Genomic DNA, 115,343 nt, shown 5'->3' with positions numbered 1-115,343 from the left:
ATCCATATCTGCCTTACTGCCAACAACATATGGATTAGCCTGAGTTCCTTCTTCAGATAAGAACTGAGTTGCGAACGCAGGCTCTCTTCTTGGAATCTCAACAGTCTCGTCTTTTTTCGTTAGACTATTAACGAGAAGGAAGCCAAAAGAAAGTATTAGTACTGAGGCTAGTATGAATTTGTATTTATTCTTAAAACCCTTTAACATCAACATTCTCCTAACAATTACAAATCGTTTTACACCTTAATTATATAATTAAGTGAGGGAATTATTAAACGGATCATGATAAAAAAAACGAACAATCAATCAGAATGGATGATAAATCGCTTTATCAAGGGATTGTATGAAGCAAAATAAAAAAATTAATAATTATACGAATGAGTAGAAAATGACATAGTAAAGGGGAAAGTACATTGACACATCAGAAAAAATCAATAGTAAAAATCATTCAAAATAAGAAAATATAGACTAAACAAATGAAAAAAACTCAATTTTTGTAAATTTATTGAAAAAAAGAAATATAAATTAAGGCTAATAAATTTATTATAAAAAATATAAATAACGAGAAAATATATTCTTGAATCATGAATGTTTTTTTTATAATATTTTTTTATTCGCAAAAAAAAGTGCTCATATTTTTGACTGAATAAATAATAGAAAATCGCTTTGTTACAATAAATTAAGACAATAAAAATTTCTAATACTTTTATTTTTTATTGCGGATCATTTTGTAATTATTAATTAGACAGAAGTATTGTATACGATTTATAGATTTTATATAAAATAGTTAATTAATAATGATTTTTTAACATGGCTAATTTTACAAGTGTTCTGACTACTGAACACTGTTTATCTTATTTTTCACCTTTTTCTTCTAAGTGGGACATAAGAAGTCCTGCCACAGTACTTAATATTATGTCATTAATCCGTAAAATCATGCATATTTTTTGTCCGATAAATCTCATTAATAAGCTGTTTTACGGGATTTTGAAACCTGAAAATTAATATGTAACAGCGTTTTTGGTTTTTAATGCTTTATTGACTAATATACCTATTTTTTATTTTTGATGTATTGTTTACTTTGATGTTGAAATCATATTTAATTCAATCACTATCAGCAAATTAGTATCGGCTTTAAATTTAAGAGTATTAGCTCTTCTTTTTGTAAGTTTTACTTGTCATATTATTGTAATATTATCAGATTAAGAAATAAAAAACCATTCAAGCGAATGGTTTAGAAAAAATACTTTGATGCTCTTTTGGATACATATATCTCAATGGCTTCTTTAATAACGACTATGTCTACTGAACCATGTTCCTTTTGCTCACCGTCAGTATTCCATTCTACTTTTGGATCTGCTTTAATACTATATCTGGATGATTTTAATTGATGACCACCCTTAGTCACAAGACCCCCTAGTGCAAAGAATGATAACACTTTGAACAGGGTTAGCAATCCTCTTCTTTCGAATAATCTGGCTTCCAAAATGCCATCATTAAGTTTGGATTTTCTAATTAAGAATAGATTTACTCCACCCACTCTCGGACCATTTAAGAATAAGAGTAACGTGAACGTTCGTTCGATTATGCCATGATCATATTCAATTCTAAGAGGTATCTTGTAGTCATAAAACATATCTGTTATTCCACGTACTACATAAGCAAGTGCCCCGAATCTTTTCTTATCGGAACGCTTGATATCATAGCTTGCTTTTGCAAATTTACCTGTCGCTGCTGCATAGGTAAAATACGTGTCATTTAGTTTGGCGATGTCCATTTTTCTTGAGACACCATCTCCAAGTATGAGCTTGACTGCCTTCTTAACATTTCTTGGAATCCCTAAAAGATGTGCAACGTCATTAACCGTTCCAGTTGGTATGTACCCAATCTTAGGTTTCACTTCTAGAGTCATTATGCCGTTAACTACTTCATTAAGTGTTCCATCTCCCCCAGCGACCAATATAAGATCATAGCCCGGTTTTGATGCAAACAGCATTGCGTCGTTTTGTTTTGTAGTTTTTAATACTTCTACTTCGTGACCTTTATCTGTAAATGATTGAACAATTCTTCGATGGTTTTTTTCAATTTTGCCTTTTCCACTTTCGGGATTAAAAATGAATCCTATTTTCAAACAGATCACCTCATTTCTATTCTATCAAACTTATATTAAACGCGCTAATGATTAAGATAAAAATATTTTATTACTAAATTATAAATACTCATTTAAAATAATTGCCGACTGATAAATAGTTGGTAATCCACTCCCTGGATGTGTCCCACCACCAACCAAATACAAATGATTGATATCTTTGTATTTATTTTGCGGTCTAAATGCTAACATTTGGCCAAGGTTATGGGCTAAATTGAATACTGCTCCATATTTTACATTATAGGTAGATTCCCAATCTTGAGGTGTAATGACCTTAGATGTAGTGATGTGATTTCGAATGTTGATTCCGTGCTTTCTCTCTACAAGATCGATTGCTTGACTGTATAGTTGATCCTTATCTCTTTCCCAATCCTTCGGCGTTCTAAGGTTTGGTACTGGAACTAATAAGTAAAGGCTTGAATGGTTTTTAGGTGCGTATGAATCATCCATTAGCGATGGATTATGTAGATATATGCTTAAATCATCAGAATATTCCCCTTTAGCAAGCCCATTCAAGTACGCTTCATAGTTCTTCGAGAATATAATCTCATGATGGGCAAAGTCGAACTTTTTGTCTAATCCTAAATAGATCATAAAAGTCGAGATACTATACTTCATTTTCTCTAGTTTATGAGGTTTGTGTTTTCTTAAGTGTTTTTCTTCTATGAGATTTGTCATTGCATAAGAAAAATCTGCATTCACTATTACTTCATCAAAAGGAAAAAACTGTCCACTCACAACAAGACCTTTTGCATTTTTGTTTTCGACTACTATTTTTTCAACAGGTGCTGAAAGATGAATGGTTCCCCCATTTCTTTCGATAAGCTCTGCCATTTTCTCGTTAATTTGATTAAGTCCACCTTTAACATGGTATAAACCCAATGCATGCTCTAAATAAGGAAGAATTGTGAATACCGATGGCGCATCAAAGGAAGACATCCCAAGATACTTAGACTGAAACGATAAAGAATTGATGAAATTACTATTTCGGTTAAACTTGGATAAGTGTGAATATACTGATTGAGCTGGTCTCAATTCAGGAATTGCTTTTAAGACATCTTTTCTTAGGTAATTAGAAACGTTTGGAAATGGTCTTTTCAAAATGGACTCAATCGCATTGAGTTTAGTTTCTTGTGCATTCAACCAGTTCAAATAGCTTTCGCCCATCCCTTTGGAATATCGTTCATACATATTTGCATTGTCGATTGGATCTTTACTCATATTAAACGTTACATCATTAAACATGAGTGTGTATAGATGATCTAATCTAATTACTTCTAACTCTTTTTCTAACTCATAACCAGCAAACTTAAACACATCCCTTAGTATATCGATATACATAAGGCATGTTGGGCCTAAATCAAACTGATAGTCTCCGATAGTAATTCTTTGTGATCTACCACCAACGCGTTGATCTTTTTCATAAATATGGATGTCATATCCTTTTTTACTTAATACCATTCCGGCAGCTAACCCACCTGGACCTGCCCCAATGATTGCGATTTTCTTCATATGTTTATTACCTCGTTTGCTTTATGAAACTCTTCTAAAAATGTACGCATCTCTACCATTAAGATGGTATTTGGCGCGCCTTTAAGGACCATTCCGTCCAAATACATCATGCTTTTGATAATTGGAAACATGCCTTTTTCAAATGTCATGCCCGAATTAACACCCAGCTTAATGGTTTCCATCATTTTTCTCGTGAGCGATACCTCACTGACCGTTTTATTTTTAAAATCCTCATATAACTTTAGAAACTTCTCTAGGTATCTTTCATATTGACTACCATATATTTCTTTCGAAGCCATGTCATTGAGTGCTATAGCACAATTAGAATAGTCATAATAAGCCAGATTGTCCATGAAATCAAATAAGCCTAATTGAATTTTCTTTCCTACAGTTGAAATGGCGCCTGTGTCGATAAAATAGAAATCATTACCCTTCTTAATGATGTTACCTGGGTGAAGATCCCCATGAAATGTCCCAATAATGAACACATAAAACCCATGAATATGAAATATCTCAAGAATATCCTTTAAATCTAATGATTTTGTCTCTAATAAGTAATCTATTGTTTCGCCTTCTATATACTCTGAAACAAGAATATGTTCATTGGATAATGACTCGTATATTTTGGGAAACTTTAACCTTGATAGGTCAAATACACCCTCATACCTCGTTTGAATGTTCTTAAGTTCTCTTCCATTACGGATTTCATTTCTCATATCGAGTTCTGCTAATGTATAGGATTCAATATGTTCTAGTATCCCAATAGGGTCAGCCACTTTTTTAAGTTTTGGATAAAAGAATAGGATAAATTTAATGAATCTTCTTAATGACTTTACGTCTTTTAGGAACTTCAGTTTGAAGTCTTTTTTGATTACCTTAATCACGACTTCTTCACCATTTAATAATCTGGCTTTATGAACTTGGCCTATAGATGCACTGCCAATTGGCGTCTCTTCAATCGATTCAAAGTTATTGAGAAAACCTAGTCTGGCATATTTTTCTATTAAACTCAAAAAATCTTCATTAGGGATAGGTACTGTTTTAGTGTATAGTTTTGCTAGATGGGTACACGTCTTTTCATTAAGAAAATCAATTCTTAATGCGAAAGTCTGTGCGATTTTGACTGCCAATAGGCCTTGTTTTTGAATATAATCGATGTTTGGCAATCGCTTTTTATGAAATATTTCACGAAACAGTTTTATAAACATTATCCAACGCATGTTTCCACACCCTTATGTCTCTTTATTATACCAAAAAAAAGACTGAAAGTTGCCTTAGGACAACTTTCAATCGATTATTTTACTTTAGTAAAAGTTCATTCATTGCAGTAATATATTCCAAAGGATCTTCCATTGGTAGCCCTTCAATGATTAATGCTTGATTATACAGTAGTGTTGAGTAGTTCTTAAGTTGTTCTGGCGAATCCTTATATACTTTCTTAATTACTTCAAAGAACTTATGATCAGGGTTTAGTTCAAGGATACGTTCAGCTTTTACTTCTTGACTGTTTGGCATTTGTTTTAGGATGTTTTCCATTTCTAAAGATAATCCTTCTCCAGAAACAATACAAACAGGTGAATCCTTTAATCTGGTAGATAACTTAACCATAGAAACTTTTCCTGATAAGTTTTCCTTAATGGCCAGAAGCAGGTCGTGATGAGTTTTAGCTTTTTCTTCTACTTCTTTTTTCTTAATTTCATCGGTAACGTCTAAGTTAGCTGTTTGAATGGACTTAAATGGTAATTCTTCATAGCTGTTCATTATTTGAATCATGAACTCATCAATTTCATCCGTAAATAACAATACTTCATACCCTTTTTCATTGATGATATCCATTTGTGGAAGGTTCATAATTTGAGTCTTTGATTTACCAGTCGCATAGTATATTTCTTTTTGGTCTTCTTTCTTGCGAGAAACATATTCTTTGAATGTGATGTATTCATCACTTAAATTCGTTTTGAATAAGATTAAGTCTTGGAGAAGTTCTTTGTTTACGCCAAAGCTTTGATAGATTCCGTATTTTAACGTATTCTTGTATTGATCAAATAGGGTAATGTAACGTTCTCTATCATTTTCAAGCATCTTTTCTAACTCACTCTTGATTTTCTTCTCAATGTTGGACGCTATCTTCTTAAGTTGTCTGTCGTGTTGTAGGAGTTCTCTAGAGATATTTAGTGATAAATCTGAGCTATCTACAATGCCTTTTACAAACTTAAAGTGATCAGGGATTAAGTCTTTGTTTTTATCTTGAATAAATACGCCTTTTGAGTAGAGTTGAAGGCCTTTTTCATAGGTTTCTGAGTAGAAGTTGTATGCAGGTTTTTTAGGTATAAATAGTAAGGCTTGATAGGTTAGCATGCCTTCAATATTCATATGAATTACATGTAAAGGATCTTCAAAATCATTAAATTGATGCTTATAGAAAGCATTTAGGTCTTCTTCTTTAATATCTTGTTTAGAACGTTTCCAAAGTGGAGTCATTTGGTTAAGTGGCTTATTGTCTCCCTTTATATAAATCGGATATCTTACGTAGTCACTGTATTTTTTGACTAGTTGTTTGATCTCAAACTCGTCTAAGAACTGATCAAATGTCTCTGATTCTTCGTCTTCGATGTTATCTCTTAAAGTAAGAATGATTTCTGTCCCAACATCTGTTTTATCATAGGTATCGATTTGATAGGTAGAAACCCCATCACTTTCCCAAACATATCCTGTATCAGAGAAAGGGGATTTCGTTAGTACTTTGACAGACTTCGCGACAATAAAAGCACTATAGAATCCTACGCCAAATTGACCAATGATGTTTGTATCATTTTTGTCTAATTGCTCGATGAATTGTTTTGAACCACTTTGTGCAATCGTTCCTAAGTTCTCAACCAATTCTTCTTCAGTAAACCCAATTCCATTGTCTTTAATCGTTAATGTTTTAAACTCTTTATCCATAGAAATCTCGATTTTATACCCATCTGACGTTACTTTTTCATTAGTGAGTGATAGAAAATGTCTCTTATCTATCGCATCACTTGCGTTAGAAATCAGTTCACGTAAGAAGATTTCTTTTTGTGTATATATTGAGTGTGTTACTAAATGTAACAGTTTCTGAGATTCCGTTTTAAAAGCATTTGTCTTTGCCATAATATCGCCTCCAATATTAATTTTATCAATATTTTTGGCAATGTCAATAGTCAAGTGCCAACTGTGTTATATTGTGTTTTTATAGAAAAAAGAAACGCTACTTGTATAGCGCTTCAAAATTTATTAATGAGTTAGTGAGTTAGTAAGTTAGTGAGACTTTTTTCTCTTGAAATATACTTGACTGATAGACTCTTCTCTTTTGGAGTATTTTTGAGTCGATTTTTGTGGTTTCGATTTCTTAGAAAAAGAGTAATTTCTTTCGTCTTTTGACTTTTTACTTATTACACTTGATTCTTTAGATTGCCCAGTTGATGAGGCGTTCTCGCGTTTGTATGGTTTTTCGAATCGTGATTCTTTAGGTTTGTTGTGATTTCTAAAACCACCTTTAGAACCATGTCCTTTTTCTTCCGTATTCCTAGGAAGTGGTTTTGATTCTTGAGCAACCCCTTTTACAATATGATAGTCATGGTTATCCATCACTTCGATTGGCATTTTTATATGTTTTTCGATAGCATCTAATAGCTTGATTTCATCTGGTGAACAGAAAGTATAGGCTTCTCCAGTTAGTCCTCTTCTACCCGTTCTTCCCATTCTGTGAACGTAAGTTTCTGGGGTTTCTGGTAGGTCATAGTTAACGACGTGGGATAACTCATCTATATCAATCCCTCTAGCTGCAATGTCTGTAGCAACCAACACTCTGATTTTACCATTTTTGAAGTCATTTAGGGCTTGTAATCTCTGATTTTGGGATTTATTTCCATGAATGGCACTAAGTTTTACGCCGTAGGACGTTAGTTCCTTGACCAGTTTATTTGCTCCATGTTTGGTTCTTGTAAAAACCAATATGGATTGCATGTTTTTGTTTTTCATTAAATCAAGCAATAGGTTAGTCTTGTTTTTCTTGGATACATGGAATAACTTTTGATCGATTTTCTCTACCATTGCTTCTGGAGGTGTAATCTCAACTCTCACAGGTTCTGTTAATAGTTCTTCTGCTAGTTTGATGATTTCTTTTGGCATTGTTGCAGAAAATAGAGCAGTTTGTCGTGTTTTAGGTATGTAAGTTACAATCTTTCTTACATCTCTAATAAAGCCCATATCCAACATACGGTCAGCCTCATCTAATACAAAGTATTTCACATGTTGTAATGTAATTAACCCTTGATCCATTAGATCTAGCAGTCTTCCCGGTGTGGCAATCAAAACTTCCACCCCACGGTTCAAGGCTTTCTCTTGGTTTTTTTGAGAAACACCGCCATAGATAACTTCAGTGTTTAAAGATAAGTTCTCGCTATAGTATCTAAAATTGTCTTTAATCTGTTCTGCTAGTTCACGAGTTGGTGCGAGTATTAATGCGTGAATGTGTTGTTTTTGATAAATCCTACGATCAAATCCACTAATTTGTTGGATGATAGGAATCGCAAACGCAGCGGTTTTACCAGTGCCTGTTTGAGCACTCGCAAGTAAGTCTTTACCTGATAATAAAACTGGAATAGATACTTCTTGAATAGGGGATGGTGTAATGTAGCCCATCTTACTTACTGCCTCTAAAATCGGTTTAATAATGTTTAATTGTTCAAATGTCATGTGTTCTCCTTGTATGAATAACTAATAAAAAATAAAAAGCGCTTTTTAAAGCTATAGGGCGCTTTTGATCAGTCTATTAAATTCTCATACGGAATAAAGATTTAAAAGGTTCTAGTGTCAACAACATGCGTTTTATAACTTATATAATACCAAATATGGTTTGTCTTTTTATGAAGCATAGTAATCATATCATACTTTCTTTTTAATAACAACTTATTAGGAAGAAAAAGAACTGCCCATTGGACAGTTCTTTAATAGGATTTATAGATTAGGAGTAGCGTTTTTTAAGCCTTAAGTACTTTTTCGCCAAAAAACTCAAATAATGCTGCCAACGCGATAACGACTAATCCAAAGAAAAAGCCAAAGCCGATATTCATTGTTAGCGTGTGTCCAAGTTGTGGATGCACTACTTTTAAAGCTGCTTCAAGTTCTGGTGACTTGTCGATAAACACTTGGAAATATACATAACCATGGATAATTAATCCTACACCAATGACAACTAGATTAGCAATTCTAGCATATGCTTCTTTTAAGAATAGAACTGCCGCTAAAGCAACAACCAATACCATATATAGATATACGAATAATTGTGGGCTGTCTGAAGTATTTCCAAGTCTTTCTGCAAAATCCGTTACATTAAATAAAGAATCCTTGAACTTTACGAATCCTGCTGCTAATGGGCTATAAACTTGACCTGTTACGAAAGGCAAGAAAAAGCTTACTGCAATTAGTACAACAAATAGTACTCTCGAAACTTTTAGTATTAGTGATTTACTCATTTTTTATCCTCCTTCACTTTTACTATATGTGCACAAACATTTAGGAAATAGCGCACTATTGAGATTGTAACATAACTATTTTGAAATTCAAAGCATTTTTTTATAAATATTTTGAAGTTCTTACTATTTTGCGTTTTTCACTTGATTAATAAACAAAAAAAGTCAGAAGTTATCTGACTCTTTGACTTTCTTAACTAGCTATTAAACGGTCCCCAGTGCTCTTAAAATAATATAAACTAAATAAGAGACGTACATAAATGTTAATATATAACCTTCGGTTCTATTGACTTTTCCTTTGGTCATTGCAAACAATAAGGCAAATGTGGTCATACCAAGCATGATGATAATATCAATCAATACGTCTCCATTGATGCCTAGAGGCGTAACAACACCAGATAGACCTAATATAAATAACATATTGAATATATTGGATCCAACTAAGTTACCAAAAGCAATCTCGTTCTCGCCTTTTTTAGCCGCTACGACGCTTGTTACCATTTCTGGAAGTGATGTGCCAAGTGCGACAATAGACAATCCAACTAAGGTAATTGCTTTAGAAGTACTCATTCCTAGTAAGTTAACCAATATTTCTGTAGCAATATTCTCTGCACCTTTTGTAACCATGAATCCACCAAGAGATACACCAACTACACCGGCAAGTACAAGTAGGATGGATTTTTTCATATCCATGACTTCATAAGTCTTTATAACGACTTCATCTTTAGAAGTTGTAAGCATGATCCACATGTATCCAGCAAACATAACTAATAGAATTAACGCTTCCCATCTATCAATTAAAGCGTCTGATTGAAAATAAAATGCTAAGATTGCAATTAAGATGGATGCTGCCATTAAAAATGGAAACTCTTTTTTATGCATTGTCTTTGAAACAATTACTGGTCTTACAATTGCTGTAAGTCCTAAAATAAGTGTGATATTAACAATGCTTGAACCGATGACGTTTCCCATTGCAATATCAGCAGTTGCGCCTGGTTCAACCGTGATTGAAGCTATAAAACTAACAGCTAGCTCAGGTAAAGATGTCCCAAATGCTACGAGTGTTAATCCAATAACAAGTGAAGATATGTTGAATCGTTTTGCAATAGAGGATGAAGAAGCAACGAATAAGTCTGCCCCTTTAACCAAAAAGAAGAATCCAACTAAAAGCAGTAATACATTAATAACGTAATCCATATTTTTATCCTTTCAAATTAAATCTACATCATAAATCCCAATTGGTTTTATATGAGTTTAGTTTTAGTAGTATCTATCTATGCAAACGCATAGAGAATAAGAGGTCAAATCCCCTTCGATAGAAAATTATACTAGACATAGGGTGGTAAATCAACCGTGACGATGAAATATAAAAGGAACTATTCTTTTTTAAAATAGTTCCTAACTGAGTTTAGCTGCTATATACTATATTATCGATATTTACTGTACCGTTAATAACTTCTATTTTGATTTTGACATTTGATTTATCTACTTCAATTTCATGACTAATAAACTCTGTAGACAACCCTCGGATTGTTTCAAGTAATGTAAAGTCAGAGACTGTATCGTCTAGGTAGTATATGTTAATTTCACTTTCGTAAGTGAAATAAGTCAATGAGCCAAACAGTCTCGTATCAAATGACAACGATGAAACATGTAAAAATGCGTCTTTATTGTACATATAAGCTGTAGGTGTACTTAACGGGTTAGTCGAGTTTCCCCTAAAACGAGCAACTACATCCCCATTTAATGCTTCTGTCATGTATGGTAACTCTTTATCTGCATGCATGATCAGTGTATATACTTCTTTCATTACAAAGTCAATACCGCCGATATTGTGTACTGCAGGTTCATTATCAAAATCGATCATAGCATCTTCAAAGTCAATAGTGGTCGCTATGTTTTGTTCATCTTGACTACCTTTGTTTGTACGCCAGCTAATATTATCAACTGTTAGTCTGTGTCCACTACTAATTTCTATTGAAAGCGAGTAGTCGCCTTTTATGTTTAGATTCTCAATAGTGAAGGTCTTACCCTTATTGGCTTCTTTATCATCCGAAAATTGTAAGGTAGAAATGAGTTCGTCATTAATGAAAACTTTGATCTTTACGTTGATGGCTTTGTCGCTACCATTTCCTTGTGGATAAGTCGACTGTGGAGAAAATGGTAATCTGGCTTGGAACGATAATGATGAAATCCCATCCGTTAAGTTTCCATAGATTCTGCCCATCCCAGCTTGTGTTATTAGATTTCCAAATCCACCGATTGTGACTGCATTTCCGCCTTCACTCATCCCCAGATCGATACGTCCATTAATAACTTCCCAAAGTACATAGGTATCGCCTAACCAATCAAAATCTTGATATTCGCTGAAGTTTCCACCGGACTGTTTTTCGTATTGAAGTAATTCAAACGTTTCAGTGAGTGTTTCATCTTCTAAAATGATTTCTTCCCAAATCGCGGTTAGCTTTAACCCGTTTTCTGGCATGATTGAAGGGAATGGCATGTCCCATCTTTTAAAAACGTATCCATCTTTTGTTGGATTTTGTGGTGTTGTTAACTCACTTCCAAATGGCGCTTCGATATCTTCGATTAAAGACCCGCCTTTGGTATCAAAAGTAATCTTATATGTGTTTACTTCCCAAATGGCTTTGAGCGCCAATCCATCTAAAGGCATAGTAGTCGGGAACTCTTTATCCCATGAAACAAATGTATAACCAGCCTTGGTTGGGTTTATTGGTGCCGTTAGGCTACTCAAAAAATCTCCTTTAATGCTATCAACCACTGAACCACCATCGGTATCAAAGGTAATTGAATACTCCATAACTTCCCAAACGGCCTTTAATTGAAGCCCACCTAGAGGCATTGTGTTAGGGAACGGTTGGTCCCATGTTTTGAACCTATAGCCGTCTTTAGTTGGATGTGTAGGTATCTTTATATCACTTAAGTAAAGTGCTTCTATCGAATTCACTTCAGACCCGCCATCTGAGTCAAACGTAATCGTATACGTTTTAGGTTCCCATATCGCCTTTAAAACAATGTCTTTTAATGGCATTAATTCGATTTCTTGATTCCATCCTGCGAATGTGTAGCCATCCTTGATAGGATCTTTTGGTAATGTGATTTTTTCATTAGCCTTTAATTCGATTGGATCGATTAAAGAGCCCCCAGATGTATCGAATGTAATCTGGTAAAATTGATCTACTTTGACTTCTTTCTTGTCACAAGCATACAAAAACAGCATCATTGTCATAACAAAGATGGCAATAATGCCTTTTTTAAATCTAATACTCATACTGTAATACTCCTTATCGTTTTTTATGTAGTCTTATTATATCATGTTAGTAACCGTTTTCTTACTATATAATCGTTTTGTGTAGTGGCTTTCGATAAAAATAAAAAAACTACCCTAATCGGATAGTCTATCTTTGTTGTATGTTTCTAAATCGCGTTTACCAATCTCTGAGAGCTTATAAATGCCTCTTTCAACATTCACAAACCATAAGTAATAGTTTTTTCTAAGAATATTTGGAGTGTCTTTAATCCCTGTAAAGGCAATGATTTCTTTTGGTGACTTCTCGCCAAACTCATCGAGATACTTAGCAATTTCTATGACTTTTTCGCGATAATGAGTCATCTTTTTACCATTAGTACCACCGACATTTTGGGTGCTTTGTCTTAAGGAAAACTCCTTTAGCAGTTTTTCTTTGTTTTTCTTACTTGAAGATATGCTTCGTTTTAAATCAAATCCGAATGTCTCTATTAGTACCTCTGTCTTATCTTTATCAACCACAATCAACCCAATCTCAAGTCGTTTTAATAGATTAGCAAAGTGTTTGAATGTACTTCTCTGTGAGCTTACAGCAGTTTTAGGTAGGGCAATATATACTTTATCCGCTATTTTTTGACGATCAATTGCTTGATAAATGAGCTTAAGTGATATCTTCAGTTTTAACTCAATGACGATGATATGTTCCTCTTTGATTGCTGTGATGTCTGTTTGTAGTACTTCTGCTTTAACTTCATATCCTAAAGATTCAAGTAGTAGCTTACATGGGAGGTATAAATCAGTTTCTTTCATAAGTACTCCTTTATCGAGGCCATCCGTAGGCTAGTGATACAATGACGGATAAAATTACCCCATAATAGTAAAACCAGATTTTGTGGTTTTTATATAGGTATAATAAAGCAATTACTGCAATCGCCAATATGATAGATACTGCAATAAAAACAGTCTCATAAAATTGCAGGAAAATGGCGATGAATAGCACTGAAAATACAGGCACACTAATAATGGCTTTTACCAAGTCAGACTTCATACCATTGGTCATTATGACTGCGAATAACACAAGTAATAAGGCTAATGTATTTCTGAGTTTTCCTTGCGGAAGCAAATGTATGTTGTCTTTATAGATTGTATTTTCTAACAACATAGTAATGAGTGCATAAAATAACCAAAAAGCACCGAACGATATTATGCCTACTACTGTAATAAAACATAAAGCATAAAGAATATTCAAAGTTTTTTTCATATTTATCCCTCTCTTATATTTTACTCCAAAATAAGCACGATTATCAATGTCCCTCTACAAAGTAAAACGTTTTTGCAGTTTTTTTGTACTTTATATTGAAACATTTTTAACGTTATCTAAAAACCCTTTCATAAGTACTTTAATTCTTATATGTTTTTACAATCATCTATGATATAATGCATTTAACTGAAAAAAAGAAAGAGGGCACAAAATGAAGTACATTAAGTTTTTTGTTTTACTTACCGTGCTGTTTTTGGTGGGCTGTACAGAAGCAGATATCACCGATATAACAGACAGTATAGCGATTCAATACAGTGAAACCGATCACAAGGATTCTGTATCGAATGATTTACAAATTCCAGTTAAAATCGATGGGATAGATATTAGCTGGTCAAGCGATAGCGAATTCGCTAAAATTGAAGGTAATAAAATCGTTATTACCCGTCAAGCAACAGACACACTCGTTACAATTACCGCTTCATATAAAGTCGGTAAAGAAACACTCACAAAATCGTTTCCGATCACCTTAGCTAAATTACCTGTGGTAGAACCTACATTTGATTTAGATGCATTTAAGACATTTTTATCGATGCCATTAGAAACTGAGGAGAACCTAAGTCTTAAATCATCTTACTTAGACTTAGACGTAGTATGGAGTTCATCCAATGCTAGTGTCATTTCCAATACAGGTGTCATTACACGTCAAGCTGACGATACTGTAGTTACCTTAACTGCAAGTATTCTTTTTGGTGGAAAAACCTATGAAGCAACCTTTGAAGTAAACGTCATTAAGGCTGAAGTTGTTACTCCAGATTATGATGCAATATTAGATACCATTGTTATTCCTAATGAAACAATCAATAATCTAGTATTACCAACATCTCTTTCAGGTGTGAATCTGGTATGGTCAAGCAATCATTCAGCCATTTCATCTACTGGGGTTGTTACAAGACAATCTGAGAATGTAATCGTTGAACTAACCGTTACAGTAGTAGACCATTTATCATTCTCAAAGAAATTTAACGTTACAGTATTAAAGAAAATTGACTTCCCAGTAAGCAGTCATACACCGATCTCTGAAGCTAGATTACAAGCACAAGGATCTGCCGTAAAAGTACAAGGTGTTATTACAAGTTTAATGTCTAACGGTAACTTTACTATCCAAGATTCTACAGGTGCTATTCCTGTTTACATGAGAAATAACACTGGCCTAGTAATTGGTAAAGAATACGTTATCGAAGGTAAAATTGATATTTACCAAGGATTAGTTCAAATCGCATCTCCTACAATCGTTGAAACACTCAGTGATCGATCATTACCTGAAGGTATTGATTTAACTGGATATTCATTAGAATTCGATGACGTTATCTTGTATGAAGCTAATATCGTTACTTACCGCGATTTAGAAGTAACTTCAAAAGAAACACCAAATAATGCAATTGAACTTTACTTAAAGAACGCTGCCGGTGAGACTACTTTTGTTAGACTTGATACACGTGTTAATAATCCTTCTAATCAATTTGATCAAATCAAAGTTGGTGATATCGTTAATCTATTCAACGTTACAGTTGGTCAATATGCTGGTAAAGCACAATTCTTATTTACAAGCAGAAGTTTAATTGAAGCAAGACCAAAGAGTCCAGAAATCATTAGCATTTATGGCGCTGTTAACAAGAACTACATTATGGGTGACGCACTTCCTAACTATTTAGAAGGCATCACTGCTAAAAATGGTTTTGGTGAAGTTTTCACTCAATTCTTAGTAGTTGATACGTCTGCTGTTAAGTTAAATGAACCAGGTAATTACGATATTAAAGTATCCTTATCTAATGATTCATCTGTATCTGTTATTTATACACTATTTGTTAGAAAAGAAATCGAACAAGGGGTTTATGAAGGGTATTACTCACGCCTTAACGGTTTAATGGGCGCTAACCTTAACCAAGAACTTAAGAGTTTAATCGCAAGTACTGGTAAAGCAACTGGTTCAACAAGTGAAGTTAAATCCGTAGACAAAGTAGGTTCTCAATATAGCTTAATCTATGAAGGACTTGGAGCATACGGAAATAGAGAACACGTTTGGCCACAATCTAAACTAGGTTCAACAAAAGATGACCTTCATAACTTAAGAGCTGCTGTTGTAAGTACAAACTCTGCAAGAGGTAACATGCCTTTTGGAGAAGATGGTAAAGCATTCACAGGAACTCAACCTTACAAAAACAATGGTGGATCTTGGTATCCTGGCGATAAACACATTGGTGACGTTGCGAGAATCGTATTATACATCTCAATCCGTTACAACTTATCACTAAACGTTGTTGGAAATCTTCAAATGTTCTTAGAATGGCATGATTTAGATCCAGTTGATGATTTCGAAATCGAAAGAAACGACCGTATCTATGGCATTCAAAATAACAGAAACCCATTCATCGATCACCCAGAATTAGTAGATTTATATTTTGGTGGTGCTGCGAATAAATCATTATCTAGAACACTATCATTAATCAATATCTCCTTATTCATGGTGATGGACAACAGACAATACATATTCTAAAAAAACAAACGGAATCCCGCGAGATTCCGTTATTTTTTACCAAATTGAGACTGCTTTTTTAGGATCTAAATACATTGAATCTTCTTCTTTCATATCATAGAATTCTAAGAATTCAGGCATATTACTTAATTGCATGTTCGCTCTTAAGATGCTTGGTCCGTGTACGTCAATTCTAAGTAGCAATTGTGCAAACTCTAGGGACGTTTTATTTCTCCAAACACGAGCCCAGTTTTGGAAGAATTTATCCGCATCATGGTCTTTGTGTTTTAAACTTGCTACATATGCGCATCGTAATCCGCCGCTATCTGCGATGTTTTCTGAAACGGTTAATGTCCCATTACATGCGCCAAAGCCTGTTTCCACACCATCAAAGAGTTTGATCATTGCTTCTGCTTTTTGATTGAATGCTTCTAAGTCGGACTCAAGCCACCAGTTGTTTAATGAACCTGTTTCGTCAAATTTCGCACCATTGTTATCAAATGCGTGTGATATTTCATGTGCCATAACTGCACCGATACCGCCATAGTTTTCAGAAGGCGCTTGATCTAAGCTGTAATATGGTTTTTGAAGAATGGCTGCTGGGAATACAATTTGATTATTGGTTGGATTGTAATAAGCATTAACCATGCTTGCTGGCATACTCCAAATATTACGATTAATTGGTTTGTTGTATTTTTGATATTCTAATTCGTTTTTGATTCTTGTCATTTTCAAACGTTCTAGGACTAAATCAGATCCATTTTCATATCCATCGATCGAAAACATATCGTAATATGGTGGGATTTCTTCTGGATATCCAACATGAACGGTAAGGGTTTTAAGTTTTAAGATGGCTTTTTCTTTTGTTTGATCGTTTAGCCAATCGTTATTTCGAATGCGTTCTTTATAAACTTCGATCATTTCTCTAACCATGGATTCAACATCTCGTTTTGCTAGAGGACCAAAGAAATTTTCACCATAATACAATCCTACAACTTGACTAAATTGATTATAGGCTTGATAAAAAGCGAATTTTTCTTTTGATTGTGCTTCTTGAACGCCTGATAGAGCACGTCTATAAGCGCCTCCCGCTATTCTCAGTTCATCCGTTAAATGACTAGCAAATGAAAGTGCGTTTGAAACAATCATCCATGATTTAATTAGATGGAAGTTTTCTTCAGAAATGATAGTGTCAAATGCTTTTAAGAAGTCAGGATTCATAATAATCATTTTTGAAACTGGTTGTTTAACTAATTTTTCAATCGAACCCATCAAATCAAAATTTGATGTTAGACTAGCGATATCCTTACGTTCATAAGGGTTATAAAGTTTTACATAATCGGCATTTTCCACGCTTGATTTAGTAACAGGCACCAATAACTCGTCAAAAGCCAATGCTTCATTTAGTAATCTTGAACACTCTTCATCAGTAAATCCTAATAATGATAATATATGTGAGGTTGTACCAGTAAATAACTCGATCAACTGTTTCTTAGTGGCTTCTTCCTGATAGTATGTTGTGTCTGGTAAGAATAAATCAGCTGCCCCAAAATAGAGTACTTGATTAATACTATTCATAAAGTCAGACATTACCATTACGCCAAAAGGCATTTCAATTGATTCAAGGCTAAAGTCACAGAATGACTTCTCAAGGTCTTTTAGACTCTTCAAATCATTAAGTCTATTTAATACATGTCTAAATGGTTTCGATCCTAGTTCATTTCTTTTGTCGAAATCATTCGTCATTTTATAAAGCTTAATGTACTTCTTTAAGTTATCACTTAAGTTCTCTTTAGATAACCATTCGTTTGTTAAACCCATTAGAGTTTTTTCGATACCTAGATTCAGTTCAAGAAAGGCTGACATTGCAGGTTGATCATTGGGTATCACTGCACTTTCTAACCATGAGCCGTTTACAGCTTCATAGAAATTGGATTTGATAAGTTTTTTATTCATTTCAACACCTCTTTTGGATTATTGTAACACTTTTTTGAAGTTATAGAATAATTTATTCAATATTCACACATTTTAATAAAAAAAATCCTATTTCAGAAAGTGAAATAGGATCTTGTTCTTTAAATTGAATCAATCAGAATTATTTTCTAGCTTGTTCTAATAAATCTTTGATTACTGCATAGTAGCTGTCAACAGTGATTGTTGCGCCAGCAGGTGCATCATATTTACCAGCAGTCTTGCTTGGTAAATCTTGTAATTCGATAACTTGGTCGATGATTAGACGAACTTGTTCGAACCATTCTAACTTATTGTTAGACTTTAACCATGCTTTATAACCTTCTTCAGTTGGAGTGGTTGTTGATTTTGCATAATCTGCATAGAACATATGATAGCCCCAACCATTGTCTAAAGCCATTTTTGTAGTTGCATAACCTGTTGCAGGGTTGCCATAAGAAGTCCATGATACGCCACCATTTTCAGATGCCTTTAAGTATACAGAGTCAATGAACATATCTTCAATTTTACCATCTTCATTTACAAACATAACACCGAAAGTGCTTTGGTTGCCTGATGTAGAAGCATAGTACATACCAGCTTTGTAGTCTCCTTTTTCTTTTTGACATCCAACTAATGCGAAAGTCACAGTTAAAACTAAAAGTAAAGCCATAAATCTTTTCATTGTTTTATTCTCCTTTTCTATTCTAAACGGAAATTACCGTCGTTAGCATTATAATAAATACACTTTCTAAGAAAAACCGCAAAAAAAAGTTAATTATAGGTGTTTATAGTCAGAAATCTCTATGTAGTGGGTATCATCTATATACTTAGAAAAAAATAAATGAAGTAAATCTCTGATAATCGTTTTCGACACATTAATCATATCACATTATATTCAGGTTTCCAATATCATTTTTAACTTTTTTGTAAGTTTTTCCCCTTTATGACGGTAAAAAAAGAAACCTAGAAAATGAAAACGCTAAATTTCATTAGTATATAGGTTTCTGAGTGAATAGTTCGAAATGTACATTATATAGGAATAAATAGGATGGAGGGTTATCATAAGTTCTTCGGCATACTATTTGTCATAAGACTACTTTTTGCCATAAGAAGTTGTTCTTTTGTATAAGGTGTTTCTGATTCTAGAACTTTCTTGATAAATCCCTCTAATGAAGTCAATCAACCCTCAAAACTATTAAAAAGAAAGAATCCAGAAGCAATAAAGAAAAATGGGACCGCAATTCTAGCCAACACATGAGAAATAAAGAAATCTATATTTGTGTAGATAGTCCCATCTATCTCAAAGGTTTTAAATGGAGGTATATGAATCATCACAACTAGAATTGCTGCAAAAATCCGGAAATAATCAAGAACCACATAATTTGACTTCTTCATAGTTAATCTCCAATCTTTAATCGTATTAAAGCACTCTTATATGAAATATTAACAATAATCCTAAAAAAATAAGCTTAACTATCAACTGATAATTAAGCTTATGTTTGAATCTATATTGACATTACGCTCTAACTTGCTTTAAGGCAGTAGACCATTTGATTAGTTGATCTAACATATCATTAATGTTAGTTTCATGAAGGTCTCTTGGTGCAAAACCAGTTTGATTGAAATCTTCGAATAATGATAATAGTGTATGTGATCTAACGTCAGCAACTTGAAGTTCACCTAAAATAGTTCTTAAGTGTTCTGCTGCTCTTGCTCCACCTGCAGAACCGTACGATACAATACCTGCAGCTTTATTATTCCAAGGGTCTCTAGCTGAGTCTAAAGCGTTCTTGAGCGCTGCAGAAATTGAGTGGTTGTATTCAGATACTACGAAAATGAATCCATCTAGTTCTGCTAACTTAGCATTCCAGTTCATTATTCCTGTCATATCTGCTGATTCCCCTAAAAGTGGCAAACCGAATGATTTGATGTCAACAATTTCGAAACTAGCATCTGTACGTTTGTCTGCTAATCCTTTTACCCAATTGCCTACTGCTGGGCTAACTCTACCGTCTCTTGTACTTCCTAAGATAATTCCAATCTTTAACGTATTATTTGTCATATTATATCTCCTTCTTGTAAGTTACTTTACGTTACCTATTATATATTTGTAACTTGGTGATGTAAAGTGATTTGCTTATCAAGTATTTTCTTGTATAATATAAGCGGTGATAAAAATGGAAAAAGCAATTTGTGCAAAATTCGAGAGTGCTTTCCAAGTACTTGGTAAAAGATGGACAGGTCTAATTGTCAATCAACTTATGAATGGTCCAAAACGATTTAATGAACTTGAAAATGAAATCAAAATTAGTGGTCGGGTTTTATCTCTCAGATTAAAAGAACTTGAATCACTAGATATTGTTAGTAGATCTGTATACCCAGAAATGCCTGTTAGAATAGAGTATACCTTAACTAAAAAAGGATATGCTTTAAAACCTATTATGGAAGAAATCTCTAAGTGGGGAGACTCTTGGGTATAATAACTCAATATAAGATAAAAAGATGTCAAAAACTGTTATTAACCAGTTTGACATCTTTTTTTTATACCAATTTTGGATTGGCTATTTTATTTCTTGAAATGAGACTAATATTTATAACTTGTAGCTAGTATTTGAAAGGTTTAATCCTATAAACTCTTTTAAATCTTTGTTAGGCAATTCCTCGTAGTAACCAATGATATCAAATGCCCAGGTACCAATTAGCTCTCTGTCTTTAATGTCAGAATTATTGCTGTTTCCTACGCTTGAAAGAAATGGTAATGGGTTAATTGTCTGTAAGCTTCCACCGGTAACAACAACATCGTCTTTAGTGAACTATCCACCACTTAATCGAAGTGGGGGCTTCCTATCCAAACCGATGTACCCACCAGTGACTCAATAGGCTATCCCCGTAGTCCCTACGGTTCTAAAATCCTTTTATAACTGAAATGCTAACTTATCGTGTCCACTTAATTGACATAAAAGCGATGACTTATATTAATTGATGTCCAATGGTACTTGAATTAGGAAGCTAACTATAAGTCGGATTATCTGGGAAGCATTATAGTCACTGCTTATTCAATAAATAATACCAATCCAAGTACCATTTAGAAACTATTTTATCTTACATTTTCTCTTTAGAATCGATACCAAAATGATCACATAAAACTAAATATGTTGCATATTTCTTAGCACCTTTTTTTGATGAAGAGAGTGCTGTTTTTTGAATTGACCAGCTTCTAACATAACAAGTGCATGACCACTTATACTCCCCATCAACGTAGACTTGCTCATCGGGAAATTCGTAGATTGGAATAGAGCATCTCCCGCTTTCAGCCAATTCTTTAAGTGTGCTTACTGCATTATCCTGTGTTAGATTTTCTTTTAACTCATCCATGCCATCTTCTACATCATGTAATTGATCATCAATTTGAAGCATGATTTCCACAGAGTTTTGGAGTTCATCTGGATTCCAATTGCTGTCGATTGCAATAGCACCTAAAATCGCTTCGAATAGGTCAGCTTTAACCTTTTCTTGATTCCATACTTGATTATCTAAATCACTTTGTCCCAAATACATCATTGTCTTGAAATCTAACTCTTCTATTCTTCTAGCAAGATATGCATTATTAACTAGTTCTTTTTTTAAATCAGTAAAGTGTTGTTCATTCAGATAATTCCTGATGAGGTACTCGTCTCTATCCTCTTCATTAAATGTACGCGCTTGAGATTTGAACAATCCATATCTTTCAGCGATGACTTTGGTCACGTAAAAATCTAGTACCCTATCACCCAAAAACTCTAGAACCTCATTGTTTTCCCCACCAAATTCAGCTGAATACGACTTTCTTGTGAAAGCTTGAAGCAACAAATCTGTGTTCTTAAAATAGTAACTACATTTCCTTTGTACATCATCGATGTGTTCTTTTAAATCATTCATTGTATTTCCTCCTTTTCGTCCGAGAAAATAAAAAAAGACCTCCCGATGGAATAGGAATACCTCTATATAGGTGCACTTATCCCTTTATTAGGTCTTATTAAATCAAAATAGTACTTGTAAGACTTTAAGCATATTAACTCCCGCTTCCCGAAAGAGTTAATATACAAATCGCGTTACTCAATTACTTTGAGGAAATAATTCCTTTACCTTGCCGGACTATCTTTAGTATAGATTATAAAATATCACTTGTCAACATCCAAATAGTGCTATTGTAATAATAAATATGATTACCTAAAACATTATATTTGAAATATATGGAATGTCTTCTCTATTCTCGTCCTCATCTCTTCTTTCACGTATAGTTTTAATACTAAAGAATGTGTTATCGTTTCTTTTTGAGTCTTGTTTGCTTACTGAATCTTGATGTTCTTGACATAATGAAAAATCCCCACTCTGTAAACTTCCACAAACTTTAATTATTTGTAGTGTCTACTTTAAGGGGATCATATCAAACTTTCCTAAATAGTTATTTTATATCAATAGTGGTGCCGAAAATAGGACTCGAACCTATGACCTGCTGATTACGAGACAGCTGCTCTACCAACTGAGCTATTTCGGCTTTCGCCATTATGATAGCACAATTAACTATCTCATTCAATTTATTATGTGATAAAATAAGACTAAATATGTGCGAGGTTAAGTAATGATTAAAATCAAATTAGTACAATCAAAAAAAGACTTAAGACGATTCACAGAATTCCCAAATAAACTATTCAAACATGAGCCTAGTTTTGTTCCAGCTTTATCTATAGATGAAATGAATGTATTCAATAAGGCTAAGAATCCAGCCCATGAATACTGTGAGTCGCAGTGCTTTCTAGCATATAAAGATAACATTCTAGTAGGACGTGTTGCAGGGATTATAAATCACAAATGGAACGAAGCCAATAACACCAAAATCGGCCGTTTCTCGCGTATTGATATGATTGATGATATCGAAGTCACCAAAGCCTTAATAGAGGCTGTAACAGCCTGGAATAAGTCATTCGGAATGGATACACTCATTGGTCCTATTGGATTTACTGATTTAGACCGTATGGGGATGCTCGTTGACGGTTTTGAATACTTAAACATGTTTATTACCATCTGGAACCCTAAATACTATCACGAACATCTAGAACAACTAGGGTTCGTTAAAGATGCTGATTGGATAGAGAAAAGAATCATGCTTACTTCAATCCCTGAGAAGATTAGTAAAGTCGCGGATATCACACAGCGAAGATATGGGTTTAAACTTGTAAAGTGTAAAAAAAGAAAAGAAATCTATAAGTATATATACCCAGCATTTAACATGTATAATGTTGCCTTCAATGAGCTTTATGGGTTTCATCCCATCAGTGATCGTGTAATGGATTACTATATCAAGCAAATGATATCCATCGTCAAACTAGACTACTTATGGTTTGTTTTAGATACAGAGGATAATGTTGCAGGATTTGGCTTAATGATGCCATCTCTCGCAAATGCTAATAAGAAAAATAATGGACGTTTATTTCCCTTTGGTTTCCTTAGAATCTTAAGAGCATTAAAGAAACATGATGTGGTGGATTTGTATTTTATTGCAGTAGATCCTAAACACCAAGGCAAAGGATTGCCTGCCCTAATGTTAGAAGACGGCATCAATGAAGCAATGAAACGTAAGATTCAATACGCAGAAACAGGTCCAGAATTAGAAACCAATCTAGCCATTCAAGCACAATGGAAAGACTTTGACTACATCAACCATAGACGAAGACGTTGTTATACCAAATCAATATAAACTAGAGTACCCTATGTGGTACTTTATTTATTAACCCTAATAAAAACGTATGAATTACTTGAAAGCACATATTAGGGGTTATGTTTTGAATGATTGCAACTAAAAGTTGACATTAATAACGTAATAATTGATAGTATAGTAAATCATTTCATACTAGAATTAAAACAGTCAAAGAGGGCATTATTATGACAAGAAAGATTCTTGCAATGATAGAGCCATTGATTTGGTCAGTGATATCCTTGTTGTTTATTACAAGTATTGCTATTGGGACATTCTTTATCTTAATGATTTCTATTATTAATCTCTTAGGCATATTCACGAACAAGCGAAACTTACAATTAGCCTAAAAATGAAAAAAACCGCAAATCTGCGGTTTTATTTTTTTAAGTGACCTTTTATGATGTCTCTAACCTCACCATATTTAGATTCATCAATATACTCTTCGAGATCTTTCATTATGTTATCCACGATATCAAGATTGTAAATGGAGACATTGCTTAATCCTAAGAAATTAATGATGCCATAACGCTCTCTATCATTCAAAATCGGATTGATGACCATTGTCTTAGCCTTAGTAATGATGTCTTTAAGCGGTTCTGTCGAGATAATGTAATCAACCTTATCTTTAAGACTCATGACGTCCTGCATTCTAAAAGCATCGATAATTACGACGTCTTTAGTCATACTTTCTAGTTCTCTTCTTAGGTTTCTTACTAAAGCTTTCCCATTTAAACACACTAAAAGAATTCTCGGGTGGGCAATGATTTGTTGTTCCTTCTCAATTAGAGCGCCAAAATGAATGGCAATGTAAGTAATCTCGTCTTCTGTAATGATATAGTCAATGATCTTCTCTAGTTTCTTACAGATGATCTTTGTGATTCTATAAACTTGAGAGAACTCTTTAATGATTTGACTCTTAAGTTCATTACTATAGTTAATTCCATATTTAAATCTGAATAATGCAGGTTTCATATGCATGTAAAGATTGTTATAGAGTTCTTCTTTATTCTTAAAGTTAATCAAGGTAAGATTATAGAATTCATTAATCATAAAATTAACGAGTTCTACAATGTATTTATCTTCTTTGGTTACAGGGCTATTACCACTGTACTGAACACGGAGTGCAGATAAGTGTAATACCAAATATAAATACTCATTGGGATTGATCGTGTCTTTGAAGATTTCTGAGACGATTTTGTATTCATTGGTCTCTGTGAATAGCACTTGATCTTCAGGTTCAAATTCGACTTGTGGACGTTCATTCTTTAATAGAATTGCCAACAATACCGCCAATTGATGGAGCGTACTTCTAACATAAATAATGTTGAGTTTTTCTTCTACTTCTGTAAAAAGATCCACTAACTTATCCACATCAGACTGGTTATAGTAGTCTGTTTTGTTCATATCTAATAAGTACCCATATTCTGAGCTGATCATAAGAATTAGGCTACGCTTCTGAATCTCATTGCCTTGAATTTCATAACCACGTTCAATGTTAAATTCTAATACAAGGTTATATTCGGAAACAATGTTTCTGATTTCTCTTAAATCTTTAATAATCGTGCTTCTTGAGACATTAAAATCATCCATTAAAGACCCAATGTTTATATATTCTGAGGCAAGCAGGATTCTTAATACCTGAAGGTTGTTACGTTCCTGACTTGTATAGATGTATTCACTTTTAATCGATGAATCAGATTTTTTGATGTATTCAACAACTTTATCATGAATCAACAATCCTACGCTTCGTTTATTGAGGATCATAGGTAAGTCTAATCTAGCTAAATAGTCATTGATTCTTTCTAATGAGTAGTAAATGCTTCTTTGAGACATTCCTAGTGTTTTTTGTACATCTGCAATCGTAAAAATCGAGTCCGAGTCGACGAGTTGTTTTAGTAAATAATTATCCTTGTAGTCTAACATATTATCACCTCAAGTATAAGCTAATCTCTTATACCTAACTCAAATTTAATCATTTCATATAACGCTTTTAGTATGGGCAAAGCCCAATATTTGCTATCCTTATTATACCATGTATTTCTCCCCTATTGTTCATAATAATAGAGGCTAAGAAAAAGATAGAAATCATTAATGATTTCTATCTTGAACATAGTCTTTTTTAGGGTTTAGTTATCTTCTGAAACGACTAATTCACCCTTACATATCATTCTTTGTGTTTTTCTTGAGAAAAGTAATAGATTTGAGGTGTCTAGATCAAAGTTGATCTTCATTCCGATTTCAAACGTAACATCGCCGAATACAACGCCTGTTAATAGGTAGTTTCCAATATTTATGCGAACGGTAGTTTCCATACCAGTAGGCATTGAGGAGTATATTTCGCCTGAGAATGCTCCTTTTTCATGAATGTTTAGAAACTCTGGTCTAACCCCGATAACAAAGTCATTTTCTGAAAGAAGGTTATCTTCTTTGTGACTCATATAGTCTTCAGTAATCTTAGCGATTTGATATGGGAATGGTGTGTCTTTATTAACCTTTTCAACCTTGTATTGTTTCTTCTTATCTTCATTTAACGCTTCTAAGGATTCTTTGAACCATTTTTCATAATTATTGAAGTCTTTTGGTATGAATTTGATGGTGTGATCATCCCATACGGTTAAATTGAAGGCATTGTCTTGATAGATGCCGTGTGCATTGATTAAGTTGATTGAAGGGGTTCCAATGAAATCAGCTACGAATAAGTTCGTTGGTTTTTCATAGATGCTTAATGGTTTGGCATTTTGTTGAAGTAATCCGTTATTCATTAGGCAAATCTTCGTTGAGAGTGTCATGGCTTCAAGTTGGTCATGGGTAACATAAATAAATGTTGAGTTTGTTTCAATATGAAGTCTTTGAAGTTCTGTTCTCATTTCAAGTCTTAATTTCGCATCAAGGTTTGATAATGGTTCATCCATGAACAATACTTGTGGTTTTGGCGCAAGTGTTCTTGCGATGGCAACACGTTGTTGTTGCCCACCAGATAGTTCATTTGGATATCGATCCATAAACATTCCAATCTTAACGATACGGGAGACTTCTCTAACTCTTAAATCAATTTCTTCTTTATCTAGACGTCTTTCTTTTACCATAATCTTACCTTCTTTGATTAGACGGTAATCATCTGCGATTGAAATGTGTTTAGCTTTGTAATCTTCAATGCGTTTATTGTTCGCACTTAATAGATTCGTGATGATTTCTTTAGTGTCAAAGTTCTTACTTTGATAGTAATTCATCAATGTATTAGCAGTGTAGAGTGATATTTGATACTTATCAATCAGTTTAAGTTTTGCAACTTTAATATCGAGTTTCCCATCAGCATCTAGTGCATCTTCAATGATCATTTTAAACTCTTGGGCTCTATTTAGAATCTCAATCATTCTGTTATTGTTCATAATCACGAAATCGTATACTGGCAGTTCTTCTTTAATGTTCTTTAACCCAAAAGAGATATTTTCATACACGGTCATATTTGGCCATAAAGCGTAGTTTTGGAATAAGAACCCTACTTTGCGTTTATTCGCAGGAATATTAATGCCTTTTTCACTATCAAATACAGTAACGCCGCCAATTTCAATACTACCTTCCGTTGGTGTTTCTAGACCTGCAATCATTCTTAGTGTCGTTGTTTTCCCACACCCTGAAGGTCCTAATAAGGTAATAAATGAGTTATCTTCTATGACAAGATTTAGGTTATCTACTGCATAAAATCCGTTCCATCTTTTAGTTATATTCTTTAAAATAATCTCAGGCATGTTATTTTCCTCCTACACCTTTATCTAAACTTGCACCAGTTAACTTGTTAATGACGAAGTTTAGTATCAAGATAAACACAATAATAATTAAGTTAATACCACTAGAGAAGGCGTATAGTCCCATTTCATCGTAATAACTTAATAGGGTTGTACTCAATCTAGTTTGATTAACCAGTAACATGAACAATGTTAATTCTCTAACGCTGGTAATGAACGGCAATAGGAATCCACTAAGGATAGCCGATTTTTGAATCGGAATGATGATTCGAGTCATTCGTTTTCGCCAAGGTATTCCGAGTATCATCGCTGACTCTTCGATTTCTGAACTTATTTGCATCATCGAGTTCAGTGAACTTCTCGATGCGAATGGTATGTATTTAAATGTTCCGGCGATTACAACCAAGAGATAAGTATCATAAATACCTAAAGCTGATCCAAATGTGAAGAATGCGATACCTACGGCTAATGCTGGTAATAAGTATGGTAAGAACGCCATGTTATTAACATATAAGGCGAACTTACTTCGTCGGTTCCTACTGACTGAATAACCGATTAATAATCCAATCGTTCCGGCAAACAGTGCAGCAAGCCCTGAGACAATAACGGTGCCTTTGAAACCATTCCAAATGGTCTTGTTGTATAAGATACCCATTTGTCCATAAAGCCCAGCTTCTTCCATGCTGTTATGAACCCACCACTTCGTCGTCAAGGATTTAAAGTTTCCTTGGGTAATGAAGCTATAATCCCCAGGGTTCGGTAAGAACGTTTCTAATGCGAAAGATAGAATAGGGTAAATCGATGTAAAGAATGTAATGACAATTAAGACGGCTGGTATAGCGTACTTAAAAAATTTTCCAATATTAGTAAGACTGATTTGACCACTCTTTCCGGTAACAGTCGTATAACTCTTTCTACTCTTTGTATTTCTATGGTTGACAATCAGGATTAACACCCCGAAAATCATCATCAATACCCCAAGTATACTGTTTTGTCCGGCTCGTCTAACTCCTAATGAAACATATCTGGTAGCGAGTGTTTCGAGCTTCAAATAATGTGGGACCGGATAACTACCCATCGCACTTGCGAAGACTAGTAATACGGTTGATAGAATGGCTGGATAAACCATCGGAAGTGTGATCTTAAAGAACATCTTAGGTTTTGGTGTGTCCATAATAATCGCTGCTTCTTCTAGGTTCGAATCCATATTTCTGAAAATACTGCCTATGAGTATATAGGCAAATGGTGCATAGTGAATGGATAGAATAACAATTGAAGGAAATAACCCTTCAACCCACCATAAAGGCATATCGAGATTGAAGAATGTTGAAAATAATCCGTCTGATCCCCCTGTGACACCATTACTCTTAAAAAGGTTTTGCCATATAACTGCTAGAGTCCATTGTGGCATAATGTAAGGAAATATAAAGATTGCACTTAAATATTTTTTAAATGCCATATTGGTTCGTGTTACTAAATAAGCGAATGTTCCTCCAAACAAAATCGCTCCAAGGCTTGAAAATACAGCTAATAGAATACTGTTAAGCATTGGTCTGTAAAGATTCATTCTCGATGCTTCACCAAAGAATAAGTCTTTCCAGTTTACCATTGTATATCCGCTACTTCTTCCGGTTATGAACTGAGCATAACTGCCCGGTCTGATAATAAAGGTATCATTTAAAAGTGTAATCATGGGGACAATCGTCACGAATGATAATAAGATCCCAAATATCACTAAGATGACATGATCAGGTTTTTGAAAAAAGGTTCTTATTTTAGTCCATATCACTCTGATATTTTGTTTTTTTACATATTCATTCATACAATTGCCTCCCATGAATTTCCACTATTCAATCAATGTTTTTGTGTTTTATTGTAAACTTAGAATCCATTCACCAACTGTGAATGATACTGATGATGCATAAACAGGGTCTTCAATGATTAATCTACCACCATAAACACCTGTACTTACCCACCAGTCATACCCTCTGTCGTTCTTAGCAGGGAATGTGTCAACACCATCAACGAAACCATCTTGTGTGTGGTCTGCTCTTAGTTGTGGGTTAGCACTGTATCCGCCCATGTCTTTACCCCAAGGATGGAAACCTTCTTCAACAGTTACCATGAATGTGATAAATGCTGCGGCTGTCCAAGGAAGTGGACTTGATTCTGGAATTTGTAGGAAGTGTTTATAACCAAATCCACCAAATCCAACATAACCAGGTGTATAGGCTGCAACGGTTACGTTATTAACAGATGAAGTTTCTGTTTCAGAAATTGAACGAAGTTTTGAATAAACCAATAATGCAGTTTCATCAACAGCTGTGGTTGTAACTAATTCGTTCATGATTGGACCATCGTCAGTCATAACGTTCATTTGTTGTGTCCATAGTTTAATCCATGCTAATGAATACTTGCCATTCGCACCCAATTTAAGTTCAGTTGCTTTTGCAGCTACTGAATCAACGATTGGTTGGAAATAAGCTTTTTCAGTTGCATCTAGTGCATCAAATGCTTGTTTAACTAGGTTTGCATATTCATCTTTAGTAAGCATTAATAAGAAGTTGAACCCAACTGGTTCTGATTCCAATCCCATGAATAATGGTCTTTCTCCTTGTTTAACGAAGTCCCAAACGTTATTGATAACTTTGTCGCCTAAGTTGTTATACATGAATACTTTATTAAGTGTTTGTAATGTTAATGGTGATCCATCTTTTTCAACGTTTACACCCGCAGATTCACGCCATTCTTTTGGTATAAAGTTCTTTAGAACTCCAGTTTCAACCATTTTACTTTGAATTTGGCTGCCATCCTGAATCAAAGTCATGGAGAATACTGGGTTTGGGCTCTTAGAGTCACTGGTTAGCATTTGGAAAATTGAGTTTTCCTTAGGTTGTTGCCAGCTAATAGTACCTGTATAATTTGGATAAGCTGCCTTCATCGCTAAGACGAATGCTTCACCAGCTGTTTTACCACGGCTAGAGTTACCAATCCCCTCAAGTGTTTTACCATTTGATTCTTCATATGCTTTAGCCATTAATTCAACTAAAGTCATCTTTTCTGCTTCAGCAATAATCTTTTCTACCTCACTTTGCCCCTTAGGTTTGCAGGCAAACATAGAGAATACAAAACCAATTGCCAATACTGCGACCAATAGTTTTTTCATACTTTTCTCCTTTTTCCTATTTCTAAGCATGCAGATAAACCCTATCTACACACTTGTCAATTACAGTTTATCAAACCCATATGAACAATGGAAGCGCATTCATTTGCATAATTTTTCGTAATTTCGCGATTCTTCTTTGCAATAAACACAAGTATTCACCCCATCTTTGACCTAGTAACGCGCGCGAAGGAGTGTATTTTCTTGCAAAATAGAGGTTGGTATGGGTAAAAATGAATGCTTCCTTGCAAGATACACAACCGTATTATTCTCGATTATACAGACAGCGAAAATCAATAACTTACAAGTGTCAAAATACCTAGAATATGTCTTAGATCATCTGAACCATAAATCCATAGACGAGTTATTACCCTACAGCAAAAGTATACCAAAAACACTACAAAATGACTAAAAACGCTCCAATCGCCGACATGGCGGGAATGGACTAACAGTGACGAAAACGCCCAACAGTGCAAACTGCTTTGCGTTCTTTTAATCTTAGGGTGTAGTTATTTGACGTTTACCGCGTACTTAATTATACTCATTTTATTGGATCTAAAGGACAAAAAAAGCCACTCTCACGGGTGAGAATGACTATTCGGCTAGTTATGGTGACCCGTACTGGTTCACGAATTTTCCCGATTTTTTAATTTATTCTTAGTTAAACTGTCTAATTTACTTATAAATGTCTCTCCGATGACCTGCATCAACGACCAATATGATTAATCGATCATCAAAAATATGAGCAAGTAGTCTATAGTCTCCAACTCTGTATCTCCAGATACCTTTTTTGTCAGCAGCCAACCCTTTTCCATGAATTCTTGGATTTTTACAACCTTCCAAATTTTTAGATATCCATGCAAAAATCATCGTTGCTATTTGCTTGTCCATTTTTTTAAAGGTCTTTAGAGCATTTTCACTTAACTCAACCCGATACATCATTTGATACCTAGTAAAGACTTCGCTTCTTCTATGGTGTATGTTCTAGAATTTTGTTCATATGCTTTATACGCTTTTTCGTATAGAAAAATATCGAACTCGTCTTCGATTTTTTCTAAGATTGCTTTTCGCATAACTTCTGAAACCGTTGATCCATTAAGTTCAGCATATTTTTTTATAAGTTCTAATTCTATATCGTTCATTCTAATGGATATAGACATACAATCAACCCCTTTGTATTACATTGTACTACACATAAACAAAAAACGCAATACAATGTATTACGTTTGAGTTGTGTATATATGTTTTCTTGCATGTCGTTCTAAAGTGTTTTACTTATTAAATTCATATACTATTTACAATCTAGAAATATAAAATGCTCCCCTTTTTATTTTAAAACACCAAAATTTTTCCTGCTTTTTCTGTCAATTCAGCTAGTTCAGACATTGTACTTCTCTTTGTCGTATCAATGATGAGTTCATCTGGAATGCCTCTAGCATCTAAGCATGTTCCGTATAAGAAAACTCCACCATTTTTTCTTGAAACAGCTTTAACCATTCGTTCAATATTATAATATCCATCTGGAGTTTTTTGGTTTTTCATTGCACAAACAACACTGTCACCCATAAAAAACATATTGACTATAGCGTTTTGTTCTTTTTGTAGAGTCATTGCTAATCTTAAAGCATTATAAGGCTTTTCGTTACCATATGGTTATTCGTTTACAATAAATAAATAATTAATAAGTATACTACCTCCTGTTTACTTTCCATTATAACTCATTTTAGATGATTATCAAGTAGCCCATTTCATTAGGTTCATGAAGCAAGATTCACATCCAATACTATGTTTTTAACAAACTTGTTTGTGTTTTTTGGTTCTGATTTTTTTAATCTCGTATATGATTTTCAATACAAAATAAAACCCGAAAATAGCAACATATAACACTAAATTAATAGTTTTGGTATAGTTTAAAATTAAGTGAATAAATAACAATAAATAAATAATATATGCTGCAGATTGAATGAGGTTCCATGTTTTTGGTTTCATTTTCTTTCTTATCTTCAAAAACGATGTCACAAACAGTGGAATCATCAATACAAAACTGATCAATCCAAACCACTCTAGTGATCTTGTTCCATTGAGTCCTTGAAGTGTGTAATTTAATGCATGTGGTGAAATAACAATAAATCCTATAATAGAGAATTCTCTTCTAAGTCCCATAAATTTAGCTTTGATTTTATGTTTCTTATCAATTGCTCCTGTAATCATAACAATGTAGAAGAAACTTAATCCCAAAAAGCCTTGCATAATGGGTGTTGTGAAAGCTTTGTCTTGTAAAATAAATGCAAGTATCGATACAATAACTGCAACAATATAGATTTTTACATTATGCTTTCTAATAAATTTTCCAGCATACATAGCTAAAATAGTCAATATAATCAAAAACGCAAGTACTATCATTTAATAAATCTCCTTTTAGATGTTTAAAATGTTTAAATAACTAGATAAATATTTTTTTTGCTCAACCTCTTCTAATAGATGATACATTGGCTTTTCTTCCATAATTGCATATCTAAGTAACAAGCCAACTACAATCTCTGCTATTGAAATAGAATCCACATTTAATTGATGATAAGAAACATAACGTGATAGTTTTTGAATCACTTGATTATAAATCATCTTTGTGAATCCCAATTCTTGAGGTAAAGTATGTGCTAATGTTTCTCTAATGAGCATTTTTATCAGTCCTGTGTGTTTAGAGATCATGACCATTTTTTCATGTATCAATAATCTTATAAAGTCTTTAATATCATTGTTGATATCAATTGATAGGTCATCAACGATAGAATCTCCTATAGCTTGCTTAATGGATTTTAAAAACAAATTGTTTTTCGTTTGGAAATGACGAAATAGTGTCATTTCAGATACACCTGCTCTTTTTGATATCTCTAGAGTGGTTGCTGAACTATATCCCTTTTCTGAAAACACTTCTAAACTAGCTTCTAAAATTAAATCTTTTTTCTCTTTCAAATCCTCACCATCTTTCTTATGAAGCAGTTACAGGTATTAATACCTTAACTTCCTAGTGAATGTAATTGCTAAAATTGTAGGTAGAACTACAATTGTTGATAGCAATGCTAATGATAAATTGACTAATGTCATTATACCAAAATTAGATAAAATCACGAAGTCTGAAAAGATAAGTGCGCTAAACCCGCCCATGGTTGTTAAAGCAGATACAAGTATAGGGTTTGCCATTCTTGAAAAAGTGTTTTTGATTGCTTCTTGTCGATTATCAGTCTTCAATTTTTCTTCTTCAAATCGTTCTGAAATCAATATGGTGAACTCGGTACCTATCCCCATTATTAATGCTCCTAATGTTGCAGTTAAGGGTGTGTAGCTAATACCAAACAATGCCATGATACCTCCACTCCATCCAACAATAATAACAATTGGAATAATGGGGAGAATTGCTCTATAAAAAGATCTGTAAATGACTAATAAACTGATAAATATAAGTACTAACCCAATCATTGTGATTTCATATCGTCCTGTTGTTAATGCATTCATCATTTCGATATCAATCACAGATTGTCCAGTAATTGATATCTTTGAATCTTTATTGATAAGATTGATATCTTTTTCTAGATTATTAATAAAACTACTGAATTGCTCATCACTCATCTCTACAATTGAAACATTAATCACTGTCTTTGTATAAGACTCATTAATGAATAACTTTCTCTGGTCTATAGGCATTCCTTGTAACGTTGTCTCATTAATCATTTCAAGATTTCCTAAACCCATCATTTCAAGTAGACTTAACAAAGATGATGTTTCAATAATATTTTCCTCATATTTAGTTATCAATAGATTTTCAACATCTCTAATAGATTCAAGGTTTTCTAAAGATAAAATATATGTGTCTTCTATGATAATAGCGATTTGCTCTGTTGAGCCAATTATATTTCTTAGAGTTTTAATGTCGGCTAAAGCTTCACTGTCTTGAGGCATAAAGTTTTCAAGGTTGGTTTCTGCTTCTGCACTTTGATCAACATAAATACCAACAATTGCTAGAACGATTGCTAAGCTTAAAATAACAAATTTAAACTTTAATACTCCCCCTACAAAATTTGAAATGAATAAATTCGGCTTTACCTTTTTTGACATTTTTAGTTTTTCTTCTTTAGGAAAGTGTTTATCTCTAATATATAAAAACGGTATAAAAATGAAGATTCCAATCATAAATGCTATTACAATACCTAAGGTTAGCATTGCACCGAAATCATTAATCATTGGTACTTTAGATCGATATAGACTTAACAGTCCTAGTCCAGTTGAGATCATTGCAATTAAAACTGCTGGGACCATTTTTTTTATGGTCATGAATAATGCTTTATCGTGTTTCATGTCTTAACCTCTTTCCTCTTCATATCGTGTTTGAAACTGTATAAAATAATCTATTCCCAATCCGATGAGAACAGGAAATACTGCCATAGATACCATAGTTAATCCAATGGATAACCATCCCATCATACCAACGGTTGCAACAACTGCGAATAAAATCATAACAATCGGTAAAAGTCTCATGCGAACTTTATAAATCAGTAGTAATATCAAAATCATAATGACTACAGCAGATATCATCATATATTGCATGCTCTCCATCATAGAAGATTTGATTGAGCGGTCTAAAATTGGCTTTCCTGAAACTAAGACTTTATCTTCACTACCCTCTAGTTCTAGTCGATTGATTATTGTTTCATAGATAGCATCAATTTGTTGGTCAGTGACGTTACCATTTAAGACAATGACCATACGTAGTTGCTCTTCATTTACGATAAAACTACTAAACATTTGTTTGACTTCACTTGATTCACCATAAATCATCATATGAAGCGTTTCTGGAGAACTTGGAAATCCAGGTTCAAATGCATTGAAATGAGTATGTATTTGAGCTAAATTTGTACCCATATTTCCTAAATTGACGCTCATTGTATGTAATGCTTGGGATAATGTTTGGATAGATTCGAGTTGTGTATTTAATATGCCTGATAGATCAAATAGGGTAACCATCAATTGACTTATAGCTAGACTGGTTTGTGCAGGGATTGATGTCATATCTTCTTGTAATAATAATTGTGAAATACTTTGGTTAATGGTTTCTGTTTGCAAAATCGTTAATTCAGTAAGTTCTAGTTCTTCTGTCATTGTTGGATCTGCTTCAATCTGCGTCTTTAGAGTGTTTAGATCCATTTTTAAGTCGACTACTGCTAAATTTAATAAGTCTAATATACTGAACATATTGACCAACCCTGTGTTGAGTTGATCTTGTGCAGTAATCATTTGGCCTAAATTTGTTGATAGTGCTTCTAGATCAGGTAATTCCGAGGGATTCCCAGATACCATCTGAGTTGAAAGTTGATCAAGTTGTAACGATAGTGCATTTAATCCTAAAGACATTTGATTCAGTCCATTTTCAGTTTGGTTGTAAAGTGATATACTTATTTGATTGATAATTGTGACTGGGCTGTTAATAGCAAAAATGCCTTCTAGATTTTCAATATTTTGTTGGATATCATTCATCAAAAATAATGATGATGACTCAAATAGTGTTTCTTGATCAAAAATCAAAACGATTGGATCTTTACCGAATTCATTTTGATAAGCTTCATTATCTTGATAAATATCTGTGTTATCAGAGATTAATGTATCATTTCCTGTTTTTAATTCAATTTGGGTCACACCAATAATTAACCCAATCATTATAACAAATGTAAATATAAGTGTCTTTACTGGGTATTTCATGATGAGTGTTGTTAGTTTTTTCATAATATTCTCCTTTTAGTGTTAGTGCTCACTATCATATTGTACACGAAACAAGCTAGAATGTAAAGAAATAAATTTTGAATCTTATAAAATACTGATCATTGACATAAAAAAACATATTTTTGAGACTTTATATTAACTTCCTTTTCCAGGTAGTAATTTTGCTTTGATGTCGTAAGTTCTGCAAAAACTATTGTTGACACTCTAAATCAGAATTGTTGAGGTGATTTGCTGCTTTTCAGCACTCTCAAACACACGATATTTCATTAGCCAAGACACATTAATTTCAAATTCAGTAATGGTTTTGTGAAGACAAAAAAAGTCCCCATTTCTCTATGAAATGAGGACACTGAAAACATTGGTGACCCGTACGGGATTCGAACCCGTGAATGCATGCGTGAAAGGCATGTGAGTTAACCGTTTCTCCAACGGGCCAGTTTAATTGTGAAAGCGCAAGTGGCGGAGCAGGAGGGATTTGAACCCTCGCGCCGGTTTTCACCGACCTACACCCTTAGCAGGGGCGCCTCTTCAGCCTCTTGAGTACTACTCCAAATGCGCTATTATATGATAACCTATTTTGGCATAAGTGTCAACTTATTTCGAATACAAATTCAGAAAATTGATGTTTTATAAAAATAAAAAAAGCACAGGAGAGAGAGTTGTGCTTTTTTTACATTAATAAAATTTTATATTAACGAGGCTCGATCATAGAGAGAGAGACTTTACCTCGTTTTTCATCTACACTTAATACCCATACTTTTACGATATCACCAACGGCGACCACATCTTTTGGATGCTTGACAAAGCCCTTGGATAATTTTGAAATATGGACTAAACCATCTTCTTTTAAACCACAATCTACGAAAGCACCGAAATCAACTACGTTTCTTACAGTACCTTCTAACATCATTCCAGGTTTTAAGTCTTCTAAATGAAGGATATCATTTCTTAATACTGGAGCGTCAAATTGGTCTCTTGGGTCTCTTAGAGGGGCAATAAATGCATCGAGAATGTCAGCTAAGGTGTATGAATCAATGCCTAGTGTTTTTTGAAGTTCATTACGGTTGATCTTATCGATAATTGCCTTCAATTCAGGTTTACCAAATAAGTCAGATGTAATGCCATACATAGACATGATTTTTTTCGCAGGTTCATAGGATTCTGGATGGACAGGTGTCATATCCAGTGCTTCATTTCCACCTACGATGCGTAAGAACCCCACCGATTGTTCAAACGCTTTGTCCCCTAAACGTGGGACTTTTTTGATTTGGTTACGGTTTTTAAACGCACCATTTTCATCACGGTATTTAACGATATTTTCAGATACCGTCTTATTTAATCCAGATACGTATGTTAGTAGTGCTTTTGAGGCAGTGTTAATGTTAACACCAACTTGGTTAACTGCATTACTTACAATAAAATCTAGCGATTCAGATAATTTCTTTTGTGATACATCGTGTTGATATTGACCAACACCGATTGATTTAGGGTCAATCTTAACAAGTTCTGATAATGGGTCTTGAAGACGTCTTGCAATAGAGGCTGCGCTTCTTTCTTCAACTGAATAATCTGGGAACTCTTCTCTAGCAAGTTCACTTGCAGAGTATACAGAGGCTCCAGCTTCAGAAACAATGACATACTTTGTGGTTAAGTCATTTTTTCTAAGCAATTCAGCAACGAAGGCTTCAGTTTCTCTAGAGGCAGTACCATTACCAATGGCAATGATGTCTACTTGGTGTTTTGCAATAAACTGTTTAACAATCTTTTCAGATAGAGGGAGACGTTCAATGGCTTCTTTCTCACCTTTATACTTCTCGTGAGGGTAGATAACGCCTTTTTGAAGAACGGTTCCTTGCTCATTTACCACACATAATTTACATCCTGTACGATAAGCTGGGTCTATTCCTAGTACAACCTTATCTTTCATAGGTCTTTGTAATAGGAGGTTTCTTAAGTTTAATGCGAAGACTTCAATCGCTTGATCTTCTGCCTTACTGGTTAAGTCTGATCTAATTTCGCGCTCTAAACTTGGATAAATCAATCGCTTTAATGCATCCTCAATTGCTTCATTAATCAGATAGACAACTGGGGAGTTTGGATTGGTTATAATTTTAGAACCGAGATATTTTAACATTGCTTCTATGTTACTGTCAATAGAAATCGTAATAATTTTTTCGTCTTCTGCGCGGTTCATTGCAAGGATACGATGTGGTACCGATTTCGAAACTTTTTCGACATGATCATAGTACATTGTGTATGTTCCTTTTTCGTCTAACGCTTCTGCATTCTTCTTTGCTTTGGCGACGATTAAACCGTCTACTTCCATTTCAACACGCAAAGCTTTACGATAATCTGCATTATCGCTGATTTGTTCTGCAATAATGTATTTAGCCCCTGTTAAGGCATCTAATACAGTAGGCACTTCTTCGGTTATAAAGGCTTTTGCTTCTGATTCGATATCAATGCTAGAAGGCATGCTTAAAATGAGTTTTGCAAGAGGTTCTAGGCCTTTTGCAATCGCTTCGGTTGCCTTGGTCTTTTTCTTTTCTTTGAATGGTCTATATAAATCTTCAACCTCAACTAGTTTAGTTGAACTTAAGATTTGGTTTCTTAAGTCTTCAGTCATCATTCCTTTTTCTTCGATCAAACGAATGACATCATCTTTGCGCTTTAATAAGTTAACACCATATTCCCAGGATTTATGAATCTCGTTGATTTGTTCTTCATCTAATCCACCGGTTACTTCTTTACGGTAACGGGCAATGAATGGGATTGTGTTTCCTTCATCTAAGAGTTTTAATACTGATTCTACTTGAGTTTCTTTAACACTTAACGTGTTGCTTATTTCTTTGACTAATAATTGATCCATATTTACCACCTTTTTTCGTAGGAAAAGGGCGTTCGCCCTCTTACTTAGTTATTGATTTTAAAACGTATAAAATGCCATTTTCACTTGTGTTGATTGCATTATCAGCATATGAATCGCCTGAAATATGCACTAAACCTGGTCTATTAGGTAAAAATAACCCACTGACATAGCTTTGAATTTCTGGATACTTGTTATAATCTAAAACAAAGAAAGAATACCCTTTGTCTTTGGCTTTAGAGGCAGCATCTTTAACGTCTGCTTCAAGTGTTTCACACATCTCACAAACATCATAATCTCCGTTATAAATAAAAACATATACTTCATGTTCCACATTTTTAAGTGGATTGGTGTCATCTTCATTTAATAACCATTTATATTCGCTTAAGCTAATATGTGTTAAGTCTTCAAAACGTTTAGTTTCGGTTTGGTTATCTTTATTAAATACATATTTATCTAGCAGTAAATACCCTACAGCTAATACTAGAATGACAAGAAGTGAAATTCCAGCCACCTTTAATATTTTATAATCCATTTGCGTTCTTGCATTTACTTGTTGTTTGTTACTGTTTTTTGATTTTGGTTTTTGTTGTACACGTGGCATATAAATCTCTCCTTGCTCCTATGTTATTATACAAAACTATAGGCATTCTTACAAGATAAAACAAAAATATGGTAATTATCCTTTTTTCTCAATAATAACGATTGCAGTGGCATAGTCATCTGTGTGAGATATAGAGACTTTTACTGTATCAAATATAGAAAATCTAGAACTTACCATATAGGGAGCACCAAACTCATCGTTTAAAATGCTAAAGTCCGTATAGTTTGCCGTTTTATCCCCATTCTTTAGCGCTTTAAATACCGCTTCTTTTGCAGCAAACCTTCCTGCTAAATAAGTGACTTTTCTTACATGATCTGTAATACGTTCAAAGACTTGTCTTTCTTCAACAGATAATATTCTTTCAATGAACTTCTCACTCATTAACGATTCGATTCGTTTGTTATCGACTAAATCAATCCCAACTTCTATACTCATTTTTGACCCTCTCTTATTGAATCTGCTAGTTGTTTTATTTTAATCAACCGGTGATTCATCCCTGATCTGGACAAGTTTTGTCCAGTCTCAGTTTTATAGATTTTAATCAGTTCAGATAAGGATGCATCTGGATAAGTTTCTCTAAACCTAATGGTTTCTTTAAGTTTGTCTTCCAGGGTTGCGTAGGCTTTATTCTTCTTAATCACTTCGATGTCTTCAAGTTGTTCATTGGCTGCGGTAATTGTTTTTTTCTCATTAGCAATTTCTATGTTAATTAATCGATTGATTGAGTTGTTAAAGTCTCGCTTGATTCTGATGTCTTCAAACTTAAAGACCGATTCAAATGCCCCAATAACGCTTAAGAATGAACTGATTGCCTCTGCTTCTTTTAAGTAGACGATAAGGCCTTGTCTTCTAGCAGTGATTTTCGCATTTAAATCAAAGTGATTCATTAGTCTTTGTGTAAATACGGCATCTATTTTACTATGAATGAATAACTCCAAATGATAAGTAGGTTTAATTGGGTCATTAACGGATCCACAGGCAAGAAAGGCGCCTCTTAAATAAGCTCTTTTGGCTTCATCGGTTTCGGTTAAGAATTCATACTCTAATGTGTTTTGATCAACCATTGAATGTTCTTCAATAATTTTAGAGACGTGTGACTTAACTAATACCAAATAGCCGCTTTTCTTTTTAAGTTTAACTTCTTTTTTAGAAATGATCTCTATTTTCGCTTCATACATATTTTTAACCAAAACATAAAACCTTCTCGCAATTGAGGGGTTATTCGTATGAAACTCCAAGTACATGCCTTCGTTCGTTATATGTAAGTCTGTGTTCAAATGCAAAAGAGCCGAAAGTTCGGCTAGTTGTTCTTGTCTATCGGTTTGAATTTTCACAACTTCTTCTTTTACAGTTCTCGCAAACGACATAATATTACCTAGATTCTAAATATTTCAAAACATTTTGAACCGCTATTGCACCATCTGCAGTTGCTGTAACTACTTGTCTGATTTGTTTTTGTCTGACGTCCCCAGAGGCGAATAATCCTGGAACACTCGTTTCCATCTTTTCATTGGCGATAATATAACCCCATTGATCGGTAACACCTAGTGGTTTAACCATATGCGTAACAGGTAGCCAGCCGATGTATTCAAATACACCTCTTGCTTCAATGGTTTTAACGACATTGTTAGCATCTTTTACAATAACGCCAGATAGTTTACCGTCATCACCAACGATGAACTCCTCAACTAATGATTCATAAAGTACGGTTACATTCTTTTGTTTAAGAAGTAACTCAACGGCTTTTTTATCTGCTGTCAATTCTTTTAAGTTTTGAATGACTGTGAGGTGTTGGACTAAAGAGGCTAAGTAAGTAGCTTCTTCAACGGCACTGTTTCCACCACCGACAACAACCACTTTTTCCCCTTTATAAATTGGACCATCACAAATTGCACAGAAACTAATACCGTTACTCTTTAATTGTTCTTCATTTGGAACATTTAAGGTTCTTGGTAACATTCCTGATGCCACAATAACGGCTTTGGATTGATAGGTGTTAGAGTCTGTAATCACTTCAAAGAAGTCGCCTATCTTTTTAACTTCCATCACATTACCATACTCATAGTTTGCACCAAGAGCCATGGCATGATCAAACATTTTTAGAGCTAAATCACTGCCTGAAAGTTTTTGAAAACCTGTGTAGTTTTCAATTTCGTTCGTATTAACAATTTGTCCACCAGGTGCACCTTTTTCAATCATCAATGCACTTAGGTTGGCTCTTGCTGCATAAATCGCTGCAGTTAACCCAGAAGGTCCTGCACCGATAATAATTACATCATACATGAAATCACCTCTTCTATTTCTAATAAACTATACACCAAATATGTAGGATTACTTTTCTTAAGTTCGTCTTTAACCCAAGAATACATTACACCTATAGAAGGAATCTTTGCATTCTTTGCTGCTAGGATATCATTAGGATGATCCCCAACATAAATGGCATTTTGGGTTTGAAAGAACTCAATGGCTTTTAATATTGGCTCAGGGTGTGGTTTATGGTTTTCTACATCATCACTACCTACTATATAATCAACATATTCCGTTAATTCACAAATCGCTAATCCGCGCTTGATTAAGTAGTGCATCTTTGAAGACACAATGCCAATCTTTATCCCTTTTTCTTTCAATCTTTGAAAAAGGATTTTCGCACCATCATAGGGTTTTACGTATAAATCATGTAATTCAACATTTCTCTTTCTATACATATCTATGATCCTATTTAGTTCTTCTTCACTGGTTGTATACTTACTAATACTTTGTTTCAAAGTTGGTCCGATAAACATTAAGTAGTCTTCTTCTTTAAGCTTCACATGAGGTAAAGCAACTTCAAAAACAGACTTAAAATTATCGAGAATTAACTGGTTGGAATCAATGACTGTTCCATCAAAATCAAATAGTACTGTATCGATCATTTCTTTAAAGTAAGGTCTAAGCAATCAACATAATCTGGAAGGTCTTTGACGAAAATACGTTTCAAGACAAGGTATGCGATGCCACCACCAACAAATAATACAAGTGAGTTTAACACGTTGATTCTGATGTCTGTGCTTCCTAACATTAATGGATCTGTTCTTAAGAACTGTTCAAGCATTGCTCTACCTAGTCCATACCAAATTAAATATATCCCAATCAGGTCTCCAGACTTCAACCCTTTTTTACGTCTAAGCACTAACATGATTACAAGCCCAATTGCATTCCAAACGCCTTCGTATAAGAACGTTGGATGATAATAACTGACTTCACCAACATTGGAGTCATAGAAGTACATATTATCGACAATAAACTTAGGAAGTTTCAAGGTGTCTCTTAAGAATCCACGAGTAGTTGCGATACCGTTGGCTTCTTGGTTAAAGAAGTTTCCCCATCGACCAATAACTTGACCAATCAAGAACCCTGGTGCAAGCAGGTCTAAAAATTTAAAGATTGAAATATGTTTCACTTTGGTGAATATGATTAAAAATATAATCGTGACTATGACAGCACCATGAATCGCTAATCCACCACTACGAATATTGAAAATATCACCAATGGAAGTGTATCCTCCAACTGGATCAAAGATTACATAGTATAATCTAGCCCCAATAATCGCAAGTGGTACTGCATATAGTAATCCATCATAGATGTGGTCTCTATCGATGCCTAATAGGTCTGCTTCTTCCATTGCTGCGATTGCCGCAAAAATGATTCCTGTAAGTATGAATATTGCATACCATGCGATGCTAAACCCACCAATTGAAATCGCAATGCTATCAAAGGATTTATAACCTGCATGGCTGATTTTTGGCTTGTTGGTTGCAATCACTATTAGTAAAAGAAACCAAAAAACCATTAGCCCTGCCATAATGTATTTTCTTTTATTTTCTAAGATGTGTGTCTTGATGTTATTCATTATCATCTACCTCATTTTTCTTCATGCTTCTTGTGATTTCTCTTGTTAAGTTAAAGGCTGCATGATAACCCATGTACTTAAGTTTCTCATTCATTGCTGCACTTTCAACGAGTGTAGCCACGTTTCTACCCGGTAATACAGGAATGGTAACTTTTGGAATTTCAGTATCAAAGTACTTAGTGGTTTCTAAGTCTAACCCTAGTCTGTCATAGTACTTATCTTCTTCCCATTTCTCAAGTTCTACCACTAATCTAATCTTTTTCGTTTCTCTATAGGCGCCGACACCAAACATACTAACGACATCGACGATGCCAATGCCTCTAATTTCTAAGTAACGCTCAAGAATTTGTGGGGCTTGTCCGATTAAGATTCCAACATCCTTTTGATAGACATCGACTCTGTCATCGGCAATTAAGATGTGTCCACGTTTGATTAGTTCAAGCGCAGTTTCGCTTTTACCGATCCCACTCTTACCAATGATTAGGCATCCTAATCCACCTATATCTAACAAGACTCCATGAACGCTCTTTCTTACAGCTAGTTTTTCTTGAAGGTATGAATATAACTTAGAGTTTAAAGGGGTTGTTCTAATATTGCTCTTTAAAATCGGAACATTATAAAGGTTACCCAAGCGAATATACACTTCATCGACTTCAACATTTACGGAGAATATCACAGCTGGGGGTTTTAATTCAAAGATTTCTTTTAGTCTTTCTTCTTGGATTTCTTTTCTAAATAACTGAAAAAATGAGTTTTCTTTAGATCCGATTAGAATGACTCTTAGAGGGTCAAAAAAGTCCATAAACCCTGCTAGTTCAATACCTGGTCTAGAAATCATGTCGTCTTTAACATAACCTTCTAGTCCCTTAAAGCCAGCCACCGGAGTCAGTTGGTTGTCTTTTGCTAGTTGAATCACTTTGATACCTTTCATAAGTGCCTCCTTTTTGATTGAACGAATTTATCGTAATAATAGACTAACAGTATTTTAATGACTAAAAACACAAGGGTGAATAAAACAAATCCTAAGGTAGAAGTAAACCTCACATCAGGAACCATTTCGACCGCTAGATATATCAAAACGATATATATTAGTAACAGCAATAACCCAAGAGTCTTAATCACGTATTTAAATAAAAACCGTTTAGTTACATTGATTAATAGAAACTCAACTAACGTATAAAGAATCGTTAATATGACGAAGCCCACTATATGATCTACTTTCAACTCGGAAGTTAGTCCAATGGCAGTCATAAAAGCAATTAAATTAAATACATAGACTCTTAGCATGGAATAACCATAACTTTGATCTATTTCGACTAGTAATGGGTTTTTCTTCATCCTATAGTCCTACTTTCTTAAGAGTGGCTTTAAATACATCCCTGTATAGGAATCTTCGCATTCGATTAAGCCTTCTGGGGTTCCTGTAAATACGATGTTTCCACCCATAGCGCCGCCTTCTTTACCTAAATCAATGATATGATCCGCACATTTAATCACATCTAAATTGTGCTCAATGACCACAACGGTAGCACCTTCATCGACAATTCGGTCAATGACATGCATCAAACGCTTAACATCATCCACATGCAAGCCAGTAGTTGGTTCATCAAGAATATATAGCGTTTGAGGGGTAATCCTCCTATAGAGTTCAGAGGCCAATTTTACTCTTTGAGCCTCACCACCAGACAATGTTGTAGCGGATTGACCTAATGTCATATACCCTAACCCCACATCATGGATGGTTTGAAGTTTATCTTTAATCTTTGGAATATTTTCAAAGAATTCTAGCGCATATTCAACCGTCATATCTAAGACATCGGCAATGGTCTTGCCCTTATACTTAACTTGTAAGGTTTCGTTGTTGTAGCGTTTACCGCCACACACTTCGCACTGAACGTATACGTCGGGTAAGAAGTGCATTGTAATACGTTTAACGCCATCTCCACCACAGGTTTCACAACGACCACCTTTAACGTTAAAGCTAAAGCGTCCCTTTTGATACCCTCTAATCTTCGCTTCATTTGTCATAGCGAATACATCTCTAATATCGTCAAATACGCCTGTATAGGTGGCTGGGTTACTTCTTGGTGTACGACCAATAGGAGATTGTGAAATATCGATGATTCGATTGACGTTCTCAATTCCTAAAATGCCTTTATGAGCGCCAGGCTCATCTTTGGTTTTATATAAGGATTTATGGATACTCTTATAAAGAATTTCATTTACAAGTGTTGATTTACCTGAACCTGATACCCCAGTGACACAGATAAGTTTACCCATTGGAAATTTAACATCGATGTTTTTGAGGTTGTTTTGAGTAGCCCCTAAGATTTCAATAATCTTGCCGTTACCTTCTCTTCTAGTTTGAGGAACGTCTATTTTGAGTTTACCGGTTAAGTATAAACCTGTAATACTCTTAGGGTTTGCCATGACTTCTTGTGGGGTACCATAAGCAATGAGTTCCCCGCCATGGACACCGGCACCAGGACCGATATCAATTAAGTAATCACTCGCGAGCATGGTTTCTTCATCGTGTTCAACGACAACCATAGTATTACCTAAATCTCTCATCTTCTTTAATGTTTCGATTAGTTTGTGGTTATCTCTTTGATGTAATCCAATGGATGGTTCATCTAGTACATATAAAACCCCAGATAGCATGGAACCTATTTGAGTAGCAAGCCTAATACGCTGTGCTTCTCCTCCTGATAAAGTGGTTGCTTCTCTAGCAAGGGTTAAGTATTCTAGACCAACATCCTTTAAGAATTGTAAACGGGTCTTAATTTCGTTTGTGATGGTTTCAGAGATCTTGTATTCAGTGACTGATAACTTTAGATGTTCAATAAATGCGAGAATGTCTTCAACACTTTTTGCCATTAAGTCAGAGATATTTTCTTTGTTTATCTTTACGGATAAAGTGGCTTTATTAAGACGTTTCCCTTCACAAGTGCTACAAGTTCTTTCAGTCATATAAGACTCAATCCACTCTCTAATCCATGTGCTACTTGTCTCAATATATCTTCTTTGAAGGTTTGTGATAACCCCTTCATAAGCTTTGGTTGTTTCATGGACTCGTCCTGATGAACTCTTTAGTTTAAAGAAGAGTTTTTCATCGTTTCCATACAAAATGATGTCGAGTTGTTTTCTTGATAACTCTCCCATTGGTTTATCCGTATCAATCTTATAGTGATTGCATACAATCTCTAATTCGAGTGCTTGTAAGTTTTCAGCATCTTGATTACGATAAGGAATAATGCCCCCATCTTTAATGGATTTTTTAGGGTTAACCACTAATCCTTCAGAGACTGTAAGTTTCTTTCCTAATCCATTACAATCTGGACATGCACCAATTGGACTATTAAAGGAAAACAGTCTTGGTTCTAAATCAGGTACTGAGAAGTCACTATCTGGGCAAGAGTAAGATTGACTAAAGGTGAATTTTTCTCCATTGATGATTTGAACCTCAGAGAATCCGCCACTCATATTGGTTGCAAGTTCTAGTGCATCATACAAGCGACTTCTAATATCAGGTTTAACTACCAAACGGTCAATGACCAAAGATATGTCATGTTTTTTGTTTTTATCTAATTCAATAACAGGTTCTAAATCGACAAGTTCTCCGTTAATAACTGCACGAATGAACCCTTCCTTTACAAATTTCTCCAAGGTTTTTTTATGAGTGCCTTTTTGCATTTTAACAACCGGACTCATAACCATAACCCTTGTGTTTTCTTCTAGTTCTAACACACGGTTAGTCATTTCTTCAATGGTTTGTTTAGAAAGTGGAATATCACTACCGGGACAATAGGGTGTGCCTATCTTGGAGTAGAGTAGTCTAAAATAGTCATAGATTTCTGTGACTGTCCCTACGGTTGATCTTGGGTTATTTGAGGTAGACCTTTGGTCGATGGAAATCGCTGGACTTAAGCCATCAATTTTATCAACATCTGGTTTCTCAAAACTACCTAAAAACATTCTTGCATAACTGCTTAGTGACTCAACATATCTGCGTTGACCTTCTTGATAGAGTGTATCAAAAGCCAAGCTAGACTTCCCTGAGCCTGAAAGCCCCGTCATAACAACAAGTTTATTCTTAGGAATTTTAACGTCTATATTTTTTAAGTTATTGGCTCTTGCGCCTTTAATAACGATATACTCATTATTCAATGGAAGTCATCTCCTTAAATCTCTTTTCATCAATCACTTCAATACCAAGTGAAATTGCTTTCTCAAGTTTTGAACCTGCATCTGATCCAGCCAAAACATAGTCTGTCTTTTTACTAACAGAACCGGATACTTTCCCACCAAGTTTTTCGATGATGGTTTGGGCTTCTTCTCTTCCTAGAGTTTCAAGTTTCCCTGTTAAGACAAAGGTTTTATCTTGTAATAAGTTAGAGGTTGTCTCTGTTACTTCCATCTCAACTTGTAGCCCAATCTCTTTTAAGTCTTGGATAAGTTTTCTTGCATACTCGGTATGGAAGAAATGATGTATGCTCTCTGCAGTGGCTAAGCCAATGTCAGGAATTGTTTTTAGGTCTTCTACTGAAGCATTTGATAACAACTCTAAGGAAGGGTATCTCTTAAGAATAATTTTTGCAACCTTAGCGCCTACATGCTTTATGCCTAAACCGAATAAGAGCTTATCTAGTGGCATGGATTTACTATTTTCTATCGCCATAAGCAGGTTATCTACTTTTTTCTCACCCATTCGGTCAAGTGTCATAAGTCTTTCTTTTTGATCTTTTAAAACGTAAATATCTCTAATGTCTTTTAAGAGGTTTTCCTCGAACAACTGAACAACCACTTTTTCACCAAGCGTATCGATGTTCATCGCACCACGACTTGAAAAATGAATTAATTTGCCTATGTGTTGAGCTGGGCAACCCGGGTTTACACAAAACCAATCTGCTTCTTCCGCCTCTCTATGTAGAAGATCTCCACAACTTGGGCATGTTTTTATCATTTCGAACTTAATCGTATTTTTTCTTTCTTCTAGCACTGGTCCAACCACTTCAGGAATGATTTCGCCTGCTTTTCTTACAATAACTTTATCATTAATCTCAATATCTAGTGCCTTAATATAGTCTTCATTATGAAGCGTAGCACGAGATACGAGTGAGCCTGATATCATCACTGGAGATAACTCAGCAACCGGTGTAATCACACCAGTTCTCCCCACTTGGAATGTAATTGAATTTAGCGTAGTAACCACTTCTTCAGGGGCAAACTTGTACGCAATCGCCCACTTAGGGTATTTGACTGTTTGACCAATTTGATCGTACTTATCTAGTTCATTAACTTTGATCACAACACCGTCCGTATCATAACTGAGTTCTTTCCTCAAAACATCATAACGACTAATTTCAGAAATGACTTCTTCAATTGAGTTCACTACTTTATAGTTAGGATTGGTTTTTAACCCCAAGTCATTTAGGAATGTTAAAACGCCCTCTTGGGTATGAATGCCGTATTTATGTGGTTCTACTAGTGTATAACAAAACATATCTAAGTTTCGTTTTCTAACGATGCTAGAATCTAGTTGTCTAATGGTCCCCGCCGCCGCATTACGAGCGTTTTTAAAGAGTTCTAACCCTTCCTTTAAACGTTCTTCATTTGCCTTATGAAAGCTTGAATAAGGCATAAAAACCTCGCCTCTGACTTCAAGGCTAAGGGGTTTTCTTAACTCGATAGGAATGCTTCTAATGGTTTTAATATTTTCAGTGACGTCTTCACCAACCACCCCATCTCCACGAGTGGATGCTCTAGCGAGAACCCCATTAACGTAGGTAAGGTTGATTGCTAATCCATCAATTTTGAGTTCCATATTATAAGAATATTCAGTAACTTCTTTGGATACTCTCTTATCGAACTCAATGAGTTCTTGATTGTTAAAGGCATTTGCTAGAGACATCATAGGTTTCTCATGTTTTACTTTAACGAATTTATCTAAAACAACCCCGCCAACTTTAACTGTTGGTGAGGTAGGAGACTTAAATAAGGGATAAGTTTCTTCTAGTTCGATGAGTTCATTTAACATCATGTCATAATCTCTATCAGAAATACTAGGCTTATCTAGTGTGTGATACTCATAGTTTGCTTTTTCTATTTGCTTTTCTAAATCGCGCATTTTCTTTTCTATTTCTGTCATAAAAATCACCGTAAATATTATAACATATTTAAATACGCAAGGCATACAATTGACAACTGTTTTCTATGTTTCATTTCTGTGTTTCAGTTCTCTCACAAAACGTGGTTTATTTTGATTCTTAATATAGCTAATCATTAGATGGGTTTTCGCTCTCGTCATTGCGACAAAAAACAGCCGTCTTTCTTCTTCCAGTTCTTTTCTACTAGATACCTTTGAATCTCTTACCCCAATCACAAAGACCACTTCAAACTCTAACCCTTTTGACTGATGAAAAGTTAGTACGGTTAAATCCATCAGATAGGTATCTTCTAGCTTTTGTTTTAATGTTACAGCTTGATAGTGGTTACGGTATAAAACCGCAATCTCTTTAAGCTTTATACCTCTATTAATAAAATCTAGTACTTGAGTGATGACGAAATCAGATTCTAAATCACTTGATTGATACCCATGAATAGAAAGCGTCCCCATATCAGTACGTTTTGGAATCAATGTTTTCTTCAGTCGTTTATGGTTATTATTTATCAGTCGGTTTGCGTGTGTGGTTATCACTTCACACGACCTGTAGTTATAATCTAGAATGTATGTTTTTGCATTAAAATACTTTTGATATTCATCGATAACTTTAGAACTTGTCCCCCTAAACTTATATATGCTTTGATCGGGATCTCCAACAGCGAAAATAGATGATTTGTTCGATTTGAGAACTTTTAACAGTTCAAACTGCGTAATTGAAGTGTCTTGAAACTCATCGACAAAAATATAATCAAATTGAAGAAAATCAACGAATTGATTTTGATTATTCTTCAAGTAGTCTAGCGCTAATAACTCTAAATCAATATAGTCAATCAGCCCGTTTTTTAACAAAAAGTTATGATATTCGATAAATGGCTTTGTTCTCATGTTTTTATAGTTCAAAAGTCTTTTGTCGGCCTGTACTTGAGTAATTTCTTCATCTGAAAGTGTGAGATCCGTTTTATAAGACTCATCCAATAGCTTCGGTTTATTCACCCTAGAAACCACTTGATAACACAACCCATGAAATGTTGATATATAGACATTATCTAGTACTTTTGATAGTCTGTTTTTTAACTCCATTACACTCTTAACAGTGAATGATAAAATCAAGACTGATGTGTTTTCTTCATTTTTAGACAGTAACTGCCTCACGCGCTCAATTAAGACTCTAGTTTTACCTGATCCTGCTCCAGCAAGTAGAAAAATACTCTTTTCTTCAGCATTAACTACGCGTTGTTGTTTATCATCCAATTTAATAAAAATCACCTAACAATACATACCTAGTTATATTAAAATTTACTCTATAATTTAATCATATTTCAAACACACCGATGAAATAACTTTCATAAAACGAAAAAAAGCTCATAATTAGTGTTTCTTATACCTCCAATCAATGACATGACTAGAACTTCCGATTCCATTAAAAAAACTAGATAATTATTAAATTCTCTTACCAGATGATTTTCGCGATATGAAGCCGTCTGAATTTGAAAAGACCTTTATTGGCGGTTTATGATCATATTTTTTTTAACTAGTTTTCCTAACATTGAAATATTCCGAAGAAAAAGATCTATGGATATACCCTATTAAAAATAGCTACATTAGAATGATATTCTTCCCTTAATTGAGCGTTATTCTACACATTAAGCCAATAATTTTATGATTATTTTGCTCTAATACATCAAATACTCTTTTAGATTTTCTCTGTTTTAATCATCATTTTGACATATTTTATCAATCTCACTCATTTAGACCCAGAAAACAAAAAAATGCGGACAAAAAAGTCTCGCATTTATATGTTTTATTTAATTATGAACAACTATTCTAGTTAGCTGTTTTTATTTTCTTTAACGCTTGATGCCCAGTTGTAAATAATTTAAGTCCAAATTGTATCGAAAAAGCTACTCTTGTAATGTCTTCATTTTTCATTACGACAACACCTTTTCCATATTTTTCATGGAACACTTGATCTCCGACTTTGATATCATCTTCGACAAAATCAACTTGTGGTTCTTCTTTACGAACAATGATTCTTGGGGCTTCTTTTTCTTCGATATTCATTTCTTCTAAAAATCTAGAAGGGCTATTGTATTGAATTTGACCAAATCTGAAACGTTGTTTTGCGTGTGATAAAATAAGACGTTCTTTAGCTCTAGTTACCCCTACATAACATACGCGTCTTTCTTCTTCAATCTCAGTAAAACTACCCATAATATCAGATGGAAAAATACTCTCTTCCATGGCTACCATGAATACAACTTTAAACTCGAGACCTTTTACTTGGTGAATCGTCGCAAGCTTAACGGTGTTACGATCTTCGATTAAATCAACATCGGTTTTTAGGGCTAAGTCATCCAAGATTTGCTCAATTTTCTCTAAGTTAGTGCCTTTATAATCGGTTGCTCCATTATAGAAGATACTCTTTAGTTCCATGATGTTATCGTATCTGTCTTTGCCTTCATTGCCTTCTTGTCTAAGCATTTCTTCATAGCCGGAAACCCTAAGGGCAACATCAACGACTTGGGTTAAGTCATATACTGTATTAATCTCTTTTTTCAAAGTCTCAATAACGGATTTAAAACTTAGTAAAGCGTCCCTAGTTTGTCCGGTGACATTAAGCCTATCTAGGGCATCATACATAGAAATTTTGTGTATTTGGGCGAATGTTTCTAGTTTGCTAATGGTCACATTCCCTATTTTACGTCTAGGCGTATTAATCACACGTTTTAAGGATATATTGTCGTGTGAGAATAAAGCTAATCTAATATAAGATAAGATATCCTTAATTTCTTTTCTCGCAAAGAATGAAATGCCACCATAGATGACATAAGGGATATTATACTTTAAGAATGCTTCTTCAAATATTCTTCCAATGGCATTACTGCGATATAATACTGCGATATCTTTAAACATCGCCCCATTATTGACTACAATCTCAATCGCTCTTGCGACAAAGTAAGCTTCATCCTTGTCAGATTCACGAACCTCTTGAATGACCTTAGTTCCTTCACCAAGTTCACTTTTTAAGTTCTTGATTGTTTTTCGGTTTCGGTTGTTGCTAATCAATTTATTAGCTGCGTTTAAGACATTCATTGTAGAACGATAGTTTTCATCTAACACAATCACTTTAGGTTTAAAATCATTTAAAAAATAGGTGTAGTTCTCATAATTTGCACCACGAAACCCATAAATACTTTGATCAGGATCGCCAACGATAAATACATTTTTATGCTTAGCGCCTAGTAATCTAACCAATTCATATTGAATGATGTTGGTATCTTGGAACTCATCAATGAGAATGAATTGATAATAGGTTTGATACTTTTCGAGTAACCCTGGATTATCTTTAAGTAATTTCACTGTAAAGTTTAATAAATCATCAAAATCCATCGCGTTGTTTTGCTTTAAGTATTCATTATACCTGTTAAACACTTTCTCATCTTCAAAGTCTAATTGGTCATATTGTCCATTTTTAACTTTAGAGAAATAGTCTTTTAGACGATTCGATGAATACCTGTTTGGATCTAAGTTTAACTCTTTTACAGAATCTCTAATGACTTGTTTAGAGTCATCTTCATCCATGATTAAAAAGTGTCTATTATAAGGCTCTCCAAGATAGTCCACTTCGTCCCTAATAAAGCGCGCACAAAAGGAGTGGAATGTTGAGATGATTGGTGCGAACCCACTTGGTCCGACCAAATCAACTACTCTTTCCTTCATTTCTTTGGCTGCTTTGTTGGTAAATGTGACCGCTAAAATCGTTTTAGGGTCAATACCTGATTCAATCATGTTTGCGATTCTATACGTTAAAGTTCTTGTTTTACCTGAACCAGCCCCTGCAATAACTGCAACTGACCCATCAATCGATTTTACAGCATCTAGTTGATTATGATTTAAACCTGATAGTTTCATAGTACTCCTTAAATTGAAAAAGGGGCGACCCCTTTTTATTATTTTTGAAATGAACTTTTTAGCTCAACAATTCGGTTTAATACCATGTTTTCTTTCGTTGAGACTTTATCAAAGTTGAAATAACCCATACGAATCAATTGGAATGATTTAGTAGGTATGTCCTTGCTGAATGCAGCCTCAATGAAGCCTTCTTTCTTAATCCACGAGTCTTTATTCAAACGTTCGATGAAAGGCGCTTCTCCGTCAAATACAAGCGGTCCAAATAGGTTAAATTGTGTCTTAATTGATTGATGAGCAGAAACGAAATGAATGGTTCCGTTAGGTTTACGTTCACTGAATCCTGAACCTGACTTAGTTTCTGGATCGTAAGTAACTAAAAGTTCAACTACTTTACCAGTTTCATCTTTAATGACATCTACGCACTTAATGAAATAGGTGTGGAACAATCTCACTTCAACGTCTTTAGCTAGTCTCTTCCAGTGTTTATTTGGTTTAACTTCTACGAAGTCATCTTGTTCAATATAAAGATGTTTAGAGAAGTATACTGTACGTTCACCTAGTTCTGGTTTATTTGGATCAAAAGGCACAGTAAATGCTTCTACTTTGTCTTCATCATAGTTGATAACAGTCACTTTAAGTGGGTCAATTACACCCATCAATTTAGAACTGTTGTTAGCTAAATCGTCTCTTAAGAACGATTCAAGCATGTCTGTATTAACGGTTGTGTTAATTCTCGATAACCCTGTCCCAAGAATAAAGTTACGAATGGCTTCTGGTGTATAGCCTCTTCTTCTTAATCCTGAAAGGGTAGGCATTCTTGGATCATCCCAACCAATAACATGTTTCTCATCGACAAGTTGTTTTAAATAACGTTTACTCATCACTGTGTTTTCGATATTTAAGCGACCAAATTCAATTTGTCTAGGGATTAAAGGCATTTCAGTTTCTCTAACTACCCAATCATAAAGCGGACGGTGGTCTTCAAACTCTAAACTACATAATGAGTGTGTGATACCTTCGATGGCATCTTCAAGTGGATGAGCATAGTCATACATTGGATAAATGCACCATCTCTTACCTGTATTGTGGTGTTCAGCATAGCTTATACGGTAAATAACAGGGTCTCTCATATTCATGTTAGGGCTAGCCATGTCAATCTTGGCTCTTAAGACTTTTTCGCCTTCTTTGTACATGCCTTTATTCATGTTTTCAAACAACTCAATGTTTTCACTAACGCTTCTGTTTCTAAATGGTGATTCTGTGCCCGGAGTAGTTAAATTCCCTCTGGTTTTACTGATTTCTTCAGCAGATAAATCATCCACATAGGCTAAACCTTTCTTGATTAAAAGGATTGCTCTATGATACATTTCTTCAAAATAGTCGGAAGCATAAAGAACTTTATTAGGTTCATATCCAAGCCACTTGATATCTTCAATAATGGCATTAACGTATTCTACGTCTTCTTTTCCTGGATTGGTATCGTCAAAACGAAGGTTAGTTTTACCTCCGAAGTTTTTAGCTAGTTCAAAGTTGTTAATAACAGCTCTAGCGTGTCCGATATGTAAGTATCCGTTTGGTTCTGGTGGAAATCTTGTAATGATTTCATCGTGTTTTTTAGATTCAAGATCTTGAATCATAATTGTTTTAATAAAATTTGAATGGTTCTCCATATTATCACTTCCCAATTACTAATTATATAATAAAAGGCCCGTTATAACAAGTTATAATCTTGTGAACTACCCACCACTTAATGGAAGTGGGGGCTTCCTATCCGAACCGATGTACCCACCATTAAACGGATACATTTAAAGAAAAGAAAAAGGGTAATTTCTTACCCTTTTGTTGCACCAGCCATAATTCCTTCGATAAGGTATTTTTGGAATACCATGTAAAGGACTGTAATTGGTATACCGACAAATAACGCCCCCATAGCGAATGCGCTATAGTGCATATATTGTGGGTCATTAATAAACTTAAATAATCCGACTGCCAATGTCCACTGTTGTGTAACATCATAGTTTGGACCAGCGTTCTTAGGATAATAGTTTAGAAGATACCCCGGTAACATATAATCCATCCATGGTCCCATAAACATAGATACGGCAACGAATGTTAAGATTGGTACAGATAATGGCAGAATAATCTTAAAGAATATTTGAAGTTTATTCGCACCATCGATCATTGCGGATTCGTCCAAGTCTTTTGGAATTTGAGTTAAGAACCCTTTAATTAACCATAGGTTGCCTGGAATCGAACCACCGATATATAAAATCGATAGAGCTAAAGGTTTACCTAGTAAGTTAAAGGTCCAGAACAGTACATACATCGCAATTAATCCCATAAATGAAGGGAATGCTTGTAGAACTAAGATGGTTAATAACCCAGCTTTTTTACCTTTAAAGCTGAATCTAGCAAATACATAAGCTGCACCTGTAATTAAGATTGTACCAACAAACATATTTACAAGAGCGATTGATAATGTATTTACATACCATTTTAAGAACTTAGTTTCTTCAAATAGGTAGAATAATGCGGCAAACGTTGGTTTTTCAGGCCAAATTGTACTTGGAACTGCAGATGAGATATTAGAGAATGCTAACCCGAAAATATAGATAACTGGCACTAATACAATGACAGATACAAGCGTAATTTCAGCATAAACTAATAATCTAGATAGGATGTTTCCTAATCCGAAATTGCTTAAGATTGCTGAGTTTGAAACGTTACGTTTCTTAGGAACAACCCATAGATAGAATACTAACCCACTAGTTGGTAGTATCAACAATACAATAATTAATGAAAGCATGAGATACTGAACAATGTTTGGTTGTTCTTTCCTCATAAAGGTAGCCCTTAAATGGCCTTTTGGAAGACGCGTTAAGGTATAGATTAATCCATAGAAAGGTACGAGTGTAATTAAGTGTACTAAAAGATGTTCATAGCCTTTAGCTTTCGCAATATCTACTACTAGTGAGTGATAACTAAACACAATTAGCAACACAACATAAATCGTTATCAAGGATTGTAGAAGGTTATTCTTGAAAGATAGATAACCTAACACTGATAATGGGGCAATAATGATGGTTGCTCCGATTAAGAGTCCCGCATAAATTAGGGTGCGTTTTAATAACATTCTTGGATCATATGAATAATCAATTGCAGTTTGAGATGTTCCAATTAAGTTATTCATTTTCAATACACGTCTAATTCCATAAACTGGGATTAGACCAAATAATCTGTTTTTATAGGATTCATGTCCCTTTTTAACGGCGATTTCGTTCGCAACACTTTGCTGAACTAAAAGAGATAGAATGACTAAGAATCCAATCAGAAATAAGTATAGAGTCATAGATTAGTCCTCCTGGAATGCTTTCGTTCTTGATAGGTTCCACGCCGAAATCGAACCTACGAATAAGAATATTAGCACTGAGAATACCGATGCCATGTTATAGATGGATTCATCTACGGTTAACTTATACATCCAGGAAATCAAGATATCCGTATCACCAGCAAACCCCCGCGAGAAGTTACCCGCATTCGGTCCACCTTGGGTGATAAAGTAAATTACCCCGAAGTTATTAAAGTTTCCTGAGAATGTCATAATTAAAATTGGTGCTGTCGAATACAATACCAGAGGCATCGTAATCTTAGTGATCTTTTGAATGCCTGTTGCACCATCGATATCTGCTGCTTCATATAAAGTCTTATCAATTGCCGTCATAATCCCGGTCATTAGAGCCATAAAGTATGGGAACCCTAACCAAATATTAACAACAACAAGTGTAGCTCTTACAAATGTTGGGTTAAATGGATTACTAAACCATTGAATGTTATCTTTACCTAAATATATTAATCTTTGGAATCCTTCTAGGTATTTACCTTCTTTACCAAGCATACCTAAGTTTGTTAGGATTTCATAAATACCAATATCCCTTAGGAAGGTATTGACAAATCCATTGTCTTTAAACATAACTGAGAATACCATTTGTGATAATAACGCTGGGATAGCCCAAGGTAAAATCATAATTGTACGCCATAGTTTTCTAAACACAACTTTTTCGCTGTTCAAGATTAATGCTTGGAGGAATCCTCCAAAGAATACTGTAAATGTAGATAGAATAGCCCAAATGAAGGTCCATCCTAGAACACGCCAGAAAGCTTGTCCAAATGATGCGCCAAATCCACTTGAGAAATCAAATAATGCAATGAAATTCTTAAGTCCAATCCAGTCGAACGTCTCAATCATTGAAGTAGGACCAGAAATAGATGTGAACGCCATGATAAATCCGAATGTAATTGGCATAATGGAAATAAATGCTAATACAAACATCGCAGGCGATAAAATAATGTATTCAAAGAAGTTTTCATAGACTTCTTTGAAATATTTACCTTGTTTTGTAACTTCTTTTTTCAATCGTTTTTGTTCAGCAACAATGTAAGCATCTCTAATTGACCAAACCATGAATATCATAAAAAACAATGATAAGATGATTGCGATCAATCCTTGTAACATTAAAATCGTTGAGATATGCCCCTTTAATGGAACAGATCCTAGCGGTGTTACATAAGTGGATAAACTATAAGCTGCTGTAGGTCCACCAACTAAGGCAGATTCTAATGAGTTGTATTGGCTAAATTCAACTTTCTTGGCTACACCAAGAGTTAAAACCGACCAATACCCTTTAATGAAAATACCAGCTTTATCATAGAAGAAATAATCATAGTTATCCTCGAAACTTGCTTTTGTTTCAGGATTCATATGTAAATACACTTTTAACATAAATCGTGTAAAGTCATTTGAATCTCTTCTGTTGGCAGGATTTGCGTAAATACCATCTCTTAACGCAGCTCTTACTGCAGTCGTGAATTGAGTTGGTTGATATTGTAAATACTCACCAAGATAGATAAGGCCTGGTTGATAGTATTCGTAGACATTATTATTGTTCAAATATAAAGGACCGACTACATTAACTTTCGTTGGTGTAGATGGTAATGTCCCGATAGTAAAATCATAAAGATTAACATATTTATTTGAATCATTATCAATTACTTTAAGATAAGGGATTCCATTTAGTCTGTATATTTCTCCCGTTTTTCTAAATACAGTTAAACCTTCTAATGAATCTAAAATAACAGATTCATCGACGACATTGGTTATAAAATGAACTTTTACATATTCTTTTGTACTTGTACCATCTTCAAGTGTTTTGTTTCTTTCTAAATAGTAAATGCCATCTTCGTCTTTATAGATAGTTCTTGATCTATCTATTTCAACATTTTGCTCAGGGTTTTCGAAATCCTCAGCTTTGATTAGTACATTTGGATTATTAATATCTTTATATGATGCTGGGTTATTTTTAACCAAGTCTCTAGCAATAAATTCGATTAGAGCCATTTCGGTTAAATTATCATATCCGCCGATTTCAGTTACATAGTTTTCAAAATCAGTATATGGTTGTATTTCATTTCTAAAGACTAAATCGTTGTATTTAGTTACGAACTGACCTGATACCCAAGTGTCTCCAAAATCGTCACCTGGCAATTTATCGTATGCACTTGTTTCTACATTATAGTGACTTGTTCCTAACTCAATACCAATAAAAAGGCTGAAAACAAGAAAAAGAATTAAGGCTTTAATAAACTGTCCGTTTAGTAATTGTCCTAACCCCCAAATAATTCCAGATGCAATTGCTTTTAATATGCTTATAACTTTCATCTGTACCTCCATATAAAACTAAATGAGGGCGGCTCAGTAGCCGCCATCATCTGTTTTAAAGTTATATTAAATTAGTTTGCTGATAGATCTCTTAATGTTACATATGAAGTTTCTGCAGCTGCTGCAGCTTCAGCATATGCTTTACCAGCGTTCCATACTTCTGTGATCATTGTTTCAGCAGGAGCCCAGTAGTAAGTTACTTGTGGAATTGTTGGCATTGGATGTGAAGTCTTAAGTTGGTCTGACATAGATGTCATTCTTGAGTCTTCTAATACACCTGGAACACCAGAAAGTAGAGATTCTTTTAATGCAGGAAGTTTTGTCTTGTATTCATATTGAAGTTGCATAGCAATATCACTATTTAAGAACTCAACAAACTTGATTGCATCGGAAACATTATCTGAATACTTGTAAACTGCGGCCATCATAGCACCAGCGAAAGTTTTCATTTCTTTACCATTTAAAGTAGGCATTTGTGCAACACCATAGTTTAAGTTAGCTTTTTGATAAGTTTCATGCATCCAAGGCCCAGCGATGATGTAAGGAACTAAACCTTTTTCAAAGTTTTCGCCACCCTTAGTGTCTTTAACGCCCGCAGTACCAGCAACAACCGGTTTTAAGTCTTCAACGAAGAACTTTAATGCATCGACAGTGTCTGCAAACCCAACTGCTGATGGGTCATTTAATTTTTCACCAAATGGTGTGAAATCAAATGCTGATAAGAATGGTTGCATGAAATATGCATCTGCCCAGTGGCTAGATGTGTTGAAATAGTATAAGCCTTGTTCAGCTCTTGTAAGACCAGCTGATCCAACTTCTTCAGCATTCCATGCAGCGCCAGCTGTAAGGATTGCTTCCATTGTTGTTGCAGGAGTAGCTACTAAATCTTTGTTATAGAATAGACCTACTGATTCAACTGACATTGGTACTGCATAAACTCTTTCAACTGAGTTCGGTGATGCAGGGTCAAATGATTTAGCTTGTTCATCGTATGCAACAGTTGCAATAGATAGACCAAGTTCATGTGCTCTTGCATTTAATAAATCTTTTGTTGATTGTGGTAATGCATATACTAAGTCTTCTAGAACCGCTTGTGCTAAGTGGTCATGTGGGAATTGGAATACGTCCGCACCGTTACCAGAAGGACCGAAAGTTTTTAGTCTTTCACGTGCATCAACAGCACCCATATGTTGGTGTTCAACAATGATGTTTGGATATTTTTTATTGAATTCAGCAATAACAGCTTTCATATAATCGCCTTGTTCATCGTCGATCCAAACACGGATCTTAGATTTCTTAACGAAAATATCACCGAAGTCAATTGTTGTTCCTTCGTTTGTTACAGTTTTTTTACCGCAAGCGGCTAATGTAACTACGCTTAGAAGTAAGAATGCTACTAATAATAATTTTTTCATAATTTTCGGCCTCCTTATTTCTTCACTACTCTGAAGATGAATGTTTCTTGAGCAACGTTGCCCCATTTGTCTTCAACTTGTAGCATGATAGTGTAATCGCCGACTACGCTTGTATTAATAACTGAGTTTGCACCTTTTGGTACATATACTGCAGTTGTTAAATCGCCATCTCTATTATCTGTGACTCTATAACTTGGGAATAAGTTTTGGTCGAATGGTTTTCCCCATGCAACTTCAATAATTCTTTGTGCAGCTGGTTTACCAGCGATTGCAGCAGTTAAGAATGTGAATACTGGTGCTTCGTTATCGATGTCGATAGCGATTGATGCACTTAAGTTTTCTTTGATTGCTCTATTAGGAGCAGCATATTTTTCATCTGCTTCAGCTTTTAAATCTTCCCAAATCAATACTTCATCCTCAAATGTAACGAAGTCTTGAGTATTTAGTATGACTAATTTACGGTTTTCTTCAATAAACTCAGCGCTTGCCCATTCTCCTCTAGTCCATTTGTATTCAAAAGTAGTGATTGCTTCATCTACTTCAACAACGAATGAAAGAACGAATTTATCACCAATCTTGCTAACTGTATAACCTTCAGCACCTGGAGTCCAACCATTGAACGCGCCTGCTGCTGAAATAACTGCATCAACTGGAGTATTTTCAGGAACTGTAAGAACTAATCTTACTTCCACTTCTTTTTTAGCTGCTAATTTTTCTGTAGGCAATACAATACCAAGATCAAATTCAACAACATAATCTTTAGACATGTCTAGTGTACTACCATCTCTTAATACGATAACGAAGTCAGAAATTGTATCGTTTGATTGTGCATAGTCTACACGATCAATAATAAGTGGTGTACCTAATTTACCTTCACCCATATCTTCTCTAACTGTGAACCAGCTCTTAACAGTTGCATCTGCAATTGCTTTTTCTAGTTTAGTTTGAGCTTTCTTATATGGATTTTCAACAGGTTGGCTAGTTTTAACAACGATGTTTGATGGTGATGTTGCATATGTACCAATCATCTTCGCGCTGTCAAATTTAACTAAACCAAATGCGAATGCAGCTGCTGAGAACTCTTCGAAATCTCTATATACGTTAGTGGAGCTTTCGTTTGTACCAACACCAACTACATAGGCGATATCAGTTCCGCCTGCTACTGTAGCAGAGTCTAGTACAATATCTCCTGTTTTCTTGTTTGTACCGTCGTAAATTAATCCGCCGCCCTTATCGCCTGAAGAAGTTAACATAATTGCTTTAACTTCAAATTCTCCGGCATATTTTCCTGCAGTTTCAAATGGAACTGGTGTTCCCCAAGCTGGAGAAGTTACTTCACCATTATAAAAACCGTCCCAGAAATGCATACCAATAGTTTTTTCATAATTGCCAGTTGGATCATAGTAAACAACTAACATGTTCTTCTTGTCAGGATCTGCAACAAAAGCTTGACGTTCTCCATCTACACCTTTATCGCCATCTTTAGTAGATGCTGCGCCTTCGAAAACATACACGTGAGTAGTTTTACCGGCTTTAACAGCGTTTGGAGAAATCATGACGTCCCCAGTTTTCTTCATGTTCCAGTCAGGTCCTGCTCCGCCTGGCCATACAACAGCGATAAATCCAACTTCAGTTCCTACTGGAACATCATTATAGTTCCAATAAGCACCGAACTCATCGATACCATCATAAACCTTGGGAACCGCTGTCCCTCCCCATGCATGGCTTCCTAATTCAGTATAGTCTTCGCTCCAAGAATGGTAGTGAATGACTAAGTTACCTTTTTCGTCAGCAGCATCAGCTTTTAAACTGAATACAGACAGTGCTGCAACAAACATAATTAAGGCTGTTAGTACTTTCTTCATTTTTTCCTCCTAATTTTTTAAGAATGTAATCATCCTTCTAGTTGAATCATATCATATTATGTGAAAAAATGTAAACGCTTTAGAAAATGTGTGCATGTGCAAACGGTTTCTTTTTGTAATCGCTATCATAAACCAAGGTTTAGTTTAGAAAAACATGATATAGTGTTTATGAAAGAGGTGTTTTAATGAAAAAAATATTTTTACTCATTTTGTTACTATTCTCAACATTTGGATTATCAAACATAGTTAATGCCAGTCGTGAATCCGATACACTAGTAGTCCACTACTTAAGATATGACGGAAATTATTCGAACTATGCATTCCATATGTGGGAATACTTACCAACTTCTAAAGGTGGTAAGGATTTCAAATTTGATACCAATAATGTCGATGAATATGGTGTTTTCTTTGAAGTAGATTTAGCAACAGACTTTGATACTGCTACTACTCTTGGAATCATCGTAAAGTATGGAATGGACTGGTCGGGCTACCGTGAACCAGGTGGTGACCGATATATTGACTTGTCCAAAGCACAAGTCATCGGCGGAAAGTATCACGCATATATCGTTGAAAAGGATCTAAACATCGGGATTTCAGAAGCGGACTTAGCTGCAAACAAACCAGACTATCGCCCAAGAATTCTTACTGCAATGTTTTCAAACTCTACAACAATCACTGCTTCATTAACTCATATTCCAACAGGTGGATATGAATTATACGAAAATGATACCAAAATCAAAACTGGTACTGCTGACTCAAAAACATTGAGTATCACAATTCCAAGTGCAGACATTTCTAAAAAATACACACTTCATGTTTTCTTTGAGGGTTCTACACCTCAAACAAAAGTCGTTTCTCTTGAGAAATTATATGATACAGAATCATTTAAAAATGCATACACTTATGAGGGGACACTCGGTGTTAGTTTTGAATCAGGAAAAACAATTTTTAGATTATGGGCACCCTTATCTGAAAGTGTTTCATTAAACCTATACAATCAAAACCATTCAAACTATAATAACCAAGGAGTCGTTTCCTTAGAACAAACTCCTTACAATAAAGTAACTATGACCAAAATTGAAAATGGTGCATGGGAAGCTAAACTGGATGGAGACCTATCTGGTAAGTATTATACTTTCAGTGTCACTAACAGTGGAATCACCAGTGAAGTTACAGACCCATACGCCTACTCAACTGGGGCAAATGGACAAAGAGGACTGGTTGTTAACTTTGAAACCTCCAATCCAACAGGATGGGCCTACAATACACGTCCTCAAACGATCAAGAACTTCACAGATTATATCGTCTATGAACTTCATGTCAGAGACCTAACAAGTCATTCGTCTTGGACAGGTACAAACGACTATAGAGGTAAGTTCATGGGTCTTAGTGAAACAGGTACTAGATACACAACTAGAGGTACTACAGTAACTACTGGACTTGACCACATTGCAGAGTTGGGTGTTAACGCCGTTCAACTTCTTCCAATCTTTGACTTCGGTTATATTGATGAAGTTCAAATCGCAAACAATCCTTCATATAACAATACATTCAACTGGGGCTATATGCCGTATCACTTCAATACCCTTGAAGGTTCTTATTCAACTAACCCTTTTGATGGCTATGCAAGAATAACTGAGTTTAAAACAGCAGTCATGGCTCTACATAATAAAGATCTACGCGTGATTATGGACGTAGTTTATAACCATACTGGTGAATCTGATGGTTCAAACTTCAATAAGATTATTCCTGGTTATTATCATAGAACCAATGAATCTGGTGGATTCTACAATGGTTCGGGAACCGGCAACGAAACAGCTTCTGAAAGACCAATGATGCGTAAATTCATGGTTGACTCAGTCAAATTCTGGGCAACTGAGTATAACTTATCAGGATTTAGATTTGACTTAATGGCTCTACATGATTATGAAACAATGAACGAAATTAAAGCGATGCTTAAAGAGATCGATCCAACCATTGTTGTATATGGAGAACCATGGGACGCAGGCGGATCTCCACTAAGCGCATCCTTAAAAGCAGATAAAAACAACATCAAGAATATGCCAGAAGTTGGTGCATTCAATGACGTTACTAGAGATGCTGTAAAAGGCTCTGTATTCGAAGCTTCCGAAGGTGGTTGGGTACAAGGTAATACTTCCGACTATAACGTACAAGGCATCAAATATGGTATTGGTGGCGGTGTTGACTTAGGATTAACTAGCGTATCTGAATGGCACTTAGAACCACATAGAACCATCAACTATGTATCTGCTCATGACAACAACACTTTATATGACAAACTTCGTTTAACAAACGTGTCTGTTCAACAAGCAGAATTGCTTCAAGTTCAAGCTAACGCAATCATCTTAACAAGCCAAGGTATTCCTTTCATTCATGCCGGCTCAGAGTTTATGCGTAGTAAACCTAAATCTGGCGGTGGATATGACCATAACTCTTATGAATCTCCAGATTCAGTTAACCAACTTCGCTGGGACCGTAAAGCAAGTTATGTCAATGTATTCGAATACTATAAAGACTTAATTCAAATTAGAAAAGACTATCAAAGCTTCAGATTGACCAGTTCAACAGATATTATAGAAAAATTATCTTTCATCGAAACAGATAAAGGCAATAGTGTCATCGCATTCAAACTTGCAGGTGACGCTACTAACCCTGAAATCATCGTTGTTCACAGTCAAAAACCAGCTTTAGGAATGGTTCAAATAAACCTTACAGAAGGAAAATCATACAAGATCTTAACGAACCTCGAACAAAGCAACGCGAACGGTCTTGAAGTTGTATCTGGTGTAGCATTTGTACCTTCAAACACAACAATGATTTTGGTTGAAGAAACTAATCCAGTTACCATCAAAAAAGAGCTTGTGACCATTCGTAAGGGACAACGCTTTAACCCAGCATCTAACGTTACAGTCAACGATAAATCAGCAGAAATTCATTATTCTAATTTCCATAGCACGAAGACACCAGGACTCTATAGCGTTACAGTATCCGTTAAAGAATCATTCGGCAAAGTAACCTACTACACTTACTTCTTACAAGTCACTGGCAATCGCTATGATGTTGATTTAGGAGGCATCTAACATGAAAAAAACACTACTTCTATTCGCTTTATTGCTTTCAGTATTTTTAGTAGCTTGTCAGGCAAAACCTGGTGAGCCACTCCCTGTCACGATTGAAAATGAAATCTATTTATACGATACAATCAGCGCAGATGTTAAGATGACAGAAACTGACTTAAGTGATTCAGCAATCAAAGAAATCGCAAACTCAGTAGCTAGCCAACTATATAATAAATATGCAGCAGACATGCGTCAAACTAAAGGTACATTAACGATTAACCTTTATTCAAACGATCTATTGGTTGGGACAATGACTTACTCAATTAATGTATCTGCTGATAAACCAGGACTTGCAAAAGGCACACTGGTAAAACCTTAATAACTCAACTGAAGTTCTTCCTCGTGGAGAACTTCTTTTTTTATAAAAAAGGTATGCATTAGGCATACCTTTAATGATTTATTTAAGAGATGTTTTACCGTATTTAAGCATTACAATCATCACGGTTAACCCCATGGATAATTGGAAGAATACAGACCCGAATGCTGGTTCAAATAAACCAACCACCAAGCCTATTGTTACTGGTAACCCCATCGATAGAATCACAAACTTTAACCCGTCTATATAGCCCGGGAAGCTTTGATAACCAAATCTAAAGAGTTGAAGTACAAGTGCTAATAATAAGATGAATACAAACTGAATAAATACGTTTACTGCAACATTGGTTAAGATTGAATAAAAAACGATATAATCGCTGAATGAGGATTCTACATTATTCGCAAACGCTAAGTAAGCCTCAGTTCTTTCATCATTACTTAATAGATTAATCGAATCAAAATCCGTATACTGAAACCCCTTATACCCTTTTGAAGTCATGCTTGCACCTTCACCATTTGAATAGATGATCGCATCTTTGGTGAATATGACTTGTTTTTGGTTTTTATCTACATCTGATTTAGTCCCATTGAAAATATACGTAACATCTTGATGGGTTTCGGTAATCTTTAGATCAGTACTACAGTGAAAGTCATTGAATTCAATCTTACATCCACTAGGTAAGTTCCAACTTGGGGTTTCAGTAATAAAATCTTGATGAATGAAGTCTATTCTAAATCCATCTTCACTCATAATGAGTAAGTTCATAGGAATTAAATATACAAGTGATAGAAATAAGAAATAAATCAGTAACTTAAGTATGCTTTCATTAAAGTGTGTTAATAGTTCATTAAACTTAAAGGATGCTTTTAAGTACCTACCTAGAAACATCGATTGCACCATCCAAATCCTTAAGTTCGTATATACCAGTTTCATTTGCTCTTAATGTTAACGAACCAAACAATACTTTTTTCGCATCAATGTCAATTGTCGTATCGTTAACGCCTAAATTATGAACCACTAAAACGGCTTGTTTGTAGTTGTCTTTTTCATAATATCTAACATAGCCTTGAATAAATCCACTTGTATCGTTCCATACTTCAAAGTAGTTACCAAATGCTAAAGCAGGTGTTTTTTGTCTAAGATTGATCAACGTCTTATAGTGGTTATATAACGAGTTTTCATCCTCTTTTTGGTCTTTTAGTGCCTCTACTTCATCGTTTGACCCATCACTAGGTAACCAAGTAGTATTTTTAGCAGCTTCACCCCATAAGAATGGTGAACGTCTGTATTCATCGTAAACTACACCATATCCAGGAATATTAGTCCCTTCATAACGAGCGCCTTTCATCCCTAGTTCATCCCCGTAATAAATAAACGGTGACCCTGGTAGAGTAAGTAATACACTTGCGGCTTGTTTCATTTTGATAAGACCATTTGGCCCACTAAAACCAGGCATGTTTGCGATTCTATCTAGGTCATGATTGGTAATGAACGGAGAGGCTACGAACTCAGGATCTATGCCTCTATACGCATCAAATATTTTATCTAAGGAACTGGTAAGCATATAGGCAGATGTGCCTCCACCAATACGGTTTTGTATGATTTGTGCAATACTAAAATCTAGGATAGAATCTGCCCCAAGATAGTAATCCAAGTTGAATTGATAAGCATACTCAAATACTTCTGCAACCATAAATGTGTCTGGTGCTTTTTCTTTAATATAGCTATTCATTTCAAGCATGAATGCTGTATTCTTAATGGTTGGGGTTAATTCACCTGGATTATCAAAGAAGTGTTTAGCTGCATCCAGTCTAAAACCTTTAACGCCCTTATCTAAATAGAAATCAAATATGTCCTTGATTTCTTCTTTCACTTTATCATTACCTAAGTTTAAATCTACCATGCCGCCAACGAATGAACTATAAGCAGCCCCGTTATTAAATACATAATAATCACGGTATGGATTGGTAACCCCTTTGGAAGCTTCAAGGTACCAAGGATGTCTATCAGACGTATGATTAATAACTAAATCTATCATAATTTTAATGTCTCTTTTATCAGCTTCTTTTACTAAGGTTTCAAAATCATTCATTGTGCCATAGTCTGGATTAATATCGTAGTAGTCTAGAATATCATACCCATGATAGCTATTTGTCTTATTGATTGGCATTAACCAAATACCTGATACGCCAAGGTCATCTAGATAGTCTAAGTTTTCGGTTACGCCATTTAAATCGCCTATGCCATCCCCATCGCTATCTGCAAATGAACGGACAAAGATTTCATAATACACATCATTTTGTGGATTATATTTCTTAAAGTCCTCTTGTGCTTTTGGCTTACAGCCCGAAAGCACTAAAAGTACTATGAGTAATAAATAACTAATTTTCTTCATTAGAGCCCCTTCTTTCTAAGCGATTCGGATGTACCAAAGTAATCATCTTTACCTCTTACTTTAACTTCCAAATCAATCATTTTTGTTTTAAAAATATAGTCGTGAATGGTTCTGCTTGTTTTTTCACTCATGATGAAAAAAGAAATCACCATATAGATTCCAGCAGTAATTACAGATAACCCCACTTTGAATAATTCTCTCAGTAATACCTTCCATAACGGTAAGTCATTTCCGTTTAAATCCACAATCTTAATTTTTTGAACCCTTTTTCCGAAGCTTTGTCCACTAGAAAAAAAGTAAGGTAAAAAGTAAAACCCAATAAACCCACCCAAAATCATGGTGTATGTAATGATACTACCTAATAAACCTTCAAAGGTAGAACGCATTGGAATCGCTAATATTACTAGTATCATAGCTCCTGATGTGTCAATCGCAAAAGCCCTGACACGTTTTTCAAACGATGGAATCATCTATAACCCTCATTTCTCACTCAACTATTATACTTTATAACCGCTTTCATAACAAGTTTGTAATCCTTTACATATAATAAAATGCCAACATTTTAGACAATGTTGGCATAATATATTATTCTAATCCGAAATGTAAGTTGAGTTTACCTGATTCTACATAAGCATCATCGAAAGATAAACTAGCACCTTGGAACATCTCATTAAGTTTTTCTTTTGGAATCACAAGAGTATTACCACTCATTAAATTGGAATCGAAGATATCAATCATCGATTTCAATGTTACTGTGTCTAGTGTAACTTCTCCAATGTTCGAACTCAGGATGGTCAGAACCATATCCCCATTGGCATTCATGTCAACAGTCGTTGTCAAATTGAACTGCATTTCAAAGGCTTCAGTTTGATCTTTTTCACTAAGGGTCATTAAGAGATGAACCGATAGTTCATCGCCTATCATCTTAATAAATAAAACAGAACTCTTAAAAAGATACTCTTTGGTTACACCATTTAATTTATACTTAATTGGATACTCGAAAGAGACTTTTTCTTTAAGTTGATAGTCTAAGATTTGGTTTAACTGTTGTTCATCTAACGTGATTTTTGGGTCTAGAGGATTTAATACTGCGTCGACTGCAGCCGCTGTCGCAATATCGCTCATAAGGGCTGCCTTGTCTCCTTCGGTTTCAAGTTTATTAAATGTCACTGGGTCATAATCCGTGATTAATCTTCTAAACTTACCCATATTTAGATGAATTTCAAATCCATTGTCTGAGAAATCCATGGTTAATAATTCTTCTTTATAAATCACTTTTAATAGTGCTGAGAAGGTTGGATCAATCTCATATAGATAATCTGTTAATTCATCTTCTCCAACACGATAGGTGCGTGTACTAGAATCAAAATCTCCAAAAGGCAACGAGTCTTTAATGAACGAATCTAGTGTCTTACCTTGAAGTTTATCAAGAATAAAATTCGTCACTTTAACACCGAATCCAAGTGGTAACCCTAGCTTGCCAACTTTGATTTTATCGATGGACAATTGATATTGATTGGACTCATTCAGTTTAACCCCTAAATCCATCACAACTGCTGTTTGATAGGTTATGTTGTTGGTAACAATCGCATCTACACCAACGGTAACTTTTAAGGAATCATCGCTTAATTCTGTCCAAACGCCTTTTAAGCCTATTCTATCAGAAAACACCTTCATATAGCGATATTCGAGATCATCTTTATAGGTCTCATTTAAGAACTTAGGGTTATCTTTAGATAGTTCTTTTTGGATAGCTCTATTTAAGAAGGATTCAAAAACAACGATATCAATGGTATCTTGGTTAGTATCCGTTATGAGCCCTTGAATCGAGTTATCTAATGATTGATAGAATACTTGTTCATGGGTAGAAACATAGTCATCTTTTGGACTGGATACCGACTTATGAAACAGTACTAATGGCAACACAACAAAAATGCTAGTCAATACGAGTAAAACGAGTAATACTTTTAATAATAACTTTCTTAAGAATCTCAAAACGAACTCCCCCTTTTATTAGTAATCGAGTGAAGATTGTCCTCCAATCACATAGTTTGGTAAGGACCCCTTCTTTTGATACGTATAGTAAGCAGCCGCGCCAATCATGGCTGCGTTGTCTGTACAATACTCTATGGATGGCATAATGATTTCAATATCTTTAATGGTTTCATGAAGTTTTTTCTTTAAACCTTTATTGGCGGCTACCCCACCGGCTATCAGTATTTGATTAACATTATATTCGGTAGCTGCTTTTTTTAACTTTGATACTAAGACATCTGTGACACTTTCTTGGAAAGAGGCACACATATCGTTAATATTCACTTCTTCTTGTTTCCTGTTCATATGATAAATCATGTTGTTTACAGCACTCTTTAACCCTGAGAATGAAAAGTCATAGCTGTTTGGGTCTAACATCGGTCTTGGTAAATGATAAGTTTCTTTTCCTATAAGTGCCAGTTTATCAATTAATGGGCCACCTGGATAAGGCAGACCCAACATTCGTCCGACTTTATCGTAAGCCTCACCAACCGCATCATCCAATGTTTCACCAAGAATTTCAAATGACATGTGTTCTTTCATATAAATCAGTTCGGTATGTCCACCAGATACAAGTAAAGCGACTAAAGGAAACTTCATCTCATGTTCAATGCTTGCAGAATAAATATGTCCAATCATGTGGTTTACACCCATAAGTGGTAGTTTATGAGCAAAAGCATAAGTGGTTGCTGCATTAATCCCTACTAATAAAGAGCCAATTAACCCCGGGCCTTCGGTAACGGCAACTAAATCAATGTCTTTCTCAGTAACATTAGCTTTTTTTAAAGCTTCATCAAACACATAAGTCATCGATTCTACATGGTGTCTTGAGGCTACTTCAGGCACTACGCCCCCAAATTTGGTATGGATATCAATTTGAGATAAAACAACGTTGCTTAAAACTTTCTTGCCGTCTTCTACAACTGCAACACTGGTTTCATCACAACTACTCTCTACTGCCAATATTCTCATCTTCACCCCTCCAAATCATGACGTGTGCGTCTTCTTTATTTTCATAATATTTGACTCTTCTATAACTTTTTACAAAGCCAAATGATTCATACAAATGGATTGCAGATTCATTTGATTCTCTGACTTCTAATGAAATAACATTGACATTAAACTGTTTGAAATAGTCCATGATAAATGTCATTAATTGCTTTCCATAACCTTGATTTTGATAAGGTTTGAGTATTAAGAAGTTCACAATTTGTCCAATGTCATCATTGATCCATAACCCCACATACCCTTTAATTCCATCTTCTTCGATGACAAAGTAATGGGCAAAGTCGTGATGCTTGATCTCGTTGTGGATCATTTCATACCCTAGAGTACTTCCTAATAACTCAGTTTCTGCCTCAGTAATCAGAAATATGTCTTCTTCTTTCATTTTTCTAATCATTTAAGTTTCGCTCCGCCTCTGTTATTCTCAAGTAGTTTGGGACAAATCCATGAACATCTTTGACAACCTGACTTAGATTAAGAATTTTTTGGGTATCTATTTCATAATTATAGTCATCAATTAGATAAGGTTTAGCGTTATGTTTCTTCGCTAGTTCTCTCATCTCATCATAACTTCTCAATGATTCTTCTACGATAACTTGATCATTTTCAAATATGCCACCAAACACATTGCCATTTCTCGCATCTACCATAGCGCATACTCTGCCTTCAATACCTGATGAAAGGAAGAATAAAGAGGATACACTTCTAAGTGTGATGCCTTTAGTGTAGGCAAGCATCTTTCCAACCATAACTGAGATTCTTAAGCCTGTATAAGACCCAGGTCCATAACCTACAATAATCTCATCGATTTGATTGATGTCTATGTGTTTTCTTTTTAACATTTGGTCCATGCGTTCAACAATGTGTTTTGCGTGGTCTTTTTTACCCATTCGAATGGAGAAATCTATCATCTTGCCGTCTTTCGCAATCGCCATGACTAATACACCAGTCGATGAGTCAAATAGGATTTGATTCATAAATACTTTACCACACTTTCATAATACTCACCTTGGGCAGAGAAAGTGATTTTTCTCATGTCTGATCCTAAGGATTCAAACTGCACTAAAAGGTACTGTTTTGGTAGAATGTCTTTAACTTTAAACGGCCATTCGACCACAGATATGCCATCTGAGTTAATATAGTCTTCTAGATCGAAATCGCTATTAACATCTTCTAGACGATATAGGTCAACATGATAGAGTTTATTCTCGTCATGGACGTATCTTTTCATAATTGTATAAGTTGGGCTGTTAATGGTTCTTTTAATTCCTAAGGCTTGTCCGATGCCCTTAGTAAAGGTGGTTTTTCCCATGGCTAAATCGCCTTCTAAAAGTACTACCATTCCAGGTTTTAATAATAATCCCACTTGAAACCCTAAATGTGTGGTTTCTAAAGCAGAATTGGTTATTTTTGTTTTCATAATATCACCATAGATTATTTTATCATTTTTATCCAAAATGTATAACATTTCGCACGTTGTAAAAGAAAAAAGGCGTTTACACGCCTAGTTTTCGAGTTTTTTCTCTAGTGCTGCTTTAAGGTCTTCGAATCCTTTTTTGCCAAGTAAGGCAAACATGTTTTTCTTATAGGATTCAACACCTGGTTGATCAAATGGGTTAACATCTAATAAATAAGCTGACATTGCACAAGCTTTTTCAAAGAAGTATACCAAGTAACCGAATGTTTTCGCGTTGATGGTTTCGATTTCTAAAACAATGTTTGGAACGCCGCCATCGACATGAGCTAATAAGGTTCCAAGGAATGCTTTCTCATTAACGAATTGCATCGATTTGCCAGTTAAGTAGTTAAGTCCATCTAAATCGACCGGTTCTGATGCTATTAACACATCTTCTTTTGTATGTCCGACTTTGATGACTGTTTCAAATAAGTCTCTCTTACCGTCTTGGATATATTGTCCGAGGGAGTGAAGATCTGTTGAGAAGGCTGCACTAGCCACGAATAAGCCTTTATGGTCTTTACCTTCAGATTCGCCGAATAGTTGTTTCCACCATTCTGACATATATACTAATGAAGGTTCATAGTTTACTAGCATTTCAATCTTCTTGCCTGATTCATAAAGTCTGTAACGAAGCTTAGCATAATCATAGGCTACGTTAGACTCAGTGTTGAAGTCATGGTAGGCTTTTTTAGCCCCTTCCATCATTTCGTCAATATCGATGCCTGCTGCAGCAATTGGAAGTAATCCAACAGCAGTTAAAACAGAGAATCGACCTCCAACATCATCAGGAATTACAAATGTTTCATACCCTTTTTCATTGGCTAATTGTCGCAGTGCACCCTTAGATTTATCAGTAGTTGCATAAATACGTTCTTTCGCCTCAACTTCACCGTATTTTTCTTCAAGTACGCGTTTTAGTATTCTAAATGCGATTGCTGGTTCGGTAGTTGTTCCTGATTTTGAAATTACATTGATTGAGAATGATTTATCTTTTAAATAGTTGATTAGTGAGTCTGTGTAGGCTGCACTAATATGATGACCTAAGAAAATAACTTCTAAGTCATCCTTACCAAGGAATGGTTTACGTAACATTTCAAGTGCTGCTTTAGCCCCTAGGTAAGACCCACCAATTCCAATAACAACCAATACTTGTGATTGTTGTTTTATTTTTAGTGCTGATGCTTTAATACGTGCATATTCCTCTTTATCGTAATTAAGAGGTAACTCAAGCCAACCTAAAAAGTCGTTGCCTTTGCCAGTCTTCTCATGAATCATTTTATGAATGCTTTTAGCTCTTTCATCGACGAATTTCGGGTTGTCATTTAAGAAAGATAATACGTGCTTTTGATTGATTTTTATCATGTTTTACACATCCTTTTTATTCTCATTCATTATATCACTATTTATATTAAATAGATTTAAAATAAGCCTTAAAACGGTTTCAAGTTGAAAAATGGCTACTCTTTATGAGTAACCATTAGCTAGCCTTGCGTTCTTTAATCCATTCAGGAAGTTTTTCATCCAGTGTTTTAAAGCCAATTTTCATATCACAGATTTTGATTTTCTTAGTTCTATCACATTTTTTATAACTAAGTTTTAATTGCTTGTTTTCTTCATCTACTTCAATGATAACTACTTTGACCATGTCACCAACCATCGCAAATTGATTGATATCACGAACATACTTATCGGAGATTTCTGATATATGAATAAGCCCTGAGTATTCCCCTATTTTTGCAAATACGCCATAAGGTGCAATCCCTGTTATGGTTACATCTACAATATCGCCTTTATCATACATAGTTCTCACCCCTTTTTAAAATTATATCATAGCAATCATTAAAAGAAAAAAGAAAAAGAGGTATTTACCTCTTATTCATGTCCTAAATAAATTCCCAAACCAGCTCTACCAACATGCACAGCAATGACTGCTGAGATTTTGTCAGAAAGCTTGATTTGAACGTTATCATATGTTTCTTTTACTTCTTTAATAAATTTATTGGCCAATTCTGTTGTAGTTGTATAGGATACCCTAACGACAGTCTTTGCTTTTGAAGCAAGTTTACCAACTTCCGAAACCAAATATTTAACCACATTATCACTTGAACGCACTTTATGTTCAACTTCAAGCTTGCCTTGATCAAATCGAAGAATTGGTTTGATTTTGAGTAGGTTCCCAATCATCCCTTGAAGCTTGGATAATCTACCACTTCTAACAAGTAACATCAAATCATCTACTGTAAAGATTAAAGAGCCGGTTGAAATTTGATTCTTCATGGCTTCTAGAACCGCATTAGGAGAATCTAATGTTTCTGTAAACATCACAAGTCTTTCCGTTAAGTACTCTGCCCCACAAATGGCACTCTTTGTATCAAAAACAGTGACTTTAGAGGGATCTTCTAACATATCTTTTGCTAAATTAGCACTGTTGTTAGTTCCACTTAAGGAGGCACTTACTGTTAAACAAATAACGGACTCATAACCATCATCTAAAAGCGCTTGATAGGCATTCATAAATCTGTTTGGAGCAGGCTGTGACGTCGAAACTTTGACGTGTTTTGCCATATATTCATATATTTCTTCATTACTAATCTCGCCATCTCGGTAAACTTTATCGCCAACGATGATGTCAAGATATACTACTTTGATATCTTTTTCTTTGATAAAGGATTCACTCAGTTTGAATGTTGAGTCTACTACAATACCAATTTTGTTTTTGTTCATTAATTGTCCCCTCTTATTTAGTTAATGGAAACCCCAGTAGGGCACATGAAATACCCAATAACACCCCAAAGAAGACTTCAATTGGAAAGTGTCCAAGTGGTTCTTTTAAAGGGTTGCCTTTATTGATATCATCTACATCCATCTCAAGTTTCTGGGTAACTTTGTTTAATATCATCGCATGCTTAGATGCTTCAAGTCTTATTCCCATTGAATCATGAATAACCACTAGGGAAACCATTAAACTGATGGCAAAATAGAGGTCTACACCTCGATATAAATAAATACTCGCAGTCATCGCAGTAACAAGTGCACTATGTGAACTTGGCATGCCGCCGGTTGATATAAGTGCGCGATAAATCGGTTTCTTCTCTTTATAAGAAACAGTCACGAACTTCAACAGCTGTGCCGCGAGTAAAGCAATGATTGAATTAAGTATAATCTCATTCGAATAGTCCATAAAATCCTCCGTTATACGTTGATAACTGCGATGACTCCTGGAACGTTTTCTAATAACATTGTTTCGATACCTTGTCTTAAGGTAACATCAATTAATCCGCAGCCATCACATGCACCTAGCATTTTAACATATACTATGCCATCTTCAACAGAAACAATTTCAATGTCTCCACCGTCTCTATGCAAATATGGTCTTACACGTTCAATTAATTCGTGTACTAATTTGGTTGTTTCATCCATATTGATAACCCCCTCCTTGCGATAATAGTATAGACTATTAAACAAGCATTTTCAAATGATATAATCACTTGGCTTTTTTTACACGTTTTAAAATGTAATAACCGCATTGATAATTACAGGATTCATTTAAATAGTCAGGGATAGTTTTGAAAGAGTTTTTGTCTTTAATATCACTTGTAAATCCTTTTAATCTTAACATTTCTGAAGCTACATCGCCTACGATGTAATCAAATCGGTCGAATGTATCGACATAGCGATCTTGAAACTTAGCAATATCAAACGAATCTTTGGTTTCGCTTATGAGTTCAAAATCTCCTACTGTTGTTTCTATAAGTTTCATAGTTACTCCTTTATTAATAACACAATTGAACTGGCAGCAATTGCTTTTCCAGCCCCAATCGAGTCTAGTTTTTCATTGGTTGCAGCCTTGACGTTTATCAAGTCTAATTCTATTTCTAACAGCGTTCCTATCGACTCTTTAATACTACCTATAAATGGCGCCATTTTGGGCTTTTCTGCAAATACACATGTGTCTATATTAGCAATTCTATATCCGGCTTCTTTCATTAAGAGAGCTGCTTTCTTTACGATTACTTTTGAATCTAAGTCTTTATTTTTAGGATCTGTATCTGGGTAGAATGTTCCTAAATCCCCTAGCCCGAGCGCCCCTAAAATTGACTCTGCTACTGCATGTAACAATACATCCGCATCGCTATGTCCAAGGAGACCTTTTTCATAAGGTATTTCTACACCACCAATGATGAGTTTTCTGTCTTCAACCAATTGATGAATATCATAACTTTGTCCTATTCTCATTGTATTATCTCCAATTTCCCTTTCAAAAAGATCAATGTCTTCTTGATAAGTTATTTTATCATTGTTATCTTCGTGAACGAGAATGCCTATTTCATTATTATATAGGCTTTTATACAACGAAATATCATCTGTAAATTGCCCTATTCCTTCTCTATATGCACTTTTAATCTCTTTAGTTAGAAATGCTTGCGGCGTTTCTGCTTGATAGAGTAGCTTTCTGTCTAAAAGTTTTAAATGTTCACTTTTTTGATAGACTGTATCGGTTATTCTTTTAGCTAGAAAGCAGGCACTATACATCGCTAGTCCATTTTCGACTTTATCAATTAGCTTTTCTGTAATTCTTGGCCTAGCCGCATCATGGATGAGTACAAACTTTCTGGTAACCATCTTTAGTCCTCTAGCAACACTTTCAGAACGGTCTTTTCCCCCATAAGTAATCTTAACTGACTTATCCAAGTAATCATTAAAGAAAGACTCATCTTCTTTGTTGATGACCACTATGACTTCATAGTCTCTTTTTAGAAATGCTTCCACACTGTATAAGAGAATTGGTTTTCCCTTAACAAGGTATCTTAGTTTGTTATAACCTAAATTCACTCTGGTTCCTGACCCAGCAGCAACAATTACGCAAGAATACATGTTCTAAACCTCCTATAAGACTTCATCTAACAAAATATCGTGAGCTTCTTTATTAATACCTTTAGTTTTAAACATCGGGTATGTGATACCTAGTTTATAGCCTATTTTATCTTTTAAATAAGCATCAAAATAACCTTTGCCGTACCCTATTCTTAGTAAACCTGAGGTTCCGACACAGGGAATCAAATACAACTCACAGTCATCGATAGATTGATTGGACTTACTTACTTGTTTGGTTCCGAAAGGCGCATCTTCTAGTTTATCTAATGAATCAATCATCCGGTAAACCAGTGTGTTATTCTCCACATTAGGTAAATAAAAAACTTTTTCTGGGTATAAGGATATTAGTTCTAGCAGATTAGGTTCGTTTTGGATTGGATAATATAACCCAACATGAGTAGACTTTATAAACAAAGGGTGTGACTGGAGCTTATCCGAAATGTCGTTTGTAAGGTTCTTCTGCTCTATTGGATGAAACATTTTACGAATCTTAAGTGATTCAATACGAAACTCATGCTTTGTCATGAATATCACTGTAGTAACATGCATTCATTTGATAGTTTGGATTCTTAGCAATCTTTAAAGCTTCTTTAGCGTGTGCTAGGACATCTGCTCCAGTTTCTTTTTGGTGATATGCACTAGAAATACCAACCATCACTTCGACTTCTGTTTGGATGGCACCATAAGACATTGGTAAATTCATGAAGGTATCTTTAGCGTGAATGCCTTGTTTGATTAGATCCATTTTACGAGGATCCACAATAGTAACAGCAAACACTAATCCACTTATGCGAAACATCTCAGAGGATTCACTCATAAAGTTCATTTTAATCTTTTTAACGTATTCTCCCATCAACATGTTGCCGATATTTCTACCGTATGAATCGTTAATCGAAGGGATATTGGATAACTCGAATAACATAAGTTGGAAGATTTTATTGTTTTTGATTAAATGGTCGATATGAACGTTTAACTCTAATTCTCCAGATAAACTATCCAATTCATCAATTTCTGTTTTTTGGTAGTCTCTTTGAGCAACCATTTTAAGTGCGCCCATGATGATGTTGGAATTCTTATCATCAAAGATACGCTTACCAGATTCCTTAATCCAAACATAATGCCCATTCTTTAAAAATCTATAAGTCGTTTTATACGACTGTTTTTTCATTGTTAAGCTACTTAAAACCCCTAAATAGGTTTGTAGGTCTTCTTCTTTAATGAACTTATGATAATCATTAAAATCAATGGTATTAGACTCTAATCCGGTCATTTTAACGAATTGATCATTCCCCCAAATGAAGCGTTGATCCAAATCAATATAGAACAAGCCTTCTTCAGATAACTCCAGTGTCGCAATAAATTTTAGACGCATACTCTCTAGTTGGTTTTCTGTTTCTTTTAAGTGCTTTTCAACTGTTAGTAAATCAAAGTCACTACGTTTCTCCCCAATATTAATTCTGCCTTTGTATTTACCTAAAATAAATAGAGGTTGTTCAACCGTATGAAGCATTACAGACTTGCCTTCATAGTTTTGAAATAGCATTTCATGCTCTTCTTTTTGTTTCGGTTTGACTTGAGTCTTATAGGTGTCATAATACGTTTCCATTGCACGGTTGTTTGTATCTACACCATCAAATGTTGTAATACGAATGCTTTTATTAAAGACTTCAAACAGTGTCTTACCAATGATTTGTTCTTTTTTAAATCCTAACTCTTCACAGACACTTTCAGACATTTCTTTAATGCGATCTTTTTGATCGACCACATAATAAGCATTCCACTTAGTAGCTTTGATTGATTGAATGAACAACTGGTAATGATTTTTTGAGAATATGACTTTCTTAATCACAATCGCGCTACTAATAATGAAGATGATTAAAGTAAGAATGCTGTGATACATAAAAACTGATTCAATTTCGATGCCAAATACCTTTAAATCCAGAAAAAATACATAAGGAATTAATAAGAGTGTATTTAGAATTCCAAATGATAAAAAGAAGCGATATTGCTTCTCATCTAAAACGCCTATTAGAAAAATAAACAGCGTTGCACATACTGATAAAATTAACGGAAAAAAGGGATATAAAGACATAAAACGCCTCCCAGTCTATTCAAAAATATTGAACTTATATGCGTAATATAAAACCACTACTAACCCGACGATCACAAAACTCACAAACACTTTGAACCATGGGTTTTTATTAGAATAACTAACAATTGTATCTGAGATCCTAGATAACCCGACTTTGCGAATAGGGTCTAGTAAATAGGATCCAATTGTCATTAGTACTTTTTTCATAATAGGCCTCCTACTTCATGAACATGTTAAGGTATTCGTAGATCTTCTCTTTATCGTTTGCCTTTAACATGATCCCTTCTAGGACGATTGAAATGGTCCCCGTTTCTTCTGATACAACAATGGTAAGAGAATCTGATACTTCACTAATTCCCAGTGCTGCTCGGTGTCTCGATCCCATGGTCTTATCATACTTAGTTGTTTCTGACAAAACATAATAAGCCCCGGCACAACGAATAGAGTCTCCTCTAATAATGACTGCCCCATCATGTAGTGGGGTAAGTGGGGTAAAAATATTAATTAAAAGTTCTTTTGATACTTGGCTATTCATCATAATAGCACGTTCAGCATATTGATCAAGTGAACTATGTTTCTCAATCGTAATTAAGGCACCGATGTTTTGACTAGATAAATATGTGACCGCCTCAACGATATGTTGTTTAGTTTCTTGAGAACCCATCGTCGCAATGTCTCTTTTGGAATCGATTGTAAAAGCCGACTCGAAACTTTTTCTAATGTCTGGTGCAAGAACCACAATGATAATAATTGGCAGATACTCTAAAGCCACTTTTAAGACATCGCTACTTAGCGTTAATCCAAGTTTGTCAGTTAACAATTCAACCAAATATATGAATATTAATAGCAGCAACATTCTAAATACACGTTTGCTAGCTAAGAAAAAACTTAGTAAAAAAAAGACCACAATCCATAGTATATATCCATCTAAAATCATTAATAATGTTTCTTTCATAGTGTCACGTCCTTCTTTACTAATTATATCATAGGTCTATGTTAGTTGAATATTCATTCTCTTTATCTGTAATCTTTTTCTTATAATGAAAATTAGTTGCATTATAAATAGTGAAATTTTCATTTCTAACGCATTTCTATGTAAAACGGCTAAACAAAGACATATAGACAAAAAAGGGCTGAAAATAGGTTGAAATTTTACAAATATTCTACTTGTTTTTGCGCCTATAAACCCTTATAATCAAACATACAAGGAAGGGTGTTCTCATGAGTTTATATCAAGAATCTTTAATCAAAAAACTGAATCAAGACATCACAAAGTATTACCCACACTTACACACCATTACAGAAGACATGCACATGTCATTCTCAGGGGTTTCAAGACTTGTAATGCTAGACAGGTACACACAAAAGGACTTATCTTTAGTCTCTTTAGCTGTTGGAGACTTAGTCGTATCTATTATAAAGCATGACCCAAAATTCCCTGCAAGAGGGATTGGTTATGTTACAAAAATAGAAAATCAACATGTCTATATTAAGGTAGACGATGAATTCATTGGTCAAATTGGCGATGATCACATCGATGGCGTCATAAAAAGAGAATTTAGAGAAATCGAAAAACCTCTAGAAGTATATTATGAGCAAATCGCAAAACGCGTCGGTTTTAACCTTGGTGAAGGCGAAGACCAATCCTTGAAAAATGCGTTTTACAACGAACTAAAAAACTTACACTTGATCCCAGCTGGTAGAATTCTCTATGGTGCTGGTTCACAATCACAAGTGACTTACTTCAACTGTTATGTCATGCCTTTTATTGAGGACTCAAGAGAAGGCTTAGCCATCCACCGTAAAGAAGTCATGGAAATTATGGCAAGAGGAGGCGGGGTTGGTACTAACGGATCAACTTTACGTCCAAAAAATGCACTTGCTAAAGGCGTTAATGGTAAATCATCCGGTTCAGTATCTTGGCTACATGACTTAGCACAACTTACCCACCTTGTTGAACAAGGCGGTTCTAGACGTGGTGCGCAAATGATTATGTTAGCAGACTGGCACCCTGATATCATCGAGTTTATCATCTCTAAGATGCAAAATCCAAGAATCCTTCGCTTCTTAATTGAAAACTCAAACGATGATTACATCAAACAACTTGCTAAAGACAAATTAAAGTTCAAACCACTTTCAAACGATGAATATAACATGTATCAACAAATCATTGAGTTGTCTGAACATAACAACAGTCTATTCTCTTCTTCTATTGTCGAAGAAGCTAAAAAATTGATTTTCGATGGTGGTAGATATGATGTTACTAACCCTGATTTCTTAACAGGAGCAAACATAAGTGTTGCGATTACTAAAGACTTCATGGAAGCTGTTGAAAATGACACACTTTACAATCTTAAGTTCCCAGATCTAGACAACTATACTAAAGAACAAAAAGCATTCTATGATAAAGAGTGGAAAAATGTAGGGGATGTAAGAACTTGGGAACAAATGGGTTATCCAAGCCGTGTATACCATACGATTAAAGCCAGAGAACTTTGGAACTTAATCAACGTATGTGCTACATACTCTGCAGAACCCGGTATTTTCTTCATCGATAATGCCAATGACTATACAAACGCAACTTCCTATGGTCAAAAGGTTGTATGTACAAACCCTTGTGGCGAACAACCTCTAGCACCTTATTCAGTATGTAACCTCGCAGCGATTAACTTAGCGACTATGGTAAATCCGGAAACCCATGAAATTTTATGGGATCAACTGAAAACAACCGTAAGAAATGGTATTCGTATGCAAGATAATGTCATCGACCAAACTTACTACTTCTTAGAACAAAACAAAAAACAAGCACTTGGTGAACGTCGTATCGGTATGGGTGTAATGGGTCTTCACGACTTATTGATTTATGCAAACTTACGTTATGGTTCAAAAGAAGGTAATGTGTTAGTGGATAAGCTATTTAAGTTTATTGCGACTACAGCTTATGAAACCTCTATCGAACTTGCTAAGGAAAAAGGATCATTCCCATTCCTAGAACAATTCGGTTCTAGAGAAGCTTTTGTTAAAGGCAAGTTTGTTCAAAAACTCCCTAAACATGTCCAAGAAGGCATCTTAAAACATGGTATTAGAAACTCACACCTATTAACGATTGCGCCAACCGGCTCAACCGGTACAATGGTTGGTGTTTCCACTGGGTTAGAACCATACTTCGCATTCACCTACTTCCGTTCTGGTAGATTAGGCAAATACATCGAAGTTAACGCAAACATCGTTGAAACCTATTTAAGCATTCATAAAGAGTACACTAAAGAAACTTTACCAGATATATTCGTACCTGCTATGGAATTATCTCCAGAAGAACATGCCGATGTACAGTGCATCATCCAAAACTGGGTGGACTCCTCGATTTCTAAAACAGTTAACGCACCAAAAGGTTATACCGTTGAAGATGTTGAACGTGTATACATGCGTCTTTATAAAGGTGGCGCTAAAGGCGGTACCGTGTATGTAGACGGTTCTAGAGATGCACAAGTATTATCCCTTAAGAAAGAAACTGAAACACCAGTTCAAGTAGATATGACGGATTTAGGTGTTGAAATGCCTAAGGCTCAAAGTCAAACTCATAATGATGAGATTAATACACCATTAAGATCTGACAGACAAGACCGTGAAATCGGTGCAGAAGTCGGTAACTTATGCCCAGTATGTAGAGAAGGCGTAGTCCAAGACGTTGGCGGATGTCATACTTGTACAAACTGTGGTGCACAACTTAAGTGCGGATTATAGTATAATAAAGAATAGCGACGAGCTATTCTTTTTTTTGCAAGAGGGAGGGCGTGATTTTGTGGATAGAGCAATCGTAGTTGGACTAGATATGGGTTTATACAATATGGAAGCATCTCTAAACGAACTAAGCAGCTTAGCGGATGCTGTTAACATTAAAGTGGTGGACAAAGTAACCCAGAAAGCCGAACTTCCAAACGGAAGATTTTACATTGGGAAAGGCAAAGTAGATGAACTAAAGACAGCCATATCAGTACTTGATATTGATTTGGTTATTTTTGATGACGTATTATCGCCTGCCCACATCAGAAATCTAGAAAAGGAACTGGATGTGCAAATCATCGATAGAAGTTTCTTAATCCTACAAATATTCTCAGAAAGAGCCAAAACCAAAGAAGCTGTACTAGAAGTATCCCTTGCACAACAAAGGTATATGTTACCAAGGTTAATTGGCATGTCCGAAAGTCTTTCAAGACAAGGTGGGGGTTCGTTTAATGCTAAAGGTGCAGGTGAAACCAAACTAGAACTTGACCGTAGACGCATTTTACAAAATATCACCAAATTAGAACGAGAACTTGAAAAGATCCAACAAGAAAAAGACACTTCAAGAAAACGCAGAGCCGTTGATGAAACCCCTGTTGTATCATTAGTCGGTTATACAAACGTAGGGAAGAGTGCTACACTAAATAGTCTCATTGAAGTCGCAAGCAATCCTATAAAAAAAGATGTATTCGAAAAAAACATGTTATTCGCTACTCTAGAAACACACACCAGACGCATCAAACAACAAAAGAAACCACAGTTTATACTTTCTGATACCGTAGGGTTTGTTAGTAGATTACCCCATGAACTGGTTAGAAGTTTTGAATCAACCTTAAGCGAAGTGGTTCATTCAGATTTAATCTTACACATCATGGATGGTTCTACTAATCAAAAGACTGTCCAAGAAGAAACCACTTTGGATGTTCTAAAATCCTTAAAGGCTGAAATGATTCCACGTCTTCGCGTTTATACTAAAAAAGATTTAATGATTGGCGATTTACTGAGCCATGATGCCGATTGCGTCATCTCCAATAAGACTAAAGAAAACATCGACAAGTTATTTGAACTGATCTATCTAAGACTATTCGGTGAAGAAACGATTATTGATCTAAAAGTACCTTATAAAGACAACGGGATTATATCCTCTTTAGAAGAAAACACAACCATTTTAGAAAAAAATTATGATGATGTTTATGCCTATTACAGGGTAAAGCTTCATGAGAAACAAATCAAAGACTACAAACAATTCTTATAACTAAAAAAGCACAAATTGTGCTTTTTTTTATTTAAAATCCCAGGATTTCTCCTGGGATACATATATTAAATATATTGATCAAAGTAATCGTTGATGATTTTTAGAAACTCATCATATTTTGACACCTTGGATAACAATGCTTTAGCTTCTTTGGCATCTTTTAACCCTTTGAAATACCAAGTCCCTTGACCACGCATTTGAAGCATTGCTAAATGTTCGCCCTTTAGATCTTTTAGTGAGTTAGCATGCTCAATAATCATTTCTTTGATTTCTTTATAGGTTGGTTTTGGTGCCTCAACACCATGTTCTAAATAATAATTAATATCATAGAATACCCATGGGTTTCCTAAGGCAGCACGGCCAACCATCACTGCATCCACGCCAGTATAATCAAGCATATATTTCGCGCTCTTACCGTCTTTGATGTCTCCATTGCCTATGACTGGAATATTTACCGCTTCTTTAACTGCTTTAATCACATCTAAATCTGCTTTTCCTGTGTACATTTGACTTCTAGTTCTTCCATGAACTGTGATCGCATCAGCTCCTGCTTCTTCGACCTTTTTCGCGATCTCGACCGCATTAATGCAGGTCGAATCCCAACCCGTTCTGATTTTAACAGTCACCGGTTTACTGACTGACTGTTTAATGGCTTTAATGATTTCATAGATTTTATCTGGGTCTTTTAATAATGCAGCACCTGCTTGTGCCTTTTGAGCCACTTTAGGAACAGGACACCCCATATTGATATCAATGATATCGCAATCGGTATTTTGATCAACATACTTAGCTGCAAGCACCATTGAATCTATATCCGAACCAAAGATTTGTTGAGCATATGGATGTTCTCCAGGAAGACTTTGAAGCAATTCTTTTGTCTTAGTATTATCGTGCATTAATCCTTTGTCGGAAACCATCTCAGCAAATACAACCCCAGCACCAAGTTTTCTTGATATGAGTCTATAAGATGCATTGGATACTCCAGCCATTGGCGCAAGCACTACTTTTGAATCTATTTCTATATTTTTGATTTTAAATGACATATCTAAACCTACTTCCACGTAGTGTATTTTATCACATACGCAAATATTATCAACTAAGATGTTTCTTATGGTATCATATTTCATGAGGTGTTAATTATGAATGACTATTGTTTAACAGCAACTGCCTATAATGGTGAAGCTAGAATATATGTCGCTTACTCTAAAAACTTAGTTGAAGAATCTAGAAAAATACATGGCACATGGCCAACTGCAACTGCAGCAATAGGAAGGTTCTTAACAGCTTCTGCCATGATGGGCTTAATGTATAAAAACGATGAAACAATCACCCTTCGTATTGAAGGCGATGGCCCTATTGGGTTTATGTTAGTTGAAGCAGATGCTTATGGAAATGTAAGAGGCGATATCAAAGAACCAAACGTATATCTCACTTACAATAATGGTGATAAAGCTGGCAAGCTGGCAGTAGGAAAGGCGGTTGGCAACGGCTTTTTACACGTGACAAAAGATTTAAAACTTAAGAACATGTTCACATCATCCATCGACTTACAAACAGGTGAGATTGCCGATGACTTCACTTATTATTTCACATCAAGTGAGCAAACACCATCTGCAGTAGGGTTAGGTGTTTTAGTAGACGTTGATCAAACCACCAAACAAGCAGGCGGATTTATTATCCAACTATTACCAAACGCAACCGAAGATACGATTGTTAAGATTGAGTCTGTGTTATCTAAAATATCTGCCGTGACGGATTTATATGAAAATGGTCTAACGCCAGAAATGATTATGGATTTATTATCTGGTGGAACCCATCATATATTAAGAAATCAACCTATTCAATACCACTGTCCTTGTTCAAAAGACAAGTTTAAAGTGTCCCTATCTAAGGTCGATAAAGCTACCCTTGATTCAATGATTGAAGAGGACAAAAGCGCGGAAATCGTTTGTCATTTCTGCCACAAGAAATACCATTTTGACGTAGTAGAATTAGAAGAAATTAAAAAGATGTAGATACCTATTAGGAACGAATATAATCGTTCCTTTTTTATTTTTAAGCGTAAAAAAAGATCTATCGGAAAACGATCAAGTCATCCTTATAGATCTTTATTCTTCTTTATTTGTGAATGTTCTAAGTTCAGTTAGAAGCTGTTTTAATGGTAATCCCACGATTGTGAAGAAATCTCCACTATAGTGTTCAACCAATTCCTTACCAAGGCCTTGTATTGCATAAGCTCCTGCCTTATCCATAGGTTCTTTGGTTTTGATGTATTCATAAATCTGTAAGTCGTTATAGTCATTCATCCATACTTCTGCCAACGTATGGAAACATACTTGTTTATCTTTACTCATGATACAGACACCTGTATAAACCTCATGGTGATTTCCGGAAAGCATCTTAAGCATACGGTAAGCATCTTCTTCATCTTTAGGTTTGCCCAACACTTGTCCTTCATAAACGACAATCGTATCTGCAGCAATAATGATATCATCTGGATTAAGTTCAAAAACGGCCTTAGCTTTTTTTTCAGCAAGAAATAAAACCATCTTGTCAGGTCTCATGCGTTCTTCTACTGTTTCATCTACATTGAGTGAAACAACCTTAAATTCTACACCCGCATCTTCAAGAAGTTTTTTTCTTCTGGGCGAATTGCTAGCTAAAATGATCATGTCATTCCTCCATTTAGACCATTATAACACAATAGAAATCTTTCTGCATAAAAAAATAATACATGAAATGTGATATAATTATCAAGTAAAAGAGGGTTATTATGGTCAAAGAAGCGTTAAAACAATTAAATAATTATCCTAATAAACCATTAATCGTCTCTGTTTCAACAGGGGTGGATTCAATGGTGCTTTTGCATGCACTAAAAGACTTAGACCACAAAATCATTGTGGTCCATTTCAATCATCAAAAGCGTGAAGCATCTTCTGAAGAAGCCGTGTATCTAGAGAATTATTGTAAAGTATATAACATCCCTTTTGAATATAAAATCTTAAGTATATCTGAACAAAACTTCCAAGATGAAGCCAGAAAAGAAAGACACCAATTCTTAGAAGAAATCGCAAAAAAATACCACACGACTTATATTCTTACCGCTCATCACTTAAATGATTTAGCTGAGACGGTTCTAATGAAGTTATCTAGAGGGTCTAATCTCTATGGTTATAGTGGCCTACAGTATAGTACAATCATCAACGGTTTTACTTACTTAAAACCATTGTTGTCTGTTCCTAAAGTTGCCTTATATGACTATGCAAAAAAAGAACAAATTACCTACTATGAAGACGAATCTAACCAGTCATTAGACTACACAAGAAATCGTTATAGACACTTAGTAATCGATACACTAATTAAAGAGAATCCTAGTTTCCTAGAGAAAGTATCCCAATACAGTAATCATCTCTATGAAGCCTTTTCCTATATTAGAGGTAATTCAAGTGCTTATTTGGAAGCCAATAAAAACACTATTGATATTAATACATTCAAAGACTTACATATCACCCTTCAGAAGGACATTATTGCCTTACTACTTGAAACCCATAAAATTAGCTTTAACCAATCCAAAATGAATGCCGTTTTGACATTCATATTGAATTCGGGTCCGAATAAAACTTATGTACTAGATGATGTTTACTTTTTTAAAAAGACATACCATAAAGTATCGATAAGTAAGCAAAAGAAAATCGTGACTTTTAGACAGAAACTTGAACTAGATGCCTTTAATGTTCTTGAGAATATGGGCTATGTCACATTTTTGAAAGATACTAGCAATATCGCTATTTATGAAATAAATATATGTTATAATAAATTAGCGTTGCCTCTTTGGGCACGTAAACGTAATCCAGGCGATGTTTTAGAGTTTGATTATGGTCATAAAAAGCTTAAAGACTTCTATATTGATAAAAAAATACCAAAAGACTTTAGGGACAAGGACATAATCATTACAGATAACAACAATCGGATTCTATCGGTATTAGGTAGATATTACAACAAAAGTTCGGATTTAAAAGATGAATTAACACTACGCTATAAGAGAGGGCTATAGAAATGTTAGAGAAAGACATCGAAAGAATATTAGTAACTGAACAAGAAATTAAAGACATCTGTAAGAGACTGGGTAAACAAATCACCGAAGACTACAAGCACGTAGATAAACCAATTTTATTAGGCCTATTAAAAGGGTGTGTCCCTTTTATGAGTGACCTTGCAAAAGAAATCGATCTAAAAATCGAAATTGAGTATATGGATGTTTCAAGTTATCACGGCAACATCACATCCTCTGGTGATGTAAAAATCCGTAAGGATATGAACACCTCAGTTGCAGGCAGGGATATCTTGATTGCTGAGGATATCGTCGATACAGGTAAAACCATCGACACAATCATCAAACTCTTAAAGCATAGAGGGGCAAAAAGTGTTGAAGTTGTAACACTGCTTGATAAACCTGAAGGCAGAATCATCCCATTTGAACCTAAGTATGTTGGCGTAACCATTCCAAAAGCTTTCGTCTTGGGCTATGGTTTAGATTATGATGAACTTTATAGAAATCTACCTTATGTAGGCATTCTAAAACAAGAAATATATAAGAAATAGTGAGGGCTACACATGCAAGAACCAAACAAAAAACCAGTGCAGAAGAAACCAGCAATGAATTTTGGCATTTATATTCTATTTGCCGTAATTTTATTCGGGAGCTTCTTCTTTTTACAAAACCTATTCAAACCAGGCGTTCCTGAATCATTAACACCAAGTGAGTTTGAGACCAAACTGAACAATGATGAATTTAGAGGTATGACCATCAAATATACACCAATTGGTGGTGAAGATGCGAATACTTATAAAGTAAGCATTTCAGATGCTGATGGTACACAGTATCAATTTGAAATATTCATGCCAGCACTAAATGAAATCATCAATCAAATTGATGCATCTGATAATATCACTCTAAAATATGTCGAAAAATCTACGATTACAATCTGGACTGTGTTAATTAACATCATATTCCCAATTGTTTTAGTCATTATTCTAGTCGTAATCTTATTCCGTTCAATGAGCGGAGGCGGAAACAACAAAGCCTTTGAATTCTCCAAATCAAGAGCTAGATTATCTAACTCTAAACTTGTCACATTTAAAGATGTTGCAGGTTGTGATGAGGAAAAGGAAGAACTTGTTGAAGTGATTGACTTCTTAAAATTCCCTAGAAAATATAAAGAAATGGGTGCAAGAATTCCAAAAGGTATTCTTCTAGTCGGTTCTCCTGGTACAGGTAAAACCCTACTTGCTAAAGCCGTTGCCGGTGAAGCATCCGTACCATTCTTCTCTATTTCAGGTTCCGACTTCGTAGAAATGTTTGTTGGGGTTGGGGCATCTAGAGTAAGAGATTTATTCAAAGTAGCTAAAGAAAATTCTCCATGTATCATTTTCATTGATGAAATCGATGCAGTTGGTAGACAAAGAGGCGCAGGTATGGGTGGTGGACACGATGAACGTGAACAAACACTTAACCAATTATTAGTAGAGATGGATGGATTCAATCCAAACGCTGGTATCATCATCATGGCTGCAACCAATAGACCTGATGTATTAGACCCAGCGCTATTGAGACCAGGCCGTTTTGACAGACAAATCACAATTGACCTACCAGATGTTCTTGGTAGAGAAGCTATCTTAAAAGTACACGCAAGAAACAAGAAAGTTTCAGATAACGTTAAATTTGAGGATGTTGCTCATAGAATCCCTGGATTTTCTGGTGCCGATATTGAAAACTTATTGAATGAAGCTGCACTCTTAGCGGCAAGAGCTAACCGTAAAGTCATTGAAATCTCAGACATAGATGAAGCTGTCGATAGAGTTATGATGGGGCCTGCTAAAAAATCTAGAAAAGTAACTGAACATGAACGTAAAGTGATTTCCTATCACGAAGCAGGACATGCCGTAATCGGTATCAAACTTGAACATGCAAACATTGTTCAAAAAGTGACCATCATTGCCCGCGGTAAAGCTGGAGGATATAACTTAATGTTACCTGAAAACGAAACATACCTAGAAAGTAAGAGTTCACTTCTAGCTAGAATCACAGGATTACTTGGTGGTAGAGTCGCTGAAGAATTAATTTTTGGTGATGTGACTACTGGTGCTTATCAAGACTTCCAATCCGCAACTAAGATCGCAAGAGCAATGGTTACAGAATTTGGTATGTCTAATTTAGGCCCAATCCAATATGAATCCAACACTGGATCTGTGTTCTTAGGTAGAGACTATTTGAAAGAAAAGAATTTCTCCGACCAAGTCGCATTAGAAATCGATAAAGAAGTTAGAGAAATTATTACTACGTGCTATGACAATGCGAAAAAATTACTTGTTGAACATAGAGTATTATTAGAGACAATTACCCATTACTTATTAGAAGTGGAGACACTTAATAAACAAGATATTGATGAAATTGTTGCGACTGGAAAACTATCTTGGTGGGAAAATAGAAAAACAGAACCTGTTATCGAAGAAAACCCACTAGACATTAAAGAAAGTCCGTTAGAACCTAGCCATGAGGCTTGATAAGTATTTAAAAGTATCTAGAATTATCAAAAGACGAACCGTTGCCAAAGATGCAGCCCTAGCTGATTTAATTCTAGTTAACAATAAAGTGGCTAAACCAGCCACAACCATTAAACCAAATGATATTATAGAACTTCACTTTGGTTTGAAAATATTAACAGTAAAAGTGGTTCAGACTGAATTACCAAAGCGAAATAGTGATGAAATGATGTTTGAACTTATTAGCGAAGTTAAAAAGTCATAACGGTGTTATGGCTTTTTTATTGAGTATCATGTATAATAGATATGCATTTTTAGGAGGAAACTATATGGATATTCTAGAATTAACCGAACAAGAACGCATTAGACGCGAAAAAATGAACGAATTACGAGCTAAGGGCATTGATCCATTTGGTTCTAAATTTGACAGAAAAAATACAACAAAAGAAATTAGAGATCGTTATGAATCTTTCAACCATGATCAACTAGAAGAAATGAAAGTTGAAGTGGTTATTGCTGGTAGAATTATCCGTAAACGTGGACAAGGTAAGGCTGGATTCTTACACTTACAAGACAGAGACTCAAACATCCAAGTTTATGTTAGACAAGATACTGTAGGGGAAGACCAATTTGATATTTTCGTTAAAGGTGACTTAGGCGATATTATTGGTGTTAGAGGGATTGTATTCAGAACTAAAACGGATGAACTATCTGTTAAAGCTTTAGAATACACTCACTTAACAAAAGCACTCAGACCACTTCCTGACAAGTTCCACGGCCTTCAAGACGTTGAAGAAGCTAGACGTAGACGTTATGTAGACTTAATCGTTAACGAAGAATCTAGACGTATCGCAATGTTACGTCCAAGAATCATCAGAGAAATTCAAAAATATTTTGACGGCAGAGGTTTTATCGAAGTTGAAACCCCTGTTCTACACTCAATTCTAGGGGGCGCTGCTGCACGTCCATTCGTAACACACCACAATACACTTGATATGCCATTTTATTTAAGAATAGCTACTGAATTACCGTTAAAGAGATTAATCGTTGGTGGTATGGAAGCTGTTTATGAAATCGGTAGATTATTCCGTAACGAGGGTATGGATGCTAAACATAATCCTGAATTTACTACCATTGAAGCTTACTTAGCGTATTCAGATATGGAAGGTATGATGGACTTAGTTGAAGACGCTATGTCGACTGTTACTTATAATATCTTAGGTACTTACGACATCACTTATGGTGAAAAACAAATCAAAATGGCTCCAAAATGGGCTAGAGTTCACATGGTAGACGCCATCAAAAATATCACTGGCGTAGACTTTTGGACAATTGATGACCTTGAAACAGCCACTAAGGTTGCTAAAGAAAAAGGCGTCCATGTTGAAAAACACTTTGGTGTTGGACATATCATTCAAACATTCTTTGATGAATTTGTAGAAGATACGATTACACAACCTACTTTTGTATATGGACACCCAATCGAAGTATCTCCACTGGCTAAGAAAAACTTAGAAAACCCTAGATTCACTGACCGTTTTGAATTATTCATTGATGGTAGAGAATATGCGAATGCTTTCTCTGAGTTAAATGACCCAGTCGATCAAAGAGGTCGTTTCGAAGATCAATTAAAAGAAAAAGAACTTGGCAACGATGAAGCAACCGAAATGGATATTGACTTCGTTGAAGCGCTTGAATATGGTATGCCACCAGCTGGTGGACTTGGAATCGGTATTGACAGATTTATTATGTTGATTTGTAACGTAAATAACATCAGAGACGTCATTCTATTCCCACATATGAAACATAAACCTGAAGTTAAATAATGACTTGCACCCTAGAAATAGGGTGCTTTTTTTATACTGTTAAGAAAAAAACACACTTTCGTGTGTTTTATAGTAATCCTAATTCATCTGCGATATCAAAGAAAATATTCCCGATTGGATAGAAGTCCAGTTCCAATTCTTTATAAATACCTTCTGTCACATGATCGAGTTTTTCATGTAGCTCTTGAGAAGCATCTTCTTTCTTCTCTAAAATCGTTAGAATTTCATGTTCGATATCAATGAGCGATTGCATATGGGATTCATTTGGTTCTTCGATTGCTCCAATGAGTTCATTTTGAAAGTCTAGCGTATCTAATAAAAGAATCACAGTTTTAGCATGACGATCAAGTTCTTCAATGTTACCTTTGTAATCATGTTCTAAAACTAACTTAATGTTTTCAAAAGCATCAAAAACATAGTAAAAACCCGTTTCAAATATATTTTGTTCGTCTAATTGTAAACTCTTCTCTTCGATTTTCTTTGTGTATAAAAACTCCAATACATCAAAGACATGTTTAAAACGTTCTGTTATTAAAGAGTTCTTCTCTTTGAGTGCTTCAACCAAATCGCTTGATTCCAAAATCCAATTGGCGTAATCGTGAAATAGTGCATCAGTCATTTTAACACCTCCAACTTAATATAATTATACAAATAAATCATAAGTAATCAATACTTTTACAAAAATAACGGATGAGTTAAGAAAAAACATCTCACGAATGAGATGTTATAAATTAATTAGTTAGCTTTACCAACTGATCCGAACATTGTTAGTTTTTCTCTAACGATTGCTTTGATAGCTTCAACACCAGGTGCTAATAATTTACGTGGGTCAAAACCTTTAGCTTCAAGATCTTTACCAGCTTCGATGTATTTTCTAATTGCTGCAGCGAATACTAATTGAAGTTCAGTGTTAACGTTGATCTTAGTTACACCAAGTGAAATAGCTTTTTGAATCATTTCAGATGGAATGCCTGTACCACCATGTAATACTAAAGGTACACGGTTAGTAGCTTCTTGTACAGCTGCTAATACTTCAAAGTTTAAGCCTTTCCAGTTTGCAGGGTATTTACCATGAATGTTACCAATACCTGCAGCGAATAGGTCAACGCCTAATGATGCGATTAGAGCACATTCTTTTGGATCTGCTAATTCACCAGCACCGATAACGCCGTCTTCTTCTCCACCAATTGAACCAACTTCTGCTTCAACTGAAACGCCTCTAGCATGACATGCTTCAACGATTTCTTTTGTTTTTGCAACGTTTTCTTCGATTGAATAGTGAGAACCATCAAACATAATTGAAGTGAAACCAGCTTCTAAAGCCTTATATGCGCCTTCATAAGTACCGTGGTCTAAGTGAACTGCAACTGGAACAGTCATACCCATTGCGTCGTGTAATTCTCTTACCATCGCCATAACTAAACGATAGCCACCCATATATTTAGCGGCACCTTCAGATACCCCTAAGATGATTGGTGATTGTAATTCTTGTGCAACTTGTAGAGTTGCTTTTGTCCATTCAAGGTTATTGATGTTGATTTGTGCTACGCCATAACCGCCATCTCTAGCCTTCAATAGCATTTCTTTTGCTGAAACTAAAGCCATGAATAAGTCCTCCTTGATATTTTAATATTTCCAATGTTATTATACGCTTAATACGTGTAATTTACAATTGATTAGTGATGTAAACGCTTATCATTCGTTTGTTTGATTATTGTGTGCTGCTTCAATAAATCCTTTAAAAATAGGATGTGGTCTTAGAGGTCTTGAAAGAAACTCTGGATGAAATTGACAAGCAATAAAGAACGGATGATTAGGTAATTCGATGATTTCCACGAGATTCTCTTTCTTATTTACCCCAGACAACTTCATTCCATAGGATAGGAAGGCCTCTTTATAGAAGTTATTAAATTCATAACGATGGCGATGTCTTTCTTTGATTGAAGTGGTCTGATATAGTGAGTACGCTAGCGATTCAGATTCTATTTCACAGTCATAAAGACCTAATCGTTGAGTGCCTCCTAAGTTCTTAGTTAAATCTTGATTAGTCATAATATCAATGATTGGGTATTTTGTATTAGGATCAATCTCTGTGGTAGTGGCTAGCCCAATACCCATGACATTTCTCGCAAACTCAATGGCTGCTAACTGCATGCCATAACAGATCCCAAAGAAAGGTAGGTTATGGGTTCTTGCATACTTTATCGCAGCTATTTTGCCATCGGTAGCACGTTCACCAAATCCACCAGGAACGATTAAACCTTTACAACCATCTAGTGCTTTTTCTACATTGTCTTCGGTTATCTTTTCTGCATTTAGGAATTTAATATTTACTTGGAGACCTTGATGGTATCCTGCATGCTTTAACGCTTCAACAACCGATAAATATGCATCGTGTAAACTGACATATTTACCAACCAACCCGATTTGAATTTCTTTCTTGGACTCTTCAATGCTCTTGATAAGAGATTCCCAAGGAGACAAATCCATTGGTTTACTAGGTTCTATTTCAAAGTGTTTCAAGATCCATTCATCAATGTCTTGTTTATGTAGATTTAGGATTGCCTTATAAAGAATGTCGACATCCACTGACTCAAATACATGGGTTGATTCAACGTCACAAAACAGTGCGATTTTTTCTTTGATAGATTTTGAGACGGGTACTTCACTTCTTAGAACAATCATGTCTGGAGATATGCCTAATGAACGGAGTTCTTTAACACTATGTTGAGTTGGTTTGGTTTTTATCTCTTTAGCAGCTTTTAAGTATGGTAATAGGGTTGTGTGAATATAAAGGGTATTCTTTTGTCCAAAATCTCTTCTTGCCTGTCTAATGGCTTCTAAAAAAGGTAATGACTCGATGTCGCCAACAGTCCCACCAATCTCAGTAATCACAACATCTGCATTAGATGCTTTTGCTACAGCCTTTAATCGATCTTTAATCTCATTGGTAATATGAGGAATAACTTGAATGGTTGCACCTAAATAGTCGCCTTTCCGTTCTTTATCGATTACAGCCTGATAGATTTTACCAGTCGTTACACTTGATTCCTTTGATAAATTCTCATCAATAAATCGTTCATAGTGTCCTAAATCCAAATCTGTTTCACAACCATCATCGGTGACAAATACTTCACCATGTTGAAAAGGGGATAGAGTCCCTGGATCAACGTTGATATACGGATCGAACTTTTGCATGAAGACTTTAAGTCCTCTGCTTTTCAATAGCTGGCCAATAGTTGAGGCCATAATGCCTTTACCAAGCGAAGAAACAACCCCGCCTGTAACAAAAATAAACTTCGTTTTCATCATTTATCTCCCTATATATATAAAAATAAAAAGGTCCCCTATACAGGAGACCTTTTGTGAGTTGCCCTCGTTAATTATATCAAATAAGTTTTTCTGAATCAATACGAAGATTATTTATCGTACATATCTTCGTAATCGTCCATGATTTCATTGTAATCATCGTCGTCGAAGTCTAAGTCGTCGTCATCTTCATCAATATACTTAACTTTAGAAGGTTTAATTACTTCTTCATCATCGGTTAAGATTAATTCATCTTCATCGATAATGATGATGTCATCTTCCTCTTCGTCAGATTCTTCTTCGTCTTCATCAAGTTCAAGTTCTTCATCTTCTTCAGGAATATAGTAGTCTTCTACAGTTAATGTATCTTCCTCTTCTTCTTCAATGTCTTCAGTAGTATTGAAGTAAGAACCGTCTTTATCCCAAAGTTCTAAGTTATTTTCTTTTAAATCCCATTCATCATTACCGCAAAAAACGAATTTTGCTGATAAAGTCATATCAATATAAAATTGTGCCATTTTTTCAGAATCTTCTGTGGTCATTTCTTTTAATGCCACAACTTGATCCATTAAATCGTAGATGTTCTTTTTGCCTTCTGATCTAATGATTTCTTCAGCAATTTCAACCATGGATTTATTTACATAAGATTGTTTAGCCATAGTTTCCTCCTAAAATACTATATTATTGTATACGATAGTGCCCTTTTTTGCAAGACTTTTAAATAAATAATGTAAAAGTAAGGGTTTTACTCGTAATAACGCCTTCTATGTTGTGTTCGTACACTATTTTAATGCTTTCTGGACTAATTTGAAGTTTCTTTGTTTTAATAATGGTTTTGAAGGTAATACCATCTTGTCGATAATACCCCATTGTTGGAACATTTAGCATGAAGGGTTCTTGAGATTCAATCTCGCCTTCTCGTCTAATTAAAACTTCATTCAATCGATAATGAATGCTAACTAAAGCATCCACATTAGGATCCTTATAAGTGATTTTTCCAGGTGAGAAGGTGTGTTCTACTTGAAAGGTCTCCTTGTCGTTATCTGTAATTATCTCTATTGTCATGCCGCTAAGAACATTCTACCTAGAACAACAATTGCGAGGATAATCACAATTACAATTAGTAGCTTCATCATTTTCTTGGCAATCGATAAAATACCAAACACCAACACAATCACAACCCCTAGGGCACCTAAAATCTTGACCCATTCTGGAAATGGTGCAATCACGTTGTTGTAGAAATCGATGGCTAGTTGATCAAAATTAACAAGATCTTTTAAGAAGGTGTCAAAATCTCCAATTAGGCCTTTGATAAACGTCCAAATTGTTTCTAGAAATTCCATAAAATCAACTCCTATTCATACTTAAGTCTATTGTTAAGCGCTCTTTCAAGCGTTTGATCATCGGCGTAGCTCAAGTCTGCGCCAACGGGTATACCGTAAGCAATGCGAGATACTAACACTGGATACTGTTTTAACAGTTCCTTGATGTACTGCGCGGTTAACTCACCTTCTACAGTACCAGATAATGACAATATAACTTCTTTTACGCCATCAAGACGTTTGAATAAAGAGTCGATGTTGAGATCCTCAGCGCTAATGCCTCTTGAAAAATCAATCGATCCCCCTAAGACGTGGTATTTTCCATGGAACAAATGGTTTCGTTCTAATACGAAGACATCTCGTTCATCTGATACGACCATAATCGTATCATCGTCGCGGTTTTCATCTTCACATATACTACAATGTTCTTCCATCAATACACCACAAATAGGGCAGTGAGAAATGTTGTTTTTGGCTGAAACTAGATGGTTAGAGAACTCACTGACGACTTCTTTATCCATTTGACTAATGACAAACAATGCCAATCGTTCAGCGCTTTTCTTTCCAATACCAGGGAATTTTTTAAAATCTTCTACCAGTTTTAAAAAACTGTCTGGATACTTCATTTAGAATCCCATACCCATTCCAGATGTGAATCTTCCCATTTCTTCAGAAGTGGTTTTATCAACCACAGCAACAGCATTATTAACAGCTGCAACAATCGCATCTTGTAGCATTTCAATGTCTTCAAGTAGTTCTTTGTCTAATTTGATGTCTACAATTTGGTGTGATCCTAACATAATCACTTTTACCCCACTTGCTTGACCTTCAAATTCTGTCATTTGAAGTCTTTCTTGGGTTTCTTGCATTTCCTTTTGAAGTTTTTGTAATTTTCTAATCATATTTTGGTTCATGTCTATTACTCCTTTATCATAACTTTATCTTTGCCAAAGAAATCAATGGCTAGTGCAACCGATCCTGGTTGCCAGGTGTCTTCGTCTTCTTGGTATAATTCTAAATCAAGTTTTGGTAAGGTAGGTTTCTTATTACCAGATTTCCATTGTTTAATAAACGAATCAAACAAGATATTCCATGAGGCTTCATCTATACACACAAAATCATCAATTAACTTTGATTTCGCATTTAATATATCAAACACAAGTTTCTTCGTTTGTTGTTTTAACATCAATCTGCAGTTAATTTTGTTTGGATAAACTAACAGAATCTCTCTGTTGGTTGCTGCAACCAATTTAGCTTCATGAAGTAACATCGCAGTTGTCTCTAAGCGTGGATCTTTGATTTGTGGCAATCGATCCCAGCCTTTCAACATCAAGTTCTTCTTTTCAACATCTCCGTTATTTAAAATGCGTTCAATGTCTGTAACGGATACAAGCGGCTTTTGTTCCCTTGAAGTTTCTTTTTCAAGAACTTGACTATCGGTTGAAACTTCTTTATCTTTTGATTTTATGATTTGAGGTGGATTAGATTTGATCTTAGACAGTTCAAATTCAAGACCACTAATTCGTTTGTTAAGAACTTCAATGCTATCATGATAATCGATACGATCTATTTGCTTATGGTCAATCATCTTAACAATCGCAAGCTCCAAATAAGCGCGTTTTTGATTACTCCACTTAATATCGTTTTGCGTTCCGTTTAATACATCTAGATAGAAATAAATTCGGTCGTTTGAATATTGTTTTGATAATTCTTCTAAGTATTTGGTTGGTCTTTCTGAATCAAAGACGACATTCTTTTCGATGAGTAAGTCTCTTAAAGTTGAGATTAAATCCGAAACAATTTTTGAGACTTCTTTTCCATCTTCAATCATTTCGTTTAGTAACGCGAATGCTTCGGTTGTCTCTTTTTTGTATATGAAATCAAGCAATCTCATCAGGTTTGTTTTGGATACTGAACCGCTGACCGCATATACGTCTTCTTCGGTGACTAAATCATCTGAAAATGAGATGGCTTGGTCTAATAGGCTAAGGGCATCTCTAAGTCCACCCTCGGCATATCTGGCGATTTCAGTAATCGCTTGGTCTGTAATTTTGACTTGTTCTAATTCCTTAATTGCATGTAATTTTTTTTCGATGTCTTTTGGAGAAATCCCTCTAAAATCAAAACGTTGACATCTTGATAAGATGGTCGCAGGAATCTTATTGGGTTCTGTGGTTGCGAGAATAAAAATAACGTGTTTAGGTGGTTCTTCTAGCGTCTTTAATAAGGCGTTGAAAGCCCCAGTTGATAACATATGAACTTCATCGATGATATAGACTTTATACTTTGCCATCGATGGAAGGTATTTGACTTTTTCTCTTAAATCTCTAATTTCATCCACACCATTATTTGATGCAGCATCGATTTCAACTACGTCAGAGATAACGCCTGATTGAATGGCTGAACAAGTAGCACATTCGCCACAAGCATCCTTGACTGGTGCGTGTTCACAGTTAACTGCTTTAGCAAGTATCTTTGCGATACTAGTCTTCCCTGTTCCTCTTGGACCACTGAATAAATAGGCATGTGCAATTTTATCGTGTAATAATGCATTTTGTAGGGTTTTAACAATGACTTCTTGACCTGCTACTTCTGAAAAGTTTCTTGGTCTATAAGTTCTGTATAAAGCTTGATAGGACATCGCACACACTCCTTTGCTAATGTATTATATCATATATGATATGCTTTTTTTACTTTCCTAAACAAAATTTAGAGAATAGTTCACTGATTAAATCTTCAGGATGATAATCTCCAGTAATCTCTCCTAGATATTGCCAAGCCTTCTTTAAATCTATCTCGACAATATCGATTGGCATATCCAGTTCTATGCCATCAATGACAGCTTGTAAAGCTTCGATGGTGTCTTTGATTTTGGCTATATGTCTTACATTTGATAGGATATTGAAATCCTTGTCTTTAATGTCGCTCATTCCTAGCACATGGATGATTTCTTTTTCTAAATCCTTCAAACCTTCTTTGGTCAAGGTTGATAACCTTAATAGGTGAATACCTTCTAAATCCAGTACTCGCTCTAAGTCATTTTTATTGCCAACGATAATTCTCTTCTTGTTTTTGGTCTGTTCAAGCAACAGTTCATCTTCTTTAGATAATTTTCTACTTTGATCCAAAACCAAGATCACCAGTTCCGCAGATTCAATGGCTTTTTTTGAACGGTCTACACCGATTTTTTCAACCACATCTTTGGTTTCTCTAATGCCGGCTGTATCCACTAGAATTAAGGTGATCCCACCTATATTGATGTAAGCTTCAATCGTATCTCTGGTTGTCCCTTCGATGTCTGTAACGATGGCTCGTTCCTCGTTTAATAACGCATTAAGTAAACTGCTCTTTCCGACGTTAGGTTTACCAACAATGGCAGTTCTTACACCTTCACGGATAATCTTACCTTTGTCTGCATCTTCTAGTAGCGTATGTAGTTGATCTTTAATTTTTATGACTTCAGGTTTGATGACTTCATTGCCCATCACCTGTGCATCATCATATTCTGGATAATCGATATTAACCTCGATTTTTGCAACTAAGTTTAGCACCGTTTCTCTAGTGGCTTCAATGCCTTTTTTTATGTTACCACTAAGACCGGATAATGCCAGTTTCATCGCATTTTCGTTCTTAGCATGAATCAAATCCATAATGGCTTCTGCTTGAGTTAAATCAATTCTTCCATTAACAAAAGCACGCTTAGAAAACTCGCCAGGTTCTGCAAGTTTAATCCCGGTTTCTAGTACTCTTTCTAAAACTTTTTGTGTCACTAGAATTCCACCGTGACAGGAGATTTCTACAGTATCTTCAGCTGTAAATGTTTTAGGTCCTTTTAAGATTGTCACTAAAACTTCATCAATTACTTTAGATGACTGATCAATAATATGTCCATAAACCACTGTGTGGCTTTTAACTTTGTTAAGGTTTCTACCTTTGAAAATAAGGTTTACTTTCTCGATGGCATCACTGCCACTTACTCTTATAACAGCGATTCCTGCTGTCCCAAATGGGGTCGCAATCGCAGCGATTGTATCTAGTATCATAGAATCACATCCTAACTTCAATTATATCATTTAACATAGTTAAAAAAAACAAAAACGTAGTCGCCTACGTTTCTAGTATTTAATATAGATATTATGCGTGACGTCTAATGTCATCTGCATTCGCTTCTTCTTCATCTAAGAAATCATGATGAACATGGGGAATGAACGGGTTAATTCCACGTTTCAAATCTCTAGTATAGATGAATAACACTAAGAATCCGCCAAAAATGAGTGATGTTAAGATGTATCCACTACCAGCAACTAATCCCATCATTGCGGTTGCCCAAATGGTTGCCGCAGTAGTTAAACCAATAATGTTTTTTTGGCCTTTCATAATTACCCCAGCCCCGATGAACCCAACGCCCGGCAATACTTGTGCGATGAGTCTTTGGTTATCTGCAGCCGAATTTCCGCCTTGATGTTCATACATAAATAATTGGACGATCCCCAGCATTGTGGTAGAAACAGCAATTAGAATATGTGCAGAAATCCCTGCTGATTTACCGATGTTTTGTCTTTCTAATCCAATTAGAAAACTATAAAATACAGAAATTGCAAGTGGCAACATGATTCTCATCCAAAAATCTCCACTTTGAAATACTTGTAATTCAATATCGAATGGTGTCATTTCTTTTTATTCCTTTCTTCATATATATCGTTAAAGTCATACTTTCTATCCTCATACTGACAACCTAGTACAGCATTGATGTTTACATTCTCAGATGCTTTAAAAATCGATTGATCCACTTCCGGATGAACCTTTCTCAAGTCTGCAATTAGGTTTTTGATCTCTCTTCTTTTGGAAGAAGTTCTGCTTGCAACTACGGTACAACCACAGTTCATAGATTGTATACCATTAGAGGTGGTAAATCTGATGATGTCGGCTTCTTTGATGTAAAACATTGGTCTGATTAGCTCAATGTTTTCAAAGTTGTCAGCTGTGATTTTTGGGACCATTGTTTTAAACTGGCCACCATATAAAACGTTTAACATTGTGGTTTCAATAACGTCATCAAAATGATGACCTAAAGCTAGTTTATTACAGCCCAGTTCTTGAGCTGCGTTGTACAAGAATCCTCTACGCATTCTAGCACACATGTAACAAGGATTATCAGATGCGATTTTACCTGCAACAGCGAAGACGTTGGATTTTTTGATAACCACTGGGATGTCTAAATACTTACAATTAGTCTTTAGCAATTCTAAGTTAACTTCATTAAATCCTGGGTCCATCGCTAAGTAAACCACATCAAATTTAACAATACTGTGTTTATGTAATTCTTGGACTAGTTTTGCTAGTAATAGTGAGTCTTTTCCGCCACTAATACCGACTGCTACTTTATCATTCTCTTCAATGAGTTTGTAATCTTTGACAGCTTTGATAAACTTTGCCCAAATATCTTTACGGTATGTCTTAATAATACTTCTTTCAATATGGTCTAAAGTCTGAAGCGGTTCTGTGACAACAATTCTTTCACATACCTCTCTGATTTCCATATAATTACCCGTTATAAGCGTCTAATACATCGCCAACGCGTTTTTTGAACAATTCCAATTCATCCCAACTGTTTAATTTACAACCGGATGCTTTCGCATGACCACCACCGCCAAATTCATTAGCTAGTGTAGAAATCACTGGTCCTCTTGAGCGTAATCTAATACGAATTTCATCGTTAGGGTACTCTAGAATAATTGCCCATACTGGATAACCTTCAATTCCTGCAATCACAGAAACCATTGAAGCCGCTTGTTCATCTGTAACCCCAAATGATTCAATAACGTCTCTGGTTAATGTCACATAGATAAACCCTTTTTCTGTTGTAACAAAATGAGATAAGATATAGCCTTTTAAGCGAGTCATTTGTAAAGTCTCAACGGATAGTTTTCCATCAACAAACTCTACGTCAACACCCTTAGTTAATAACATACCTGCAATCTCATGTGTTTGTTTGGAAACGCCTCTAAAACGGAATCTTCCAGTATCTGTAAGTATACCTGTATACATCGCAAGTGCACCTTCATAACCAAGTTTTAATTCTTTTTTATAGTTTAAATAAAAGTGTGCAATCATTTGTGCACAGGAAGGATAGTTTGTGTCTACCCAACGGTAATCGCCGTAATCATTAACTGGAATATGGTGGTCAATTTTAATGACTTCTTTTCCTAGTTTATATCGTTTATCAGAGATTCTTTCTTCGGTTGCAGTATCCACAACAATCGATAATGCGCCTTCATAAAGTGCGTCTTCAATACTATCAGGTGTTCCTACAAAACTTACGAAATCAGAAGTTTCACCAACTACGTAAACTTCCTTTTCTGGAAATGAGTTTTTGATAATGTCTTTTAGACCAAACTGAGCACCATAGCAGTCTCCATCTGGTCTTTGGTGACCATGAATGATAATGCGGTCGTATGCTTTAATCTTTTTAATAATAATTGGGTTAATCATGTTACTTATTCTCCTTTAATAATGCCTTATAGTCTTTGATGACTTCATCTACTTCTTCCCATGATTTCAAGCTTGCTCCGCAGGCTTGTTCATGTCCCCCACCGCCATACTTCTTAGCGATATCTACAATTTTGATTTCTCTTGATCTAAATTCCCCAATGATGATATTACGTTCTTTATCAAAAGTGAAGTTCAACCATATTTTGATTTCTTCAATTCCAGCAGCTAAATTAACCATACCTCTAGATACTGAGAAGACATCGATGTTAAATAGTTCAAATACATCCTGATCGTTCTTTAGATAAGCAACGCCATCTTCATAAACAAATCTATTTTGAAAGAATGTCTTTTGCTTCTTATTTTCAAGTGTTTCTACGTATAAGAAATCGTAAAGTTCTGTAGTTTTTGCACCTAAACTTGTTAGGATAGAAGCCACTAGAAACACTCTTTCTGGTTCATGCATCCACTGAAATCTTCCAGTGTCTGTTACAATTCCAGCATATAAAAACGATGCGGCTCTTTCGTTAATCTTTAAGTTCAATTCTAATGCTAAATCTGTGATTAATTCAGCACAGGCTGAGAAGCTTGAATCACTAATAACCAGTGTAGCTTCTTCTATGTCACATTCATTTTTATGATGGTCAATAACGATTACTTCTTTGGCAAGCTTATATCTATCATCTGAAACCATTTGTTTTACTGCGACATCTACGATAAAGACTAAGGCATTTTCGTAAACTGAATCTTCAATTTCTTGCATGTCCTTATCTTTATCAAAACGATTAGAATCTCCTACTACATAGACATTTTTATTGGGGAAATTTTCAAGAATGATTTCCTTTAATCCGACTTGAGAGCCAATGGCATCGAAGTCTGGTTTTGAGTGTCTGTGAATAATGATGGTTTTGTAGTTGATTATCTTCGTTAAAACGGATTGATAATTCATTAATTGTTTCACCCTTTCTACTTAAGTAAGGCATATTATACTGGGGTGCCTTATAATAGTATACCATAAATAATATCCTATATTAAAGTACAATCTCGTACGCATTAGCGCACATGCGTGCGTTAATCGTTGTATTTTCAGAAATTTGTTGCTATAATTAGTATGTATGAAAATCGTTAGAAAGGAAGATACAATGACTAAGTACGTATATTTGTTCAAAGAAGGACAAGCAAGCATGAAAAACCTACTTGGTGGTAAAGGTGCAAACCTTGCAGAAATGTCAAGCTTAGGCTTACCAGTTCCTCAAGGATTCACTGTTACAACAGAAGCTTGTAACAAATACTACCATGACGGTAAAGTAATCACACAAGATGTTGTCGATCAAATTTTCGAAGCTTTAGCAGCTACTGAAAAAGAATTCGGTAAAAAATTCGGCGACAGCCAAAACCCATTCCTAGTATCTGTACGTTCAGGCGCTAGAGCCTCAATGCCAGGTATGATGGACACGATCCTAAACCTAGGTTTAACGGATCAAGCCGTAGAAGGCTTAGCAAAACTAACTGATAACCCACGTTTTGCTTATGACTCCTATAGAAGATTTATCCAAATGTTCGCCGATGTTGTAATGGAAATCGACAAAGCAAATTTCGAACATCTTCTAGAGGCAATGAAAGAAGCTAAAGGGGTTCATTTAGACACAGATCTAGATGCTAACGACCTTAAAGAATTGGTTAGACAATTCAAAGTCAAATATGAAGAATTAAAGGGCGAACCATTCCCACAAGATCCAAAAGTACAATTAATTGATGCTATTACAGCTGTATTCAGATCATGGGACAACCCAAGAGCGAATACATACCGTATGTTAAACCACATTCCTTATGAATGGGGAACAGCTGTAAACGTTCAAGGAATGGTATTTGGTAACATGGGTCAAGATTCAGGAACAGGGGTTGCTTTCTCAAGAAACCCAGCTACTGGTGAAGACGTGTTATATGGAGAATACCTATTTAATGCACAAGGTGAAGACGTTGTAGCTGGTATTCGTACACCAAAACCAATTTCCGAATTAAAGTTAGACAATGAAGCACTTTATAACGAATTCCATGATATTTCTAAAAAACTAGAAAAACACTACAGAGACATGCAAGATATGGAATTTACCATTGAAAAAGGTAAATTATACATGTTACAAACTCGTAATGGTAAGAGAACTGCACAAGCTGCTGTTAAATTAGCAATTGACCTAGTTAATGAAGGTTTATTAACTAAGGAAGAAGCTATTCTAAAAGTAGAACCTGCACAATTAGACTCATTACTGCACCCAACATTCGATCCTAAAGCATTAAAAGCTGCAAAACCTGTAACTCAAGGTTTAGCTGCATCACCAGGTGCTGCTTATGGTAGAGTTGTTTTCACAGCTGAAAGAGCTTCTGAACTAGTTAAACAAGATAAACTTCCTGTTGTTCTAGTTAGACAAGAAACTTCTCCTGAAGACATCGAAGGTATGGTTGTTTCTGCTGGTATCTTAACTGCTCGTGGTGGTATGACATCACACGCTGCCGTTGTTGCACGCGGTATGGGTACATGCTGTGTTGCTGGTGCTGGTGAAGTTAAAGTTAATGAAGCAGGTAAATTCTTCACGGTTAATGGTCATAAGTTTAACGAAGGTGATTACATCTCAATCGATGGATCAACTGGTTATGTTTATGGTGAAAAGATTGCAACTGTTGAAGCAACTGTTTCTGGTGACTTCGCTACATTAATGCAATGGGCTGACGAAATCAGAGTATTAAAAGTTAGAACTAATGCTGACACACCAAGAGATGCTCACCAAGCAAGAGAATTCGGTGCTGAAGGTATCGGTCTATGCCGTACTGAACATATGTTCTTTGAAGCATCACGTATTAAAGCAATTCGCGAAATGATCGTTGCTAAAAACTTAGTAGAAAGACAAGCTGCACTTGCTAAGTTATTACCTATGCAAAGAGAAGACTTCGTTAAGCTCTATAAGGAAATGGAAGGGTATGCCGTAACTGTTAGATACTTAGACCCACCTCTACATGAATTCGTTCCTCATACAGATGAAGAAATCCAAGAATTAGCTAAAGAAATGAAACTTTCTTTCGAAGATCTTAAGAGAACTATCGAAGACTTACACGAAACTAACCCAATGTTAGGTCACCGTGGTGTTAGACTTTCAGTAACTTATCCAGAAATTGCAGAAATGCAAACTAGAGCCGTTATCGAAGCCGCTATCCAAGTAACTAAAGAAGGGTTAACTGTTGTACCTGAAATCATGATTCCATTAGTTGGTGAAGTAAGAGAATTCAACTTCGTTAAGAAGATTGTAGTTCAAACTGCTGACAAACTAATCAAAGAATCTGGATTAGACATCAAGTACTTAGTAGGTACAATGATCGAAATCCCAAGAGCTGCAATCTTAGCTGATGAAATCGCTAAAGAAGCTGAATTCTTCTCATTCGGTACTAACGACTTAACACAAATGACATTCGGCTTCAGCCGTGATGATGCTGGTAAGTTCTTACCTGACTACTATAAGACTAAGATTTACGAATCAGATCCATTTGCTCACATCGACCAAAAGGGTGTTGGTAAACTTATGAAGATGGGCGTTGACTTAGGTAACCAAACTCGTCCAAACATCAAGACTGGTATTTGTGGAGAACATGGTGGAGATCCTCAATCCGTTGAATTCTGTCATGCAATCGGTCTAGATTATGTTTCATGTTCACCATTTAGAGTGCCAATCGCACGTCTAGCTGCTGCACATGCTCAAATCAAAAACCCACGTAAAAAGTAATCTATAGTTTTTAAGGATGTTGACGAAAGTCTTCATCCTTTTTTTATAGACAAAAACAGCACTAAAGGGCTTCCTTTAGTGCTTTTACGTTATCTGTAAGTCACTTTATTAATGTATCCTTGCATGTCAAATTTTCTTTCTAACCCTTTGTCATTCATATACCTTAGTTTCCCAAAAATAGGTCTTTCAGTCCAAGCTCTATCGTGTTTTCCAAAACACCAGGCGACACCAGCATAACTATTTGGGTCTCTACCATCAATGAAGTATCTATTATTAAGTTTTAGAATGGTTTTATAAGCTTCTTCGTGTGTTTTTGACCATTCAATGATTTTCTTAGCCCAGTACATTCTCATATAATTATGCATGTAGCCTGTTTCAACCATTTCTTTCATCGCAGCATTGAAATACGGATCATGTGTTTGGTAATTTAAATAGTCTCTCTCTTCATAAAGATAAGGTCTATCGTCCTTTTTATGTGCATCGATTGTTTCATATGCCCAGGGTTCTGTCATTCCATAAAAATCATCATATCTTGGATTATAAAATACATAATTGAAGGCAAGTTCTCTTCTAATGAATAGTTGTTCTTTAAATGCTAGAAACGCTTCTTCTTTGATTCTATTTTGACTGAGTGCTAGTTCTAATTGATTAAGAATTTCTAAACTGCTGATTTGTCCAAAATGTAAGTACATTGACATTAAAGAGGTGTAGTCTGTTGAAGGGTCACTTGATTCCTCATAGTGATTGATCTTTGAATTAATGAAATCAAAAAGTTTCTTTTGGGCTTCAATATAGCCACCTTTATAAAGTGGACTCGCAGATAGGGTATCTTCAATCTTTAGTGTGTTCAGTGTTTGATTGATATCAAAAATGTCTACATCAGATGATAGATTCAGATTCGTTTTATTCTTGATATCCGGTAACTTGTCAAAATCATTGAAATCATCATACAACTTATTAAGTTTGGGCCTTATTGTATAAGCCCCATATTCTACCTTGTTGGATGCAACCTCAACCGGTACAATCAAGTCTGTATCAATCTCAATAATATCTAGACTATAATCTTTAGCTTTTAATAGAAGTTCTCTTCTCATAGCTTCTTGAGGTTTTAAATAACCTTTTTCCATAACAAGCGTGTATGCATTACTTAAATATGGTTCAATAACTTCTCTAGGTTTTCCAACCTTGATTATCATATTCAAATTGAGTTTACCTGCCCATCTATAGACATCTTTTAGTCCTTCAAGCATAAAAGTATATGATCTTATGTTTGCTTCAGGGTATGCTTGAAGGGCAAAAATGATCATCACTGGTAAGCCTTTTTGATTGGCGGTATCAATGGCATATTTCAAGGCATGATTGTAATGAATTCGTTGAGATTGTTGCATATAATAGATGACATATTTGCCATTTCTATTGCTGGTTCCTTCTTGAATCATCTTAATTCTTAACTTATTCATAGATTATCTCCTAATTTTGTCTGGTGTTCGAATTATTAGGTGCATGATGATGCACCATGTTGCTTATTCATATTATAATATAGATGATTGCTAATAACATTAAGTTTGAATATACTTTACGAATCATTAAATGAAAGGAGAGAATTATTATGGGAACATTTTTGAAGCTTTATGGAATTGCATTTACGGTATTTCTAGTTGTTGATTTGATTTGGTTAAGTTTAATTGCTAGGAAGCTCTATCAAAACCAAATTGGATTTTTACTTAAAAACGATGTTAACTGGGCTGCTGCGATCATCTTCTACGTACTCTTCATAGCAGGACTTGTCGTATTTGTTATCCAGCCAAGTTTAGATGCGGATTCATTAGGTAAAGTTATGTTGTTAGGACTATTCTTTGGTTTAGTCACTTATGCTACTTATGACTTAACTAATCTGGCTACAATGAAAGACTGGCCTTTAAGCATCACAATCATTGATTTGGCTTGGGGTTCATTTCTAGGATTTTCCACTTCCACGATAACCTATTTAATCTATAATCTAATCAAATAGAGGTTTCTATGCAAAACACATTATCCAATGAGCACCTTTACCGTTGTTTCGTAGTAGGTGCTAAATATGTAATCACAGAAAAAGATGAACTAAATGCCATTAATGTCTTTCCGGTTGCGGATGGAGATACGGGGTCAAACCTATCTTCATTGATGAAAAGCATTCTTTTAAAATCTAGCCTTAAACCAACTTTAACAGAAACATTAAAAAGCATTACGAACGCAGCCATTGTTGGCGCACGAGGTAACTCAGGAATCATATTCGCATCCTACTTGGATGGTTTTTCACGCGATTTAAGAGCAGATGAAGTCGATATCGAAACCTTTATCAACTCAAGCGAGAAAGCCTCTCTAAGCGCGTATTCTTCGATTGAGAAACCTGTTGAAGGTACCATGATTACGCTCATGCGAATGTGGCATGAAACATTAAAGGTTTTAAATGACAAGAAACGCGATTTTATTGGTTTACTGTCGAGTGCACTTGATCGATTAAAGTTAGAACTAGAACATACCAAAGACTTATTACCTGTTTTAAAACAAAACAAGGTAGTGGACGCAGGTGCAAAAGGCTTCTATCATTTTATTGAAGGATTTGTCAGAGGTTTAAAAGACGAATCTGTTGATATCTCTTTTAAAACAGTTGAAGAGATGCCAATGCACGTAGATCATTTTGAAGCCAATCAAACAAGGTATTGTACAGAAGTTCTTATTGAGGGTAATAACATCAATAAAGATCTAATTAAGAAGACGCTACACCCTCTTGGAGATTCCATGGTAGTGGCTGGTAGTAGTTCTATGGTTAGAATTCATATCCACACAAACGATCCTGCAAAAGTGTTTGAACTGGTTGAACCTTTTGGTCAAATCGTCGATGAAAAAGTCGATGACATGAAACGCCAATTTGAAATTGCGAATCACCGTAAGCATAAAATAGCCTTGGTGACTGACTCTATTGCTGACTTAGAGGATGGCTTTGCAGAAGACAATCAAATCCACGTCTTAAATCTTGCTCTTTTAATTAATCAGACTACTTATTTTGATAAGCTTACCATTGAAAACAAGCGGTTTTATGGTTTGATGAAATCGTTAAAAGAGTACCCTAAATCCAGTCAACCTAATCCTAGATCAATCGATAACTTATACTCATATTTAACGACCTATTATGATGAAATCATCGTAATAACAGTGTCTTCAAAAATGAGTGGCACTTATCAAGCTCTGTTAAAAGGCGCAAGTGCATTTAAAGATAAAAAAATAACAGTTATAGATTCTCATCAAAATAGTGTTGCTGAAGGTCTACTTGTTCATAAAGCCATGGAATTCATTAAAGAAGGCATGGATTATGAGACAGTAATCGAGAAGATTGAGGCACTTAAACCACTAACTAAAATACTCGTATCCGTTAAAACTCTTAAATACATGATTCGTTCTGGAAGATTAAAGAGATCGGTAGGTTTCATTGGTAAACTTATTAATCTAAAACCAATCATTTCAATAGACCAAGAAGGCGTAGGAATTATCCACGATAAGGCAATAGGCATTAAGAAAGCCGATAATATTATCTTGAAACATATTAAGATGATTAAAGAAACTAGTGATATTGATATGATTGCCTTAGTACACGTAAATGCACTAGACCGCGCAATGTATTATAAAGAACGTATTGAAGCCTTAACTGGGGTAAGAGTAGCATACATCTCAGAAATCTCAACGATTGTTGCAATGAATGCCGGTATCGGATCAGTTGCGGTTGCTTATATAAAGAAAAAATGAAGTAATTGAATTACCCGCAAAAGAAAAAGCATGTCGCTCGGACATGCTTTTTTTATAGTTGTTTGGATTTTCTTCGTTCGTTTAGAATCGATTCATAGTCCATCAGTTGTCTTTTACCTTTGCGTTTATCATATAGATATAATCCGAATAAGGATAACGCAAATACCACTCCAAATATACTTAATGCGACCGAATAAACGATTAAATAAGGCGAATAATCAGGTTGGTCGTATAAATAGATGTCTTGATCGTTTAAAGCGTTATTAGGCAACTTTCCGTTTGCTTGAACGTAAGACTCAATCACAGTTTTTAACTCGAATGGACGATCTAATGTAGGTGTGAAAGATACTAAGACATTATCACTTCCATCTACCAGTTTCCATTCTTTGTTTAGTGTGGATTCGATGTAACTTCTCTTGATGTATACTTGTTCATCTTCTAACAATACAAGCACATCATAAATCATTCCTTGTGGGTAGAATACATATTGTTCTTTCTCGCCTTCAATCAAGATACGATAGTTTTCTCCTGTTTCAAATATGGTTTTGTTATGAAATATAACATAGACATATTCATCTAGTTTCGTCCCTTTTTTATCAGCTACAATCAGTTCGAAGAACTTAACATTGTATTGTTCTGTTTCCAAGGAATAGAGTGGAATTCTGTGGTTATAGTGAGGAACAGATCCGTAAAAATACAAGTAATCTGGATTATCTCCCCTTAAGTTTGGTTCAACATGTTCTTCAATATAACGTTCTGTAACGATATTATTCGCGGTATTAAAGCTAAACCAAAACAATAAAACCATCAACAACGCGAATAATATTCTATAGACAACTTTCATTATAGAGCGTGTACGCCTAAGTTATTATCCTTAGCATATTGTTCAGCGTCTTGGAACCAACGATATAAGTATCTGTTGTTATAAACCAATTTAGTTTCAGCAGTCAAGAAGTTATTGGAGAATCCATTTTTCACGATCAAATAGTTAACCAATTGACCATCTGCCCAAATCAATCCGATGTGACGACCGTATGTGTCTTTATACGCGTTACCTGGATCATTTTGTAAATAAATTTGGGTTGCTGATTCTAATAAACTTCTTGTGAATGCTTTCGCCTCAAGACCAACTGGTTGAACTTCTGGATGCGTTTCTGGTGTATCCACGCCTAAGAAACGAATACGTGCATTACTTAAGAAGCCTGGTGTAAATTCTGCTGTATCTCCATCGGTTGTTGTTACTAGAGTAACATTAGCGAATCCTCCAAGTGGATCACCAAAAGATCTTGCTGCAAAACTCATATCGATTTCAAATGATTCAGGTGCACTGAATGGGTGTGTTCCAAAAGGTTCTACATACGTTCCGATATACTCATCCCATGCATTAAAGTCAAACGTTCTAGTACCGGCTTTGATATCTCCTTGACGAACATAGACTTCATTTGTTAACGTAACTAATCTGGTACCCATTACGTTAACGATATCAACATATGATCCATTCTTATAGCGTAATTGAATAACATCATTCCCGTCGAAAACCAATGAGGTTGTAGATAAATTAGCTTTTTTGGAAACGTCTCTGTTGCCACCTGGATGTGCAATAATAAACGTTGAATGTGAATCTAATTGTCCATCTAATGGAATTGTATAAGTAGGAACTACTGACCCATTTTGCAATACCGCAATTGAATAATCTGCTAAGTTAATAGCGGCATTTGTTGGATTATAAAGTTCAACTGCTTTGTTAAAATCGCCATTATCATAGAACTTAGAAATGAATAAGGATTCATTTGCATTTAAGAAACTGTTGGAATATAGATTAACCGTAACCATTTGAGTTGGTTCAATCTTTTCTCCCACTTCAAAGCCTTCAAAACTATGGAATGTGTCAGCTTCTTTAGTATCATCTTCAATGTATACATAGTTGAATTGAATCAATGCGTCATTCAATGCTTGACCGATTTGATATTTATTGAGGCCAACTAAATCTGGTAATATAACAAATGAGTTAATTGCAATTTTGACTTTGATTTCGTCTGTAGTAATCGCTGATAGTTTATCGCCTACATTAGCGCCATCATATCCTGCCCAAGTCATATCAGCAAAGTCATTGTTTGGATCATCAAACACAACAACAACATCTTTACCTACCTTTTCAAATAGGATAATGATTTCACTCTCAGTTTTGCCCGTTAAATCTGGCAATACATACGAATTAACGTGTACTTTAACGATAACATCTTTTTTGATTTCGTCTCCAACACTGTGCGTATCATATTTGATAAATACGTTATTAGGTTTATCAAAATCACTCTCTTCGATTAGTTCATATGCAATCTTAGCTTCTGTCAATATTGAACTAACTTCTTCAGTTGTTTTGTTTGTTAAATCCGGTAGTTTTGGATTTAACACTTTCTTTTCGCATCCTGCTAGAAAAACAAGCAACAATACGAGAATCGGTAATATTTTTTTCATACAAATCTCCTCTACTAAAAAATAGTGCACTATTATTATACCATAAATATGTATTTATAATACATAACCAAAAAGATGGGAAAACTAATATAAAAGAAAAAAGGACACATTGATATGATACCTCTAAAGTAGACACAGGAAATAATATAAAGAAATATATATTATTACTGTTAATACTTGGAGGTATTTTATTTTGAGAAAAAACAAACGATTAAGTTATGAAGAAAAATTACTTATTTGCACGATATATGAGAAAGGCGAAGGGTCACTTAGACAGTTAGCAAGTCAGTTTGGCGTAAGCAAAAGCGCAATAGAGGTACTGATTTTCAAATATAGTAAGTTTGGTGCTGAAGCATTACGTATGCAAGGTATGAATCAAAGTTATACTGAAACATTAAAAAATGAAGTTGTTGAATCATATAGGAATGGTGCTGGAAGTTATTATGA

102 protein-coding genes, 3 tRNA genes and 1 pseudogene (1 of these 106 running past the window's edge) are annotated in these 115,343 nt (G+C 35.1%); 20 read left to right on the top strand and 86 right to left on the bottom strand.

Annotated elements, in window-relative coordinates; all coding sequences use genetic code 11:
- The 11 genes from JN09_RS02665 to JN09_RS02615 form a co-directional block, all read right to left on the bottom strand.
- Positions 1 to 207, bottom strand: partial view of an InlB B-repeat-containing protein gene (locus JN09_RS02665; protein ID WP_204432377.1) — the beginning only. Its footprint begins 18,534 nt before the window's first position; the window shows 207 of its 18,741 coding nt (coding positions 1-207); the start codon lies at positions 205 to 207; the stop codon falls past the left edge of the window.
- 1,027 nt (positions 208 to 1,234) lie between these two features.
- Positions 1,235 to 2,131, bottom strand: a complete 897-nt coding sequence (locus JN09_RS02660) for a diacylglycerol/lipid kinase family protein (protein ID WP_204432371.1) — start codon at positions 2,129 to 2,131, stop codon at positions 1,235 to 1,237.
- Positions 2,132 to 2,209: 78 nt separating this feature from the next.
- Positions 2,210 to 3,661 (bottom strand): phytoene desaturase family protein, encoded by a 1,452-nt coding sequence (locus tag JN09_RS02655; protein ID WP_204432370.1) that lies wholly within the window; start codon positions 3,659 to 3,661, stop codon positions 2,210 to 2,212.
- A complete protein-coding gene (locus tag JN09_RS02650; protein ID WP_204432369.1) occupies positions 3,658 to 4,881 on the bottom strand; it encodes an AarF/ABC1/UbiB kinase family protein in 1,224 nt (407 codons plus the stop codon). The genes JN09_RS02655 and JN09_RS02650 overlap by 4 nt, the downstream gene beginning before the upstream one ends.
- Positions 4,882 to 4,960: 79 nt before the next feature.
- Positions 4,961 to 6,796: a molecular chaperone HtpG gene (gene htpG, locus JN09_RS02645; RefSeq protein WP_204432368.1), complete on the bottom strand. Its 1,836-nt coding sequence runs from the start codon at positions 6,794 to 6,796 to the stop codon at positions 4,961 to 4,963.
- 147 nt (positions 6,797 to 6,943) lie between these two features.
- Positions 6,944 to 8,383: a DEAD/DEAH box helicase gene (locus JN09_RS02640; RefSeq protein WP_204432367.1), complete on the bottom strand. Its 1,440-nt coding sequence runs from the start codon at positions 8,381 to 8,383 to the stop codon at positions 6,944 to 6,946.
- Between the two features lie 284 nt (positions 8,384 to 8,667).
- Positions 8,668 to 9,162 carry a hypothetical protein gene (locus JN09_RS02635; protein ID WP_204432366.1) on the bottom strand — a complete coding sequence of 165 codons (495 nt, stop codon included), beginning with the start codon at positions 9,160 to 9,162 and terminating at the stop codon, positions 8,668 to 8,670.
- 201 nt (positions 9,163 to 9,363) lie between these two features.
- Positions 9,364 to 10,356 (bottom strand): calcium/sodium antiporter, encoded by a 993-nt coding sequence (locus tag JN09_RS02630; RefSeq protein ID WP_204432365.1) that lies wholly within the window; start codon positions 10,354 to 10,356, stop codon positions 9,364 to 9,366.
- Positions 10,357 to 10,567: 211 nt separating this feature from the next.
- Complete coding sequence (locus tag JN09_RS02625) at positions 10,568 to 12,451, bottom strand: InlB B-repeat-containing protein (protein ID WP_204432362.1); 1,884 nt, start codon at positions 12,449 to 12,451, stop codon at positions 10,568 to 10,570.
- A 114-nt stretch (positions 12,452 to 12,565) separates the two neighbouring features.
- Positions 12,566 to 13,237: a DUF2161 family putative PD-(D/E)XK-type phosphodiesterase gene (locus tag JN09_RS02620; protein WP_204432361.1), complete on the bottom strand. Its 672-nt coding sequence runs from the start codon at positions 13,235 to 13,237 to the stop codon at positions 12,566 to 12,568.
- Positions 13,238 to 13,247: 10 nt separating this feature from the next.
- Positions 13,248 to 13,688, bottom strand: coding sequence for a hypothetical protein (locus tag JN09_RS02615; protein WP_204432360.1), 441 nt, complete (start codon positions 13,686 to 13,688; stop codon positions 13,248 to 13,250).
- Positions 13,689 to 13,899: 211 nt separating this feature from the next.
- On the opposite strand from JN09_RS02615, the gene JN09_RS02610 reads away from it, so the two are divergent.
- A complete protein-coding gene (locus JN09_RS02610; protein WP_204432358.1) occupies positions 13,900 to 16,242 on the top strand; it encodes an endonuclease in 2,343 nt (780 codons plus the stop codon).
- A 36-nt stretch (positions 16,243 to 16,278) separates the two neighbouring features.
- Here JN09_RS02610 and JN09_RS02605 read toward each other — a convergent pair whose 3' ends face one another.
- The 4 genes from JN09_RS02605 to JN09_RS02590 all read right to left on the bottom strand — a co-directional run bounded on the left by JN09_RS02605 (position 16,279) and on the right by JN09_RS02590 (position 20,236).
- Positions 16,279 to 18,177 (bottom strand): M13-type metalloendopeptidase, encoded by a 1,899-nt coding sequence (locus JN09_RS02605; RefSeq protein ID WP_204432353.1) that lies wholly within the window; start codon positions 18,175 to 18,177, stop codon positions 16,279 to 16,281.
- Positions 18,178 to 18,316: 139 nt separating this feature from the next.
- Positions 18,317 to 18,856 (bottom strand): hypothetical protein, encoded by a 540-nt coding sequence (locus JN09_RS02600; protein WP_204432352.1) that lies wholly within the window; start codon positions 18,854 to 18,856, stop codon positions 18,317 to 18,319.
- Positions 18,857 to 19,353: 497 nt separating this feature from the next.
- Positions 19,354 to 19,569: an acyltransferase family protein gene (locus tag JN09_RS02595; RefSeq protein ID WP_204432351.1), complete on the bottom strand. Its 216-nt coding sequence runs from the start codon at positions 19,567 to 19,569 to the stop codon at positions 19,354 to 19,356.
- 121 nt (positions 19,570 to 19,690) lie between these two features.
- Entirely contained in the window at positions 19,691 to 20,236 is a 546-nt protein-coding gene (locus JN09_RS02590; RefSeq protein ID WP_204432350.1) for an NADPH-dependent FMN reductase, read from the bottom strand.
- Between the two features lie 115 nt (positions 20,237 to 20,351).
- On the opposite strand from JN09_RS02590, the gene JN09_RS02585 reads away from it, so the two are divergent.
- Together JN09_RS02585 and JN09_RS02580 are read left to right on the top strand one after the other, a co-directional pair.
- Entirely contained in the window at positions 20,352 to 20,654 is a 303-nt protein-coding gene (locus tag JN09_RS02585; protein WP_204432349.1) for a winged helix-turn-helix transcriptional regulator, read from the top strand.
- Positions 20,655 to 20,889: 235 nt separating this feature from the next.
- On the top strand, positions 20,890 to 21,054 hold the full coding sequence (locus tag JN09_RS02580) for a hypothetical protein (protein WP_204432346.1): 165 nt from the start codon (positions 20,890 to 20,892) through the stop codon (positions 21,052 to 21,054).
- 222 nt (positions 21,055 to 21,276) lie between these two features.
- Here JN09_RS02580 and JN09_RS02575 read toward each other — a convergent pair whose 3' ends face one another.
- Together JN09_RS02575 and JN09_RS02570 are read right to left on the bottom strand one after the other, a co-directional pair.
- Positions 21,277 to 22,092 carry a ribonuclease III domain-containing protein gene (locus JN09_RS02575; protein WP_204432344.1) on the bottom strand — a complete coding sequence of 272 codons (816 nt, stop codon included), beginning with the start codon at positions 22,090 to 22,092 and terminating at the stop codon, positions 21,277 to 21,279.
- A 543-nt stretch (positions 22,093 to 22,635) separates the two neighbouring features.
- Positions 22,636 to 22,711 (bottom strand) — tRNA-Thr (locus JN09_RS02570).
- Positions 22,712 to 22,795: 84 nt separating this feature from the next.
- Here JN09_RS02570 and JN09_RS02565 point away from each other — a divergent pair.
- Positions 22,796 to 23,911: a GNAT family N-acetyltransferase gene (locus JN09_RS02565; protein ID WP_204432342.1), complete on the top strand. Its 1,116-nt coding sequence runs from the start codon at positions 22,796 to 22,798 to the stop codon at positions 23,909 to 23,911.
- Positions 23,912 to 24,096: 185 nt separating this feature from the next.
- Complete coding sequence (locus JN09_RS02560; protein ID WP_204432340.1) at positions 24,097 to 24,258, top strand: hypothetical protein; 162 nt, start codon at positions 24,097 to 24,099, stop codon at positions 24,256 to 24,258.
- A gap of 28 nt (positions 24,259 to 24,286) precedes the next feature.
- Here the strand turns inward: JN09_RS02560 and JN09_RS02555 are convergent, their stop codons facing one another.
- The 4 genes from JN09_RS02555 to JN09_RS02540 form a co-directional block, all read right to left on the bottom strand.
- Complete coding sequence (locus tag JN09_RS02555; RefSeq protein WP_204432339.1) at positions 24,287 to 25,834, bottom strand: BglG family transcription antiterminator; 1,548 nt, start codon at positions 25,832 to 25,834, stop codon at positions 24,287 to 24,289.
- A gap of 203 nt (positions 25,835 to 26,037) precedes the next feature.
- Positions 26,038 to 27,660 carry an ATP-binding cassette domain-containing protein gene (locus JN09_RS02550; RefSeq protein WP_204432337.1) on the bottom strand — a complete coding sequence of 541 codons (1,623 nt, stop codon included), beginning with the start codon at positions 27,658 to 27,660 and terminating at the stop codon, positions 26,038 to 26,040.
- A gap of 1 nt (position 27,661) precedes the next feature.
- Positions 27,662 to 29,479: an ABC transporter permease gene (locus tag JN09_RS02545; protein ID WP_204432333.1), complete on the bottom strand. Its 1,818-nt coding sequence runs from the start codon at positions 29,477 to 29,479 to the stop codon at positions 27,662 to 27,664.
- A gap of 48 nt (positions 29,480 to 29,527) precedes the next feature.
- Positions 29,528 to 30,823 carry a hypothetical protein gene (locus tag JN09_RS02540; protein WP_204432332.1) on the bottom strand — a complete coding sequence of 432 codons (1,296 nt, stop codon included), beginning with the start codon at positions 30,821 to 30,823 and terminating at the stop codon, positions 29,528 to 29,530.
- 220 nt (positions 30,824 to 31,043) lie between these two features.
- Between JN09_RS02540 and JN09_RS02535 the strand changes: the two genes are divergently transcribed.
- Entirely contained in the window at positions 31,044 to 31,232 is a 189-nt protein-coding gene (locus JN09_RS02535; protein ID WP_204432331.1) for a transposase domain-containing protein, read from the top strand.
- A 263-nt stretch (positions 31,233 to 31,495) separates the two neighbouring features.
- Here JN09_RS02535 and JN09_RS02530 read toward each other — a convergent pair whose 3' ends face one another.
- The 27 genes and pseudogenes from JN09_RS02530 to JN09_RS02400 form a co-directional block, all read right to left on the bottom strand.
- Entirely contained in the window at positions 31,496 to 31,762 is a 267-nt protein-coding gene (locus JN09_RS02530) for a type II toxin-antitoxin system RelE family toxin (protein ID WP_204432329.1), read from the bottom strand.
- Entirely contained in the window at positions 31,759 to 31,980 is a 222-nt protein-coding gene (gene relB / locus JN09_RS02525; RefSeq protein WP_204432327.1) for a type II toxin-antitoxin system RelB family antitoxin, read from the bottom strand. The genes JN09_RS02530 and relB overlap by 4 nt, the downstream gene beginning before the upstream one ends.
- Before the next feature lie 172 nt (positions 31,981 to 32,152).
- Positions 32,153 to 32,461 (bottom strand): annotated as a pseudogene (locus tag JN09_RS02520) (DsrE/DsrF/TusD sulfur relay family protein); the annotation flags it as partial.
- A gap of 150 nt (positions 32,462 to 32,611) precedes the next feature.
- Positions 32,612 to 33,223 (bottom strand): ferric reductase-like transmembrane domain-containing protein, encoded by a 612-nt coding sequence (locus tag JN09_RS02515; protein WP_204432323.1) that lies wholly within the window; start codon positions 33,221 to 33,223, stop codon positions 32,612 to 32,614.
- A gap of 15 nt (positions 33,224 to 33,238) precedes the next feature.
- On the bottom strand, positions 33,239 to 33,793 hold the full coding sequence (locus JN09_RS02510; RefSeq protein WP_204432317.1) for a TetR/AcrR family transcriptional regulator: 555 nt from the start codon (positions 33,791 to 33,793) through the stop codon (positions 33,239 to 33,241).
- A gap of 36 nt (positions 33,794 to 33,829) precedes the next feature.
- On the bottom strand, positions 33,830 to 35,173 hold the full coding sequence (locus tag JN09_RS02505; RefSeq protein ID WP_204432316.1) for an efflux RND transporter permease subunit: 1,344 nt from the start codon (positions 35,171 to 35,173) through the stop codon (positions 33,830 to 33,832).
- 3 nt (positions 35,174 to 35,176) lie between these two features.
- The gene (locus JN09_RS02500) at positions 35,177 to 36,595 is read right to left on the bottom strand and encodes an MMPL family transporter (RefSeq protein WP_204432315.1); all 1,419 of its coding nucleotides are present in this window, start codon (positions 36,593 to 36,595) and stop codon (positions 35,177 to 35,179) included.
- 356 nt (positions 36,596 to 36,951) lie between these two features.
- Positions 36,952 to 37,027: transfer RNA gene (locus JN09_RS02495), tRNA-Glu, on the bottom strand.
- 22 nt (positions 37,028 to 37,049) lie between these two features.
- A tRNA-Ser gene (locus JN09_RS02490) sits at positions 37,050 to 37,142 on the bottom strand.
- Positions 37,143 to 37,283: 141 nt separating this feature from the next.
- Entirely contained in the window at positions 37,284 to 39,461 is a 2,178-nt protein-coding gene (locus JN09_RS02485; RefSeq protein WP_235985167.1) for a Tex family protein, read from the bottom strand.
- Positions 39,462 to 39,501: 40 nt separating this feature from the next.
- On the bottom strand, positions 39,502 to 40,062 hold the full coding sequence (locus JN09_RS02480) for a hypothetical protein (protein ID WP_204432313.1): 561 nt from the start codon (positions 40,060 to 40,062) through the stop codon (positions 39,502 to 39,504).
- Positions 40,063 to 40,137: 75 nt separating this feature from the next.
- Positions 40,138 to 40,497, bottom strand: a complete 360-nt coding sequence (gene acpS, locus JN09_RS02475) for a holo-ACP synthase (RefSeq protein ID WP_204432311.1) — start codon at positions 40,495 to 40,497, stop codon at positions 40,138 to 40,140.
- On the bottom strand, positions 40,494 to 41,429 hold the full coding sequence (gene whiA / locus JN09_RS02470; RefSeq protein ID WP_204432309.1) for a DNA-binding protein WhiA: 936 nt from the start codon (positions 41,427 to 41,429) through the stop codon (positions 40,494 to 40,496). The genes acpS and whiA overlap by 4 nt, the downstream gene beginning before the upstream one ends.
- A gap of 4 nt (positions 41,430 to 41,433) precedes the next feature.
- A complete protein-coding gene (locus JN09_RS02465) occupies positions 41,434 to 42,345 on the bottom strand; it encodes an FAD-dependent oxidoreductase (protein ID WP_204432305.1) in 912 nt (303 codons plus the stop codon).
- On the bottom strand, positions 42,333 to 42,974 hold the full coding sequence (locus tag JN09_RS02460) for an HAD-IA family hydrolase (RefSeq protein ID WP_204432303.1): 642 nt from the start codon (positions 42,972 to 42,974) through the stop codon (positions 42,333 to 42,335). The genes JN09_RS02465 and JN09_RS02460 overlap by 13 nt, the downstream gene beginning before the upstream one ends.
- Positions 42,971 to 43,951 carry a prolipoprotein diacylglyceryl transferase gene (gene lgt, locus JN09_RS02455; RefSeq protein WP_204432301.1) on the bottom strand — a complete coding sequence of 327 codons (981 nt, stop codon included), beginning with the start codon at positions 43,949 to 43,951 and terminating at the stop codon, positions 42,971 to 42,973. The genes JN09_RS02460 and lgt overlap by 4 nt, the downstream gene beginning before the upstream one ends.
- On the bottom strand, positions 43,944 to 44,882 hold the full coding sequence (gene hprK / locus JN09_RS02450; RefSeq protein ID WP_204432299.1) for an HPr(Ser) kinase/phosphatase: 939 nt from the start codon (positions 44,880 to 44,882) through the stop codon (positions 43,944 to 43,946). Before hprK ends, lgt begins: the two co-directional genes overlap by 8 nt.
- Complete coding sequence (locus tag JN09_RS02445) at positions 44,879 to 45,289, bottom strand: phage holin family protein (RefSeq protein WP_204432292.1); 411 nt, start codon at positions 45,287 to 45,289, stop codon at positions 44,879 to 44,881. Before JN09_RS02445 ends, hprK begins: the two co-directional genes overlap by 4 nt.
- A 9-nt stretch (positions 45,290 to 45,298) precedes the next feature.
- A complete protein-coding gene (uvrA, locus tag JN09_RS02440) occupies positions 45,299 to 48,118 on the bottom strand; it encodes an excinuclease ABC subunit UvrA (protein ID WP_204432290.1) in 2,820 nt (939 codons plus the stop codon).
- Positions 48,111 to 50,099 (bottom strand): NAD-dependent DNA ligase LigA, encoded by a 1,989-nt coding sequence (ligA, locus tag JN09_RS02435; protein ID WP_204432288.1) that lies wholly within the window; start codon positions 50,097 to 50,099, stop codon positions 48,111 to 48,113. The genes uvrA and ligA overlap by 8 nt, the downstream gene beginning before the upstream one ends.
- A gap of 63 nt (positions 50,100 to 50,162) precedes the next feature.
- On the bottom strand, positions 50,163 to 51,365 hold the full coding sequence (locus tag JN09_RS02430; RefSeq protein WP_204432285.1) for an ATP-dependent helicase: 1,203 nt from the start codon (positions 51,363 to 51,365) through the stop codon (positions 50,163 to 50,165).
- 573 nt (positions 51,366 to 51,938) lie between these two features.
- Positions 51,939 to 54,026, bottom strand: a complete 2,088-nt coding sequence (locus JN09_RS02425) for an ATP-dependent helicase (RefSeq protein WP_204432283.1) — start codon at positions 54,024 to 54,026, stop codon at positions 51,939 to 51,941.
- Between the two features lie 38 nt (positions 54,027 to 54,064).
- Positions 54,065 to 55,696, bottom strand: coding sequence for a glutamine--tRNA ligase/YqeY domain fusion protein (locus JN09_RS02420; protein ID WP_204432280.1), 1,632 nt, complete (start codon positions 55,694 to 55,696; stop codon positions 54,065 to 54,067).
- A gap of 161 nt (positions 55,697 to 55,857) precedes the next feature.
- On the bottom strand, positions 55,858 to 57,375 hold the full coding sequence (locus JN09_RS02415; RefSeq protein ID WP_204432278.1) for a sugar ABC transporter permease: 1,518 nt from the start codon (positions 57,373 to 57,375) through the stop codon (positions 55,858 to 55,860).
- A gap of 3 nt (positions 57,376 to 57,378) precedes the next feature.
- Positions 57,379 to 59,742 (bottom strand): carbohydrate ABC transporter permease, encoded by a 2,364-nt coding sequence (locus JN09_RS02410; RefSeq protein WP_204432276.1) that lies wholly within the window; start codon positions 59,740 to 59,742, stop codon positions 57,379 to 57,381.
- Positions 59,743 to 59,813: 71 nt separating this feature from the next.
- Entirely contained in the window at positions 59,814 to 61,157 is a 1,344-nt protein-coding gene (locus JN09_RS02405) for an extracellular solute-binding protein (RefSeq protein WP_204432275.1), read from the bottom strand.
- A 14-nt stretch (positions 61,158 to 61,171) separates the two neighbouring features.
- Positions 61,172 to 63,022 carry a pullulanase-associated domain-containing protein gene (locus JN09_RS02400; protein ID WP_204432273.1) on the bottom strand — a complete coding sequence of 617 codons (1,851 nt, stop codon included), beginning with the start codon at positions 63,020 to 63,022 and terminating at the stop codon, positions 61,172 to 61,174.
- Between the two features lie 185 nt (positions 63,023 to 63,207).
- Here JN09_RS02400 and pulA point away from each other — a divergent pair, with 185 nt between their 5' ends.
- Together pulA and JN09_RS02390 are read left to right on the top strand one after the other, a co-directional pair.
- Positions 63,208 to 66,123: a type I pullulanase gene (pulA, locus tag JN09_RS02395; RefSeq protein WP_204432271.1), complete on the top strand. Its 2,916-nt coding sequence runs from the start codon at positions 63,208 to 63,210 to the stop codon at positions 66,121 to 66,123.
- Position 66,124: 1 nt separating this feature from the next.
- Entirely contained in the window at positions 66,125 to 66,481 is a 357-nt protein-coding gene (locus tag JN09_RS02390; RefSeq protein WP_204432266.1) for a hypothetical protein, read from the top strand.
- 78 nt (positions 66,482 to 66,559) lie between these two features.
- Here the strand turns inward: JN09_RS02390 and JN09_RS02385 are convergent, their stop codons facing one another.
- The 19 genes from JN09_RS02385 to cdaA all read right to left on the bottom strand — a co-directional run bounded on the left by JN09_RS02385 (position 66,560) and on the right by cdaA (position 81,293).
- Positions 66,560 to 67,378 carry a DUF1189 family protein gene (locus JN09_RS02385; protein WP_204432265.1) on the bottom strand — a complete coding sequence of 273 codons (819 nt, stop codon included), beginning with the start codon at positions 67,376 to 67,378 and terminating at the stop codon, positions 66,560 to 66,562.
- A complete protein-coding gene (locus tag JN09_RS02380) occupies positions 67,353 to 68,873 on the bottom strand; it encodes an alpha-amylase family glycosyl hydrolase (RefSeq protein WP_204432264.1) in 1,521 nt (506 codons plus the stop codon). The genes JN09_RS02385 and JN09_RS02380 overlap by 26 nt, the downstream gene beginning before the upstream one ends.
- Positions 68,873 to 69,343: an RDD family protein gene (locus tag JN09_RS02375; protein WP_204432258.1), complete on the bottom strand. Its 471-nt coding sequence runs from the start codon at positions 69,341 to 69,343 to the stop codon at positions 68,873 to 68,875. The genes JN09_RS02380 and JN09_RS02375 overlap by 1 nt, the downstream gene beginning before the upstream one ends.
- Before the next feature lie 115 nt (positions 69,344 to 69,458).
- Positions 69,459 to 70,868: a hypothetical protein gene (locus JN09_RS02370; RefSeq protein ID WP_204432256.1), complete on the bottom strand. Its 1,410-nt coding sequence runs from the start codon at positions 70,866 to 70,868 to the stop codon at positions 69,459 to 69,461.
- 18 nt (positions 70,869 to 70,886) lie between these two features.
- A complete protein-coding gene (gene tsaD, locus JN09_RS02365; RefSeq protein ID WP_204432255.1) occupies positions 70,887 to 71,879 on the bottom strand; it encodes a tRNA (adenosine(37)-N6)-threonylcarbamoyltransferase complex transferase subunit TsaD in 993 nt (330 codons plus the stop codon).
- The gene (rimI, locus tag JN09_RS02360; RefSeq protein ID WP_204432252.1) at positions 71,854 to 72,309 is read right to left on the bottom strand and encodes a ribosomal protein S18-alanine N-acetyltransferase; all 456 of its coding nucleotides are present in this window, start codon (positions 72,307 to 72,309) and stop codon (positions 71,854 to 71,856) included. The genes tsaD and rimI overlap by 26 nt, the downstream gene beginning before the upstream one ends.
- Positions 72,302 to 72,889 (bottom strand): tRNA (adenosine(37)-N6)-threonylcarbamoyltransferase complex dimerization subunit type 1 TsaB, encoded by a 588-nt coding sequence (gene tsaB / locus JN09_RS02355; protein WP_204432249.1) that lies wholly within the window; start codon positions 72,887 to 72,889, stop codon positions 72,302 to 72,304. Before tsaB ends, rimI begins: the two co-directional genes overlap by 8 nt.
- Entirely contained in the window at positions 72,886 to 73,332 is a 447-nt protein-coding gene (gene tsaE, locus JN09_RS02350; protein ID WP_204432240.1) for a tRNA (adenosine(37)-N6)-threonylcarbamoyltransferase complex ATPase subunit type 1 TsaE, read from the bottom strand. Before tsaE ends, tsaB begins: the two co-directional genes overlap by 4 nt.
- Positions 73,333 to 73,416: 84 nt before the next feature.
- Positions 73,417 to 74,733 (bottom strand): glucose-6-phosphate isomerase, encoded by a 1,317-nt coding sequence (locus JN09_RS02345; RefSeq protein ID WP_204432235.1) that lies wholly within the window; start codon positions 74,731 to 74,733, stop codon positions 73,417 to 73,419.
- Positions 74,734 to 74,848: 115 nt separating this feature from the next.
- Positions 74,849 to 75,172: a S1 RNA-binding domain-containing protein gene (locus JN09_RS02340; RefSeq protein ID WP_204432234.1), complete on the bottom strand. Its 324-nt coding sequence runs from the start codon at positions 75,170 to 75,172 to the stop codon at positions 74,849 to 74,851.
- 71 nt (positions 75,173 to 75,243) lie between these two features.
- On the bottom strand, positions 75,244 to 76,095 hold the full coding sequence (locus JN09_RS02335) for a DegV family protein (protein WP_204432233.1): 852 nt from the start codon (positions 76,093 to 76,095) through the stop codon (positions 75,244 to 75,246).
- A 13-nt stretch (positions 76,096 to 76,108) separates the two neighbouring features.
- A complete protein-coding gene (locus tag JN09_RS02330; protein WP_204432232.1) occupies positions 76,109 to 76,552 on the bottom strand; it encodes a divergent PAP2 family protein in 444 nt (147 codons plus the stop codon).
- An 11-nt stretch (positions 76,553 to 76,563) separates the two neighbouring features.
- Positions 76,564 to 76,791 carry a NifU family protein gene (locus JN09_RS02325; RefSeq protein WP_204432231.1) on the bottom strand — a complete coding sequence of 76 codons (228 nt, stop codon included), beginning with the start codon at positions 76,789 to 76,791 and terminating at the stop codon, positions 76,564 to 76,566.
- Positions 76,792 to 76,855: 64 nt separating this feature from the next.
- Entirely contained in the window at positions 76,856 to 77,131 is a 276-nt protein-coding gene (locus JN09_RS02320) for a YutD-like domain-containing protein (protein WP_204432229.1), read from the bottom strand.
- 2 nt (positions 77,132 to 77,133) lie between these two features.
- Positions 77,134 to 78,246, bottom strand: coding sequence for a 2-C-methyl-D-erythritol 2,4-cyclodiphosphate synthase (ispF, locus tag JN09_RS02315; RefSeq protein ID WP_204432227.1), 1,113 nt, complete (start codon positions 78,244 to 78,246; stop codon positions 77,134 to 77,136).
- 12 nt (positions 78,247 to 78,258) lie between these two features.
- A complete protein-coding gene (locus JN09_RS02310; protein ID WP_204432225.1) occupies positions 78,259 to 78,771 on the bottom strand; it encodes a 5-formyltetrahydrofolate cyclo-ligase in 513 nt (170 codons plus the stop codon).
- Entirely contained in the window at positions 78,758 to 80,338 is a 1,581-nt protein-coding gene (locus JN09_RS02305; RefSeq protein ID WP_204432223.1) for a sensor domain-containing diguanylate cyclase, read from the bottom strand. Before JN09_RS02305 ends, JN09_RS02310 begins: the two co-directional genes overlap by 14 nt.
- A 15-nt stretch (positions 80,339 to 80,353) precedes the next feature.
- Complete coding sequence (locus JN09_RS02300) at positions 80,354 to 80,545, bottom strand: hypothetical protein (protein ID WP_204432221.1); 192 nt, start codon at positions 80,543 to 80,545, stop codon at positions 80,354 to 80,356.
- A gap of 10 nt (positions 80,546 to 80,555) precedes the next feature.
- Positions 80,556 to 81,293 (bottom strand): diadenylate cyclase CdaA, encoded by a 738-nt coding sequence (gene cdaA, locus JN09_RS02295; RefSeq protein WP_204432220.1) that lies wholly within the window; start codon positions 81,291 to 81,293, stop codon positions 80,556 to 80,558.
- A gap of 266 nt (positions 81,294 to 81,559) precedes the next feature.
- Between cdaA and JN09_RS02290 the strand changes: the two genes are divergently transcribed.
- Positions 81,560 to 84,082 (top strand): vitamin B12-dependent ribonucleotide reductase, encoded by a 2,523-nt coding sequence (locus JN09_RS02290; RefSeq protein ID WP_204432219.1) that lies wholly within the window; start codon positions 81,560 to 81,562, stop codon positions 84,080 to 84,082.
- Between the two features lie 58 nt (positions 84,083 to 84,140).
- Positions 84,141 to 85,376, top strand: a complete 1,236-nt coding sequence (gene hflX, locus JN09_RS02285; RefSeq protein WP_204432218.1) for a GTPase HflX — start codon at positions 84,141 to 84,143, stop codon at positions 85,374 to 85,376.
- 65 nt (positions 85,377 to 85,441) lie between these two features.
- Here the strand turns inward: hflX and dusB are convergent, their stop codons facing one another.
- Positions 85,442 to 86,419, bottom strand: coding sequence for a tRNA dihydrouridine synthase DusB (gene dusB, locus JN09_RS02280; RefSeq protein WP_204432212.1), 978 nt, complete (start codon positions 86,417 to 86,419; stop codon positions 85,442 to 85,444).
- 96 nt (positions 86,420 to 86,515) lie between these two features.
- On the opposite strand from dusB, the gene hslO reads away from it, so the two are divergent.
- Positions 86,516 to 87,391, top strand: coding sequence for an Hsp33 family molecular chaperone HslO (hslO, locus tag JN09_RS02275; protein WP_204432210.1), 876 nt, complete (start codon positions 86,516 to 86,518; stop codon positions 87,389 to 87,391).
- Positions 87,392 to 87,484: 93 nt separating this feature from the next.
- Here the strand turns inward: hslO and JN09_RS02270 are convergent, their stop codons facing one another.
- Positions 87,485 to 88,048 carry a Maf family protein gene (locus JN09_RS02270; RefSeq protein WP_204432208.1) on the bottom strand — a complete coding sequence of 188 codons (564 nt, stop codon included), beginning with the start codon at positions 88,046 to 88,048 and terminating at the stop codon, positions 87,485 to 87,487.
- A 101-nt stretch (positions 88,049 to 88,149) separates the two neighbouring features.
- Here JN09_RS02270 and tilS point away from each other — a divergent pair, with 101 nt between their 5' ends.
- The 5 genes from tilS to lysS all read left to right on the top strand — a co-directional run bounded on the left by tilS (position 88,150) and on the right by lysS (position 93,745).
- Complete coding sequence (gene tilS / locus JN09_RS02265; protein WP_204432206.1) at positions 88,150 to 89,430, top strand: tRNA lysidine(34) synthetase TilS; 1,281 nt, start codon at positions 88,150 to 88,152, stop codon at positions 89,428 to 89,430.
- A 2-nt stretch (positions 89,431 to 89,432) separates the two neighbouring features.
- Positions 89,433 to 89,978 (top strand): hypoxanthine phosphoribosyltransferase, encoded by a 546-nt coding sequence (hpt, locus tag JN09_RS02260; protein WP_204432199.1) that lies wholly within the window; start codon positions 89,433 to 89,435, stop codon positions 89,976 to 89,978.
- 12 nt (positions 89,979 to 89,990) lie between these two features.
- On the top strand, positions 89,991 to 91,940 hold the full coding sequence (gene ftsH, locus JN09_RS02255; protein ID WP_235985165.1) for an ATP-dependent zinc metalloprotease FtsH: 1,950 nt from the start codon (positions 89,991 to 89,993) through the stop codon (positions 91,938 to 91,940).
- Complete coding sequence (locus JN09_RS02250) at positions 91,930 to 92,184, top strand: RNA-binding S4 domain-containing protein (RefSeq protein WP_204432197.1); 255 nt, start codon at positions 91,930 to 91,932, stop codon at positions 92,182 to 92,184. The genes ftsH and JN09_RS02250 overlap by 11 nt, the downstream gene beginning before the upstream one ends.
- 64 nt (positions 92,185 to 92,248) lie before the next feature.
- The gene (gene lysS / locus JN09_RS02245; RefSeq protein WP_204432195.1) at positions 92,249 to 93,745 is read left to right on the top strand and encodes a lysine--tRNA ligase; all 1,497 of its coding nucleotides are present in this window, start codon (positions 92,249 to 92,251) and stop codon (positions 93,743 to 93,745) included.
- Between the two features lie 67 nt (positions 93,746 to 93,812).
- Here the strand turns inward: lysS and JN09_RS02240 are convergent, their stop codons facing one another.
- From JN09_RS02240 to JN09_RS02175, 14 genes are all read right to left on the bottom strand, one after another.
- Entirely contained in the window at positions 93,813 to 94,364 is a 552-nt protein-coding gene (locus tag JN09_RS02240) for a hypothetical protein (RefSeq protein ID WP_204432193.1), read from the bottom strand.
- Positions 94,365 to 94,480: 116 nt separating this feature from the next.
- The gene (gene fba / locus JN09_RS02235; RefSeq protein WP_204432192.1) at positions 94,481 to 95,350 is read right to left on the bottom strand and encodes a class II fructose-1,6-bisphosphate aldolase; all 870 of its coding nucleotides are present in this window, start codon (positions 95,348 to 95,350) and stop codon (positions 94,481 to 94,483) included.
- A gap of 90 nt (positions 95,351 to 95,440) precedes the next feature.
- Positions 95,441 to 97,054, bottom strand: coding sequence for a CTP synthase (gene pyrG / locus JN09_RS02230; protein ID WP_204432191.1), 1,614 nt, complete (start codon positions 97,052 to 97,054; stop codon positions 95,441 to 95,443).
- A 110-nt stretch (positions 97,055 to 97,164) separates the two neighbouring features.
- Entirely contained in the window at positions 97,165 to 97,713 is a 549-nt protein-coding gene (rpoE, locus tag JN09_RS02225) for a DNA-directed RNA polymerase subunit delta (RefSeq protein ID WP_204432190.1), read from the bottom strand.
- A gap of 58 nt (positions 97,714 to 97,771) precedes the next feature.
- Positions 97,772 to 98,119: a DUF1934 family protein gene (locus JN09_RS02220; RefSeq protein WP_204432189.1), complete on the bottom strand. Its 348-nt coding sequence runs from the start codon at positions 98,117 to 98,119 to the stop codon at positions 97,772 to 97,774.
- Entirely contained in the window at positions 98,116 to 98,397 is a 282-nt protein-coding gene (locus tag JN09_RS02215) for a hypothetical protein (RefSeq protein ID WP_204432188.1), read from the bottom strand. Before JN09_RS02215 ends, JN09_RS02220 begins: the two co-directional genes overlap by 4 nt.
- 11 nt (positions 98,398 to 98,408) lie before the next feature.
- The gene (gene recR, locus JN09_RS02210; protein ID WP_204432187.1) at positions 98,409 to 99,002 is read right to left on the bottom strand and encodes a recombination mediator RecR; all 594 of its coding nucleotides are present in this window, start codon (positions 99,000 to 99,002) and stop codon (positions 98,409 to 98,411) included.
- Complete coding sequence (locus JN09_RS02205; RefSeq protein WP_204432185.1) at positions 99,003 to 99,290, bottom strand: YbaB/EbfC family nucleoid-associated protein; 288 nt, start codon at positions 99,288 to 99,290, stop codon at positions 99,003 to 99,005. It abuts the gene before it with no gap.
- Positions 99,291 to 99,295: 5 nt separating this feature from the next.
- Positions 99,296 to 101,017, bottom strand: a complete 1,722-nt coding sequence (dnaX, locus tag JN09_RS02200; protein WP_204432181.1) for a DNA polymerase III subunit gamma/tau — start codon at positions 101,015 to 101,017, stop codon at positions 99,296 to 99,298.
- Between the two features lie 49 nt (positions 101,018 to 101,066).
- Positions 101,067 to 102,419 carry a tRNA uridine-5-carboxymethylaminomethyl(34) synthesis GTPase MnmE gene (gene mnmE / locus JN09_RS02195; RefSeq protein WP_204432180.1) on the bottom strand — a complete coding sequence of 451 codons (1,353 nt, stop codon included), beginning with the start codon at positions 102,417 to 102,419 and terminating at the stop codon, positions 101,067 to 101,069.
- Positions 102,420 to 102,510: 91 nt separating this feature from the next.
- Complete coding sequence (locus JN09_RS02190) at positions 102,511 to 103,047, bottom strand: MgtC/SapB family protein (RefSeq protein ID WP_204432179.1); 537 nt, start codon at positions 103,045 to 103,047, stop codon at positions 102,511 to 102,513.
- A complete protein-coding gene (locus JN09_RS02185) occupies positions 103,044 to 103,916 on the bottom strand; it encodes a tRNA 2-thiocytidine biosynthesis TtcA family protein (protein WP_204432177.1) in 873 nt (290 codons plus the stop codon). Before JN09_RS02185 ends, JN09_RS02190 begins: the two co-directional genes overlap by 4 nt.
- A 4-nt stretch (positions 103,917 to 103,920) precedes the next feature.
- A complete protein-coding gene (locus tag JN09_RS02180; protein WP_204432176.1) occupies positions 103,921 to 104,868 on the bottom strand; it encodes a DHH family phosphoesterase in 948 nt (315 codons plus the stop codon).
- A 1-nt stretch (position 104,869) separates the two neighbouring features.
- Positions 104,870 to 105,814: a DHH family phosphoesterase gene (locus JN09_RS02175; protein WP_204432175.1), complete on the bottom strand. Its 945-nt coding sequence runs from the start codon at positions 105,812 to 105,814 to the stop codon at positions 104,870 to 104,872.
- 193 nt (positions 105,815 to 106,007) lie between these two features.
- Here JN09_RS02175 and ppdK point away from each other — a divergent pair, with 193 nt between their 5' ends.
- Entirely contained in the window at positions 106,008 to 108,638 is a 2,631-nt protein-coding gene (ppdK, locus tag JN09_RS02170) for a pyruvate, phosphate dikinase (protein ID WP_204432381.1), read from the top strand.
- A gap of 89 nt (positions 108,639 to 108,727) precedes the next feature.
- Here the strand turns inward: ppdK and JN09_RS02165 are convergent, their stop codons facing one another.
- Positions 108,728 to 110,098 (bottom strand): deoxyribodipyrimidine photo-lyase, encoded by a 1,371-nt coding sequence (locus JN09_RS02165; protein WP_204432174.1) that lies wholly within the window; start codon positions 110,096 to 110,098, stop codon positions 108,728 to 108,730.
- Positions 110,099 to 110,247: 149 nt separating this feature from the next.
- Here JN09_RS02165 and JN09_RS02160 point away from each other — a divergent pair, with 149 nt between their 5' ends.
- On the top strand, positions 110,248 to 110,649 hold the full coding sequence (locus tag JN09_RS02160) for a DUF2177 family protein (protein WP_204432172.1): 402 nt from the start codon (positions 110,248 to 110,250) through the stop codon (positions 110,647 to 110,649).
- Between the two features lie 8 nt (positions 110,650 to 110,657).
- Positions 110,658 to 112,421, top strand: coding sequence for a DAK2 domain-containing protein (locus JN09_RS02155; protein ID WP_204432171.1), 1,764 nt, complete (start codon positions 110,658 to 110,660; stop codon positions 112,419 to 112,421).
- 52 nt (positions 112,422 to 112,473) lie between these two features.
- Here the strand turns inward: JN09_RS02155 and JN09_RS02150 are convergent, their stop codons facing one another.
- Both JN09_RS02150 and JN09_RS02145 read right to left on the bottom strand, forming a co-directional pair.
- Entirely contained in the window at positions 112,474 to 113,265 is a 792-nt protein-coding gene (locus JN09_RS02150) for a hypothetical protein (protein ID WP_204432170.1), read from the bottom strand.
- Positions 113,265 to 114,896: a lamin tail domain-containing protein gene (locus JN09_RS02145; RefSeq protein WP_204432169.1), complete on the bottom strand. Its 1,632-nt coding sequence runs from the start codon at positions 114,894 to 114,896 to the stop codon at positions 113,265 to 113,267. The genes JN09_RS02150 and JN09_RS02145 overlap by 1 nt, the downstream gene beginning before the upstream one ends.
- A gap of 193 nt (positions 114,897 to 115,089) precedes the next feature.
- Between JN09_RS02145 and JN09_RS02140 the strand changes: the two genes are divergently transcribed.
- Positions 115,090 to 115,343 (top strand): helix-turn-helix domain-containing protein (locus tag JN09_RS02140; RefSeq protein ID WP_204432166.1); only part of this gene is annotated, 254 nt, incomplete at its 3' end.

It is taken from the genome of Paracholeplasma morum, from assembly GCF_016907055.1.
Classification (GTDB): Bacteria; Bacillota_I; Bacilli_A; order Acholeplasmatales; family UBA5453; genus Paracholeplasma; species Paracholeplasma morum.
Note: the sequence above shows the minus strand (reverse complement) of the source record. Positions and strands in the feature narration are given on the sequence as shown.

Bases quoted from the DNA above. Each gene is read 5' to 3' on its own strand.
- JN09_RS02655 (WP_204432370.1), bottom strand. From the start codon at position 3,661: ATGAAGAAAATCGCAATCATTGGGGCAGGTCCAGGTGGGTTAGCTGCC.
- JN09_RS02650 (WP_204432369.1), bottom strand. From the start codon at position 4,881: ATGCGTTGGATAATGTTTATAAAACTGTTTCGTGAAATATTTCATAAA.
- htpG (WP_204432368.1), bottom strand. From the start codon at position 6,796: ATGGCAAAGACAAATGCTTTTAAAACGGAATCTCAGAAACTGTTACAT.
- JN09_RS02640 (WP_204432367.1), bottom strand. From the start codon at position 8,383: ATGACATTTGAACAATTAAACATTATTAAACCGATTTTAGAGGCAGTA.
- JN09_RS02635 (WP_204432366.1), bottom strand. From the start codon at position 9,162: ATGAGTAAATCACTAATACTAAAAGTTTCGAGAGTACTATTTGTTGTA.
- JN09_RS02630 (WP_204432365.1), bottom strand. From the start codon at position 10,356: ATGGATTACGTTATTAATGTATTACTGCTTTTAGTTGGATTCTTCTTT.
- JN09_RS02625 (WP_204432362.1), bottom strand. From the start codon at position 12,451: ATGAGTATTAGATTTAAAAAAGGCATTATTGCCATCTTTGTTATGACA.
- JN09_RS02620 (WP_204432361.1), bottom strand. From the start codon at position 13,237: ATGAAAGAAACTGATTTATACCTCCCATGTAAGCTACTACTTGAATCT.
- JN09_RS02615 (WP_204432360.1), bottom strand. From the start codon at position 13,688: ATGAAAAAAACTTTGAATATTCTTTATGCTTTATGTTTTATTACAGTA.
- JN09_RS02610 (WP_204432358.1), top strand. From the start codon at position 13,900: ATGAAGTACATTAAGTTTTTTGTTTTACTTACCGTGCTGTTTTTGGTG.
- JN09_RS02605 (WP_204432353.1), bottom strand. From the start codon at position 18,177: ATGAATAAAAAACTTATCAAATCCAATTTCTATGAAGCTGTAAACGGC.
- JN09_RS02600 (WP_204432352.1), bottom strand. From the start codon at position 18,856: ATGAAAAGATTTATGGCTTTACTTTTAGTTTTAACTGTGACTTTCGCA.
- JN09_RS02595 (WP_204432351.1), bottom strand. From the start codon at position 19,569: ATGAAGAAGTCAAATTATGTGGTTCTTGATTATTTCCGGATTTTTGCA.
- JN09_RS02590 (WP_204432350.1), bottom strand. From the start codon at position 20,236: ATGACAAATAATACGTTAAAGATTGGAATTATCTTAGGAAGTACAAGA.
- JN09_RS02585 (WP_204432349.1), top strand. From the start codon at position 20,352: ATGGAAAAAGCAATTTGTGCAAAATTCGAGAGTGCTTTCCAAGTACTT.
- JN09_RS02580 (WP_204432346.1), top strand. From the start codon at position 20,890: ATGTCAGAATTATTGCTGTTTCCTACGCTTGAAAGAAATGGTAATGGG.
- JN09_RS02575 (WP_204432344.1), bottom strand. From the start codon at position 22,092: ATGAATGATTTAAAAGAACACATCGATGATGTACAAAGGAAATGTAGT.
- JN09_RS02565 (WP_204432342.1), top strand. From the start codon at position 22,796: ATGATTAAAATCAAATTAGTACAATCAAAAAAAGACTTAAGACGATTC.
- JN09_RS02560 (WP_204432340.1), top strand. From the start codon at position 24,097: ATGACAAGAAAGATTCTTGCAATGATAGAGCCATTGATTTGGTCAGTG.
- JN09_RS02555 (WP_204432339.1), bottom strand. From the start codon at position 25,834: ATGTTAGACTACAAGGATAATTATTTACTAAAACAACTCGTCGACTCG.
- JN09_RS02550 (WP_204432337.1), bottom strand. From the start codon at position 27,660: ATGCCTGAGATTATTTTAAAGAATATAACTAAAAGATGGAACGGATTT.
- JN09_RS02545 (WP_204432333.1), bottom strand. From the start codon at position 29,479: ATGAATGAATATGTAAAAAAACAAAATATCAGAGTGATATGGACTAAA.
- JN09_RS02540 (WP_204432332.1), bottom strand. From the start codon at position 30,823: ATGAAAAAACTATTGGTCGCAGTATTGGCAATTGGTTTTGTATTCTCT.
- JN09_RS02535 (WP_204432331.1), top strand. From the start codon at position 31,044: ATGGGTAAAAATGAATGCTTCCTTGCAAGATACACAACCGTATTATTC.
- JN09_RS02530 (WP_204432329.1), bottom strand. From the start codon at position 31,762: ATGATGTATCGGGTTGAGTTAAGTGAAAATGCTCTAAAGACCTTTAAA.
- relB (WP_204432327.1), bottom strand. From the start codon at position 31,980: ATGTCTATATCCATTAGAATGAACGATATAGAATTAGAACTTATAAAA.
- JN09_RS02515 (WP_204432323.1), bottom strand. From the start codon at position 33,223: ATGATAGTACTTGCGTTTTTGATTATATTGACTATTTTAGCTATGTAT.
- JN09_RS02505 (WP_204432316.1), bottom strand. From the start codon at position 35,173: ATGAAACACGATAAAGCATTATTCATGACCATAAAAAAAATGGTCCCA.
- JN09_RS02500 (WP_204432315.1), bottom strand. From the start codon at position 36,595: ATGAAAAAACTAACAACACTCATCATGAAATACCCAGTAAAGACACTT.
- JN09_RS02485 (WP_235985167.1), bottom strand. From the start codon at position 39,461: ATGGATCAATTATTAGTCAAAGAAATAAGCAACACGTTAAGTGTTAAA.
- JN09_RS02480 (WP_204432313.1), bottom strand. From the start codon at position 40,062: ATGCCACGTGTACAACAAAAACCAAAATCAAAAAACAGTAACAAACAA.
- acpS (WP_204432311.1), bottom strand. From the start codon at position 40,497: ATGAGTATAGAAGTTGGGATTGATTTAGTCGATAACAAACGAATCGAA.
- whiA (WP_204432309.1), bottom strand. From the start codon at position 41,429: ATGTCGTTTGCGAGAACTGTAAAAGAAGAAGTTGTGAAAATTCAAACC.
- JN09_RS02465 (WP_204432305.1), bottom strand. From the start codon at position 42,345: ATGTATGATGTAATTATTATCGGTGCAGGACCTTCTGGGTTAACTGCA.
- JN09_RS02460 (WP_204432303.1), bottom strand. From the start codon at position 42,974: ATGATCGATACAGTACTATTTGATTTTGATGGAACAGTCATTGATTCC.
- lgt (WP_204432301.1), bottom strand. From the start codon at position 43,951: ATGAATAACATCAAGACACACATCTTAGAAAATAAAAGAAAATACATT.
- hprK (WP_204432299.1), bottom strand. From the start codon at position 44,882: ATGAAAGGTATCAAAGTGATTCAACTAGCAAAAGACAACCAACTGACT.
- JN09_RS02445 (WP_204432292.1), bottom strand. From the start codon at position 45,289: ATGAAGAAAAACCCATTACTAGTCGAAATAGATCAAAGTTATGGTTAT.
- ligA (WP_204432288.1), bottom strand. From the start codon at position 50,099: ATGACAGAAATAGAAAAGAAAATGCGCGATTTAGAAAAGCAAATAGAA.
- JN09_RS02425 (WP_204432283.1), bottom strand. From the start codon at position 54,026: ATGAAACTATCAGGTTTAAATCATAATCAACTAGATGCTGTAAAATCG.
- JN09_RS02420 (WP_204432280.1), bottom strand. From the start codon at position 55,696: ATGGAGAACCATTCAAATTTTATTAAAACAATTATGATTCAAGATCTT.
- JN09_RS02415 (WP_204432278.1), bottom strand. From the start codon at position 57,375: ATGACTCTATACTTATTTCTGATTGGATTCTTAGTCATTCTATCTCTT.
- JN09_RS02410 (WP_204432276.1), bottom strand. From the start codon at position 59,742: ATGAAAGTTATAAGCATATTAAAAGCAATTGCATCTGGAATTATTTGG.
- JN09_RS02405 (WP_204432275.1), bottom strand. From the start codon at position 61,157: ATGAAAAAATTATTATTAGTAGCATTCTTACTTCTAAGCGTAGTTACA.
- JN09_RS02400 (WP_204432273.1), bottom strand. From the start codon at position 63,022: ATGAAGAAAGTACTAACAGCCTTAATTATGTTTGTTGCAGCACTGTCT.
- pulA (WP_204432271.1), top strand. From the start codon at position 63,208: ATGAAAAAAATATTTTTACTCATTTTGTTACTATTCTCAACATTTGGA.
- JN09_RS02390 (WP_204432266.1), top strand. From the start codon at position 66,125: ATGAAAAAAACACTACTTCTATTCGCTTTATTGCTTTCAGTATTTTTA.
- JN09_RS02385 (WP_204432265.1), bottom strand. From the start codon at position 67,378: ATGGTGCAATCGATGTTTCTAGGTAGGTACTTAAAAGCATCCTTTAAG.
- JN09_RS02380 (WP_204432264.1), bottom strand. From the start codon at position 68,873: ATGAAGAAAATTAGTTATTTATTACTCATAGTACTTTTAGTGCTTTCG.
- JN09_RS02375 (WP_204432258.1), bottom strand. From the start codon at position 69,343: ATGATTCCATCGTTTGAAAAACGTGTCAGGGCTTTTGCGATTGACACA.
- tsaD (WP_204432255.1), bottom strand. From the start codon at position 71,879: ATGAGAATATTGGCAGTAGAGAGTAGTTGTGATGAAACCAGTGTTGCA.
- rimI (WP_204432252.1), bottom strand. From the start codon at position 72,309: ATGATTAGAAAAATGAAAGAAGAAGACATATTTCTGATTACTGAGGCA.
- tsaB (WP_204432249.1), bottom strand. From the start codon at position 72,889: ATGAATCAAATCCTATTTGACTCATCGACTGGTGTATTAGTCATGGCG.
- tsaE (WP_204432240.1), bottom strand. From the start codon at position 73,332: ATGAAAACAAAAATAACCAATTCTGCTTTAGAAACCACACATTTAGGG.
- JN09_RS02345 (WP_204432235.1), bottom strand. From the start codon at position 74,733: ATGATAAAAATCAATCAAAAGCACGTATTATCTTTCTTAAATGACAAC.
- JN09_RS02340 (WP_204432234.1), bottom strand. From the start codon at position 75,172: ATGTATGATAAAGGCGATATTGTAGATGTAACCATAACAGGGATTGCA.
- JN09_RS02335 (WP_204432233.1), bottom strand. From the start codon at position 76,095: ATGAACAAAAACAAAATTGGTATTGTAGTAGACTCAACATTCAAACTG.
- JN09_RS02330 (WP_204432232.1), bottom strand. From the start codon at position 76,552: ATGGACTATTCGAATGAGATTATACTTAATTCAATCATTGCTTTACTC.
- JN09_RS02325 (WP_204432231.1), bottom strand. From the start codon at position 76,791: ATGGATGAAACAACCAAATTAGTACACGAATTAATTGAACGTGTAAGA.
- JN09_RS02320 (WP_204432229.1), bottom strand. From the start codon at position 77,131: ATGAAACTTATAGAAACAACAGTAGGAGATTTTGAACTCATAAGCGAA.
- ispF (WP_204432227.1), bottom strand. From the start codon at position 78,246: ATGTATTCTTGCGTAATTGTTGCTGCTGGGTCAGGAACCAGAGTGAAT.
- JN09_RS02310 (WP_204432225.1), bottom strand. From the start codon at position 78,771: ATGACAAAGCATGAGTTTCGTATTGAATCACTTAAGATTCGTAAAATG.
- JN09_RS02305 (WP_204432223.1), bottom strand. From the start codon at position 80,338: ATGTCTTTATATCCCTTTTTTCCGTTAATTTTATCAGTATGTGCAACG.
- JN09_RS02300 (WP_204432221.1), bottom strand. From the start codon at position 80,545: ATGAAAAAAGTACTAATGACAATTGGATCCTATTTACTAGACCCTATT.
- cdaA (WP_204432220.1), bottom strand. From the start codon at position 81,293: ATGAAAGAAACATTATTAATGATTTTAGATGGATATATACTATGGATT.
- JN09_RS02290 (WP_204432219.1), top strand. From the start codon at position 81,560: ATGAGTTTATATCAAGAATCTTTAATCAAAAAACTGAATCAAGACATC.
- dusB (WP_204432212.1), bottom strand. From the start codon at position 86,419: ATGTCATTTAAAATCAAAAATATAGAAATAGATTCAAAAGTAGTGCTT.
- hslO (WP_204432210.1), top strand. From the start codon at position 86,516: ATGAATGACTATTGTTTAACAGCAACTGCCTATAATGGTGAAGCTAGA.
- JN09_RS02270 (WP_204432208.1), bottom strand. From the start codon at position 88,048: ATGATCATTTTAGCTAGCAATTCGCCCAGAAGAAAAAAACTTCTTGAA.
- tilS (WP_204432206.1), top strand. From the start codon at position 88,150: ATGGTCAAAGAAGCGTTAAAACAATTAAATAATTATCCTAATAAACCA.
- hpt (WP_204432199.1), top strand. From the start codon at position 89,433: ATGTTAGAGAAAGACATCGAAAGAATATTAGTAACTGAACAAGAAATT.
- ftsH (WP_235985165.1), top strand. From the start codon at position 89,991: ATGCAAGAACCAAACAAAAAACCAGTGCAGAAGAAACCAGCAATGAAT.
- JN09_RS02250 (WP_204432197.1), top strand. From the start codon at position 91,930: ATGAGGCTTGATAAGTATTTAAAAGTATCTAGAATTATCAAAAGACGA.
- lysS (WP_204432195.1), top strand. From the start codon at position 92,249: ATGGATATTCTAGAATTAACCGAACAAGAACGCATTAGACGCGAAAAA.
- JN09_RS02240 (WP_204432193.1), bottom strand. From the start codon at position 94,364: ATGACTGATGCACTATTTCACGATTACGCCAATTGGATTTTGGAATCA.
- fba (WP_204432192.1), bottom strand. From the start codon at position 95,350: ATGGCTTTAGTTTCAGCAAAAGAAATGCTATTGAAGGCTAGAGATGGC.
- pyrG (WP_204432191.1), bottom strand. From the start codon at position 97,054: ATGAAAACGAAGTTTATTTTTGTTACAGGCGGGGTTGTTTCTTCGCTT.
- rpoE (WP_204432190.1), bottom strand. From the start codon at position 97,713: ATGGCTAAACAATCTTATGTAAATAAATCCATGGTTGAAATTGCTGAA.
- JN09_RS02220 (WP_204432189.1), bottom strand. From the start codon at position 98,119: ATGACAATAGAGATAATTACAGATAACGACAAGGAGACCTTTCAAGTA.
- JN09_RS02215 (WP_204432188.1), bottom strand. From the start codon at position 98,397: ATGGAATTTCTAGAAACAATTTGGACGTTTATCAAAGGCCTAATTGGA.
- recR (WP_204432187.1), bottom strand. From the start codon at position 99,002: ATGAAGTATCCAGACAGTTTTTTAAAACTGGTAGAAGATTTTAAAAAA.
- JN09_RS02205 (WP_204432185.1), bottom strand. From the start codon at position 99,290: ATGAACCAAAATATGATTAGAAAATTACAAAAACTTCAAAAGGAAATG.
- dnaX (WP_204432181.1), bottom strand. From the start codon at position 101,017: ATGTCCTATCAAGCTTTATACAGAACTTATAGACCAAGAAACTTTTCA.
- mnmE (WP_204432180.1), bottom strand. From the start codon at position 102,419: ATGATACTAGATACAATCGCTGCGATTGCGACCCCATTTGGGACAGCA.
- JN09_RS02190 (WP_204432179.1), bottom strand. From the start codon at position 103,047: ATGACACCATTCGATATTGAATTACAAGTATTTCAAAGTGGAGATTTT.
- JN09_RS02185 (WP_204432177.1), bottom strand. From the start codon at position 103,916: ATGGAAATCAGAGAGGTATGTGAAAGAATTGTTGTCACAGAACCGCTT.
- JN09_RS02180 (WP_204432176.1), bottom strand. From the start codon at position 104,868: ATGATTAACCCAATTATTATTAAAAAGATTAAAGCATACGACCGCATT.
- JN09_RS02175 (WP_204432175.1), bottom strand. From the start codon at position 105,814: ATGAATTATCAATCCGTTTTAACGAAGATAATCAACTACAAAACCATC.
- ppdK (WP_204432381.1), top strand. From the start codon at position 106,008: ATGACTAAGTACGTATATTTGTTCAAAGAAGGACAAGCAAGCATGAAA.
- JN09_RS02165 (WP_204432174.1), bottom strand. From the start codon at position 110,098: ATGAATAAGTTAAGAATTAAGATGATTCAAGAAGGAACCAGCAATAGA.
- JN09_RS02160 (WP_204432172.1), top strand. From the start codon at position 110,248: ATGGGAACATTTTTGAAGCTTTATGGAATTGCATTTACGGTATTTCTA.
- JN09_RS02155 (WP_204432171.1), top strand. From the start codon at position 110,658: ATGCAAAACACATTATCCAATGAGCACCTTTACCGTTGTTTCGTAGTA.
- JN09_RS02150 (WP_204432170.1), bottom strand. From the start codon at position 113,265: ATGAAAGTTGTCTATAGAATATTATTCGCGTTGTTGATGGTTTTATTG.
- JN09_RS02145 (WP_204432169.1), bottom strand. From the start codon at position 114,896: ATGAAAAAAATATTACCGATTCTCGTATTGTTGCTTGTTTTTCTAGCA.